The organism is Paenibacillus sp. GCM10027630 (assembly GCF_042676305.1).
Taxonomy (GTDB): Bacteria; Bacillota; Bacilli; order Paenibacillales; family NBRC-103111; genus Paenibacillus_S.
Map to the genome: position 1 here is coordinate 1 of NZ_JBHTGY010000003.1, position 115343 is coordinate 115343.

At 44.7% G+C, this 115343-nt stretch carries 88 protein-coding genes and 1 riboswitch (1 of these 89 running past the window's edge); of the genes, 19 read left to right on the forward strand and 69 right to left on the reverse strand.

The window, feature by feature from the left end; translation table 11 throughout:
• Positions 1–393: 393 nt before the first annotated feature.
• The 13 genes from ACFQ0C_RS02495 to ACFQ0C_RS02555 all read right to left on the reverse strand — a co-directional run bounded on the left by ACFQ0C_RS02495 (position 394) and on the right by ACFQ0C_RS02555 (position 15750).
• Positions 394–1272 (reverse strand): carbohydrate ABC transporter permease, encoded by an 879-nt coding sequence (locus ACFQ0C_RS02495; protein WP_379363652.1) that lies wholly within the window; start codon positions 1270–1272, stop codon positions 394–396.
• 98 nt (positions 1273–1370) lie between these two features.
• Positions 1371–2336, reverse strand: a complete 966-nt coding sequence (locus ACFQ0C_RS02500) for an ABC transporter permease (protein WP_379363654.1) — start codon at positions 2334–2336, stop codon at positions 1371–1373.
• A 95-nt stretch (positions 2337–2431) separates the two neighbouring features.
• On the reverse strand, positions 2432–3937 hold the full coding sequence (locus ACFQ0C_RS02505) for an extracellular solute-binding protein (protein ID WP_379363656.1): 1506 nt from the start codon (positions 3935–3937) through the stop codon (positions 2432–2434).
• 39 nt (positions 3938–3976) lie between these two features.
• Positions 3977–5005, reverse strand: a complete 1029-nt coding sequence (locus ACFQ0C_RS02510) for an Ldh family oxidoreductase (protein ID WP_379363658.1) — start codon at positions 5003–5005, stop codon at positions 3977–3979.
• A gap of 12 nt (positions 5006–5017) precedes the next feature.
• Positions 5018–6301 (reverse strand): hypothetical protein, encoded by a 1284-nt coding sequence (locus tag ACFQ0C_RS02515; protein WP_379363660.1) that lies wholly within the window; start codon positions 6299–6301, stop codon positions 5018–5020.
• Between the two features lie 37 nt (positions 6302–6338).
• Positions 6339–7391: an amidohydrolase family protein gene (locus ACFQ0C_RS02520; protein WP_379363662.1), complete on the reverse strand. Its 1053-nt coding sequence runs from the start codon at positions 7389–7391 to the stop codon at positions 6339–6341.
• A gap of 29 nt (positions 7392–7420) precedes the next feature.
• Complete coding sequence (locus ACFQ0C_RS02525) at positions 7421–7831, reverse strand: Rieske (2Fe-2S) protein (RefSeq protein WP_379363664.1); 411 nt, start codon at positions 7829–7831, stop codon at positions 7421–7423.
• Positions 7832–7866: 35 nt separating this feature from the next.
• Positions 7867–8967, reverse strand: coding sequence for an amidohydrolase family protein (locus ACFQ0C_RS02530; RefSeq protein WP_379363666.1), 1101 nt, complete (start codon positions 8965–8967; stop codon positions 7867–7869).
• 31 nt (positions 8968–8998) lie between these two features.
• Positions 8999–9832: a phytanoyl-CoA dioxygenase family protein gene (locus tag ACFQ0C_RS02535; protein WP_379363668.1), complete on the reverse strand. Its 834-nt coding sequence runs from the start codon at positions 9830–9832 to the stop codon at positions 8999–9001.
• Positions 9833–9991: 159 nt separating this feature from the next.
• Positions 9992–10771, reverse strand: a complete 780-nt coding sequence (locus tag ACFQ0C_RS02540; protein WP_379363670.1) for a helix-turn-helix domain-containing protein — start codon at positions 10769–10771, stop codon at positions 9992–9994.
• Between the two features lie 35 nt (positions 10772–10806).
• Positions 10807–12336: a type 2 periplasmic-binding domain-containing protein gene (locus ACFQ0C_RS02545; protein ID WP_379363672.1), complete on the reverse strand. Its 1530-nt coding sequence runs from the start codon at positions 12334–12336 to the stop codon at positions 10807–10809.
• Between the two features lie 143 nt (positions 12337–12479).
• Positions 12480–14291: a sensor histidine kinase gene (locus tag ACFQ0C_RS02550; protein WP_379363674.1), complete on the reverse strand. Its 1812-nt coding sequence runs from the start codon at positions 14289–14291 to the stop codon at positions 12480–12482.
• Positions 14272–15750 (reverse strand): response regulator transcription factor, encoded by a 1479-nt coding sequence (locus ACFQ0C_RS02555; RefSeq protein ID WP_379363676.1) that lies wholly within the window; start codon positions 15748–15750, stop codon positions 14272–14274. Before ACFQ0C_RS02555 ends, ACFQ0C_RS02550 begins: the two co-directional genes overlap by 20 nt.
• Positions 15751–15971: 221 nt before the next feature.
• Here ACFQ0C_RS02555 and ACFQ0C_RS02560 point away from each other — a divergent pair, with 221 nt between their 5' ends.
• Positions 15972–17126 carry a Gfo/Idh/MocA family protein gene (locus tag ACFQ0C_RS02560; RefSeq protein ID WP_379363678.1) on the forward strand — a complete coding sequence of 385 codons (1155 nt, stop codon included), beginning with the start codon at positions 15972–15974 and terminating at the stop codon, positions 17124–17126.
• Positions 17127–17169: 43 nt separating this feature from the next.
• Here ACFQ0C_RS02560 and ACFQ0C_RS02565 read toward each other — a convergent pair whose 3' ends face one another.
• Together ACFQ0C_RS02565 and ACFQ0C_RS02570 are read right to left on the reverse strand one after the other, a co-directional pair.
• Positions 17170–18276, reverse strand: coding sequence for a phosphotransferase (locus tag ACFQ0C_RS02565; RefSeq protein WP_379363680.1), 1107 nt, complete (start codon positions 18274–18276; stop codon positions 17170–17172).
• On the reverse strand, positions 18248–18820 hold the full coding sequence (locus tag ACFQ0C_RS02570) for a hypothetical protein (RefSeq protein WP_379363682.1): 573 nt from the start codon (positions 18818–18820) through the stop codon (positions 18248–18250). The genes ACFQ0C_RS02565 and ACFQ0C_RS02570 overlap by 29 nt, the downstream gene beginning before the upstream one ends.
• A 196-nt stretch (positions 18821–19016) precedes the next feature.
• Here ACFQ0C_RS02570 and ACFQ0C_RS02575 point away from each other — a divergent pair, with 196 nt between their 5' ends.
• Genes ACFQ0C_RS02575 through ACFQ0C_RS02585 form a run of 3 tightly spaced genes read left to right on the forward strand, consistent with a single transcriptional unit; the run spans position 19017 to position 23481 of the window.
• Positions 19017–20315: a glycosyltransferase gene (locus ACFQ0C_RS02575; protein WP_379363684.1), complete on the forward strand. Its 1299-nt coding sequence runs from the start codon at positions 19017–19019 to the stop codon at positions 20313–20315.
• A gap of 33 nt (positions 20316–20348) precedes the next feature.
• Entirely contained in the window at positions 20349–22319 is a 1971-nt protein-coding gene (locus ACFQ0C_RS02580) for a CotS family spore coat protein (RefSeq protein ID WP_379363686.1), read from the forward strand.
• A 19-nt stretch (positions 22320–22338) separates the two neighbouring features.
• Complete coding sequence (locus ACFQ0C_RS02585; RefSeq protein WP_379363688.1) at positions 22339–23481, forward strand: glycosyltransferase family 4 protein; 1143 nt, start codon at positions 22339–22341, stop codon at positions 23479–23481.
• Between the two features lie 195 nt (positions 23482–23676).
• Here ACFQ0C_RS02585 and ACFQ0C_RS02590 read toward each other — a convergent pair whose 3' ends face one another.
• Positions 23677–23976: a hypothetical protein gene (locus ACFQ0C_RS02590; RefSeq protein WP_379363690.1), complete on the reverse strand. Its 300-nt coding sequence runs from the start codon at positions 23974–23976 to the stop codon at positions 23677–23679.
• Between the two features lie 239 nt (positions 23977–24215).
• Here ACFQ0C_RS02590 and ACFQ0C_RS02595 point away from each other — a divergent pair, with 239 nt between their 5' ends.
• Genes ACFQ0C_RS02595 through ACFQ0C_RS02605 form a run of 3 tightly spaced genes read left to right on the forward strand, consistent with a single transcriptional unit; the run spans position 24216 to position 27441 of the window.
• A complete protein-coding gene (locus ACFQ0C_RS02595) occupies positions 24216–25199 on the forward strand; it encodes a sugar phosphate nucleotidyltransferase (RefSeq protein ID WP_379363692.1) in 984 nt (327 codons plus the stop codon).
• Entirely contained in the window at positions 25196–26494 is a 1299-nt protein-coding gene (locus ACFQ0C_RS02600) for a UDP-glucose dehydrogenase family protein (protein WP_379363694.1), read from the forward strand. The genes ACFQ0C_RS02595 and ACFQ0C_RS02600 overlap by 4 nt, the downstream gene beginning before the upstream one ends.
• Positions 26491–27441: an NAD-dependent epimerase/dehydratase family protein gene (locus ACFQ0C_RS02605; protein ID WP_379363696.1), complete on the forward strand. Its 951-nt coding sequence runs from the start codon at positions 26491–26493 to the stop codon at positions 27439–27441. Before ACFQ0C_RS02600 ends, ACFQ0C_RS02605 begins: the two co-directional genes overlap by 4 nt.
• Before the next feature lie 162 nt (positions 27442–27603).
• Here ACFQ0C_RS02605 and ACFQ0C_RS02610 read toward each other — a convergent pair whose 3' ends face one another.
• On the reverse strand, positions 27604–28968 hold the full coding sequence (locus ACFQ0C_RS02610) for an MATE family efflux transporter (protein ID WP_379363698.1): 1365 nt from the start codon (positions 28966–28968) through the stop codon (positions 27604–27606).
• 327 nt (positions 28969–29295) lie between these two features.
• Here ACFQ0C_RS02610 and ACFQ0C_RS02615 point away from each other — a divergent pair, with 327 nt between their 5' ends.
• On the forward strand, positions 29296–30198 hold the full coding sequence (locus ACFQ0C_RS02615) for a right-handed parallel beta-helix repeat-containing protein (RefSeq protein WP_379363700.1): 903 nt from the start codon (positions 29296–29298) through the stop codon (positions 30196–30198).
• A gap of 89 nt (positions 30199–30287) precedes the next feature.
• Here the strand turns inward: ACFQ0C_RS02615 and ACFQ0C_RS02620 are convergent, their stop codons facing one another.
• A complete protein-coding gene (locus ACFQ0C_RS02620) occupies positions 30288–31817 on the reverse strand; it encodes a glycosyltransferase (RefSeq protein WP_379363702.1) in 1530 nt (509 codons plus the stop codon).
• A gap of 561 nt (positions 31818–32378) precedes the next feature.
• Between ACFQ0C_RS02620 and ACFQ0C_RS02625 the strand changes: the two genes are divergently transcribed.
• Positions 32379–33242 (forward strand): glycosyltransferase family 2 protein, encoded by an 864-nt coding sequence (locus ACFQ0C_RS02625; protein ID WP_379363704.1) that lies wholly within the window; start codon positions 32379–32381, stop codon positions 33240–33242.
• Positions 33243–33374: 132 nt separating this feature from the next.
• On the opposite strand, the gene ACFQ0C_RS02630 is transcribed toward ACFQ0C_RS02625, so the two are convergent.
• A complete protein-coding gene (locus ACFQ0C_RS02630) occupies positions 33375–36503 on the reverse strand; it encodes an exosporium glycoprotein BclB-related protein (protein WP_379363706.1) in 3129 nt (1042 codons plus the stop codon).
• Between the two features lie 67 nt (positions 36504–36570).
• A complete protein-coding gene (locus ACFQ0C_RS02635) occupies positions 36571–36795 on the reverse strand; it encodes a hypothetical protein (RefSeq protein WP_379363708.1) in 225 nt (74 codons plus the stop codon).
• A gap of 569 nt (positions 36796–37364) precedes the next feature.
• Here ACFQ0C_RS02635 and ACFQ0C_RS02640 point away from each other — a divergent pair.
• Complete coding sequence (locus ACFQ0C_RS02640) at positions 37365–37826, forward strand: DinB family protein (protein ID WP_379363710.1); 462 nt, start codon at positions 37365–37367, stop codon at positions 37824–37826.
• A gap of 97 nt (positions 37827–37923) precedes the next feature.
• Here the strand turns inward: ACFQ0C_RS02640 and ACFQ0C_RS02645 are convergent, their stop codons facing one another.
• Positions 37924–38853 (reverse strand): aromatic acid exporter family protein, encoded by a 930-nt coding sequence (locus ACFQ0C_RS02645; RefSeq protein WP_379363712.1) that lies wholly within the window; start codon positions 38851–38853, stop codon positions 37924–37926.
• 194 nt (positions 38854–39047) lie between these two features.
• On the opposite strand from ACFQ0C_RS02645, the gene chrB reads away from it, so the two are divergent.
• The 4 genes from chrB (at position 39048) to ACFQ0C_RS02665 (ending at position 42030) form a co-directional block, all read left to right on the forward strand.
• Complete coding sequence (gene chrB / locus ACFQ0C_RS02650) at positions 39048–39620, forward strand: chromate efflux transporter ChrB (RefSeq protein WP_258214497.1); 573 nt, start codon at positions 39048–39050, stop codon at positions 39618–39620.
• Complete coding sequence (gene chrA, locus ACFQ0C_RS02655; protein ID WP_379363975.1) at positions 39620–40159, forward strand: chromate efflux transporter ChrA; 540 nt, start codon at positions 39620–39622, stop codon at positions 40157–40159. The genes chrB and chrA overlap by 1 nt, the downstream gene beginning before the upstream one ends.
• 13 nt (positions 40160–40172) lie before the next feature.
• On the forward strand, positions 40173–40772 hold the full coding sequence (locus tag ACFQ0C_RS02660) for a P-loop nucleotide/nucleoside kinase family protein (RefSeq protein ID WP_379363714.1): 600 nt from the start codon (positions 40173–40175) through the stop codon (positions 40770–40772).
• Between the two features lie 259 nt (positions 40773–41031).
• Complete coding sequence (locus ACFQ0C_RS02665) at positions 41032–42030, forward strand: peptidylprolyl isomerase (RefSeq protein WP_379363716.1); 999 nt, start codon at positions 41032–41034, stop codon at positions 42028–42030.
• 93 nt (positions 42031–42123) lie between these two features.
• Here ACFQ0C_RS02665 and ACFQ0C_RS02670 read toward each other — a convergent pair whose 3' ends face one another.
• From ACFQ0C_RS02670 to ACFQ0C_RS02750, 17 genes are all read right to left on the reverse strand, one after another.
• Positions 42124–49359 (reverse strand): Ig-like domain-containing protein, encoded by a 7236-nt coding sequence (locus ACFQ0C_RS02670; RefSeq protein ID WP_379363718.1) that lies wholly within the window; start codon positions 49357–49359, stop codon positions 42124–42126.
• 138 nt (positions 49360–49497) lie between these two features.
• Entirely contained in the window at positions 49498–51063 is a 1566-nt protein-coding gene (locus ACFQ0C_RS02675; RefSeq protein ID WP_379363720.1) for a response regulator transcription factor, read from the reverse strand.
• A gap of 52 nt (positions 51064–51115) precedes the next feature.
• Complete coding sequence (locus ACFQ0C_RS02680; RefSeq protein WP_379363722.1) at positions 51116–52822, reverse strand: sensor histidine kinase; 1707 nt, start codon at positions 52820–52822, stop codon at positions 51116–51118.
• 183 nt (positions 52823–53005) lie between these two features.
• On the reverse strand, positions 53006–54361 hold the full coding sequence (locus ACFQ0C_RS02685; RefSeq protein WP_379363724.1) for an ABC transporter substrate-binding protein: 1356 nt from the start codon (positions 54359–54361) through the stop codon (positions 53006–53008).
• Positions 54362–54471: 110 nt separating this feature from the next.
• The gene (locus tag ACFQ0C_RS02690) at positions 54472–55308 is read right to left on the reverse strand and encodes a carbohydrate ABC transporter permease (RefSeq protein ID WP_379363726.1); all 837 of its coding nucleotides are present in this window, start codon (positions 55306–55308) and stop codon (positions 54472–54474) included.
• Between the two features lie 22 nt (positions 55309–55330).
• Entirely contained in the window at positions 55331–56260 is a 930-nt protein-coding gene (locus ACFQ0C_RS02695) for a carbohydrate ABC transporter permease (RefSeq protein WP_379363728.1), read from the reverse strand.
• Positions 56261–56447: 187 nt separating this feature from the next.
• The gene (gene murQ / locus ACFQ0C_RS02700) at positions 56448–57356 is read right to left on the reverse strand and encodes an N-acetylmuramic acid 6-phosphate etherase (RefSeq protein WP_379363730.1); all 909 of its coding nucleotides are present in this window, start codon (positions 57354–57356) and stop codon (positions 56448–56450) included.
• Complete coding sequence (locus ACFQ0C_RS02705; RefSeq protein WP_379363732.1) at positions 57313–58359, reverse strand: N-acetylglucosamine kinase; 1047 nt, start codon at positions 58357–58359, stop codon at positions 57313–57315. Before ACFQ0C_RS02705 ends, murQ begins: the two co-directional genes overlap by 44 nt.
• The gene (locus ACFQ0C_RS02710) at positions 58356–59171 is read right to left on the reverse strand and encodes an HAD family hydrolase (protein WP_379363734.1); all 816 of its coding nucleotides are present in this window, start codon (positions 59169–59171) and stop codon (positions 58356–58358) included. The genes ACFQ0C_RS02705 and ACFQ0C_RS02710 overlap by 4 nt, the downstream gene beginning before the upstream one ends.
• Entirely contained in the window at positions 59168–59992 is an 825-nt protein-coding gene (locus ACFQ0C_RS02715) for a carbohydrate ABC transporter permease (RefSeq protein ID WP_258214509.1), read from the reverse strand. The genes ACFQ0C_RS02710 and ACFQ0C_RS02715 overlap by 4 nt, the downstream gene beginning before the upstream one ends.
• A 72-nt stretch (positions 59993–60064) precedes the next feature.
• The gene (locus tag ACFQ0C_RS02720; protein ID WP_379363736.1) at positions 60065–61018 is read right to left on the reverse strand and encodes a carbohydrate ABC transporter permease; all 954 of its coding nucleotides are present in this window, start codon (positions 61016–61018) and stop codon (positions 60065–60067) included.
• A 148-nt stretch (positions 61019–61166) separates the two neighbouring features.
• Positions 61167–62477: an ABC transporter substrate-binding protein gene (locus ACFQ0C_RS02725; RefSeq protein WP_379363738.1), complete on the reverse strand. Its 1311-nt coding sequence runs from the start codon at positions 62475–62477 to the stop codon at positions 61167–61169.
• A gap of 57 nt (positions 62478–62534) precedes the next feature.
• A complete protein-coding gene (locus ACFQ0C_RS02730) occupies positions 62535–63383 on the reverse strand; it encodes a MurR/RpiR family transcriptional regulator (protein ID WP_379363740.1) in 849 nt (282 codons plus the stop codon).
• Between the two features lie 295 nt (positions 63384–63678).
• Positions 63679–64509 (reverse strand): carbohydrate ABC transporter permease, encoded by an 831-nt coding sequence (locus ACFQ0C_RS02735; RefSeq protein ID WP_379363742.1) that lies wholly within the window; start codon positions 64507–64509, stop codon positions 63679–63681.
• The gene (locus tag ACFQ0C_RS02740; protein WP_379363744.1) at positions 64509–65423 is read right to left on the reverse strand and encodes a carbohydrate ABC transporter permease; all 915 of its coding nucleotides are present in this window, start codon (positions 65421–65423) and stop codon (positions 64509–64511) included. Before ACFQ0C_RS02740 ends, ACFQ0C_RS02735 begins: the two co-directional genes overlap by 1 nt.
• A gap of 120 nt (positions 65424–65543) precedes the next feature.
• A complete protein-coding gene (locus tag ACFQ0C_RS02745) occupies positions 65544–66962 on the reverse strand; it encodes an ABC transporter substrate-binding protein (protein ID WP_379363746.1) in 1419 nt (472 codons plus the stop codon).
• A 51-nt stretch (positions 66963–67013) separates the two neighbouring features.
• A complete protein-coding gene (locus ACFQ0C_RS02750) occupies positions 67014–68972 on the reverse strand; it encodes a glycoside hydrolase family 127 protein (RefSeq protein ID WP_379363748.1) in 1959 nt (652 codons plus the stop codon).
• A gap of 181 nt (positions 68973–69153) precedes the next feature.
• Here ACFQ0C_RS02750 and ACFQ0C_RS02755 point away from each other — a divergent pair, with 181 nt between their 5' ends.
• Entirely contained in the window at positions 69154–70044 is an 891-nt protein-coding gene (locus ACFQ0C_RS02755; RefSeq protein ID WP_379363750.1) for an AraC family transcriptional regulator, read from the forward strand.
• Between the two features lie 107 nt (positions 70045–70151).
• Here ACFQ0C_RS02755 and ACFQ0C_RS02760 read toward each other — a convergent pair whose 3' ends face one another.
• Positions 70152–70871 carry a stalk domain-containing protein gene (locus ACFQ0C_RS02760; RefSeq protein ID WP_379363752.1) on the reverse strand — a complete coding sequence of 240 codons (720 nt, stop codon included), beginning with the start codon at positions 70869–70871 and terminating at the stop codon, positions 70152–70154.
• A gap of 366 nt (positions 70872–71237) precedes the next feature.
• Between ACFQ0C_RS02760 and ACFQ0C_RS02765 the strand changes: the two genes are divergently transcribed.
• Positions 71238–72614, forward strand: a complete 1377-nt coding sequence (locus ACFQ0C_RS02765) for a hypothetical protein (RefSeq protein WP_379363754.1) — start codon at positions 71238–71240, stop codon at positions 72612–72614.
• 635 nt (positions 72615–73249) lie between these two features.
• On the opposite strand, the gene ACFQ0C_RS02770 is transcribed toward ACFQ0C_RS02765, so the two are convergent.
• Together ACFQ0C_RS02770 and ACFQ0C_RS02775 are read right to left on the reverse strand one after the other, a co-directional pair.
• Positions 73250–74008: a hypothetical protein gene (locus ACFQ0C_RS02770; RefSeq protein WP_379363756.1), complete on the reverse strand. Its 759-nt coding sequence runs from the start codon at positions 74006–74008 to the stop codon at positions 73250–73252.
• A 357-nt stretch (positions 74009–74365) separates the two neighbouring features.
• A complete protein-coding gene (locus ACFQ0C_RS02775) occupies positions 74366–75412 on the reverse strand; it encodes an alpha/beta hydrolase family protein (RefSeq protein WP_379363758.1) in 1047 nt (348 codons plus the stop codon).
• Positions 75413–75860: 448 nt separating this feature from the next.
• A riboswitch (cyclic di-AMP (ydaO/yuaA leader) is annotated at positions 75861–75994 on the forward strand.
• A 7-nt stretch (positions 75995–76001) separates the two neighbouring features.
• On the opposite strand from ACFQ0C_RS02775, the gene ACFQ0C_RS02780 reads away from it, so the two are divergent.
• Positions 76002–76655 carry a CAP domain-containing protein gene (locus tag ACFQ0C_RS02780; RefSeq protein WP_379363760.1) on the forward strand — a complete coding sequence of 218 codons (654 nt, stop codon included), beginning with the start codon at positions 76002–76004 and terminating at the stop codon, positions 76653–76655.
• 109 nt (positions 76656–76764) lie between these two features.
• Here the strand turns inward: ACFQ0C_RS02780 and ACFQ0C_RS02785 are convergent, their stop codons facing one another.
• From ACFQ0C_RS02785 to ACFQ0C_RS02850, 14 genes are all read right to left on the reverse strand, one after another.
• Entirely contained in the window at positions 76765–77811 is a 1047-nt protein-coding gene (locus tag ACFQ0C_RS02785; protein WP_379363762.1) for an alpha/beta hydrolase family protein, read from the reverse strand.
• 4 nt (positions 77812–77815) lie between these two features.
• Positions 77816–79435 carry a response regulator transcription factor gene (locus ACFQ0C_RS02790; RefSeq protein ID WP_379363764.1) on the reverse strand — a complete coding sequence of 540 codons (1620 nt, stop codon included), beginning with the start codon at positions 79433–79435 and terminating at the stop codon, positions 77816–77818.
• On the reverse strand, positions 79428–81251 hold the full coding sequence (locus ACFQ0C_RS02795) for a cache domain-containing sensor histidine kinase (protein ID WP_379363766.1): 1824 nt from the start codon (positions 81249–81251) through the stop codon (positions 79428–79430). Before ACFQ0C_RS02795 ends, ACFQ0C_RS02790 begins: the two co-directional genes overlap by 8 nt.
• Positions 81252–81327: 76 nt before the next feature.
• The gene (locus tag ACFQ0C_RS02800; RefSeq protein WP_379363768.1) at positions 81328–82668 is read right to left on the reverse strand and encodes an ABC transporter substrate-binding protein; all 1341 of its coding nucleotides are present in this window, start codon (positions 82666–82668) and stop codon (positions 81328–81330) included.
• Between the two features lie 29 nt (positions 82669–82697).
• On the reverse strand, positions 82698–83528 hold the full coding sequence (locus ACFQ0C_RS02805) for a carbohydrate ABC transporter permease (RefSeq protein WP_379363770.1): 831 nt from the start codon (positions 83526–83528) through the stop codon (positions 82698–82700).
• Between the two features lie 14 nt (positions 83529–83542).
• Complete coding sequence (locus ACFQ0C_RS02810) at positions 83543–84478, reverse strand: carbohydrate ABC transporter permease (RefSeq protein ID WP_379363772.1); 936 nt, start codon at positions 84476–84478, stop codon at positions 83543–83545.
• Positions 84479–84696: 218 nt separating this feature from the next.
• Positions 84697–85209 carry a CBO0543 family protein gene (locus tag ACFQ0C_RS02815; RefSeq protein ID WP_379363977.1) on the reverse strand — a complete coding sequence of 171 codons (513 nt, stop codon included), beginning with the start codon at positions 85207–85209 and terminating at the stop codon, positions 84697–84699.
• A gap of 439 nt (positions 85210–85648) precedes the next feature.
• The gene (locus tag ACFQ0C_RS02820) at positions 85649–87361 is read right to left on the reverse strand and encodes an adenine deaminase C-terminal domain-containing protein (RefSeq protein ID WP_379363774.1); all 1713 of its coding nucleotides are present in this window, start codon (positions 87359–87361) and stop codon (positions 85649–85651) included.
• A gap of 21 nt (positions 87362–87382) precedes the next feature.
• Positions 87383–88444, reverse strand: coding sequence for an ABC transporter ATP-binding protein (locus tag ACFQ0C_RS02825; RefSeq protein ID WP_379363776.1), 1062 nt, complete (start codon positions 88442–88444; stop codon positions 87383–87385).
• Positions 88445–88459: 15 nt separating this feature from the next.
• Positions 88460–89248 carry an ABC transporter permease gene (locus ACFQ0C_RS02830; protein WP_258214531.1) on the reverse strand — a complete coding sequence of 263 codons (789 nt, stop codon included), beginning with the start codon at positions 89246–89248 and terminating at the stop codon, positions 88460–88462.
• 5 nt (positions 89249–89253) lie between these two features.
• On the reverse strand, positions 89254–90075 hold the full coding sequence (locus ACFQ0C_RS02835) for an ABC transporter permease (protein WP_379363779.1): 822 nt from the start codon (positions 90073–90075) through the stop codon (positions 89254–89256).
• 34 nt (positions 90076–90109) lie between these two features.
• Complete coding sequence (locus ACFQ0C_RS02840; RefSeq protein ID WP_379363781.1) at positions 90110–91042, reverse strand: nucleoside hydrolase; 933 nt, start codon at positions 91040–91042, stop codon at positions 90110–90112.
• A gap of 102 nt (positions 91043–91144) precedes the next feature.
• Positions 91145–92242 (reverse strand): ABC transporter substrate-binding protein, encoded by a 1098-nt coding sequence (locus tag ACFQ0C_RS02845; RefSeq protein WP_379363783.1) that lies wholly within the window; start codon positions 92240–92242, stop codon positions 91145–91147.
• A 276-nt stretch (positions 92243–92518) separates the two neighbouring features.
• Positions 92519–92866, reverse strand: a complete 348-nt coding sequence (locus ACFQ0C_RS02850; RefSeq protein WP_171652152.1) for a DUF2294 domain-containing protein — start codon at positions 92864–92866, stop codon at positions 92519–92521.
• A gap of 334 nt (positions 92867–93200) precedes the next feature.
• Between ACFQ0C_RS02850 and ACFQ0C_RS02855 the strand changes: the two genes are divergently transcribed.
• Positions 93201–93704, forward strand: a complete 504-nt coding sequence (locus ACFQ0C_RS02855; protein ID WP_258214535.1) for a Crp/Fnr family transcriptional regulator — start codon at positions 93201–93203, stop codon at positions 93702–93704.
• 73 nt (positions 93705–93777) lie between these two features.
• On the opposite strand, the gene hmpA is transcribed toward ACFQ0C_RS02855, so the two are convergent.
• From hmpA to ACFQ0C_RS02875, 4 genes are all read right to left on the reverse strand, one after another.
• Positions 93778–94992, reverse strand: coding sequence for an NO-inducible flavohemoprotein (gene hmpA, locus ACFQ0C_RS02860; RefSeq protein ID WP_379363786.1), 1215 nt, complete (start codon positions 94990–94992; stop codon positions 93778–93780).
• Between the two features lie 416 nt (positions 94993–95408).
• Positions 95409–96809: a PDZ domain-containing protein gene (locus tag ACFQ0C_RS02865; protein WP_379363788.1), complete on the reverse strand. Its 1401-nt coding sequence runs from the start codon at positions 96807–96809 to the stop codon at positions 95409–95411.
• A gap of 262 nt (positions 96810–97071) precedes the next feature.
• Positions 97072–98073, reverse strand: a complete 1002-nt coding sequence (locus ACFQ0C_RS02870; RefSeq protein ID WP_379363790.1) for a Gfo/Idh/MocA family protein — start codon at positions 98071–98073, stop codon at positions 97072–97074.
• A 5-nt stretch (positions 98074–98078) separates the two neighbouring features.
• Positions 98079–99092, reverse strand: a complete 1014-nt coding sequence (locus ACFQ0C_RS02875) for a Gfo/Idh/MocA family protein (protein ID WP_379363792.1) — start codon at positions 99090–99092, stop codon at positions 98079–98081.
• Between the two features lie 385 nt (positions 99093–99477).
• Here ACFQ0C_RS02875 and ACFQ0C_RS02880 point away from each other — a divergent pair, with 385 nt between their 5' ends.
• The gene (locus tag ACFQ0C_RS02880; RefSeq protein ID WP_379363794.1) at positions 99478–100554 is read left to right on the forward strand and encodes an NAD(P)H-dependent flavin oxidoreductase; all 1077 of its coding nucleotides are present in this window, start codon (positions 99478–99480) and stop codon (positions 100552–100554) included.
• Positions 100555–101018: 464 nt separating this feature from the next.
• On the opposite strand, the gene ACFQ0C_RS02885 is transcribed toward ACFQ0C_RS02880, so the two are convergent.
• From ACFQ0C_RS02885 to ACFQ0C_RS02930, 10 genes are all read right to left on the reverse strand, one after another.
• The gene (locus ACFQ0C_RS02885; RefSeq protein WP_379363796.1) at positions 101019–102239 is read right to left on the reverse strand and encodes an ABC transporter permease; all 1221 of its coding nucleotides are present in this window, start codon (positions 102237–102239) and stop codon (positions 101019–101021) included.
• A 14-nt stretch (positions 102240–102253) separates the two neighbouring features.
• On the reverse strand, positions 102254–102967 hold the full coding sequence (locus ACFQ0C_RS02890) for an ABC transporter ATP-binding protein (protein ID WP_379363798.1): 714 nt from the start codon (positions 102965–102967) through the stop codon (positions 102254–102256).
• A 2172-nt stretch (positions 102968–105139) separates the two neighbouring features.
• Positions 105140–105994 (reverse strand): protein phosphatase 2C domain-containing protein, encoded by an 855-nt coding sequence (locus tag ACFQ0C_RS02895; protein WP_379363800.1) that lies wholly within the window; start codon positions 105992–105994, stop codon positions 105140–105142.
• 24 nt (positions 105995–106018) lie between these two features.
• A complete protein-coding gene (locus ACFQ0C_RS02900; protein ID WP_379363802.1) occupies positions 106019–107236 on the reverse strand; it encodes an extracellular solute-binding protein in 1218 nt (405 codons plus the stop codon).
• A 79-nt stretch (positions 107237–107315) separates the two neighbouring features.
• Positions 107316–109010, reverse strand: coding sequence for an ABC transporter permease (locus ACFQ0C_RS02905; protein ID WP_379363804.1), 1695 nt, complete (start codon positions 109008–109010; stop codon positions 107316–107318).
• Positions 108997–110085: an ABC transporter ATP-binding protein gene (locus ACFQ0C_RS02910; protein WP_379363807.1), complete on the reverse strand. Its 1089-nt coding sequence runs from the start codon at positions 110083–110085 to the stop codon at positions 108997–108999. Before ACFQ0C_RS02910 ends, ACFQ0C_RS02905 begins: the two co-directional genes overlap by 14 nt.
• Before the next feature lie 266 nt (positions 110086–110351).
• Positions 110352–111425: an ABC transporter substrate-binding protein gene (locus tag ACFQ0C_RS02915; RefSeq protein WP_258214546.1), complete on the reverse strand. Its 1074-nt coding sequence runs from the start codon at positions 111423–111425 to the stop codon at positions 110352–110354.
• 119 nt (positions 111426–111544) lie between these two features.
• A complete protein-coding gene (locus ACFQ0C_RS02920; protein ID WP_379363809.1) occupies positions 111545–112324 on the reverse strand; it encodes a response regulator transcription factor in 780 nt (259 codons plus the stop codon).
• Positions 112317–114134 carry a cache domain-containing sensor histidine kinase gene (locus ACFQ0C_RS02925; protein ID WP_379363811.1) on the reverse strand — a complete coding sequence of 606 codons (1818 nt, stop codon included), beginning with the start codon at positions 114132–114134 and terminating at the stop codon, positions 112317–112319. The genes ACFQ0C_RS02920 and ACFQ0C_RS02925 overlap by 8 nt, the downstream gene beginning before the upstream one ends.
• Before the next feature lie 128 nt (positions 114135–114262).
• Positions 114263–115343: the 3' portion of a PHP domain-containing protein gene (locus tag ACFQ0C_RS02930; RefSeq protein WP_379363813.1), read on the reverse strand. Its footprint extends 425 nt past the window's final position; the window shows 1081 of its 1506 coding nt (coding positions 426–1506); its start codon lies beyond the right edge, outside the window — the gene reads right to left on this strand; it ends in the stop codon at positions 114263–114265.

The following is a 115343-nucleotide window of genomic DNA, read 5'->3' on the forward strand; positions in this document are numbered from 1 at the left end:
CCAAATTATTTACTATATTATATCAAATTAACGCGGTGAATTGGTGAATTATATTAAAGAAAAAAAAGACTGCCGAGACTTTCTCGACAGCCTGACATTTTCCTGATAATTGCACGAAGTGCGCCAGACTGCCATGCAATGCCGTAACCGAACCACGAACCCGATACCCGCGATGAGTACGCGCTGGAAAGCGACCTCATCCTATTCATCACTAAGAATACACAAGAATGTGCAAAAAAGCCTTCAATTATTAAAGTGGAATTGAGGGCTTTTTTGCAACCATCTATTCAGGATAAAATGGTGGAGGAGTTGTCTCAAAATGACTTTTGGGACAGCCCCTTATTTTTATTTACCGTCCAAATCTTTACCGTATTAGTGTCCACTATCTCAAACCTAGCCCTTTACAGAACCGATCATAACTCCCTTGGCAAAATGCTTTTGCAGAAATGGATAGACGACAAGAATTGGCAATATGGAAAGAATAATCGAGGCTGAGCGAACGGTTTCCGACGGTGGAGACGCATCGCCTATAGATGCTTCCATCCCAACGGTTTTGGCGCTATTATCAAGAACTAAAGATTTAACCAAAACCTGGAGCGTCCACTTTTTGGCGTCGGTTAAATATAGCAGTGCATTGAAATAAGTATTCCAATGAGATACGGCGAAAAACAGCACGAAGGCTGCCAAAGCGGGTTTGGATAAAGGCAGGATGATTCGGAAAAAGACGCCAAGCTCCGTACAGCCATCCATTTTGGCCGATTCGATCACCTCTGCCGGCAAGGAATCCATAAAGCTTTTTACAACGATCAAGCTCCACGCATTAGTGAGCGTTGGGATGATCAATGCCCAATAGGAGTTCATTAAGCTTAATTCCTTAACAAGCAGGAAGCTCGGAATAATGCCGGCGCTGAATACGAGTGAAAACACAACAAGCCCATAAATCCATCTGCGGTGAGGCAATTTGCGTTCCGTCAGTCCATAGGCCATAGTAAAGGTAAAGGCAACATTTAATAAGGTGCCTACAGCCGTAATGAATACGGTGCTCTGCAATGCGTTCTCAAAGCTGTTGGAGGACAAAATATAAGTGTATGCCCCGAGCGACCATTTTTCCGGGATCAGCTGCAGCGCATATGGAATATACACCGATCTGTGAGTTAATGACACGCTTAACACATAAAGAAATGGAAACAAACACATCGCGGAGATGATTGCCAGCAGCGTGTAGTTGATGACATCAAATGCAGTAACCTTTTTCTGGTGTACAAAGCTCACGGGTTTACTCCTCCTAAAAGTTTTTGCGTTTAGCAAAAACTAGCATCGTAAGCATGATCTGAACTTTGCTTTAGCAAAGTTTACTTCGTAAGCATTACTTAGTAAATGCCCTCATGTCCCATCTTTTTGACAACGTAATTGGAAGCCATCACAAGCGCAAGGCCGACGAGACCTTTGAAAAATCCTACTGCAACGCCCACACTGTACATTCCCCGTAAAATACCGTTGTTATATACATACGTGTCAAAAACATCTCCCACATCTCGCACCAGCGGATTCATCATCAGCAGAACCTGCTCGAAATTGACATCCGTCATATGCCCCAGCCGAAGAATGAGCAGAATGACGATGGTTGGCCGTATGGCCGGCAAAGTAACATGCCAGATTTGTCTGAAGCGGTTCGCCCCGTCCACAACTGCCGCCTCGTATCTTTCCGTATTCACGCCGGCGATGGCCGCCAAGAAGATAATGGTCCCCCAGCCCGCATCCTTCCATATGCTCTGAGCAGTCAGCAAGCCCCAAAATAAATTCACATCATTCAGGAAGGAATACGGCTCCAGGCCGAAAAGCCGAATGAGCTTGTTGAGCAGACCTACATCGACCGATAAAATAAAAAAAGTAAGACTCGCAATGACTACCCAAGATAAAAAATGCGGCATATAGACCAAGGATTGATTAATCCGTTTAAAAACTTCATGCCGCACCTCATTCAACATGATCGCCAATAAAATAGGCAGCGGGAAGAAAAACACCAGCCCGAATATGTTGATCAGCAGCGTATTCCGCAGCATGATGTAGAAATGCTCATCGGCAAACATCTCGTTAAAAAACTTCAAGCCTACCCAGGGACTCTCAGCAAATCCAACAATCGGATTGTAATCCTTAAAAGCGATGAGCAATCCCCACATCGGTACGAGCTTAAAGACGGCGAAATAAAGAAAGCCAGGAATAACAAGCAGATACATGTAGCGATATTTAACATAGTCCGACCAAAACGAGCGTGTACGTGTATGCGGTCGCTCTTTGACTGCATGGCTATTCAAAACGGCCTCTTCCGTTTTCATTCGCATGCTCCTTTCATTGAGAAAATAGCGAGGGTCAACCCGCACGAGGCTACAGCCGCCCGTACAGGTTGACTTGTTGTTCCACAGGCTTCCAATTATTTGCCGAAATACTCCTTATAGCTTTGCGTTTGCTCCATAAAAGCTTTCTTGAGAGCTGCATTGTTTCTTAGCCCATCAATATATTTCTTGTAATCTTCCATACTGATTTTTCCCATAATGGCTTCGGTTCTCTTCTTCTCGAATTCATCCGAATATTTCGGCCATTCCGCCGTCCAGGTAGCCGAACGAATGATTCGGAAAGGATCGACCGTCAGTGTATCGTACACTACCTTCACTTTCTCGCGATTTGCTTTATCGACTTCAACAGGTGCGAGCGGGCTGTCTACTTTATCCCATTCATTTCTTTTGATCGTAAACGGGTCATTCGTAAAGCTTTGGATTTCTTTCAAACCGACGTCGGTCATAATGTATTTGCCATTTTCAACTTTATGATGCACACCTTCGTATCCATAAAACAGTGCCTTCGAATTGTCATCTCCAGCAGCAGTGTTGAATACCTCCAGTATCTTCTTCAGCTTATCCTCCGGAACGCTTTTCGGAATAAAGAGCCCTCCCGTAAAGCCTGGCTCCAGGTAGGCAGCCGCACCTCCCGGCCCTTTAATGAAGGGAACAATCTCCACTTGCGCATTGGGCTTCAGCTTTTTATTTTCTTGCTCCATCCGGTATTGATGCCAGTAATTTTTCGTGTGGAACACCGTTTTACCTGCAGCGAAGAAATTATCCGGCTCTGCCCCCTTCACTGCTGAGAATTCCGGAGACATTAGACCGTCCTTGAATAATTTGCGGTACCAGTCCACCATGTCGGTGTAGGCATCCGATAATATATTTCTGTAAAGACCTCCTTCAGCGTTATACTGTGGAGTGAAGGAACCGAAGGCGGAGGCCATGTTATCGAAGAAGAGAGTCCCAATTAGCTTGCCGCTCGTATCCTTGGCCTTGATTTGCTTGAGCGCGTTGTACAGCTCATCGGTAGTTTTGGGCATAGCTAACCCTGCCTCGTCCAGTAAATCTTTGCGGATCAAGAAACCCGTATTAATCTGTGACCTCGCTCGCGGGATAAAGTAATAGGTCCCTTTATATTTGGAATATTTCCAGGCTGCTTCGGGCACATTTTTTTTCAAATTCGGATACTTGCTCAAATCACCCAGAAACGGGCCCAAATCCCAGAACACGCCTTTGTCAACCGCATTCATCGTGTTAACATCATGAGGATTTTGTGCTGAAACTACGTCAGGCAGCTGTCCAGAGGCAATCGCTAAATTCAATTTCGTTTGAAACTCAGGATCGGGAATCCACTGAACATCCATTTCCAAATTATTTTCCTTTTGAAAGCGCGACCAGAACTGATTTTTCATATCCGGAACTTCGGCGAAAGTAGATACCATCGTGCTGTATTTAAAAGGTTTATTAGTCGCCGCCGGAGCATCCGTACTGCCCTTCCCGTCACTGGCCGGCTGCGACCCCGAACATGCACTAACTACGGATGACATTAAAGCAACGGCAAGCAATGGGGCTGTTTTTCTAAAACCGTTTATTTGCATCCCATTCATCTCCTTATGGTTATCGTCTTCCCCGGATTATTAGCATAGTGGAGCAATACCAAGCTTACCGGACCACTCATTGAGTTTAGCGACCAATTCTTCCTTTAAGTCAATAGCACCTGCGCTAATGATCTCATTTCTACTCCTGGCGGATCGCTGTCCCGGAAGCTGCAAGCCAGCCGCTCTGGCCTCCATCCTGTCTGCCATTTCAGTCGTCCGCTGCCTGAATTTCCGCTGACCCAGAAGCCCATCCGCCTTGATGCAAATTGCGGTATGCGAGGGAATGCCCACTAGACCGCTGCCTGCCTGCGGTTCATCAATGATTTGCCCCTCTGCAAGTATTCCGGTGATGACTTCGCCCAGTATCGTAAGCCCGAAGCCTTTATGAGCACCTACAGGAAGACGGGTTCCTTTGGAAATTGCGGCCGGGTCACCGGTTGCTCTTCCCTGCGAGTCCAGCCCCCAATACGGAGGGACGCTTTCCCCCGCCGCCGCTTTCTCAGCCAGCACCCCATTGGATGCATACGCGAGACAAGCATCGAACATGATGTGATAATCGTTGTCGGTAGGTATCGCATAACCCATTGGGCTAGTGCCAATCACCTTCTCTTTTCTGCCGGGAGCCCCCATGGTTGGTGCTCCCCTCGTTACGATATAGCTGATATAGCCATGCTCCGCAGCAGTCTCCACATAGGGCGTTGAAGCTAACAGATGATGGGTATTGCGTATCGCACACAGACCGATCCCATGCTCATCAGCCAATTGCTCCGCTCTTCTCATAATGAACATGCCGCAAAGCTCCCCTAATCCGTTATCCCCCTCATAATTTTCCAATGCACCAAACTTGTTAATCCGTGTAATGGATGGATTGGCCTTCACCTTGCCGGCAGCAAGACCGGCTAAACGCCCAGGGAGCTCATTCATATCATGATGATTGACTCCACGGTAAGTGGCCCTCATGAATACATCAGCTGCAATAGCCGCATTATCTTCAGTTAATCCCGATGCTTGAAGCAATTGAACCGTTATTCGTTCCAACTCCGTCAAAGATATACGTAAACCAGCCAAGCAGAGCCCCCCTCAATAAAGCAGCATTTCCGATTCTTCCATCCCCGCCTTCACCGCTTGCAGCCTGGAAAGTGTAGCCTCGTCGTAATGTCCCAAAGATAAACCATCGACCCCAAGGTTACTAATCAGCTTTACGCTGCGCTTAATGATGTCTTCATTACTCTCTCCTTTGACATTCGGCCTTACATCGATTGCAGCAATGACATCCTTGTCGTAGCCTATTCCACTGCGTATTTTCAGAATTTTCTGTCTTTTGGCAGCGAGCTGTTCCGTTGTTCCCCACATTTCCGAGTAATCTGATTCGCGAATGGAATCGATATAATCCCGAATGGCTGCAAAATCAAGTCCGGACAGCTCCGGATATTTCAAGTAAGTATTATAACGGAACTCGACTCGCGGGTTAGCCGACTTGACGGCCTGATGGATATCCTTGAATAAGGAGGTTATACTTTTTTGCCGGAATTCCAGCCATTGATACAAAGACGGCACCTGCAACAGCAATGCTGTCACCGATAAATTACTTTGCTCCAGCAATTTTTTTCCTAAGCCGTCACTCAATTCCACACCATTGCGAATTCTGGTCAGCTGCTGCAGATCCGAGACAATTCGGTCCCAGTCATACCCCATAGCCATTGCTTTAGCTCTGCAAGCTCCGCAAAAGCAACCGGCATCGACCGTACTCAGGAGCACATGCAGTTCCTTCTCATCAGCAACGGCTTGATTGTTCCAGCCCATCTTCCCTCCCTCAGCAAACAGGATGAGGCAGCTTTGAATAAAATCAATATCATGCTGCTTGACCGAGCTGTGAAACAGTCCTCGAATATATTCTCGGACATGCTCATGGTTAGGACATAGCAACGATAGCAGAGAACCGTCTATTTTGCGCTGCAGCAGGTAAGGAAAATCTCGCTTTGCAATCGATGCATCAAAAATCGTGTGGGAAATCTCTACACCGACCTTCTTCTTTCTGCTTCTGGCGCTTTCAATCAGCACATCGAGCCAATCCGTATCCTTGAGAAAATCTACAGAACTGTATATGGGTTTTAACGGTGTATTCGCAAAATCCGCTTGATCCAGCCTATAGTACACACAGCTATCTTCCGGCATATAAAATTTACGTTTTGGATTATGCGGATAATACAGCTCTCTGAGCGGGCGTTTCTCCTTATGCATAATACCTACCAGATACACGCTGTTGACGTTAGCATGCTCAGCTAATGTATCGATACAATGATCAGCGCCCTCGTCATGAATGTCCCATGGATACAGGCTTGCCGCTACTTCTTTAATGAACATCCCTATCTCCCCCTTCCTAACGATTCCTTTAGCCTAACTACAGCCTATACAAAGCTCTTGCATTATCCGAAAATATGGATTTATGCAGCGCTTCCGGCAGCTTGGGAAAAGCAAACCGCGGTGAATCGAAATCCCAATGCGGATAATCACTGGCAAACATCAAGATATGCTCCGCGTCCATCATCTCAAGCGTTTGAAGTAAAAACTTATCCGGCTCCGGTCTCTCCAATGGCTGGGAGGTAAGCCTCACATGCTCGCGAAGATATTCGCTTGGCCTCTTCTTCAACCATGGCACTTCAAATCGCAGTGCCTTATACTCGGCGTCAAGCCGCCACATCAATGCCGGCAGCCAGGCCACTCCACCCTCAACCAGCACGATTTTCAAACCGGGAAATCGTTCGAACACACCTTCGGTAAGCAAGCTAACCAGATGCGCTTGAAAGCCTAGCGACAAACAGGTGTGCCACTCAATATAGTGGGTAGGATATCCTGGTGTTGGCTGAATATTGATACCCATCCCGTCCGTACCGGGATGAATCGCCAAAGGAAGTCCATACCTCTCACATGCTTCGTAGATAGGATAGTATTGTCTCTGCCCAAAAGGCGCCCTCGCGCCCGAGTCGGTCATAACTTGAACAAAATGTGGATGATCGGCCCAGCGCTCAATTTCTGCGGCCGCCGCCGCAGGGTCCTGATGTGCAATTGTAATGGACCCCTTGAATACGCCATCGCTGTTATATTTGCTTAACCATGTTGCTGCAAGCCATTCATTGTAGGCAGCAGCAATGGCTGTTCCAAAATCAGGGTCGGGATGCAGGTTGCAAAAAGCGCGCGGCAATAAGATACAATGGTCGATTCCGAATTTGTTAATATGCTGTTCTCTCAGAAAATCAGGATCGGAGCCGCCAGGACCTCCGCCGGGTGGACGGGAGTCCAGTCTCTCGCCATGAACCGGGTTTCCAAAAAAACCTCTGCCACCGCTGTTGTACCTATCCTTCCAAGGCTGACTCAAGAAGGCTTTAATCTCATCCTTGTCCTTGGGATAGGGATGTACATCACAATCGATAATGCCTTGTTTGGTCTGTGTCAATGGTACGCGACCTCCTTCAAGCTTGCCGTTTATCTGTTAATAGATACGATCACTTGCTCTTCTTCCACATTGACGGGATACGTTTCCAGCTTCGGAAGCTCCACTTCTGCTTGCCCCACTTCAACCTCGTACGTCTTCACCCAGCAGCGGTTGGGATCGAAGAGGGAATGACCGTTGGTCAAGTCGAACTCCCAGCCATGCCAAGGGCATCTCAATATTTCACCCTCTCGTCCGTACAGAAACTCGCCTGGCTTGGACGGAAGCGTTGTCCCCGACACTTTTCCCACACATAATGGAGCCTGCTGGTGCGGACAGCTGTTCTTCACAGCGTAATATTTGCCATGTACGTTAAAAACACCGATTGAAAGACCCTCTAGCGATACGATTTTTTTATGACCCGGTAAAATTTCATTTGTATTCCCAACAATATGTTTAGCCATAAGCCTTCCTCCCTCCTTAATTCAAGCCGGATGATTTACTTCAAGCCGTAGAACTCCTCCGCATTTTCGAAAAAGATGCGGTTATACAGCTTCTCCGGAAGCTTGGGGAAGGTCAGCTTCGGATTATCAAAGTCCCAGTGCGGATAGTCGCTGGAGAACATCAGCAGATGCTCGGCATCCATCATCCGAAGCATATGCAGCATATCCTCATCGTTATCCGGCCGTTCCAGCGGCTGTGAAGTAAGGCGAATATGGTCACGCAAATATTCGCTCGGGCGCTTCTTCACCCATGGAATCTCAACCCGAAGCGCCTTGTATTCCATGTCAAGCCGCCACATTAAAGGAACGAGCCATGTGGAGCTGCCCTCTACAAGCACGATCCGTAGATCGGGATAGCGCTCGAAGGTTCCTTCGGTGAGCAGGCTGACCAGATGCGCCTGAAAGCTGAGCGACATACAGGTATGCCATTCGATATAATGGCTCGGATTACCAGGCGACGGAAGAATATTAATGCCGATTCCGTCTAATCCAGGATGCAGCGCGAGCGGCAAGTTATGGCGGCAGCAAGCCTCGAAGATCGGGTGAAAATTCCGGTGGCCCATCAGAAATCTGGCGCCGGAATCGGTCGTTACCTGAATGTTGTGCTTGTGATCAGCCCAACGGTCGATTTCCTTGGCAGCATTAACCGGATCGCTATGATTGATGACAATTGATGATTTGAACACCCCATCATAATTATCCGGCCCGATCCAAGTATCGGCGATCCACTCGTTATAGGCGGAGGCTATCGCATTGCCGTAGTCCAGATCCGGGAATTGACAGCTGTTTTCCCGGGGGATCAGAATGGCCGTCTTAATATTGTTTTCTTCTATTAATTGTTTCCTGACAAAGCTTGGATCGGAGCCGGCCGGACCTCCACCCGGCGGATGCGAATCCTGGCGCATGCCGTGGAATGGATTGCCATAGAACAACCCTCTCCCGCCTCCACGGAAACGGTCCCTCCAGTATTTAGGCATATACGGTTTAATTTGATCCAAACTTTTGGGAATGGGGTGCACATCACAATCGATAATACCCGGCTTTGTCCGCTTATTCTGTCTTGCCGCCGGATTTACAGTTTCTTCATTGATGGACATCTACTACACCTCCTTTGCCTTATATTCACCATTATTTTACCTGACTGGGTGAATACTCCTTAAGCCATTCTCTCAGTGGAACATCCTCTTCGGTAGGTGTATAATACCCGTTGCAATTCGTTCCCGCTCCCAACAGCTGACGGCGAATCGGATCGGCTTTGGACCACAGGCTTTGAACCGTCATATCATCCTTCGTCCGGATCCAACGATAGCCGTATCCGTAGAAGAGCACTTTCCGAGTAATATCCGACCAGTTCGGGCTTGCCGAATGCCATAGGCGCCGATCAAAAAATACGGCCGTACCAGGCTTCACACAAACCGGAATCGCCCCTTCCAGCTGACCGAATCCGCTTTCCGGACGGCTCATCGAATTTTTCAGATGACTGTTCGGCACGATCCAGAAATTGCCCCGTCCCGCTTCTGACAGATCGGAGAGGAAGTAAGCTACCTTAATCGACATCCGCGGGCGCGGCTCCGACTCCATTTCCACATTCATCCGTCCGCTGTCCTGATGCCACCCGAACGTCTTATCCGTAGGCTGCTGCCCGGTCGGAGGCGTCACAATCATATGTGCATGATACAGATAAATATTCCAGCCCAGAATCCCCCAAACCTTCGGCAGTATTTTCTCATAATCAACGAGATCGAGAAACATCTCATGATCCGGAATAAAGTTGGGATGAAATAAAGCTTTGGTTGTATCGTGACCTGCCTGAACATTTTCATCGAATATACGGTCAACTTCCTTGGTCAGCGCTGCCACATGCTCGGGGGATAAAGCATTCTCCACGATCAAATATCCGGTTTCCTCAAAAGCCTTGCGTTCTTCCTCGGTTAAAGCGTACTGCAAGCAAGTTTGCTCCATTGGTGATACCTCCGTTTGAATAGTTTTAGCGAGGTGAGCGAGCCCAATCCGGGAACCAAGAGCTCATCCCTACACCGTAAGCATAGTTTCTTTTTCCACTGTGCACCATTAACGATCCCCGTACATTTGTATAATCCTACAAAAAATCAAAAAAATTTTTCAGCCCGATTTCTCATTTAAAAAGTCTGTTGGCGAACAGCCGCTCAGCTTTCTAAACACACGGTTAAAATAAGCCTGATCACAAAATCCGGTTTCCTCCGATATTTCGCGAATGGACATTCCCTTGGACAGCATCATATCCTTGGCCATCGATATCCGTACATCGTGAAGATATTCAATAGGGGTAAAGCCTGTCACCTCTTTAAAAATACAGGAAATATAATTAGGGGTTTTCCCGCCGAATTCCGATAGCTCCTGCAGCTTGATGGACTGGTTGTAATGCTTAAGAATATAATTTTTAATATCCTTTACAAGCTTCATTTTTTTAGAGCTCACTTCCTCATAATCCAAGTCATAATTAACCATACTGAGCATTTCCAGCAGGATAGCGTTACAAAATGTATCAAGATAAGCCCCTTTCATCAGCCAATGATGATTTAGTAAGGAAAATCTCTGTTTAAAGTAAGGAAAATTTTGAATTTTCAATTTGAAGGTTTTCCGCCTATCCAGTATTGGGAGCCCCAGTTTAGTCAGCTCATCTTCTTGCACACCGAAAAAAGTGGCATATCTTTGATGGTATTCGATTGCGCTTCCACTGCGTACTGAGCCGGCCGGAACAAACAAAACATCTCCTTTTTGTAGCGGTATAGTTTCATCATCAACCCAATAAATTAAACGGCCGCTTGTAATAAACAGCAGTAAATGGTAGGGATTGGATAAATGGCTCATGGTCCACTTACTGTCCAAATCCTTCACATAACATGATTGAAGCTCCAACATATACATCGCCCCTTCAAAGTTTAATTCTTTGTCCTTTAATTCATCATAAGCTCGTAGCTGTCCGCAAACTCTTTAAACGCCTTCTTGAACTCAGGCTTCTCCCTGTACTTTTTCACGAAGTCCTCGTATTCTTCCATCGGAATCAAGCCCATTACAGCCTGGGTTCGTATCGATATATAATCGTCTTGCACCTTGGGCCACTGCTTTAACCAGGTTTCCGACCTGATGACGCGGAACGGATCTATTTTTTCTTCTGCTTCATATAGAGTTTGGGCCACTGCTTTCATTTTATCGTTCCATTCCTTCGGTGCGGTGTAGTTCACGACCTTCTGCCATTCGTCATCGGCGTTTGGAAAAATTTGCATCACCGCATTATTAAGCTCTTTTTTAGCCAGCTCGGTTGGAATTCGTTTACCGTCTACCTTATTGTAATGAACACCCTCAAAGCCGCGAAGCAGCTGATCCGTCACTTCCGGTGCGGCAGCCTGGTTGTACATTTGCAAAATTCGCAGCGCCTTATCCTTAGGAACGCTTCTGGCAATGACGAACCCTCCAGTGAAAGCCATTCCATATTCTCCCGAGTGTCCTTTGGGTCCATTCAAGTAGGTGATAACGCCAGCCTCGTAGCCAGGGTCGATCCTCTTCAATTCCTGCTCGTACGTATAGCTGTGATACATATTCCTGAAATAAGTGAGAGCTTTGTCCGAACGGAACATATTTTCTTTATCACTCCCCTTTAAAATTGCAAATTCCTTCGACATCAATCCCATGCTGTAAACATGACGATACCATTTCACAAATTCCGTATAGCTGTCGGTAAAATATTTGTAGATAAGCCCGCCTTCGTTGTTATATACCGCTTCAAACCCGCCAAATGCATTGAAAAAAGCTTCTTCAAAATGCAGCCCGACATAACGCTTGTCAGGATTAGCATCCATAATTTTCTTTAAGGAATTTACGTATTCATCCAATGTTATCGGTTGGGGCAGCCCCAAATTATTAAATAAATCGGGACGCCAATGAAGCCCTCCATCCAACAGCGGGCGTGCACGGGGAATCACGTAATTCCGACCTTCGATTTTCGTATATTTCCAAGCGGTTTCTGAAATATTGTGCTTCAAATTTGGAAAGCTCTCCAAATTCCCCGCCAATTCGTTGACATCCCAGAACAGCCCTTGCTTGACAGCTTTATTAAACACACTGTCATCAATCGTATTCAACACCATAACCTCGGGCAAATCTCCAGATGAAAGCACCATTCTCAATCTTCTGTCGTAGTCGTCAAGTGGAATAAATTCAGCTTGCAGCTTTACTTGAAACATTTCCTGTATTCGGGTCCAAAAGCGGTTGTTCAAGTCCGGCGTTTCCAGCGGAGTATTCGATAATGCCTTCAATGTAAACAGCTCATGGTGACCTGGCATCCTTTCCGCAACAAGCAAATCCTCATCGCTTTTGCTTCCATGACTCGCTTTGTCGGCAGAACTGTGCCGGTCAACAGTGCTGCACCCGGACATCATCGCTGTAAGCAGAACTATAGTCAGTGGCAATACGAGCTTTCGGCGCATACACGTCCCTCCCTTTTAGTACCGGAGAAAATCATCTAACCATTCATGTGCGGATTGCGTACATATACTATTAATTGTAACCGCTTTCTAAAATTGCGCTACGGATTCGTTTCGGAACATAGGGTACTATTTTCGGAACTTGCTTACATTCGGTTTGATACAAGCGGGATATGTAAAATGACTTGTGTACCCTCGTTATCAATACTGTAAATCTCAATGCCATACTGTTCTCCGAAAGCAAGCCGAATGCGCTGATGAATATTAAGCAAGCCCAGCCCTCTTGAAGCGATGTCTCCCTCGGTCGGATCAACTGCGCGCAGAGAATGCCTCAGCTTCTCCAATTCTTCCGCCTTCATTCCCTTGCCGCTGTCTGATATTTCGAATCTGACCGTATGATCGGCTGTCACCAAACCGGTTATGGTCAATACTCCTTTTCCGTTTTTCCGTTCAAGACCATGATAAATAGCATTCTCCACAATCGGCTGCAAAATCATTTTGGGCATTCTCATTTCCAGAATATCCTCATCCACACTAATAGAGACGTTAAATTTATCCATATAACGAATCGACATAATACGAACATAGTCCTGAATACATTCCAGCTCGTTTCTTATGCGGACGAAATTTTCCTCTTTGATACTGTATCTGAAAATTTTGGCCATCGAGGTGGAAATCTCGACAATCTCCATCACCCCGTTGGCTAAACCGATGCTGCGGATGCATTCCAATGTATTATAAAGAAAATGCGGGTTGATCTGGCTTTGCAGAAACGATAATTCCGCCTGTTTTTTGGCAATTTCCATTTGGTACAGAGAGGTTTGGGCTTGAATGAAGAGCTCATTCGTCTCATCCAGCTTGTCCAGCATCTTATTAATTTCTATGGACAATATTCCTATTTCATTTTTTACAGGCAGCTGCAATCTCTGCTTTCCCCCATTGTTCCCTATGTAATTAACAAAACGGACAATTCGGCCAAAAGGAACGGTTACACTACGGATAAAAATAAGGCCCATAATTAAAATTAGCAGCGTCATCACAGCACCTATAATAAAACCAATGTTTCGGACCAAACGAAGCTCATCTGTCATCTCATTCACAGGAATGAGACTTACAATTTTCCAATTCAACTGCTCGATATCTTTAGCTTGAACATGATTCAGCTTTTCCCGAAATTGTATTTGCTGATCCTTAATATGGCTATCAATGCCTTTAAGAATCTCACTATCAAACAAGCTGCCTTTCATAAAACGCTCATCAGCCGAAACGACATTGTACTCGCTATCGAGAATCAGCAGCAGCGAGCTTGGAGTCGCTTTGATATCCGTCAATATCCGGTCCATAATTTCCGTCTTGTAAACAACAATAACCATGCCCAATTCAGTAAAGCCATTCGTTTCATTTAAGGAGGAAAATACAGGATGAACATAGATATAGGCTAACTTCTCCATCTTCTCGGGATTATAAATTTTACCGAAAAATTGCGATTCCGGGTAGCGCATATCGGGATGGTACTTCTTCTCAAGCTCCCCAAGAATGAGATAATCAAACGGACTTGAAGCGCCGACAATATTCCTTTCTTTATCTACTAAAATAATCGATTCGATATTTTTGTTGGAAGCTTTGATCCCCGAAATAATCTCCAGCACATTTTTATTCAGCTTAAGCCTGTAGATAGGATCATCCGAGCCCATATAATCATGAATGACTGTGTTGTAGGAAGAGGCCAAGGCGGCATCTTTAATATCCTGTGTAAAGGAGATAATATTCTCCTCTACTTGCCTTATAATTCTTGAAGTATGCACATTCTCCTTATCTTCAGCCAAACTGTAAAATTTACTATAGTAAAAAATCTGCAATGAAAATATCATCAACGTAGAAATTGCTACGAGCAGCAGCAGCTGATTCTTTAGGTTCAATCGGGAGATGATTCTCATCTTATCCTCTGCCCTCTCCATAGTTTGGATCCATCTGGCTCTTCTTGTAATTTGTAGGTGTGATTCCGTACCACTTTTTAAATACTTTGTTAAAATAATGGTAATCCTTATAACCCGTTTCCCGGCAAATTTCCGAAATCGTTAAATCGCTTTCCCTCAGGAGGCGCCCCGCCTTTTTCATACGCAGACGAGTTACGTAATCCGTAAAGGTAACTTTGGCCGTCTTCTGGAACAAATCGCAGCAATAGGTATAATTGATATAAAATTTATTGGAGAGCTCTCTGAGATGAAGGTCTTCCTCATAATGAAGGTTTACAAACTCAAGCAGCTCCTTGAAATTCTCATTAACCGTCGGATCCGGCTCAGGCAAGGCAGATTCAATGCCTGATTGAATAAAATGCTTCAAGCATTCACACAGCTCCTGCAGGTTATCGAATTTATTGACAAGGGCTCCGTAATCCATAAAGCTTAGCTCCTCATGAAAATGAACCTCTCCTCCGTTATATTTATTGTTAAATGTAGAGATAATCTGGTTCCACAAATATACCGCATCCTTCATACCCGCCCCTTCTTTTCTAAAAAGCTCGGGAATATCATCTAGCAGCATGCTGACCTGATCAGGAGAAGAAGGATGTACAGCGGCACAAATGACTTGTACGACCTTTCGTACCACTGGGTGAATTTCTTTGCTCTGCTTGTACACACCGCCGGTTAAGTAGATGAAGGAGGAATGCATAGCAACATGAGCTTCCTCAATAAGCTTCGAGATTTCTTCCCGTGAAGAGGAGGTTTCACTGACTCCTATGTAGAAGCGATCCTTGATATGGGCTGAAGCCGCTTCATATTGGGCAGCGAGCAGCGGATATTGATTATCGGAGCAGCCGAGTATTAGGATCATTTTATTAGGGTCTGCACGGACAATGATGTGCTCTATATTCCGGACCCATATTGCGGCCTGTTCCAGCTGTTCGGGTGCAGCGGCTGATAAATAAACAGTTTGGAATTGGGTCGACGTAACCCCCCTGCTTATTAACAGCTGTTTGATCATGGTATCATCCGCATGATTCAGTGTGTCCAGGAAATCCATGTCCTTCTGATGTTTGACCCGCTCCAGATGCCGCAATAGCCGCTCAAGCAATGCTTCTGCTTCTTCAAATTGAAGCGGTTTCAACAAATAATCGAAACAGCCGAGACGGATCGACTCTTGGGCATAATGAAAATCGGAGGCACCGCTTATGATGATAAATTCCGACCTTATCCCCTGCTCTCTGCACTGCTTCATCAATTCGATTCCGGACAATTCCGGCATTCTGATATCTGTCAATATAACATCCGGCTTCTGACGGACTATGATGTCGAAAGCTTCCAGGGAATCCGTCGTTTCCCCGATGACCTGGAACCCAAGCTTATCCCATTTAAATGTGCTGCGTATTCCCTTTAATACCCAAGGCTCGTCATCCACGATCAATACACTATACATGCCGCATCCCCATTTCATGTACGAATGATAGAATCAGTTCATGCCTTTCATCAGCTTCCATTTTTTTGATTATATCCTTTACTGATTCATTTGCATAATGCTTTCCCAGCTTTCCTAACGAGTAAACAAAAGAAATTTTCGATTGACTTGTATACAAGTACACATGTATACTCTGGATAGTCGGGTTTATGAATAATCCAAATACATGGAGGTTCTATACGATGTTAAAAGTAGCTATTATCGGGGCAGGTGCGATAAGCAGGGCTCATATCGAGGCTTATCTGCAATTTCCTGAACGCTGTCAAATTGTTGCGATTGCTGACATCTACGAAGACAAAGCACTGGAGCGCATTAATACATACAAACTGAATGCTAAAGCGGTAAAGGATTATCAAGAACTGCTGCAAGAGGATATTGATCTCGTATCCGTATGTACCCCACCTTATACCCATGCTTCTATTACAGTAGATTTTCTTCGTTCAGGCAAGCATGTCTTGGTAGAAAAGCCTATGGCTTCTTCTTTGCAGGAATGTGATGAAATGAATCAAGCAGCTGAAGAAAGCGGGAAAATCCTCTCTGTTGTAGCGCAAAACCGCTTCAAAACACCGATGATGAAGCTGAAATCGGTGCTCGAAAGCGGTTTAATGGGTCCTATCGTTCACGCCCAGGTGGATTCCTTCTGGTGGCGAGGACATTGTTACTATGACCTATGGTGGCGCGGCACATGGGAGAAAGAAGGCGGAGGCTGCACTCTCAACCATGCCGTTCACCATATCGATGCGTTCCTTTGGATGATGGGACGGCCGAGTGAACTGCAGGCATTTATGAGCAACACCTCGCATGATAATGCCGAGGTCGAGGATCTTTCGATCGCTATGCTGCGTTTTCCAACAGGCGCCTTAGCTCAAATTACAAGCTCTGTCGTTCATCACGGTGAAGAACAACAGCTCATCTTCCAAGGGAAAGATGCACGAATTTCTGCCCCGTGGAAGCTAAAAGCCTCAAGCTCAAGGAGCAATGGATTTCCTGAGCCTTATCCGGATTTGGAGAAACAAATACAAGAGCTATACGACGCCTTGCCTGAGGTACAGTTCGATGGACATACCGGACAGATCGATAACTTCATGTCCGCTATTGAAACCGGCTCCCCCATACTCATTGATGGCGCGAGCGGGCGCAATACGCTTGAATTAATTATAGGAATTTACAAGTCAGCCAGCACTGGAGTGAAGGTACAGTTTCCGCTGAGTCCAGACGACCCGTTCTATACGCGTGAGGGCATTCAGGCGAACGCAACTCACTTTTACGAGAAGAAGGCTTCGGTTACAAACTTTCAGGATACAGTCATTACGACCGGAAGCAGCTACTTGAAATAATTGTAGGTAAGGCCGTGACCGCTTCATTAGGGTTACGGCCTTTTCATTCTAGTTCAGTCCATTCTGACTGTGAATCGGATTCAGGATTAGCCACGATATTAGAATCCGGATCCGATTCTTCAGACTCGGACTCAGGATCAAGCTCCGGATCAAGCTCCGGATCAAGAATTGGCGCTTCTTTTTTACCGTGAACCGCTTCAAACATCCTTCGCTCACCGTCCGCTAACAGCCATTCCATCAATGGCATCTGTCTGCGATACTGCTTGCGCCACTTCTCAGCCGGCGTGGAAGAATAAGCAGCTTGGCATAAGAAAAACAAGCTTACCTTGGCAATAGCGATGGGAAGAATTTTTAATTCCTCCTCCGTCAGGTTTGCGTAGCCTTTAATAAAAATTTCATCAAAGGTCTTGGCGTAATCCGGCAGCAATATATAAATCGCCCACAACGCATACGCAATGTCATGAACACGTTTTCCCTGCTGAATAAAGTCAAAATCCATTACACAATACACTTCATCGGATTTATACAGCTGATTCCAAAAATGCCAATCCCCATGTATAATCCCAGTTGGTAAATCATCCTGAGACTCCTCCCAGGTTTCCAATATGTGTTCGGCCAGCTTCTCTACTTTTTTAAGCTCATGCTTCGGAATACCCTCTATATTCTTCAATAGATCGATGGTATTCACAAAGTAATGGCGTGAGCGATAGAAAGACCAGTCAGGCTCGGGCCCTGGTCTCGTGTTTTGCAGCGATTGGTGAAAGACGCTAAGGGTGCGAGCGCTTGCTCTGACTTGATTATGCCGACATTGAAAAGCATCTGCCTTTACAAAGGGCGTTACCTGTAGCAGCTTATCCTTGTAGTTAATAAAAGGATCTCCGCTTGATGTAAGAATAGGATTTAAAACCGGTACTCCATATTCACTCAGCGTTGCAAATACTTTTTGAATATAATGCAAATGCTCCTCCGTGTTGGACCGATTCAAGATTCTAACTACAAATTCACCTTGGCTCGTTTCCACCTTGATATTGATATTGTAGGATCCCCCTAATTTACGCCCTATCCCTTTAAGCTTCCCTATCGGGAACCATTGGGACAAGTATTTGACCGCAAATAAAACGTCATTCGATAAATGCCCGGAGGTTCCCATAACGATCGCTCCTTGTCACGATATGATCCATCCATGTTGTGTACATATCACGGTCCAGCTCTTTGATATGCCTCAGGAATGGAGCCAGCAAACTCATTTTCGACAATCCTTTGAGCATAACTTTGGGAACATCATACTCCCTGTTGTAGGAATTGACCAAATCGATAATTTTGCCAGACTGCCCCTGCTGAATATAAATGTGAAATAATGCAGCATCAATTCTTGTGAAGCCCAAGCGCTGCATCTCATAAATAATGTGTAAAATTTGCTCAGAATCGCTTCTTGTAATAGTTCCTCTTTTGGATAGTATTTTTTTTAACGGCTCCCCCTGAATGAACTCAATAATCAAATAATTAGGCCCATTCTCATAAAGTTTAGGAATAATCGGGGAGCCTTCGGCAAGGCGATATGAATTGTATTCCATTCGAGCATGTTTTTCGTTGTTATAAAATTTAATGCATCGGTCAGATGAAAGCTTATAAACCGACCCTTGTTTTCCCCGCCCTATTAGAACCGCGCCGGGAGGCAGCTGATTAATATCCAAGCTTCCCACCTCATAATCAACATTATTTAAACTCCACATTTATACACATTATTCGTGAAACGGAAAAAGAATATGGGATTATGACGGATTTAAATTGCTTTTGGCTAAAATCCACTATTGTACATATCATCCATTCACCTAATGACATATGCTTAGAACTAGATGCAAACCAAACCTGCTTAATGGAGGTGATTCCATGCTAAAGAAAAAACGGGGAGCACAATCCTTACTGCCTAAGAAGAAGAAACAAACCGCAGTCACGCTTAAAAAAATCCACGTTCCTAGCCCTGCAACCCTGGAACCCCCTATCCTTTCGAAGCTTTCAGTACCCATGCGTATCTTAATGGTGATCGATCAGTTAAACATAGGTGGAACCGAAACCTATACTCTTTCTATAACAAGAGAACTCATAAAAAAAGGCGCTATTGTAGTTATTGCTTGTAAAAAAGGGAAGCTGCTAGAGCATTTTCTAGGTTTAGGATGCCCTTTCTACGAAATTGATTTTGTCCTGGATAATTATGAGCTTGATCGTGAAAACCATATCAAAAATTTGCAGCTGCTTAAATCCGTCATTCTATCTGAGCGAATCGACCTTGTGCACGGACATCAAATCCCTTCCGGCAGCCTGGCTCGGACAGCCGCTGAACAAATGAGCATTCCTTTCGTATTTACCGTCCATGGTGCTTACTATGATAGGGATTTTTTAGAAGCTACTCAAAAAAGCTCGACGATTACTTGTGTAAGTCCTTCTATCAGAAGGCTGCTGAAATCGAAGGGGATCAACTCCAAAGTAATTGCCAATGGGATCGACACACATGAATATCATGCGTATGGCGCTTCTTATCTGGACCATTTCCGAGCTAGGCTAGGCATTCCTCACTTCGCGACTATTATCTTGTACGCAGGACGTTTATCTTGGGAGAAAGGGGAGATTGGCGAGGAGATCATTCGTACCATTGATGCGATGAGGAATAATGGTTATCCGAATTTGCATCTTATTATTGCGGGAGGAGGAAACAAGCAGGAAGATATTATTAAGCTTGCTACAACTAAACAGAAGCCCGGCTTCGAAACGTACATTCATTATGTCGGCGAGGTAATGAACATGGGCGCCTATTATTCGCTGAGCGATTGTGTAATTGGTACAGGGAGAGTCGCACTCGAGGCTATGTCATGTGAGCGGCCGTTAATTGCTTCTGGAAGCAGAGGGCTTCTTGGGATCGTCAAGCCGGATAATTATGAAAAAGCGTGGGATTGCTGGTTTGGGGATCATGATAGTGACAAAAAATTATCGAGAGCCTTGTTAACAGCCCACTTGAGGAAAATTATTAATATGGAGCCCAAAGCCAAGTCACATTTAGTGCAATCCGGCAAAAAATTCGTCAATGACAGGTTTCAAATCTCACAAATGGTAGAGCAGCTTATCGATATTTATCAGCAGTCTATTCAGTTGGATATGGAAGATGCGCACAAGCGCATTGCACAGCAGAAGTAATCTTTTATTAAACCATGTTATGGAGTGATGGTGGTGGATAATTATCAAATCGTTCCGTGGATCGATCATATTTTATCTCCGGAAATAGTTCATGAGCAATATGTCCCACCTGAATTGGAGATATTGGCCAGACAGGTGATGGAGCTTTACGATATGCAGGTTAATGAAATGATTCTGATTACATCGAAGCCTGACAAGGGCGGGGCTATTTGGAAAATCGGTACTAATAAAGGAAACCGCAGTATTAAGGTCCTGCACCGTCGTCCGCAAAGGAGCCTCTTTAGTATCGGAGCTCAGGAGTATATGGCTGGTGTAGGAGCACGGGTCCCATCGTTCATTCCAACCAAGGATGGCAATAACTATGTTGAAGCCGGCGGAAAGATGTGGATCGTAACCGAATGGATAGAGCCGCTGCTGCCTGTATCCAAGATCGACCTGGAGGGCGCTGCTTCACTTTGCTACGGACTGGGAGAGTTCCACAAAAACTCCAAGGGCTATGTTCCTCCATTTGGTTCGGAGGTATCGTCCCGGCTGTACAGCTGGCCTAAATACTATGAGAAAATCATTGCCAAAATCAGCTGGTTTCGGGATATCGCCAAAGCTTATGGAGACTCTCCTGCGAGTGCAAGCTTACTCGCTGTCGTTGATGATTTTGATAGGCAGGCTAATGAAATATTGGAGCGCTTCAAGCAGTCCCCTTACCCCAAAATGCTAACCAAAGGTGAAGCTCATTGGGGACTCGCCCACCAGGATTACGGTTGGTCCAATGGCCAAATGGGTCCGGGAGGTATTTGGGTTATAGATTTGGATGGAGTATCCTATGACCTGCCCATTCGCGATTTACGCAAACTGATGACCAGTACGATGGATGACATGGGAACTTGGGACATAACCTGGATACGCGGCATGATCGACGCCTATCATCAAGCTAACCCAATAGATCAGGAAACCTTCGAAATATTATGGTTAGATATGGCTTTTCCTAATGAGTTTTATAAGCATGTTAAAGAAATTGTGTTTGAGCCGACTCTATTCCTTCAAACTGAACTCGAAGCGATCCTGCAAAGGGTTATGGCAACAGAAACGAGTAAATGGCAGGTTTTAACCGAGCTCGAAAACGATAAATCGAATTACCCGGTTGGAGATTACACGATGGAGGAAAGCGAAACCTTATACAACTTTGATCATCCAGACCGCTCTCTTCTATTGCCTCCACAAAAAGACTTTTGGGAGACGCCATTTGCTGTGAATGACCCGTTCACTGTTCAGCCTGATCTTGTACCGGCCGATGAGGATATTCCTTTTAACCAGCAGCCCGATCTTGTACCGGCCAATGAGGATACTCCTTTCACCCAGCAGCCTGGTCTTGTTCCGGCCAATGAGGATACTCCTTTCACCCAGCAGCCTATTCTTGTACCGACCAATGAGGATATTCCTTTCACCCAGCAGCCTGATCCCGTATCTGCCAAGGAGGGTACTCCTTTCACCTTCCAGCCCGATCTAGTCTCTGCAAATAAGGATACTCCTCTCATACAGCAGCCTGATCTTGTTCCGGCATTTAAAGAAATTGCACCCCAATTTTCAGAAGAAAGAATGGTAGTACAATTGCCTGTCTACTCGGAGGCTTCTGTAAATATCCCAACTGTTCCAGTAATTGAGATGCCACAGCAAGCGGCTGTTAACCAAGATCCTGTACCTGCTGCCTTAATCCACATACCGGCTCCTGCACCTAACCGCTTCACGCTTCGAATACCCAAACGAAAAACCAAGAACAGTAAAAAAACAGGCAAGACCAAGAAAAAAATCCGCAAAAGAGTTCTCAAAGCCAAACCAGGCTCCCGTGTCAAACTAGTGCGGAAGCTAAAGAAACCGCTTCTGAAAAAATCAGTAAAACCGTTATTAAAATCAAAAAAGAGCATTTCGAAGCGCATAAAGGGAAAAGGCAACAAGAACATCTCACATCCATTGAAAAGGCAGAATAACCCCAGACCAAAGACTGCTTAGGAAAGATAGGTGTTAATTCGTGAATATTTTGATGATTTGTACGGAAAAGCTGCCAGTCCCAAATATTAGAGGCGGGGCCATCCAAACCTATATCTGCGGAGTGGCCTCTCTCTTAAGCAAGCATCACAGAATAACGATTCTCGGCAGAACCGATCCCGATTTACCACTGGAGGAAATTGTAGACGGTATCCGCTATATCCGTATTGATTCTGCTGGGTTATTAGATGTTTATTCCAGAGGTGTGATCGAATTTCTTGAAAACACTCAGGAGCAATATCATATCATTCATATCTTTAATCGCCCTAAGCTGGTCCTTCCTGTCAGGAAGTTTGCCCCTAACTCCAGAATTATATTAAGTATGCATAACGATATGTTTAATCCTGCCAAACTCCGCAGAGGTGAAGGCAATGCGGTTTTGGAGCAAACCGAACGTATTATTACAATAAGCAATTATATAGGCAGCGCTCTTCTTGATTACTTCCCTCAAGCCGGCCCGAAATTAAGAACCATATACTCAGGGGTGGACTTGGCCCGTTTTGCCCCTTGGGTTGAGTCGTCAAGCGCACTGGAAGCAAGAGAAAGCTTAAGATCCGAATATAACCTATCGAATAAGAAAATCATTTTATTTGTAGGTAGACTTTCTCGTAATAAAGGTCCGCATGTATTGGTGCGTGCGATGTCCGAATTACAGCATTCGGACGCTGTACTTGTCGTAGTAGGAGGCGCTTGGTTCAGCGATAACACCGTAAGCGATTATGTTGCATACGTTCGGGCGCTGGCTGAGCGTGCACCCTTGCCGGTCATCACTACCGGGTATGTGCAAGCTCATGATGTGCACCGTTGGTTTTGTGCAGGGGATATATTTGTCTGCACTTCCATCTGGCAAGAGCCATTGGCTCGTGTTCATTATGAGGCCATGGCAGCCGGGCTTCCTTTTCTCACAACAGCAAGAGGAGGCAATCCGGAAATTGTAAGAAATAATAATGGAATCTTAATTTCCGACCCGGAAAACCCAACTGAATACGCACAAAATCTTAATACTATGCTGTCAGACCTGAAGCAGGCACGTCAGATGGGAATTAATGGCCGGCGTTTAGCCGAGCAGCATTTCACATGGGAACGTGTGGCTAGTGATATTCTATCCGTATGGGAACAGGGATAACCCTCTATTCACTAAACCGAATTTGGCTTGTACCCTAAGAGAAAAATACTGAAATCGTATCATTTCAAAAACAATTTAACCCGGTAAATGTACCGGGTTATTCATTATTTACTTTAGTCAACACATCTGAATGAGGTGAGACATTATGTCTACAATAAAACTGGATTTGTCTGTTGTTTCATCATCATCTTCTTCTTAGTTTTCTTCTTCTTCTTCTTCTTCTTCTTCTTCTCCGTCTTCTTCTTCTTCTTCTTCTTCTTCTCCGTCTTCTTCTTCTTCATTTAACTCATACTCTGTTTTGGATCCATCTGCATGTTCCAGTTCAATTTCATCAACTTGCTCCCAATCTACTTCCTTAATCAAGCTTTTGATTGCATCTTCTCTAGAATCATCCAAAGAATAATCTTTCTTATCACCGTTAAGATACTCCACTTGAACTTCTACGATCTCAGCATTGCCTTCCAGAAATTTTTTGAAATTATCTACATTTGACAAAAAAACCAATCCCTTCGGTTTAAGTTTAGAAACTTTTCAGGTTTCCATCCATACTATGAATTTCCTAAACATCATGCTATAGGCCGTTGATAGAGTAGATAAGCGGATATATTAATTTCCAAGAAAGAAAGCACATATATAGCGGATTATTTTCCCTATTAGCTGATAATCGCCCTTACACTTAAAAAATTTCATCATAAATTAATAATGTCTTCATATAGACAAGGAGGTAAAAACTTATGAAGGGATTAATTCTCTGTGCTGGCAAGGGCACAAGGCTCCAACCCTTTTCCAATCACAAACCCAAAGTGCTGCTTCCCGTAGCGAATAAACCCATTATTTACTACTGTATCGAAAAGCTTGTTGAATTGGAGATTTACGAGATTGGCATTGTTATACGTCCGGATCATTCGGCTCTATTTATGGAAGAAGTTGGTTTAGGGGAGCGTTGGGGTGTAAAAATTACCTATATCTATCAGAATGTATCCTTAGGCATTTCCGATGCGGTAAGACATGCTGAAACCTATCTGAATAATCATTCATTCGTTCTGCTGCTGGGAGATAACTTAATAACTCAATCTCTGGAGGGGTTATGCCACTCTATTCTTCAGGATAACCGTGATGCGGCAATTTTACTGGGAAAAGTATCGAACCCACGTGACTTTGGCATCGCTGAGGTCCATGAAAATCAGATTATTGGGTTAGAGGAAAAGCCCGCCATACCCAAATCTAATCTCGCCATTCTCGGTGCGTATGCCTTTAAACCATCCATATTCGAAGCTATTCATTCGATCTCTCCTTCAGCTAGAGGCGAATATGAAATTACGGATGCGATTCAATGGATGATTCATAAAGGATATTCTGTAGCCTATCAAGTTACGGAAAAAAACTACTCGGATGTCGGTACTATGGAACGTTGGCTTGAAGCCAATCGATGGATGCTGCAGCTCCTAGACGATGCTGGGCAGCTTACCATCGATGATCGGCATAAGGGCTGCACCTTTATCTTTCCAGTATTAATTGAAACTGATAGTGAATTAATAGATTGTGTCATAGGCCCCTATGTGACCATTGGCCCCCATACAAGACTGGAGAAATGTACGATTGAAAATAGTATTTTACTCGATGGGTCCCAACTCACACATAGTTTGGAAACTATATCTAATGCGATTATAAGCCCACAGTCCATTTTCGTTCAAAACACTGGAGGGTCTCACGGATGAACATTCTAATCATGGGTACAGGATATGTCGGCGTAACTACAGGTCTGGTATTTGCGGAGCTTGGGTGGAATGTAACCGGACTTGATCCAGATCAAAATAAGATACAATCGTTATCTCAAGGCGAGCTTACTTTCTATGAGCCGGGGTTAAATACGTTATTGCGGGAGCATCTCCAATCGGGCAGAATCCGCTTCACCTCCGAACCTGAGATGGCTGTACGCGACAGTAACATAATCTTTCTTTGTGTGGGTACTCCTTCGGATAGAGACGGAAATGCGGATCTTCAATTTATTCGCCAAGCTTCAGAAAGCATTGGCCGGTATATGCAAGAATATAAGCTTATTGCTGTCAAAAGCACAGTTCCCATAGGAACTAATCATAAATTATCGCAGTGGATCGCAAACGCTCAAGCAGTCCCGGTTCCGTTCGATGTTGTTTCCAATCCGGAATTTCTTCGGGAAGGCTCTGCCTTGCATGACGCGCTTCACCCTGACAGAATTATCATTGGCTGCGAAAGTGATCATGCGATTGATGTAATGAAAACCTTATATGAGAAAATACAATCTCCCTTTTTCGTTACAAAGCCGAAAACCGCGGAGATGATCAAATATGCATCAAATGCATTTCTTGCAACAAAAATTTCGTATGTCAATGAATTATCAAGGTTATGCGAGAACATCGAAGTGAATATTTCCGATGTTGCTGAAGGGATGGGAATGGACCATCGGATAGGCCCGCATTTCTTAAGAGCCGGCATTGGGTACGGGGGGTCTTGTTTTCCAAAAGACATTAATGCGATGCTCTATATGGCTAAACAGTATGGGGCCGAGCTGAGTATTCTTGAAAAGGTTATCCACGTCAATCAGACCCAATATTCACATTATTTGAAGATTTGGGAGCAGAAATTAGGCACCTTTCGGGATAAAAAGATTGCCATTCTTGGCATTTCGTTCAAGCCGGATACGGATGATTTAAGGGAAGCTCCCTCCATATCTATCATTGAGCACTTGCTCGAAAGCGGCGCTGCGATCAGAGTCCACGATCCTGCTGCCAAGCTGCCCCCCGACCTGCTGTCTGAACAATTGCTGCAGGTTGATCTATTGGAAGAAGCACTAGAGCAGTGTGACGCCATTATACTATGCTCGGAATGGGAGCATTACAAGAAAGCAGACTGGACCCGACTCAAAGCTTTAATGAACCAGCATTTCGTTTTTGACGGAAGGAACGTTCTGGATGGCAACCAGATGACGATTCTTGGCTATCACTACTATGGTATCGGGAGGCATCTTCATTGAATATACTAGTAACAGGCGCATCAGGGTTTATCGGTTCTCATCTTTGTGAGCGACTGCTTCAGAATGAAAATAATAACGTCATAGGATTGGATGCTTACATCAAATCCTCTACACCTGTGAAGGCAAGAAAATACAATCTATCTCGTATCCTCCAACATCCCAGGTTTACTTTTATTAAACAAGATCTATTGAAAATCAACTGGGAGAATCTACTTCCAAATATCGATGTCGTCTACCATTTGGCAGGGATACCTGGGGTGCGGTCGAGCTGGGGAAAAGATTTTAAAACTTACATTAGGAATAATATCGAAGCTACTCAGCATTTGCTTGAAGGCTGCCGCCAATTCCCTGTCAAAAAATTCATCTACGCATCGACTTCATCGGTTTATGGTGAAAAAACAGGCCAAGTAAGCGAATCAGCTTCTACAGAACCTCTTTCCCCCTATGGGGTCAGCAAATTAACAGGTGAACAGCTATGCAAGGTCTATGCTCATAACGATAACATTCCCGTTGTCATCTTAAGATTTTTCACCGTGTACGGACCAAGACAGCGTCCAGATATGGCCTTTCATCGATTTATTAATCACATTCTGCAAAATAAACCCATTACTATTTACGGGGACGGCAATCAAACTCGTGACTTTACTTACGTAGAGGACTGCGTTACAGCCGTTGCTGCAGCCGCCACAGCCGAAGGGATAATAGGTGAAACGATTAATATTGGCGGCAAAGAACGTGCTTCAGTCTTAGAGTGCATATCCATCATCGAGGAGATATTCGGTACAAAAGCGGATCGTCAATATATGGGCAAAGCCTATGGTGAGCCCCGTCATACATGGGCAGATATCAGTAAAGCACAGTCGCTGCTGGGCTACGAGCCCAAAATAGATTTACGCCAAGGACTTAAGGCTGAAATCATGGATATATGCAATAATCCTTCACTATAGGTGATCGAACCTTTTACGAAATGATTATGCTCTGATAGATTTGATTCGCAAATCTATACAGAGAGGGTGTCTCAGCAAGGTCAAATACAACCTGCTGGACACCCTCTACATTCATGTTCCGTGAGAAGCACTGCCGCTGCAGTCTTTCTCCCTAGTACTCTCCTAAATCGGTGCATGAGCACCCTTTTTATCCGGTTGAACCAATACTTTCTTTTCCCATGCTCGACTTTTCCATCGATATAACAGAATTAATCCCCGTGCCCATTCATCAAGAATGAACACTGCCCATATCCCGATAAGTCCATACGCGAAATGGATCCCCATGAGATAGGTTAACGGAATACACATTCCCCATATGACAAAAATACCCGTAAAGACGATAAAACGCGCATCTCCTGACGCCCGAAGGGCTTCTCCAATAACTATATTCAAGCATCTGCCAGGCTCCAACATAAACCCCATTGTAAGCAGAGCTGCTCCTAATGCAATAATCTTAGGATCACTTGTAAACAGGCTGAGCAGCTTCTCTCTAAAAAAGACAATCAGCGTGACACATCCCATCGAAAGCAGCAAGCTCAGCCCCAAGCTTCTGAACAATTGCCGATATGCCGCCTCTTTCTCCCCTGCACCGACAAGACGCCCGATAATGATTTGTGTCCCCCTGCCCAAGGATATGGAAAGCACCATAATGAAATACATAATATTCTGGGTATAAATACGGGTTGAGAGCATCTCCGCTCCAAGCGATGTAATATAATAAGTCGTCACAATTTGGCTCGCAGCGTAAGATAATTGGTTGCCGGCTGTAGGAACGCCGATTCCCAGTATCTTTTTCATATGTTCGACTTTACATTTCACCAGGTCCTTCAAGCCCAAATTCAATTTGACCACCTTATGTAATATGAACACATATACAATAAGCCCCAGACATTGGCTAATCGCAGCTGAGATCGCAACACCTGGAACCCCCAGCTTAGGAAATCCCCATGGCCCGAAAATGAATAAATAATTACCCGCCAGGTTAAGAAGGTTCATTCCAATGCTTACCAGCATGGTGTACCTGGTGTAACCATGAACCTGAGTAATCGCAGAAATCGTCAAATTTACGGCTTGAATAAATAAGACTCCACCTACAATAGACAAATACATTTGGGCCTGGGCAAGCAAATCAAGCTCCAACCCGAACATACCAAGCAATGGCCTGCTGAACACTACCATAATAGCGCTAATCATCAGCCCGAAAAGAAAGTTAAGCGTTATCGCACCAGCCGCAAACCTTCTAACATCATCCGGCTTATTCGCGCCCAAATACTGTGAAATAACGATTGCAGAACCGGCAGATATTACTTGCAGCAGCAAAAATGTGAACATAATCAATTGGTTGGAAACACCTACAGCGGCTACCGCTGCATCCGATACATGGCTGACCATGAACGTATCCGCTGTCCTCATCGACATCTGCAAAGAGGATTCGATAAATAATGGCCAAGTTATGGCGAATAATCCGAGCTTCTTAATCTGTGTCATTTAGAGGCCTCGCCTACTTGGAACATACAACCCACATCGTTCTAACATACAGCTCCTCCAATGAATACGCATTCATTTCCAATCTTACGGTGCTAATCACCCCTATTGTATTCCGAAAAATGCATCCGGTCAATCCGTACTAACCTTAAAGTAACTATGCCTAAATTCAGAAACTGACCTCCGTTTAGTAACCATATTGCTGTTTACGGAATAAACTAGTGGTAAGAGTGCAACAAAAAATGCAGAATCCAGCGAGCTATCTGAAGCTGGAGGAATTAATATAAAACATAACAATAAATACTATGATGAGGCTTTGGGGTGATTCTAATGGCTGTCATACGTGTTCCCCTAGATCAGTCGACGATCCAGTCGGGCGTAAACGCTGCGCAGCCAGGTGATGTTGTACTGGTTCATAGAGGGGTATATAAAGAAGTCGTACATGTTACAAGCAGTTCTATTCGCATCGTTGCAGATGACAAGTACGAAGCTGTTCTGGAAGGAGGTAGCTTGCTTTCTAATGGCTTTATCCTGGATAATACCTCGGACGTGGAGATATGTGGATTTAAAATTAAAAACTACATTCAAACCGGGATTTTTGTGCATGATGGCGGCTGCCATCGCCTCTTGGAAAATTCATGTGAAATGAACGGACTGCATGGGATTGGACTTAACTCAACTAACAATTTCATATGGAAAAATAAGATAACAACCAATACCTTCGGGGGTATATCCGTTTACGGAAGTAATAATTGGATCGTTGATAATGGATTAAGTGCGAATGGCTTCGATGGTGTGACTATCTACAATGGCTCACATAATGCAATGATGAATAATGTAACGTTTAGTCAGATCAACGGCTCAGGGTTCTACATATTAGGGCCAAACACGCTTATGTACGAAAATGAACTGAAAAACAACCGTTGGGGCATTGTCATTCACCCTACGGCAATCGTCAACTCCCCCATTGCCGATAACAATGAAGCCACTTACAATAAATTAAAAGACATCGTTATATTAAGTGATTCGGATAACTCTGAAACTAACCACAAAGAAACAACTGCCCCGATGAGTTCAACTGATAAGTATGTACAATTCATTAACTATGTCAACGACCAGTTGGCAATGATTCAGCAAAGTCTTGACCTAGTACCGGATCAACAACGTCCTTCACAAGAAATGAGCCTAATGATCTTTAGACTTTACCGGGACAAACTGCAGCCACCTCTATAAGCTTTGGAATCAAAAGTGACTATGTCCCGATTCAATTTCGGGGCATAGTCGCCTTTTTTTTCCACGTTATTGTTATCATTTTTAGATATTCAGGGCAGCACTACTACTTTTTCCTTACATGAGGAGCAAAACTTGGCATATTGAATACAAGCTTCTAATGAATCATTCAGCTCCATCGGCCACCATCTGATGGCCCCTAGAGGCGCCTGCGATGCGAAGATCTCAACCTCCGCAGGAATGCGGCCAACTACTACTACTTCTACCTCATTGAAATTGGTTTCTGCACCCCTTTGAAGCGTCTTAAATAATTGCGAATGTTCAACCATCGGACTCGAATAGGGAATAGGAAACAAAATTGAAACCTTAGATAGCTTTTCATCAATGATATGCGCGGTTTTCCTAGCAGGGTTATCTACCGATGTCTCCCATACCCGATTGTATGGTAAATCTTCGAGCAAACCGAGCTCTTTCACTCTTGCGGAAATTCTCTGGCCATAAAACTGGTTTAGTTCTTTTACGAGAATCTGAATCTGTCCATTTCTTTGAAACGTAGAGTTATCTCCATTTTCATTCCGATATTGGATATAAAGCAAATCCGGAATCTCTACATACTTTGTGCAAAGAAACGTCCGAACGAGCATATCATAATCGTCTGCAACTAACAGCTCTTCGCGGTGGCCTCCAATCAAATGGTAACAATCCCTCGTCCAAGCACGGGGATGATTCGGTAAACCGACCAAATGACGAATGGTACTGCTGTTAATAGCCGTATTCTTCAACACATTTTGCCATCGGCACATTTCATGAACCCACACCCGGTAATACACACCGTATCCAAATCCGCAATCCCAACCATACCAGTGAGCATTGTTGCTCCCTACATACACCTCTGTAAAGTCCCCATAAGCAAACCCGCATTCAGGATGTTGCTGAAAAGCATCCACGATCTTCTGCAGACAGTCAGGAGTTAGCTCATCATCATGATCCACTTCTACTACAATTTCACCTGTACATAAGCCGGCCGCATACCGTTTGGTTGCCCCGATGTAGCCATTACGGGAATCCTGACGATACCTTCTTACACGCGGATCTTCTAAAGGAAGCAGATCTTGGTTGTATGTTTCATCCTCATCTCCGGAATCATCTACAATAACCCATTCCCAATTCGAGTAGGTCTGATTCAATAATGAACGATACGGGCGCTGAATTTTATCTTTGGATTTGTAGCTCGCTGTGAACACGGATATTAAGGGAAAATCAGATGAAAAACGGTTCGGAAGGATTGGTTTATTTTCGGGGAGAGGATCAGTCCGTTTGAGCCAACAGTAATATAAGTCGGACGGTTTAATTTCTTCTGGGGAACCGTAATGCAACCACCTTTGTCTCTCGTGAATAGGTAAGGCATTCAGTGTTGTGAATTCCTTCCAATCCGTTCCTAATGAAACATAGACTCGCGGATCTTTAGGATTTATATGCAACAGAGCCTCATTAGGTCCATACAGCCTCACAGTAATGCCGCTTTCAGTCAGTAACGCAATCCTTTCTTCTAATCCATCCCGAGAAATTTCCTCTGAAACGAATAGATGAGCTGTCAAAAGCGGAGTATGATTCGATGCCATGGCCAACCCCCTTTACTATTATCCATTACTTCATCATCATTTCATTTTGAACATCGGTATATATATATGTGGAATATAGTGGAAAACATTACTCCTTACAAGCTCTAAGTCACGAGTGTTCATTTACAAGGAATATCCACATTATTTTTATTATCCGAAGTCTATTGCCTAAGCGGTATCCATATATATTTTAGGTAAAGTGAGAAGCTAACCATGCATCAGAAACGGTTCGTCCATATAAAACCTAGGATCAATGCTTATATTATAGAGGCTCAACCTCAAAACCAGTACTTGACCCTCCCCCGACCATTAGTCCTCACAAAATCCTGCAAAAACGCAGTTATTTTCCTACCGGAATTGCTGTAGAGAGAACAAACCTGCAAAAGTACAGCAATTTTCATGGAAAACGCTCTGGTTCAGCTAAGAATGAAAAAATAAATGCACATTTGCATGAATTCAATAAGATACTTCGGATCTACTGGCCAAAGGCTGTATAAATGCAGGTTTTTGGGAGCAGGCAATGGCTTCGAATCGAATAAATTATAGAAAGGAGTAATTAATATGGGGCTTCCGTTAGTTAGTGTAGTCATACCTGCGTATAACCGACCGAATACTCTTCAAATAGCTATCGACAGCGTGTTAGAGCAAACCTACCCCAATATCGAAATCATTATCTGCGATGATAGCACGGACGATCGTGTGCACGAGATGATAATCCCTTATTTAGAATCATTTCCTCAGATCCAATATCATAAAAACGAACGGAATTTATTTCTTGAAAATTGGCATAAATGCTTTGATCTGGCAGCTGGAGAGTATATTAATTACTTGATGGATGATGACGTTTTTCATAAAGAAAAAATCGCGAAAATGATCTATTTTTTTAATGAATTCGAAAATATTACACTTGTTACTTCCTATCGGCAAACCATCGATGAATCCGGTCAGTTTCTCCCTCCGATTTATGCAACCGCCAAGCTTTATGATGAAACAAGGATTATGGACGGAAAGCTGCTGGGAGACGTTGCCTTAACCCGTTGTCTCAATGTCATCGGTGAACCGACAACCGTCTTATTTAGAAAAAAAGATCTTACCGAGCTGTATGGAGTATACAAAGGGAAACAGTATTCTCTTATCAATGATATGGCTGCCTGGTTGCTGCTGCTATCCAAAGGAAAGGCAGTATATATTCCAGAAGCACTTAGTTATTTTCGAAGACATCCAAATCAAAATAACAATACATTAGGTCTAAAAGCGTATAGCGAATGGTTAGATATTATAATCGCTTCTCGTGATGGCGGATTTCTTGACACGAACGATTTATTCAAAATGGCTCTGCACTCTTATCTTGAACGTGTAAGTGGTTATGAGCAATTTGCAGAAGATATCAAGCGGATTGAAACTATATTAGCTTCCTTGGATTAAATTCACAAAGCTCCTGTGTTTTATAGGTGAATAAAAATGGGGCAAACCCATCAGGCCATAGACCTGAGGGAGAGCCCCATTATTTGTTATAACAATGTGAACGCTGGAATTTACAGAGATAACCATTTACGTTTAACTTATTGCTATACCCGCACTTGCATAGCCTTCTACCGTATTAATTAGTGTTACTCCTGATGCTGTAGCGGAAAATACCAATAAGTGCCGATCTTGAGGATTCACAGGTATATTCAATCCAGTTGTTATTCCGTTGCTGATTGCCCCAATTGCAATTGCACCAGTAAGTGCAGGAGCTAATGTAACAACAGCCCCTGGGATTGGACTAAAAATGTTGTCAGGCGTTGTCGAATGATATAATTGTGCAGTAATCGTTACTGATGAAGCAACAAGAGTCAAAGCTACAGTAACACTGAAATATGCAGCAATCGAAGTAATTGTCCCACTGCGTGGCACGGAATATGAGAAGTCGAGAAGTGTGCCAGCGGCTCCTGTCAGATCAATTGTTCCCCCTCCAAGAATGGATACACCGGTAACTGAGTTTCCAAACCCGACGAGACTCGTAGTACCAACTAATCCCCCCGCTATAGTGGTGAGTGTCGTAGGATTCCCTGACGCGAATGGGATTATTGCACCAGATCCTGCTACGCCTTGTGCTCCAGTTGTGCCTTGCGGACCTTGACTACCTTGTGCTCCTGTAGCCCCTTGCGACCCGGTTGCTCCTTGGGCTCCTGTATCTCCTTGTGGGCCTGCTGCACCTTGCGCTCCCGTTGCTCCTTGCGCTCCGGTTGCCCCTTGGGCTCCTGTATCTCCTTGTGGACCTGTTGCCCCTTGAGCTCCTGTTGCTCCTTGCGCTCCAGTTGCTCCTTGTGGACCTACTGCTCCTTGGGCACCAGTATCACCTTGTGGACCTTGAGTTCCTTGTGCACCTGTTGCTCCTTGCGCTCCTGTTGCTCCTTGCGCTCCAGTTGCTCCTTGTGGACCTACTGCTCCTTGGGCACCAGTATCACCTTGTGGACCTTGAGTTCCTTGTGCACCTGTTGCTCCTTGCGCTCCTGTTGCTCCTTGCGCTCCTGTTGCTCCTTGCGCTCCAGTTGCTCCTTGTGGACCTACTGCTCCTTGGGCACCAGTATCACCTTGTGGACCTTGAGTTCCTTGTGCACCTGTTGCTCCTTGCGCTCCTGTTGCTCCTTGCGCTCCTGTTGCTCCTTGCGCTCCTGTTGCTCCTTGCGCTCCTGTTGCTCCTTGCGCTCCTGTTGCTCCTTGCGCTCCTGTTGCTCCTTGCGCTCCTGTTGCTCCTTGCGCTCCTGTTGCTCCTTGCGCTCCTGTTGCTCCTTGCGCTCCTGTTGCTCCTTGCGCTCCTGTTGCTCCTTGCGCTCCTGTTGCTCCTTGCGCTCCTGTTGCTCCTTGCGCTCCTGTTGCTCCTTGCGCTCCTGTTGCTCCTTGCGCTCCTGTTGCTCCTTGCGCTCCTGTTGCTCCTTGCGCTCCTGTTGCTCCTTGCGCTCCAGTTGCTCCTTGTGGACCTGCTGCTCCTTGGGCACCAGTATCACCTTGTGGACCTTGAGTTCCTTGAGGACCTGATGCTCCTTGCGCTCCTGTATCACCTTGCGGGCCTGTTGCTCCTTGGGCTCCTGTTGCTCCTTGCGGACCTTGAGTTCCCTGTGGACCAGTAGCTCCTTGCGCTCCTGCCCCCTGGGCTCCGGTTGCTCCTTGTGGACCTTGAGTTCCCTGAGGACCTGATGCTCCTTGTGTTCCTGTATCACCTTGCGGGCCTGTTGCTCCTTGGGCTCCTGTTGCTCCTTGCGGACCTTGAGTTCCCTGTGGACCTGTTGCTCCTTGCGCTCCTGCCCCTTGGGCTCCGGTTGCTCCTTGTGGACCTTGAGTTCCCTGTGGACCTGATGCTCCTTGTGTTCCTGTATCACCTTGCGGGCCTGTTGCTCCTTGGGCTCCTGTTGCTCCTTGCGGACCTTGAGTTCCCTGTGGACCAGTAGCTCCTTGCGCTCCTGCCCCCTGGGCTCCGGTTGCTCCTTGTGGACCTTGAGTTCCCTGTGGACCTGATGCTCCTTGTGTTCCTGTATCACCTTGCGGGCCTGTTGCTCCTTGGGCTCCTGTTGCTCCTTGCGGACCTTGAGTTCCCTGTGGACCAGTAGCTCCTTGCGCTCCTGCTCCTTGTGCTCCGGTTGCCCCTTGTGGACCTTGAGTTCCTTGAGGACCTGATGCTCCTTGGGCTCCTGTATCACCTTGTGGGCCTGTTGCTCCTTGGGCTCCGGTTGCTCCTTGCGGACCTTGAGTTCCCTGTGGACCAGCAGCTCCTTGCGCTCCTGCCCCCTGGGCTCCGGTTGCTCCTTGTGGACCTTGAGTTCCCTGTGGACCTGATGCTCCTTGTGTTCCTGTATCACCTTGCGGGCCTGTTGCTCCTTGGGCTCCTGTTGCTCCTTGCGGACCTTGAGTTCCCTGTGGACCAGCAACTCCTTGCGCTCCTGTTACTCCTTGAGGGCCTTGAGTTCCTTGTGCACCTGCTGCTCCTTGTGCTCCATTAGCTCCTTGAGGACCTTGAGTTCCTTGTGTTCCTGTAACTCCTTGCGGACCTGCCGCTCCTTGTGCTCCTGTAGCTCCTTGCGGGCCTTGAGTTCCTTGTGCACCTGTAACTCCCGTAGACCCTTGCGGGCCTTGAGCTCCTTGTGTTCCTGTAACTCCTTGCGGACCTTGTGGTCCTTGGGTTCCTTGTGGACCACCTTGCGGACCTATTGGTCCTTGAGTTCCTTGTGCTCCATTCGCTCCTTGCGGGCCTTGAGTTCCTTGTGCTCCTGTAGCTCCTTGGACTCCATTCGCTCCTTGTGGGCCTTGAGTTCCTTGTGGGCCTTGAGTTCCTTGTGCTCCTGTAGCTCCTTGGACTCCATTCGCTCCTTGTGGGCCTTGAGTTCCTTGTACCCCTGTGGTTCCTTGCGGACCTTGGGTTCCTTGCGGACCTTGGGTTCCTTGTGGGCCTTGTGCGCCCTGGTATGCGCCATCCGTTTTAATTTCGATCTCTGTTCCGTTATACATTTCTATTTCAACTTTTCTAACTTGACTCCAATCTATCGCAGAAAAGAAGCTTGCAAGTGCTGCCTCTCTCTCAACCTCGCCCCAACTTTTTTTGAATTTCAATTCAAATTCTTCATCATTAAAATATTTCACTTCAATTTCTTTGATTTCCTCAATATCTAATGAATCCATGACTGCTATAACCTTCTGATATATACTCAAGAAACTTGCCACCTCCTATAAATAATTGAAAAACTTAATTCTCGTCATCTTCATCCACTCCAGCTTTCTAACAATCACCATGCGGCAGCTTAATTTTGACTTCTACACCATCTGCATACTTGAACTCTATCTCGGCTATGTGATCAAAGCCTAATTTCTTCAACCACTTAATAAGCGCTTTTTCATCATGATCGCCTTTATACGTGATTTCGTCTCCGTTTCTGAGTTTAACTTCAATTTTAACAGGATCCATGTCTAACAGAGCTTCTAATAGTTCTTTTATAGTCTCCAAAATATTTCACCCCTCCCATGTTAAAATTGAAACTTCCTGGTTTCACTACGTATTATATGAATATTTGAGAGGCATGCTTGGGCGAATGAGAGAAGACAAATGCTCATAATAGTAAAAAAATGGAATTAAATTCAGTATATTTACACGGATAAGGCGAAATGTATATGCAAATTGTCTGGCATAGCAAGTTTTGTCGCGTTATATAGCTCGATGTTAAACTTAATAGAGTTGAGCCATTCCTAATATATTAATTTATCTCTTTAGTCCTAGTTTTCATATTTACTGCAACTCTACCAAGGTAACTTATACTTCCTTATAAAAGGGGAATCTCCTATTATGCCCCCTCATGTATTTGGGTCTGCAAATTCCCCCAAAGCACCTCCCTATCTAGGAATGAAGTTGAAAGAAACAGCCTCACCTTGCAGTATATGAATACAATAATTGGATGCTTGGACGAATGAGAGAGAGCAGCAGCCCGAAAATAGCAAAAGCGAAAAGCAATATTTGGTTGAAGCCACAGCATAATCGGTATACAATATACTAAAAAGCTAAGATAGGGGTATTTAACTATGACGAAAGAAACTCTATTTTTACAATTGGATCTTGTAAGAGAACGTACGCTTCAGCAGCTAGATTTGACCTCAGAAGAAACTGCCGACGTAATGCCTCCGGGATATAGAAACACACTGCGTTGGAATCTGGGACATATTTTAACGGTTCAGGAAAATTTGGTATTTAAACTTTGCGGTGAGCCGTTTAGCTTACCGGATGAATACCCCGGCCTCTTTAACAATGGAACGAAGCCTGCAGATTGGCAGACAGAACCCCCTACTCTTGAATTAATCAAGCAGCAGCTTGCAGAACAAACGGAGAGAATTAAGGACAAACTCTCGTTGCGTCTGGATGAAATGCTTCCTCAACCTTTTAAAGGTATTGATACCGTAGGAGGAATGATAGGATTCAGTCTTTACCATGAAGGTGTTCATACAGGTTATATGATGAGTCTGCGCAAATCGATACAGCCCTCTTAATTTCGTAATCACGCGGCAGAGCTGTTAGTTACAAAAATACGAGCAAACGCCAGCATTCGTAAGCCTACGAATGCTGGCGTTTTAATTGGGCGACTTTTCATTTAATAAGATTTATGAATATCTCCAGTTCATTAGCTACTGCAAACAAGCTGGCCCTGTTCTCAAATTCGTTTCTGTTCTCGGGCATAGGCAGCTGTTTGTGATATTCTCTAATACTTTGCAGGCTTTCATGAAAATACTGTATTTGGTTTGCAGTTCGCAAATGTGCGCTTAATTCCAATACAAAATCTCCAATCCGAACCCCCTGCTCCAACTGAACCGTAATACGGGATACATAGGGCAGCATCCGCTCCAACACCTCGTACTGCTGACGCTTCTTCTCAAAGTAATCGTAATAGGAACCGTCCTTCTGATGCAGGCTGTTTTCCCAATCCAATAATGCCAACGATTTCGCATGGTTCAAGGCTGCAGCGAGCAGTAACAGCTCCTTTCCATCCCATAATGTGTATCCATCCTTCAAATAAGCGGCAATCTCATTCAAAATGGCACCGATTAGTCCGTCTACTTTTTCCTTGCTCTCATTTAACTTTTTATCAATACTAGGCATGTAGGCATTAATAAGTAGTGCTACTCCTAAGCCAATTAAAACAATCAGAAACTCATTTAGAAAAAAAGAAATATTTACCTGCTTATTCATATATACATGCATCACGATAACGGAGCTGCTCGCAATCCCCTCTTGAATTCGCAATCGCACACATAGGGGGATAAATAGAAGAAGGAGAATTAAAAAGGTATAAGGCCAATAGCCAATTAGAGAAAATACCAGGCTCGAGAAAAACATTCCCAGCATACAAGCGCAAAAGCGGCTAATTGCCGCTTGAAGTGATTGCTTGCGTGATTTCTGGATACATAGCAGAGTAAGAATGCCCGCCGATGTAAAATATTCCAGCTGTATAAATTGTGCGAATAAAATGGCAATACTGACTCCAATAGCTGTTTTAATAGTTCGAAAGCCGATCTTCATGGATGCCACCCTCTGACGTTGGAATACTTATGTTGTGGCTTCATTTTACATCACCCCTCACTTAGATGTAAACATAGTTCACATATATATAACAATTACTCTTAATTCATCCGTTTAACAGGTACAATTCTGTTCAAATTGAATGACAAGTTTTAAATTCAAGGATACAATGTTCTATAGAATGGAGGAGTAGAATGAGTTACAAGGATATTACAATGGGCATGATAAGAACTGGTATACTTGGATTTGGCGGAGGTCCCTCTGTGATTCCCTTAATCCGTTATGAAGCAGTGACTCGGTACAAATGGATTGAAGACGATGAGTTCGGAGAAATATTGGCCATTGCCAATGCCCTCCCTGGACCAATCGCAACCAAAATGGCTGCATACCTTGGGTACAAGCAGCACGGCTGGCTTGGTGCAATCTGGTCCGTTTGCGCTCACATTTTACCAACCAGCCTAGCTATTGTAGCTTTGCTTGGCGTTCTTTACACTTTTAGCAGCTCCAAATATGTAGCGGGTATGATCTATGCAGTCAGACCGGTTATTGTTGTTATGCTTGGAATGATGGCTTATGAATTTATGTCCAAAGCCTGGAAGGGACTTGGCAAAGGCTTTGCAATAGCATTCGCTCTAATTGCCGTACTGTTGCTTTCAGTGCTTGATATCCATCCTGGACTCGTGATAGCCGTATTTTTAGCTTACGGAGCCTTCCATTTAAAGTGGTTTCAGCGTAAGGCTGCACCGGACAAGGGGGGCTCGCGATGATGGAATGGCTAACCCTGTTTTGGGGATTTTTTGTAGCTAATGTGCTGGGATATGGAGGCGGCCCTGCATCAATCCCGTTAATGCAGGAAGAAATTGTAAATCATTACGGTTGGATCTCCAATGAACAATTTGCTGATTTATTAGCGGTAGCTAATGCGCTTCCCGGGCCGATTGCGACGAAGCTTGCAGCTTTTGTAGGCTACCAGCAGCTCGGATGGGTCGGCTTTCTTATCGCAACTATTGCTACGGTTGTTCCTTCAGCAGTAGCATTAATTGTTCTGCTTAACATTCTGAACCGGTATCGGCAATCTCTTATAGTTAAAGGCATGACGCTGTTAGTACAGCCTGTCATAGCGGTGATGATGGTCATTTTAACTTGGCAGATGTCTGAGGTTTCCATTCAGGGCATCGGCTTCTGGCATTCACTTGCTATAGCGGCGCTGGCCTTCTGGGCTATGACCAAAGGAAAAATCCACCCTGCCCTCATTATTGTTGTCGCTTTTCTTTATGGTGGATTGGTTATATCGCATATCATTTAATGGGAGGTCAAGCATGAGAAAGCTGATTTTTTTCGTGGGTCCCGCGGGAGCCGGGAAGACAACCATCGCAAAAGCATTGGCTCGCAAGCGTCACATAGCTTATTTGGATATGGACACGTTATTACGACCCTCTGCAGAGGTTATTATGAGAGTTTCGGGGAATGATCCGAACGATCGGGATTCACTTGTTTACAAAACGCATTGCCGGGATTTGGGCTATCGTGTCACTATGGACGCTGCGTTAGAAAACGTGGAGCTTGAAACAGATGTTATAGTCGTTGGACCCTTCACCAAAGAGATCGGAAACCCTTTGTGGCTTGAGCAAGAGCTCGAGCGGATCGGTGCTACAAGGCATGATGTCGATGTTAAAGCAATATTCGTGTCACTACCCGACAAGGAGCTTTACCGCCAACGTATCGAGCAAAGAGGCTTAGAGATGGATAAATGGAAGCTGGCGAACTGGAGCGAGTTCAGTCATAGCCTCATGCAGCGGCAAATTAAATGGCCCCTTCCCGCTTCTTCGATACATTATTTGGATAATTCCGGACCGCTTACCGAGGACAAAATTTCACTTGTCGAACAGTTTGTTTATGGAGACGGCCATGATGTTTAAAGTTAACCCAAAAAGCGTTTATACCTGCGGTCTTTACCGTCAGATATAAGCGCTTTTCATTTTTACTGTTGTTTTAGCAATGGGATAAGGCATATGAAATAATTAACATAAATTGGAATTATAAAAACGGTAATAATAACACACACAATAGTAAAATTTTGAACCTTGAATAAAGCTTGAAACCTTATATAGTGAAATCAGCATGTTTAAAATGCTCGTTTCACGCCATATTGATTTCTTATCCCCAGGAGGTAATAATTTGAGCCGCAAAAATATTTTACTGGTAAGCACAGCTGCAATAATCTTGCTGGTCATTCTCTGCACGGCCAAGCTATACGCTAACAACGTAAATAATAATGATTTCGTCTTTACTATTGATGGAATACCTGTTGCAAATGAAGAATTTAACATTTTTTACCAGAATAATAAAGCGATGACGGCAAACTATTTTAAAACAAAATATAATATCGATTACAATGCAGCTTTCTGGACAAGCACCTACAATGGCGAAAATCCCTCCGATTACGCTAAGCAGAAGGCCATAGACGACTTGAAAAAGTATAAAATCGAACAGCTTATCATGAAAGAACACCAAATAATCAAAGATCTTAGTTTCGATCATTTCACAGAAAATTTAGAAGCTGAAAATAAAGAAAGACGCCTTAAATTGGAAAATAAAGAGCCCATATATGGACTAACGCAATTTACTAAGCTGCAATACTACTCTTATTTGCATTCCAATCGTTACGCCAATTTGATTAATTCCTTAATGGATAGTCCTGCCTATAGTTTGAACGATTCTGTGTATCGGGAATATTACGAAAAGCAAAAGCAATTCTATAGTAAAGGTTTTAAGCTTGAAGGCCAATTGATCACAACAGCTAATGCCGCCTACCAAACAATCTTTAATTCGGTTAAAGATGGGAAACAGGATTCTAGTAACAGTGCTGTGATAGAGAGCATGGCATTGGACTTGCAAGAAATATCCAAAGAAGATCTAATTAAAAGAAGCCTCTACGAATTAGCAATTAAGCTGAATGAAAACGAGTTTAGTGAAATTTTCCCCTATAACAACATGAATGCCATCTTTAAACTCACAAAAAAACAATCACTAGGCTATAAGAGTTTTGAGGATGTGAAATCAGACGTAAAAAAGCTTTACATTAATGATAAAATCCAACAACAACTTGCAGACCGTCTTAAGACGGCAAAAGTGATAATTAATCAAACGGCCTATGATAAGCTTATGTTCAAATAGCCTGAACCATTTTCCATTTCGTCCTATCATCACACCTAATTCACATAAAAACTCCTCCCTGGCAGCATGATTGCCAGAGAGGAGTTTTTTAGTTTAAATCAAGTTTATTGCTCTTAAAAGTCTTAGCATAATAGCTGCTGCCTGGGCACGTGTTGCCGTTTCACTCGGCGCAATCGCCGTTTCACCTGTCATTACATCCACGGTTCCATTAATCAGTCCATGTTCTATGCACCAAGCAAGGTCACTTCTATCATTTGCCCGTACTTTGTCTGCATCTACGAACTTATTTAATTCTGTCAGATCGGCATCTGCAAGACTGCCATCCTTCAAATATTGGGCCGCGGCAACCGTTGCTCTTGCCATTTCAGCTCTTGTAATCGGTGCATTCGGCTTCAGGCTATTTCCTTCAATCCATTTAAGAAGCCCCGCCTTACGGGCAATTGCCATATTAGAAAAGTACCAATCACCTCTCTGGACATCTTCATACGAATTTTGAACATCCGTAGTTATAGGCAATCCCAACGCATGAATCAGCATAGTCATGTACTCGGCTCTAGTAATTTGTGCATCCGGATTAAATTTTCCTTGACCCACTCCGCTTACTAGTAATCGCGAGCTTGCTTCTTCTATTGATACTTTAGCCCAATGCTCCGATGTTACATCCTTATAGGCTGCGTGATACTCTACCACCCCATATTTACTGTGGCTTGCCGTTTTGATTTGCATATAGGACTTTCCATCTATTTCTACGTACTTGGCCGTTCGTATACCTGCCGTCTTCTCCCCGTTTTCTCCATCGCTTATCGATATCGCTGCTGCTGCTTTATCTTTGAAGGTTGGGCTTACCTCAATAAGTAAAGTTCTTTGGCTATCGAAAGCTTTGACATTCATAATCTGACCATTAGGCGCTTCGAGTCTTAGATGAACATTATACATACCGGACACGAGATTGAAGCTATCCAAGCCTGAATCCATACCAAGTGCATGTTCAACGACCTTTTCATCCTCAGGGGTTAACTTGGCAGCTTCTACCTGAACATTAACCTTTAATTGCTCCTTAGTTGTTTGGTTATTTTGAAGAAAATTATCGATACCTACAACCTTACTTGTTACATTGGCAGCTAACTCATAAATAAATCCTTTTAAACGGATTAAAATTTTCGCCCCATCGCTTACTTGCTGCGACTCTTTAAGTTCACTGATGTTAAACGTCAATGACACCCGTTCTTTATCCTCAGCATGTATCGTGATCGTTGCTGCCGCAGGATCGATATCATACCTGGCTACCGAGCCATCATCTGCAAGCACATTCAGAACTCCCCCGCCTTCTGCAATTCCAGATGGAGCATTTGAATGATGAGAGCTTGAATTATTGAGATAAAGAATTTTAGTACTGTCGAAAGCCGTTATAGCAGCCGTTAGTTCTACTTCCGCCTTATCCACTTCCTGCTGCGCTGCTTCCGTATGGCTTACTGTTGTTTTAGCATTTGTTACTGCCTGCTTCAAATTATCCACTGCGCTTTGCGGATATTGGCCTGCTTGGGATCCGACTACAGCTGCGCCTAATTTGCCTTCAGCCTCGACAATCCTGGCTTTCAATGCTTCTTTATTTACTTTTGATTCATTAGGCTGATCCGTTACTTTCTCGCTGTCAAACTCGGCTACCGCTGCTGCCAATTCGATTACAGCTTGATCCACTTCTTGCTGTGCTGCGTTTATATTGCTTACTACTGCTTTCGCAATCGTTACTGCCTGATTCAGATTGTCTACCGCATTTTGCGGGTATTGGCCTGCTTGCGATCCGACTACAGCCGCGCCTAATTTGCCCTCAGCTTCGGCAATTCTAGCTTTCAATGCGTCTTTGTTTGCTTCTCCAACCTCTATCGGTTTTCTTATTATGTTTATCCTTTTGCTTCCAACCGCTCCCCATGCATCTTGAGCTGTTGCAACGACCGTCACTTCACCTTCCCTATCTCCTGAGGAAAGCACTCCTTCAGTTGTTATGGAGGCATTGGTGCCGTTCTTATTGATAACGGACCAAGTTACTGCTTTATTAACTGCATTATCAGGCGTTATAACCGCTGAGAAGGCTAACCTGCTTCCTACTTCCAGAGAGTTTTCACCATTTGGAGATTTCACTTCTATCGCCCCAACAAAAGCCGGTTGATTCGTAACCGTAATATCAAGAGGACCGTCAAAGTTTCCGTCTTCTGAAATGGCGTGAACTCTTGCCGTTCCATTCGCGACAGCGGTCACAAGGCCTGTATTGGAAATCTTGGCTACTTTGGTAGAGCTACCGTCAGTATTAAGAATTTTCCATGTAAGCTTCTTGTTTGTGGCATTAGCCGGAGAGACCGTAGCAATAAGCTGTAAGGTGCCGCCTGCCACGTCGATACTGTTCTTATCATTGGTTCCTCTAGTACTCACTTCTGTTACAGGAACATATTGATTGGATATCGTGACATACATTTCTGCCTTAAGCGAAGGATTGGCCGCCGATTGTGCGATGACCTTGATCCTTCCATCTTTGACTGCAGTCAAGAGACCCGTATTTGAAATCATCGCTCTTCCCGTTTCTTCTTCCAAGCTCCAGATCAAGCTGTAATCAATACCCGGTAAATGATTCGGGATCAAACCGCCTTTGATTTGAAGCGTACCTTTATCGGTTGTAATGGATGCGGCACCGTCATCTCCCCATATTCTAATCCCGTCAATTTGAGTTGGATTTACTTTGACAGTTAGAGGAATCGCCATCACATTTGTTCTCGGCACGACAACCCGAATATCATCATAATAGAAGTTGCCTGCAGAGCTGTTCCATAAATTCATTAGAGAAACGGCTCTGAAACTGGAAGAATTAAAAGTACCTGCAGGCTGATCATCAATAAACATGTTAACCGTCGGGCCTGTATAATCCCACTTTAATTCATGCCAGCCAACGCTGCGTGGAACATTGGACACGGACCAGTTTGTAGTTTGGAACCTCGTAGCAAAATTAGAAGCAGAACCAAGTGAACCATCGTAGAATAAGCCCAGCCCCATAATTTTGCTATTATCTTTAAGAGCTCCAACACTTCCGACCGCCCGGTTCGCCTTGGTCGTTCCATCGTCATAAATCCACATCGAAGCTATGGCCTTCATGTCGGTAGAGAACGCCTTACTCATAACACTTTTGACTGCATTAATACGTTTTAAGCTGTATGCACCGGAATGGGCTTGCTCTGTAGAAGATTGCACGGAAACCGCATAGTCTGTTCCGCTATCCATAACAAAGTCACCCAGTGTACCGTTCTCAAATCCTTCCGAATACACTACATCTTCGTACGAAACATTTGCCGATACATGGACTTCCGTAGTGCTGCCTAAATCCCCTGTAACGGTCAACACACCATCTGAATCGATGGACACATTCGGATTGTCCGAGCTGTAGGTGACACCGTTCAATTTCGGCTCGTTTAGCTCGGTTACTGTCTTCTTAAGCTCTCTCGTGCTCCCATCGCTCATCACGTTAGCAACTTTCAAATTAATCTTGCTATTCGTTGCATCCAAGTAAGGATAGTTCGCTTCGACTTTCATGTCACTAGTTGTCGTAATTGGTGATTTAACCATAATTTTGGCAATTGCGGTAAGCCGAGGATCTGCTGTACTCTTTACCGTAATATTCGCTGTTCCTAAAGCTACAGCTTTAACAGCCCCATTGGAATCAACTGTCGCCACAGATGGCTTATCGCTTTCCCAGGCCAGTGATTTATTCCATGCTGCAGCAGGCTCAATTATCGTACTAAGAAGTGCTGCTTCCCCTACAAGCAATGACACATTGGCCTGGTTAAGCGCAACTGACGTCGGTAATACTTCCGTAAATATTTCCGTAGGAGCATCATGATTGTATTGGTGAATCCCGATATCACTTGTGCTGCCAATTGAATTACCGAACATATCCTTGGTGACTTCTGTAAAAGTAGCCGGTACGTCGACCTTCCAGCCGGCACCAATCGCAGGTGAGGTTCCTAAAATTTTATAAGCGTCCAGCTTCGTTACATCAAATTTATTTTTAGCTGTGATCACATTTTTAGGGATTTCTCCGGGTCTTGCCAGCTGAGGATTCACATACAAGTTATTGGCAACCTCTACACTTCCTGCAATCCCGCCAGTCGTCAGGATGTTCGGATAGAAAATATTATTCTTAATATACCCTTGTGTCAGATCCACATTAGCAAACCTTTTCACTTTCCCCAGCGTCATCATGATGTTGTTGGCAAACTTGATATAAGGTGTGCTGTTATTAAATACGGTTGTAGTTATATCTTTCCCTGTAAAAATCGTATTGTTGTAAATCCAAGGTGCTTTAGTATAGGAGGACGGATGGTAGAAGAACAGCTCGGCCCCATTGCCGTCGTTCACACTCAGATTATAACGGAACACAGATTGCCCCGTACCCATGAATAAGATGATACCGCCTCTGTTTTCATGACTGTAGTTGTATTGGTAAACAATATTGTCACTATACAGGTCGACATCCCACGCCTCTCCATCATTGTATCCGTATATGCCGCCAAAGGTTTCATTATATTGGAATAGCGTATCCTTACTGCCATAAACCCAGTTTGCTGCATAGTTCAAGGAGCCGACATTCGTGTTGGCATAACGCAAAATCGTATTATATTCGACGATACCATTGTAGACATCTTTATCGCCATTGTCAGCAACGTTACTAATGACCATTCCATCGCCCTGCACATCTTGAATATAGTTGTTCTTAAAAACTATATTGTTCATAACCTGTGGTGCTCCACCGTTCGGGGAACCGCTTGGAGCCATTCCGCCATTTCGAATCCCTTCTATTGCGACATTGACCACTTTATTTCCTTCAACTAATACGTCGGAATAATTGCCCAATATTAGGATACCGCCTGTTAGTTTGAAAGCGGAGGGGTCTGAATTTACATCATGAACATAGCAGTCACGGATGACGATGTGCTTAAGCTGATTTTGCTCCCATTCGGTTACCGTAACTCCCTTTTCGTTCAGTGCGAGGATACCGGCTCTCATGTTTTTCGTAGCTGCATCGTAGTTGGTAACCTCCAGGTTGCTAATCTCCCAGAAGCTTTGGTTTCTAACATCAACCGTTGCAGCATAATGTTGACCGGCGATGGTGCCTAAAGGCATTGTCAAGTTGACTCCATCAGCCTCATCTGTTCCCATACCATTAAAGATAGGTCGTACTTCAGGATCGTTGCTTCCATATTTATCTACAAGAATAGGAAGTCCCTCTGCCCCGCTTCCATTCAATCTTAGCTGACCGTTCCAGATGTCACCTGCTTTGAACAAAATTTTATCGCCGGGACTGAACGTGGCTGCATTTACTTTATCCAAGCTTTTCCAAGCAGCTGCTTCACTTAAACCGTCATTCGCATCATTACCGGATGTAATGCTTATATAATAAGTATGATAAGTTTGTCCGGAAATAGTAATCACGCATTGTCCTGTAACGCCGCTTCCATCTTGTGCTGTTGCTTTTACCGTTACGGTTCCATTGGAAATAGCTCTTAACAGGCCTGTGCTGCTGATCGTTGCGCTTCCCGTACCATTTTCCACGGTCCAGACTACGTTTTTATTTGCTGCTTCAGCAGGAATACCAACGGCTTCCATTTGAAGAGTACCGGCTAATGCAGTTATTGCTGTAGCACCTCCTGTGCCTGCTACGCTTACAGCTGTAAGCTTTACAGCAAATGTGAGAGACAATGTATTGCTTTTTACATTACTCCCGTCCTTCGCTGTCGCCTGGATTTGAACGATACCGCTTTTTAGAGGTGTCACTACACCTGTATTCGATACAGCTGCGACATCCGCACCTTGTATAACAGACCATGTAACAGCCTGATCTCCCGCATCTGCCGGCAATGCCGTTGCGTTCAGCTGTACAGGATCCAAAGTTCCGAAGCTTGTCGCTCCCGATGGCGCTTGTATGGATAATTCAGTAACTTTGACGGATTGTCCTGAGATGGTTACCACAAGGCTATTGGATACAGCCGGTTTGACAGCTGAAGTGGCCGTCACCTTTACGGTACCGTTTCTAATTGCCGACAATACTCCATTGGAAGATATAGAAGCTTTGTTGGTCGGAGTGCCGTCTTGATTTTCCACTTTCCATGTAACTTTAGAAGATGCGCTCAAGGGTAATACAGCTGCTGTCATTTGAAGACTGCCTGCATCCGCTGTAATAGCGTTTGCTCCTCCTTGTCCAGATACCGTTAGACTATCAATATCGCCCGTACCTGCTGTAACGGGTATTGATAACACAGCTGATGTACTTGTCCCAAGCTTTGTTGCTTTTATGTCGTCATAATAAGTATTACTGTTATCGGGCTTCCAATTTCCGACTAAAGCTATGTATTGATACTGGGCTTCTGCGCTCGTAGCTGCTACTTGGATACCATCAATATACATGGTGGCACCTGTGCCTGAGGTAAGATCCCATTTGAACTCATGCCAGGCCGGCGTCACTCCGCGAGCTACCGAAGTTGGGGTAAACGACGAGGTCATAATTCTTGAGACGAATTGGGTGCCTGATCCTGTGCTTCCATCCCAATGCTCTCCAAGAAGCAAGCCATTGGAAATGTCCACCCCGTTGGTGGCGGCATTAAGCTTTGTACCAACAAAAATATTATTTCGGGAATTTCCCACAGGTGTACCGTTATAGACCCAGGCCGTAACCGTGCCTTTCATAGGTGCGCCCATATCGGCTCTCAAGGTGTTATTCGTGGTCCCGCTGTTATTCCGGTTTGCGCTGAACGAACCGCTATGTGCAGGGACTCCTGTTTTAGCGACAACTGAAGTCGTGGACGTATTGGTAGCACCTGGGTCATGTGTAAAGCTCCCTAGCGTACCTCCTTCAAAGCCTTCAAAATAAACAACGTCTAAATAATTGACACTGGCCCTAACATCTACAGGAACTTGTCCCGACGAGCCGTCATAGGTCAAAACGCCCGTCGCATCATCAATCGTCACCCCAGCAATTGTTGATGAATAATGAACGCTGTTAAGCTGTGGATCTGTTGAGCTGGACGCAGTATTTTTCTTGAGCTCTTTGTCAGGTCCGCTGCTCATCTTGGCCATTACTTTTAAATGAACTTGCTGATCGTACGCAGAAATTTCCGTCTTATCAGCAGCAACATAGGTACTTACTACCGTCGGAATAGTCGGAGTAACAACTGCTGCGTGAGCGAATTGCCTCTCATTTGGAAAATAAACCATATTCACAGCCATGAGTAAAGCAATTCCCAAGGACACCGCACGTTTAAGCTTTTTACCCAGTTTAATTATAATCAACCCCTTCGCAAATGTTATGAAACGCTTACATTTCTGCCTGATTCGTCCAGTCGCATTAATCATAATACCCGAAGCTGCATAGAAAGAATGTGCACGATGTTTACTATATCGTGCACAATTTTTACTCAATCCATATGTTTACCTATAATCCTTCGGACTGACACCGACATACTTTTTGAATACCTTGGAGAAATAGGTCCGCTCCATATAACCAAGCTTGAATGCAATCATTTCGGTACTCTCCATACTTTCTTTAAGCAGCTTGCAGGCAATGTTCATTTTGTAGCGATGTACATAATCCGTAAAATTCATGCCTGTCTCTAGCTTAAATGACCTGGAAAAGTAACTTGGATTCAAAAACAAGGTTTCTGCCATATCGACAAGGGTAATATTCTCGGATAAGTGCTCCGAGATGTACCGGTCAATTTGCTTTAGCTTCATATTTTTCTCTGAACTGGACGGACCGCTAATCATGATTTCTTGAATTCTCGATTTCATCAGTTCAACAGCCGCATCCCATCGTCCGCATTGCTGCAGACAGCGGTGAAACGAGTCTTCTCCCTTTAGATCACGCTCGAACTCCATCACTCTAATCCATTGTGAGCATTTTCCCAGCAACTCGACAGGGTCCAACTGCTGATGCTTAGCCTTCTCCTTGATCTCCTCCAAAGCGGTTGTGATCCCTCTATCCTCACTGTTCTTAAATGCCTGTACGAGACGCGCCCAAAGCTCTTCTAGCGTCACCGTGATCTCATGGTTCCATAGCTTCAGACCGGATGACGGCAGTACGCCAAAAGAAATGTCACTGTAAAAAGCTTCACGGTTACCCTGCTTTAAGCTGCGCAGCTCCTTCGCAATATTAGATATCCCTTTTATAGGCAGAGAGTAGTGCACATGAATATCAATCCGCAGAAAGCTATATATTTTCTCCCGAAGAGAGCCGAGAAAGCTCGAGAAGCACTCCACTATATTGCAGCTCAAATTCGGTTGATAATTAAGTATGCACAAGAAATAGGACTCCTGGTCCGTTAAGATCGTAATCGCCAAGTTATCATTTTGCATTTCCTCTGCAATATTCGAGATCGCATATAACAATATAGGCTCATCCTTATACCGGTATCGTTTAGGAAAGGAGGCATAATTTAAATTACCTACAGCTATCATAAAATGAGAATGCTTCCACTCAATTCCGAGCCGTTTACCTGAGGCAAGTAAATCATCATGTCTATCCTCTAGTGTTAATTGCTTCAAAAACTGTCGTTTTAACACATCCTTATTCATGAAAATTTCCTGCTTATAGGATATTTCCGCGAGCTGATTCTGAACAGACTTTAGATCTTGAACCGATTTCCGTAAGCTCTCTTCTAACTGCTCAGCCGTTATCTCGTCTTTAATAAGGTAATCATCGGCGGCAAGCTGAACCGCTTTTCTTGCATAATGAAATTCCTGGTGACATGTCAAAAACAGGATTCGAACTTCAGGCTTGATCTTTTGCAGCTCAGCAGCAAGCTCCAGCCCATCCATTAGTGGCATGCCAATATCCGTAATTACGATATCGGGATTGGTCTCCCGAAACAGCTGAAGCGCCCGCTTGCCTGAATGAGCTACTGCCGCGATTTCCACTTGCAAATTACCCCAATCAATAAGCTTTGACAAATATTTGATCATCGGCACATCGTCATCCACCAGCATTACTTTGTACATCGCCCGCTACTCCTTTGAATTGCCTTATTTGAAGTAATTGCATGGTTCCCGATCAGGATAATATCGGAATACGAACACAAACCGTTGTTCCTCCATCATCATTGGCAAGTAAATGCATGGCCGCATCAGTGCCAAACGTCAGCCGCATCCGCTGCAGCACGTTTAGAAGCCCAATTCGTTTATACGACGCTTGATCCTCTGTACTTCCGCCTTTCAGCAATAAGTTCAGTTCTTCCCGTTCGTTCAACGGAATGCCTCCCCCATTATCGGAAATCAGAATCTCCACTTGATTAGCAATTTGTTGTGCAACAATGTTGATACTTGGATTACTGTTGGTATTCTCCGCAAAACCATGAACGAATACATTCTCCACAATAGGCTGCAGCAGCAGTTTCGGGATTTCAAGCTCTGCGCATTCCGGTGCTACACGTATATCTAAATTCAACGAAAGATCACTTCTCATCTTCATGATTTCTACATAATCACCAAGCAGTTTGCACTCACTTCGCAGGGACAATGGCTCAGCCATCTTCATGTAAGCACGCAGCAGACTCATAAGCGATTCAATTAACCTGGTGTGAACTTGGTCGTCGGACAAGCTCAAGTTGCATTTAATAGAATTGAGCGTATTTAACAAAAAATGCGGTCGAATCTGTGCATACAATGCTTGAAGCTCCAATACTCTCTTCTGCTCCTGCTCCTGTTCAATGTCGATAATCAGCTTATCGATTTGCTCGACCATACCATTTAGCGTTTTTCCCAGTTCAGCAATCTCGTCCTTACCGTCCTCCGGAAAAGTGATGGTGCGGTTGCCTTTGCCAAATTGCTTGATACTGCGCTGCAGCCGCAAAATCGGATAATGCAGCCGCTTCGCTACCACTATCGAGATGATGGAAAATAACAGAAAAAAGGGGAGCATCAGCAAAAGTGACAGGTAGAAGGTTTTGGATAGCTCCCCTGTCAACTCCGATTCGGGCGTCTCATAGACGAGCTTCCATCCGGCTTTCTTGATCAATGCTTCATTGCGGATATTCCTGCTCGCCTCTGAAGTTCGCTCATATGGAATATTAACAGCTCCGGCAATTCGCTGCCCCCCCGCATCAAACAAAGCGAGATGCTCCGTTGACACCTGCTGAAACAATTTCTTGAAGTAAACCTCCGGCAAGCCGATAAAAAGTGTAGCCAGCAGCTTATTGTCAACCGGATCGCGGATCACGCGAGACAAATAGTAGGTCTTATCACTTCCGGATTGCACCATTCCGAGCCATTGAATCTGTTTGGGTTCACTCTCATCCACACGAGACTTGACACTTTCCCACTGTTTCATAACTTGCTCCGGTGTCGGATACATATCATACGCTTGTACGATAAAGCCCGCATCGTTGACCAAGTACATGAAGATCTCATTGTTCATCGTTTTCGCTGCGACAAGGCTGAAAAAATCTTTAATCAGCTTATACTGCTCCAAATGGCTGCCATTCTCAATACGTTCTACATTTGAAAATATACGAAGCGTATTCCGAACACTTACATCCTGAACAAAGAAATGGGACGCAAAGGTCAGATCATCCATCATTTTGGAAATATCTTTGGACATAACCGCCAATATGTTGTCATTACTGAGCATCAGCTTTTCCTTCACTTGACGATTCGTCGTTGAGTAGTTAAGAAAGGCAACCATGATCGTGGGCAGCAAAATAAGCACCAAAAACGAAATTTGGATGCGTCGGTAATAAGTAAATCGAAACAGATGCCTCATGTAACTGTCTCTTCTCCTTCGTCGTTTGCAAGTATTGGTGATATCTTCCTACCCATATTATTATAATGGCTCTCGAATCGCCATGACCAAGAAATGGAAGATATGGCCTTGCCGGATTAATGGACGGTTATGCGCAAAGAGGACGCTAAATCAGCGTCCTGTTAACGATTCGTTTTATTTGCGTTACTTTGTATTTTGCTTAATGAGTTTGTCACCTTCAGCCATCATCCATTTTTGGGCATCCTCGGAGGACATATTATCCAACAGCACCTTGGATAGACCGCCTTCTAGAACCGCTTTTAGTTGACTTGCATAAGACACAGCAATATCCGATGAAACTGAAGTTCTAACACGCTTGTCATATAACGTGCTCGTAAGGGACGGCATATCGATCAAATCCTTCATATTTCCGAATAGTCGTTCAACAATAAGCTTTGAATCACTCTTTTTCCAACCGGACAATTCAATTCTAGCCTCTTGTTCAGTGGACATATAGCGGATAAACTTGTACGCTTCTTCCTTATATTTCGAATTTGCTGCTACTGAAACATAATTCCCTCCGATATTTGTCAATCCCGGCTCTGCATCCTTGGAGGAACGTGGTAGAGGGGCCACAACGGTCTTGAATGTATGCGGATATTTAGCCGTATCGCCAATGTTTGGCAGCGCGAAGGTTGCTGTCATCAACATGGCCGCCTTGCCGGTCAGGAATTCATTGTTGTAATTAAGCTTCGCGCCGATAACATCCGCTAGCGGCTTAACCGACTTATCGTCCTTTTCCATCGTTTTACGGAGATTGAAGAAATATTTGAAGGAAGCATCATCAAATTGCGGTTTGAGATCAGCTGTCAAGAAAGGGTTTTTCTTATCCGTATAGGCAATTGGATTAGCATACTCACCCCAAGAATGGAAGTACGCTCCAAAACGCTTATTGTTGTCGTCACCTTTGCTCAGCTTTTTCGCATAGTCGCGGAAATCGTCCCACGTCCAATCAAATGACGGTACAGGCAGGTTAGCTTCTTTCAATGCATCTGCATTCAACAATACCAGCCAGTTGCTGGAATTATTCATCAGCGCATAGCTTTTTCCTTTAAACTTCGGATTTATGTAATATTCTTCATCCGCATTTACATTATCCTTCTTGTAGAAATCGTCTAGCGGAGCCAGAACGCCTTGAGCTGCTCGTGCAACAGTTTCTTCTATGCTAGGGAACATGACTACATCGACCTGTTCTCCGGACGACATCGTTACATCAAGCTTTTTCAAAGTCTCCACAGAATTGCCTGGTACGAGAGGAATAGATTCAACCTTAATAGTAGGATTTTTAGCTTGAAAATTCGCAATTATTTTTTGGGTCGCAGCCTCAGCTATGTCCGGATTCCAGTTATAAAACTTGAGCGTCACGTTTTGAGCGGGCTTGTCTGCTGATGCCTGAGATGACTTATCTCCACCAGCATTATCTGATTTTGAAGCGCATCCACCTAATACACTTACGGCAACCAGAGCACTGCTTAATAATACGGCACTTGTTTTTTTCATATTTTTTCCCCCTAGAAATGATTGTTTATAATTGCATGTTACAATAGCTGCCTTCCAAATGATGTGCAATATTTTGTGGCGTTTGTGCATTTTATCGACCTCGATCGCATCTAGCCCTTCACACCGCCCAGCGTAATTCCCTTAATAACCTGCTTCTGCAAAATAATGAAAACAACTAGCAATGGAACAATCGCCGCTAGTGATGCCATCATAAGAACCGCGTAATTGTCGGCGTAATCGTTTTTGAACATCTGAATGCCGAGCGGAATAGGAAATAATTTCTGCTGGATGAGGAAAATAAGCGGTCCTTGATAATCATTCCAAGACCAGATGAATTTGATAATGCCAACGGTAGCCAAAATCGGCTTGCACAGAGGTACCATGATGCCAGCATAAATTCGCCAATACCCTGCTCCGTCGATCTTCGCTGCTTCAATATACTCACCATGGATACCTGCCATAAATTGGCGCAGAAGGAATGTAAAATACATGGAAAACATGCCCATCAGGATCAAACCCTCATGAGTATTATAGAGATGAAGCCATTTCAATAACAGGTACCTTGGAACAAGTGTTGATTCAGATGGAATGATCATTAACGCTAACAACAGCCCGAACACATAGTCTCTTCCCTTGTACTGCAGCTTCGTAAATGCGAAGGCCGCCATGGATGAAAAAATTAATGTGAATACGGTCATAATAACAGCTAGCTTCAGCGAATTCCAATAAAACAGAGAGAACGAAACTTTACTGAACCACACTTGCTTGAAATTAGCGATAGCATTCCATCGCTCAGGGATCCATTGAATAGGGTAAGTTAGAACATCTGCCTCATATTTCATGGCTGCTGAAACCATCCACAGCAATGGAATTAAAAATAATATTGAAAAAATAGCGAGCACAATCGTTGTCAGCCATTTAGAAACATCGAATTTTGTAGTGAGCAACTATGTCACCTCCTGATTAAAATCACTTCTTGCTATTTTGCAATTTCCATGTCAATAAAGTCACGATCCCTACAATCAGGAATAATACCCATGATATAGCTGATGCATACCCCATTCGGAAATTACGGAAGCCTTCTTCATAAATCCGATACACAAGGACTGTAGATGAATCATTCGGACCGCCTCCCGTTAAAAAGGAGATCAAATCGAACACTTTGAACGACGACATAAGGGTCGTAATAAATAAAAACGATAATGTAGGCGCCAGAAGCGGCAGCGTAATACGGAAAAATTGCTGCAGGGAATTGGCTCCATCAATACTGGCCGCCTCGTAAAGCTCATCGGGAATGTTAGTCAAGCCGGCGATAAAAATAATCATTTGGTACCCAATTGCTGCCCAAATCGCAATAATAATGATGGCTACCAATGAATAGTGAGTATCTGCAAGCCACTTTGGAGGTTCCGAAATCCCGAGGCTAATCAGAAATCTGTTGACCGGTCCTGATGACGGATGATACAACGCGCTCCACACTGTCCCAAGGGCTATAATGGAGGAAATATAAGGAATAAAGAAGGCGACTTTAAAAAAGCTTTGACCGTATACACGGGAATGGACAAGCACGGACAACACCAATGCAAGAAATAACCCTACCGGCACAACAAAAATCGTATACGTGAAGTTGTTTTTCAAAGCCATGAAAAACTTCTCGTCCTCCAGCAGCATTTTAAAATTATCCAATCCTACGAAATTAATAGTCGATAGCCCACCTACCAAATTCCAATCGCAAAAGCTTAAATAAAGAGAAAATAAAATCGGGAACAACCCCAGCAGAAGTAGTCCGATCAATTCCGGGGCTGTAAAAAGCCATCCTGCCAATGCTTCTTTTCTAGCTGTGTTCCAATATTTTTTTCGTAATGCGGCAGGCCTGGACGCCGCTTCCACTTTGGCCATACTTTTAGTCACCTCAACGATAGATTTATTAGTATTACTATAACGTGTTCTCGGAATCTACACCCGCACCCGATTTTTACTAATGTGTGCACTATTTTTACCTGCGTACTCTTGGAATTGATGTTTAAAACCAAAAAAAGCGTTTATACCTGCGGTCTTTACCGTCAGATATAAACGCTTTTCATTTTTACTGTTGTTTCAGCAATTCGATTGTTTTACCGAAATGTCCGCCAGTTTCCTGCAGCGCCTGATCCGCTTCTTGCTGGCTAATGTTAAACTTCAGCATAAGGATGGCCACCCGAGCATCCCCTTTGGCGGAGTTCACAAAGGCTCTAGCAATCTCCTCATCGCTATGCGTCGCATCCTGCACAATCCGGACTACACGATCCTTCAGCTTGGCATTCGTCGCTTGAACATTCACCATTAAATTTCCATATACCTTGCCAAGCTGGATCATCGCTCCCGTGGTGATCATATTTAAGACCATTTTTGTCGCTGTTCCAGCCTTAAGCCGTGTCGATCCTGTAATAATTTCAGGCCCGACAGGGACCTCTATCGGATATTGAGCCGCAGCGCTCATCGGGGCATTTGCGTTGCAGCTTAGACTCACCGTCAGAGCGCCTATGCGGGCCGCTTCCTGAAGCGCACCAATCACATATGGCGTCCGTCCGCTCGCGGCAATACCGATCACGGCATCACGAGAGGTTACTTGAGCGGAAGCCTCCAATTTACCGGCTTCGGCATTATCCTCTGCGTTCTCAATAGCTTGAGTCATAGCTTTCTCGCCACCGGCAATAATGCCAATGACAAGCTCTGGGCTCACCCCGAAGGTAGGAGGACATTCAGATGCATCCAGAATTCCCAATCTTCCGCTAGTACCTGCCCCAAAGTAGAATAATCTGCCACCTTGCTCCATAATAGGGACAATTGCTTCAATGGCCGAACCTATTTGAGGCAGCGCCCTGCTTACGGAATGAGCCACTGACTGGTCCTCTTCATTCATTATTTCAACAATTTCACGAACGCTCAGTTGATCTAATTGTCGGGAACGCTCATTGGTTTGTTCCGTTGTCATTTGCTTTGTGAGCTGTATCATCGTGCTTTTCCCCTTTGTCATTGCATTGTTGTTGAATGGTATTTATCATCTCAGGCGTAATAAGCAATCCTGCCTGTTTAACAGCAAAGTAATAGCTCCCGATTACAGGAGGGACGTTCAAACAACGGATGTCAAGCGATAATGCACGTATCTGAGGCCATTCAGTGAATGCCTCCAGGAAATACGGCTCCTGAAATACGCCTCCACTCAAAATAAGCGGAGTTTTATCAGTTCCATGCTTCAGCTTGCAATGAGTAGCAGCTGCAAGTGCTGCCAGCTCACGAACCGCTTCAGACACAATGAACTCTGCTGCGGCGTCTCCCTCCTTGGCCGCTTCAAATACTGCCGGCGACAAAGAAGCTACCTTCGCTCTCATATTATCTGCTTCATAAATAGCCGTAATGAGTTTATCCGGGCTGGCAAGCGAGAGTCTTGCCAATATCTTGTCCGTCAACAAAGTAGGGGCCGTTCTTCCGTCAAAGGCTTTCATTACGGCTTGCAGCCCTCTTTTACCAAGGTCGAAGCCGCTCCCCTCATCTCCAAACACATATCCCCAGCCGCCCACACGGATATATTCATCCGTTGCCGGGTCGAAGCCGCAGCAGATAGATCCTGTGCCTGAGATCAGCACCATCCCTCTCTCGCCAAACGTTCCCGCAGCAAGCGCTGTGATAGCGTCATTATACACAGTGATCACAGCTTGCTGGGGCAGTTCTGCTGCCAGGTGCTCTACAATGCGAGCCCTGTCTTCGGGTCTGTCGCTTCCTGCTAAACCAAGAACGATGCCTACCACCTGCTCCCGTAAAGAACCGGACACCTCCAAGCCTCGGCGAATCAACACGGAGAGCTCATTTTTCACTTCGTCCCATGGCCTCGACTTTAAATTGCTGGAGCCTCCATAGCTAAGGGAAAGCACATGTCCTTCTTCATCTCCAACCAAGAGAGCTGTCTTTGTTCCACCGCCGTCAATGGCAAGGAAACGTCTACTGCTCTTTCCTGTCATATCGAATCCTTCCCTTCTGCGCTCGTACGCCCGGAAGCCTCCGAATCCAGACAATTGAACAATTCACTAAGGTCGCTAATCACATAATCGGGAATGTAGCTTTCCGGTAAAGGTGCTCCCTCCAATTCCGGATTTTCCTGAACGGCCAGCTTTTCCAGCAAAACAAGTAAGCCTTCACTTTGTGTCCGTTCCTTTGGAGTCAAAGCAAGCAGCTCCTCTTGCATACGACGATTGATCAGTACCGCTGGTACCCCTATTCTATTAGCTATGGTAACATCGTGATCCAGACGGTCTCCTACATGCGCAACAATTTCTCCGCCCTGCAGCAAGCCGTCTACCATACGTACATCCGGCTTAGCAAAGCCGACTCGCTCCGGAGTAACAATCTCATCCAGCCATTCGGTTAGCCCGAGCGCTTTCATAACCGGGTATTGATATTTATAATACCCGTTCGTTACAGCAGCAACTGAATACCCTTCTTCTTTTAACCGCTTTAAAGCTGGAAGAACCGTATCGTCAAGCAAATATATTTTGGGTCGAACCGAATGCTTAAGCACCAGCTCTTCGATATTAAACTCTCTGTTCAAGCCCAGCTCTCGTGACAGCCCTTTAACAATTGCATCCCAGTCGTAGGCCGCTACAATGTTTCCACTCAGGAGCAAGCTTTCGTGCCTGGCTAGCAGCTGTTTCTTGGCTTCATAAGGAGCGTTCAACTCCCCAGACAGGATGCCTTCAATCTCTGGAAAAATCCAGGAACCAAACGGATTCTGCATAAGCGTTCCATCCAAATCAAATGTAATCCACCGCTTCATGATTTCACCGCCCCTGCTGTTAATCCTTCAATAAATTGTCGTGATGCAATCAGAAACGCAATAATCATTGGCAAGGATGATAAGGTAAGACCACTGAACAATAAATTCCATTCCGTGTCATACTCACCGAACAAATTCAACATCCCAAGGGGAATAGTCCCCTTCTCTGTCGATTTAATAAAAACCAATGGATAGAAGAAGTCATTCCATACATGAATCAAGTCCGTAATCGCTACGGTAGCCATAGCAGGACGCATAAGCGGAAGCACTATTTTGTAATACACCTGAAAATCATTGCATCCATCAATTCGAGCGCTTTGATCCAGATCCTTGGGCAGCGTCCCGAAGAAGCCGAAGAATAGAAAGACCGCAAACGATATATGGCCAGCTATATAAACAATGATCAATCCTATCAGTGAGTCAAGTAAATTCAACTTCATCAGCTGCATATACAAGGGCGAAATAGCCAGCTTCATCGGAAGCATCAAACCAAGCATGAAGAAGAATAAGACGGCTCCGTTCCATCGGAACGTATATCTGGCAAGATAAAACGCGGCCATCGAGGAAATAATCAAAATAATAATGACCGATACGCCACTGACAAACACACTGTTAACGAAATATTCATCAAAATGTACCTTATTCCAAACTTCAATAAAATTGACAAAAGAAAAACTGTGAGGAAGGCCGAGCGGCGAAGTAGTAATCTCTTTCTTCGTTTTAAAGGAAGACATAATCATTAAAAATATAGGGTACAATGATATGAATGAGAAAAGGGTCATAACGGCATATTTGGATAATTGTTGTAGCCGGTGTTCCATACACATCCTCCATTACTTACGGAATCCTGTTGATTCGTCTAATTGTGCGAGTTAATAAAACCAGTTCCAGCTCTAGTAGTCGACCGCTTTCTTCTTGAAGAAGAACATGGATATGGCGGTTGCGGCAGAAATAAGGGCAAGCAAAACTACAGCAAGCGCGGAACCGAGTCCGATGGAATCTCCTCCGCCTACAGTGCCAAACATCAAACGATAAAAATAAAGCGCTAACACATCCGTTGAATAATACGGCCCACCAGATGTACCCTGCATGGCATATATCATCTCAAACGATTCAAAGGATGAAATGAAGGTTAGAATCGTCATGATCATTATAGACGGCATCGAAAGAGGAATCGTAATTTTGAATAGCAGCGTCAATCCGGCTGCTCTGTCTATTCTCGCTGCTTCATAAATTTCAGTGGAAATGGATTGAAGTCCGACTAGAAAGATAAGTACGGCAAATCCGAAGCCATACCAGCTGTCTACCATAATAACCGTAAGAAATGCCGTCTTCGGATCTCCCAGCCATGGCTTGGCCAGCTCCGCCAGCCCAATTGCCTTCAAAAACGTATTCAAAGCACCGTAGGAAGGGTTCAGAATCAAGCTGAACAAGAAACCTACCACAATAACCGATAACAGCTTGGGAAGAAAAAAGACCGTTTTGAAAAACTCTTTACCTTTTAACTTACTGTTAATAATCAAAGCCAGCATATAAGCTACCATCAACTTAGCCGGTACAGTAACCAGGAAGAAAATAATATTATGCCCGAATGCATTATAAAATGTTTCTGCGTGGGGCGACTCGGTAAACAAGCGGATAAAATTGTTAAACCATATGAAATCTCCGCGTTTTAATCCTGTCCAGGCAAACATACTGTTCAAAAGTGCTGAAGCGATAGGGTAAACCATAAATCCGACGTAAAAAAGAAGCGACGGAAGCAGGAATAAATGTACAAGATGCTTGGTGTAATTACGTTTTCGTTTCCTTTCAACACCTGTCACTGCTAACTGCGGCCTTTCATTCAAGCCAGTTCGCCTCCTTCGTAAATAAGGTTCCTTACACGGGTCTAGCCTCGGTGAAATTCATTCCGGTTATTTCCAGATTAATCCTTAGCTTCGAGTTACAGATCAGATCGGAAGCGCTGGAGAACAACCCAGCGCTTGCCTGAACCTGTTACGGCTGAGCTTTAAACCATTTACCGCTTGAGGTTTGCACAGCTTCCGCTACCTGCTCGGGAGTCAGCCTGCCAAGATACATACCTTGCAGCGAATCCTCAAATGTAACCTTGGTTGGTGGAGTTCCCAGATTGAAGTTGGTCAGGATCAAATAAGGAGTTGAATTTTTACTGCTGATAGATGCCATCTTTTTCAACAAAGGATGGGTCGGCTCTACTCCAGTAATAGGACTTACACGAGTCAGCTTTTCACTGAACATTTGTCCGAATGTTTTGGATGCGATAAACTCCATGAACTTCAAGGATTGCTCTTGATACTTGGAATCTTTGGCTACAGCATATGAACCGTCGACCCAAGTAACGATATTAGGCTGATCCCCTTTTTTCGCAACAAATCCAGTGAAAAAGTCAACAGGGAAATCCAATTTATTCGCCTCGAAGGTTTCTAAACGATGGCTTCCATTAATATACATGGCAGCTTGACCGTTATAAAACAAAGTCTGAGCATCCTTATCATCTATCGCGATAAAATCTTTAGGGAAGTAAGGCTCAAGCTTCTTCATCCGGCTAATTGACTCGACAAAGCCTGGATCCTTGAAATTGCTTTTGCCTTTCAGCAGTGAATCCACAAAGGCATTACCGCCATACGCGCTTTCCCCAATTACAGAATGAGTCATGGAGAGCAAGTAAGCCGCTTTACCGGATTGGGCGATCGGTACTATATTTTTGCTTTTTAATTTTTCACATACTGCCAAAAATTCCTCGAACGTTTCAGGTGTTTTCAAACCCTGCTCTTCAAACATCTTCTTATTATAGAAGATAACCGCATTGTTGAGCATGAACGGTATGCCGTACACCTTATTATCACTGCCCTTTGCCGCAGCCAAATAAGAATCAGGAATTTGATCGACACCTTTGACCTTGTCCAGAGCTGTTAAATACTTCCCGTCCGCCAAAGTTGTCGCAACATCATAGGGACGGAGTTGAAGGATATCTACCCCAGAGCCCGATACAAGCGTGTTGTTTAGAATGGTGTTGTACTCCGTTGATTTAAATGGCTTGAATTCCACTTTAATATCAGGGTTCTGCTTCTGGAATTCGCCGATTAACGCCTCGTACCCGGCTTTGTCCTCAGGTCTCCAGCTGTACATCGTCAGTTTAACCGGATCGCCGCCTGGTTTAACCGAAGCTTCGCCTGCCGGCTTCTTTCCGGATTGTGACGGAGTTGTTGCGCTTCCTCCGCACGCGGTTGCTAATATACTCGTCATTAGTAAAAGGGTAGTACCAAATAATAATTTGCTTTTCTTCATTCTTGACCCCTCCAGATAATAATTATTTATATGAAACCAATAGGTGATTCCAAAAAGTTAAGTATTTTTGCTGACTGCCTTGCGGGTTTTTTCCAAGGATTGCACGTGACGCTCATGGTCTTTTCGGGCAATACCTACGTACAAAATATCAATGACATTCAGTTGAGCAATTCTCGATGCCATAGCTCCGCTTCGAATGCTGTTCTCCAGTGAGCTCGTGAATAGATTAATTTCAGCGGCGCTTGCAACCGGATTGCTGCCAAAACGCGTGAGTGACAAGGTGACGGCTCCGTTTTCCCTAGCAAGCTCAAGAGAATGAATCACATCTTTCGTCTGCCCGGAATAGGAGATGCCAAAAGCAACATCGCGCTCGTCCATATTAACTGCAAGTGTTGCCTGCTCATCCAAACCAAGACCTGTTTCGCACCAATAATTGATCCTCGTAAGCTTCTGCTTCAAATCCATAGCAATTACCGCAGAAGCTCCAACGCCGAAGATAACGATTTTCTTCGCCTTGCTCATGACATCTATAGCCTTCTCCAGACTTTCATTAGAAAGAACTGTCAAAGTATCCTGTATCGACCTCATGTTATTGTGTGAGATTGAAGCAATTAATTCAGATATAGGTCCATCGATCTGGATCTCTTGATACGAATCCAACTCATCCGTATTTTTGGACATATCGGCGGCAATACGCAGCTTCAACTCTTGAAACCCTTTAAAGTTGAGTGAGCGGCAGAGACGAATTAAGGTAGCCTCGCTAACACCAGCCAATACCGCTACTCTTTGTACCGAACTATTAACTACTTCCTCTGGATTCTCTAATATGTATTTCGCTGCCTTCTGTTCTGTCGGCTTCAGGCTGGAAATAGCCGCTTTCAAACTAATTAAGCCGCCCTTCAACATGGATATCACTTCCTTTTCCAAAGAGAGTACTGCTTTAAGACATTTACGCTCCTTATTATAATACTTTATTTCATTTTGTAAATGATTTTATGAAATTTTATTTCACGTATGTGTTATATTTCATTACATTTAATTCGTTAACCGGTCTTGGTATACACAGTGATAAGGAGATTTATTCAGAATGTACACACAGATCTACGAAGATAATTAACCATTGGTCATCAGAAAAAGAAAGATCGCGCAAGATCCGGTAATCGGCTGGATCTTGCGCGATCTTTCTCTTTTTATACTCAGCTTACCCTTTTATTCCAGTCGTAGCAATCCCTTCAATAAAGTAGCGCTGCCCGATAAGAAAGACTACTACAGCAGGCATTACCATGATCGTAGTCCCGGCCATCAATAAATTCATAGGTGTGTTATTAGCTCCACGAAGCGTGGATAAGCCTAATGAAACTGTATATTTATTGCTATCATTCAGATAAACCAACTGCCCAAGAAAGTCATTCCACACCCCAACAAATGTAAAAAGCAGAACCACAACGATAGCCGGTTTAATGAGAGGAATAATAATTTTTAAATAAATGGCGAAATAGCCCGCTCCATCAATAACAGCTGACTCGTCCAGTTCTTTGGGAATCGTCATTAAAAATTGTCTGAGCAGAAAAATATTAAAAGCGCCTCCCCCAAAAAAAGCAGGAATAATTAAAGGCCAATACGAATTCGTTAGCTGCAATTTGGACCAACCGATGTAAGTAGGAACTAGAGTTACGATGCTCGGCAGCAGAATGGTCATAATGATAAGCGTAAACCAGAAATCCTTAAGCGGAAATTCCAGCCTGGCAAACCCATATGCGGTCAAGCTGCTTGTTAAGGCAACGCCAATCATAACGGGTACGATGATCATCAGTGTATTTATAAAGTATTGGGCAAAATTAATTCTTTCCATAACCTCCGTGTAATTTTCCAGACCAAATGTATGAGGAATCCAGATCGGAGGAAATTCCAAAATTTCTACCAAGCTCAGAAAGGAGGATCGAACGATCCAATACATAGGAAAAAACACAATAATGGCCAAGAGTGTCAAGAAAAAATAAGTGACAATTCGGCCTCTCAAACGATAAGTCATTATTTCTTCCCTCCCTCGTAATGAACCCAGCCTGAAGAGGATTTAAACAGCAAATAAGTAAAAAACGATACAATGATGAAGAGAACCCATGCCAATGCGCTGGCATACCCCATACTTTGCCGCTGGAATGCTTCACGGTAAATGTAGAAGGCATAAAACAAAGTAGAATTTTCGGGACCACCTTGAGTCATCGAGTAAGCTTGAGTGAACGCTGTGATCGAATTGACAAACCCAAGGATTACATTATAAAAAATAATGGGCGTCATGAGTGGAATCGTCACAGACGTAAGCTTATGCCACCAACCCCCACCATCGATTTCCACTGCCTCAAGTAAATGCTTGGGGACATCCTGCAAGCCGGCCAGGAAGATTACAATAACATTACCCGATCCCCACACCGCAATAATGACCATAGATAATACTGATGTATCCGGACTGTTAACCCACATCTGCTTCTCAATACCAACAAAGCTCAATAGATGATTAATAATGCCGAAATCCGGATTGTACAGCCACAGCCAAATAATACTTGTAGCCAGCACCGGAATAATGGAGGGTAAATAAAAGACAGCGCGGAAGAAAGCTCTACCTGTTATATCCTGATTCAAGAACAGTGCAACAAGCAAGCAAAAAACAATTGAAGCAAACACACAGCCGATGGAATACAAAGCCGTTGCTTTAAGCGAATCGTAAAAAAACAAGTCCTCGGTAAAAATGGCCTGATAATTGGCCAATCCGATCCATTGCATAGGCTTTAATATCGTCCAGTCAGTAAAACTTATATACAAGCTGTACAGCAAAGGTCCTATTGTAAAAATTAACACCCCTAAAATGGCCGGTAATACGCAAATGTAACCGACTAACACCTGCTGTCTCTTATGGCTTCGATAACTGGCTGACTTTATTGTAGACATATCGGTTGTTGCCTCCTTCATATACCCATTACTAAAGTGTACAGAGGCCACCCTCACCTGCAAGGATCGGCCTCCATACACGAACGAATTCCAGGCTAATGCCTACCAAAACAATGCTTATTAATTGGCTTTACCGCTTTCAAAGATCGGCTTGATTTTGGGCATCATTTCGGTAATGGCATCCTTCGCTGTTTTCGTTCCTAGCCAGACAGGATCGAGTCCCGGATTGAGTATATCCCCGATTCTGCTATAGGTCGGCAGGAAGAACCATGGCGTTGGATACGTCGCTTTAAGAGCGTAATCGATAACGGCTGTTTTATATTCAGGTGGATGAACAGGTGATTGCGTCCATCTCTTGATTTTGTCCGCATCCGTATACCAGCTCGCTTCAGCCGGCATCCATACGCCGCTATCGATATTAGCCAAATTTTTCTCCGTATTCATTAGCCACTTGTAAAGCTCTACGGTTTCTTTGACGTACTTGGTGCTTTTATAAATGACGATAGGGGTTCCTGTATTGGTTGTCGCAGGCTTTTTGAAGATTGGCAGAACGCCAATGCCATTTTTCAAGCCCTTGCTTAGCTGAGGATTAATATTTACGAGTTCCCATTGTCCCGATGTCACCATCGCCACCTTTTTAGATAACAGCAATTGACCTACATCTCCGGGAAGCCCTGAAGATTGTGCAGCCGTTGGGGAAACATGCTCTACATTCGACAGATCGGCAATTTTCTGAATCGCCTCAATCGTCTCTGGCTTATCCAAGAGCAGCTGTTTGCCGTCTTGACTGACTTCGCCTCCGCCGTTGCTGATTGCAAAAGGTGTCCAGAAAAAGTCTTGACCATGACTGACATTTATTCCATATTGAACGATGTTTTTGACATCAAACCCGGCTTCATTCGGATGCTTGCCGTTTTTATCCTTCGTCAATTTTCTGGCGACATCCAGCATCTGGTCCCATGTCCAAGCTTTCTCCGTCTCAGCCGGCGGGTAAGGGAGCTGCGCCTCATCGAACATCGTTTTATTGTAATGCAGCAAAATAATTTCATTAGCCACACTGTAGCCAAGCAGCTTGCCATCCGGCGAAACAAATTTGTTACTCTCCAGCTTTGGAGTAATGGAACCATCCTTATAAAAGGATGACAGATCCATCAGAATACCGGATTCTGCGTATTTAAGTGCTTGAGCCTCCAGCATTGTGCTTATATCCGGCAGTGTATTCGAGGCAGCCATAGCGCTTAGCTTAGCGCCGAATTCACTTAATGCTACGTTCTGATAGTCTACTTTAATATTGGGATTCGCCTTCTCAAATTCGTTCAGGCTGATGCGAGTTGATTTGGCTTCTTCGTTGTTAGCCCAGTCGGTAAAGCGGATCGTCACCTTCTCTGTGCTTGCAGGAGTTTTGGTTTCTGAAGTTGGATCCGTAGTGTTAGGTGCGGGCGCTGAAGATGGACTTGATGTCGGATTGCAGCCCGCTACAACAGCCAGCGATAAAGTGGTGAAGGTGCATGCTTTCAAAAATCGTTTCATTGAACTCATAGTAACCCCTCCAAATGATATATGATGGTTTCATAACATTTAAACCTGGATTCAGCTTTCTCTAATCCAAACTGCCATTTCTCCGCGCCCCCGGTTAGCCCAGGCAAAATAAGGAATGAAAGTAGCTGTTACCGACTCGGTTCGAATGTTGTTTTCCACTTTATACAGAAGGTTATCCCAACCATCCGTTTGCTCCCTGTAAGCTTCAACGCTCAAAACCTGAAGCCCTCCCAGCAGCTCTGCATGAAATTGGACCTGCTCTTGAGTCTGCCGCGCAATCACGATTTGATGCAGGTTCGGCCCATTGTCAGCCTCCTCCATACAATACACAATCGGCCCTCGCTGCAGCGCTACTTTTCCAATCGTCTCCCGAAGCAAGGGATGTCCTTTCATGCGGTTAACGGGCATGGGAAGATTAAGCTCCACCGTATCGCCTGATTGCCAAACCTTGTTGATATAGACATATCCATCTACCAACACATCATCTGTTTGAAACGTTATGCCGTTTAGTCGAATCTCAGCTTCTTTGTACCACTTTGGAATCCGTAAAGCTAATGTAAACTTGGCTGCTCCTTCCACTGTTATTTCAAAATGTACATTGCCTTTCCAAGGGAGCTGCGATTGCTGCAGCAAGCCTACCTTATGGCCGCCAAGCTCAATGTCTACCTGGCTGCCTATATAAAGATGAGCATAAAGCGTCTGATCTTTCGTGGAGTACATGTAACGCCCGAGTGAAGCAAGCAATCTGGCAATATTGGGTGGACAGCAGGCGCATCCGAACCAGCCCTGACGCTGAGGTTTGACATGACTCAAATTTTTGTTCTTATCACAAGCTTGAGGCCAAACCTCCAACGGATTCACATAGAAAAATTGTCTCCCGTCACGTGACATGCCGCTGATCACTGTATTATACAGAGCCTGCTCCATGACATCGGCGTATTCGCTTCTGGTTTCAATCTGCAGCATACGCTGTGCAAAAAAGATCAAGCCAATCGAAGCGCATGTTTCGGCATAAGCCGTATCGTTAGGCAGATCATAATCGAGAGAGAACGCTTCACCATGGGCCATCGAGCCAATCGCACCCGTAATATACATCCGCTTGTTAACTATATTGCTCCAGAGTCTTCGACAAGCCTCCAGCAGCTCTTCATCGCCCGTTTCGGCGGCAACATCTGCCATTCCCGAGCACATATATACAACCCTAACCGCATGCCCCTCCGCTGTTTCCTGAAGCCTCACCGGCAAATGGGCCTGGCTGTAGGATCGGTCGCGAACCATGTTCAAACCGGAAAAGTGAGTTTTGCGATTGCGGCGTTCGAACTCAATATCATAGAAGCTCGGACTCGTACCTCGCTCATTGAGAAAATACTGACTTAAGCTTAAATACGATTTAGTTCCGGTAGCATGGTAGAGCTTTACCAGTGCCAGTTCGATCTCTTGATGACCATCATAACCATGGAGCTTCCCAGCTTCCGCACCAAACACCTCATCAATACAGTCCGCCAAGCGACAAGCGACATCCAACAGCTTCTTTTTTCCAGTCGCCTTATAGTAAGCAACCGCCGCTTCAATCATATGACCTGCACAGTACAGCTCATGACATTCCGCCAAATTCATCCATTTCATTTCCGGTTCTTTTAGAGAAAAGTAAGTGTTAAGATACCCATCCTTTTGCTGAGCTTTTGCTATGATTTCGATAACCTCATCGGCCAATTGCTCCAAATCGGGATCCTTTCCTGTTTCGAGCAAATAACTTACAGCTTCCAGCCATTTGGCCACATCGCTATCCTGAAACACCATGCCGTAAAACTCTCCTTGAGCCAAGCCTGCGGCAATTTTGAAATTTTGAATCGCATGACTCGGCGCAGCACCCTCCACCCGATCATTCAATGCCTCCCACTGATAAGGGACAACAACCTCACGAATCAATCGAATGTATTCAGACCAAAATTCATCTTGAATATGAACATTGGCTAATGGAAGCGCTCTGGAGATCGATAGATTATTCATAATACTCTCCTTTCATATCTTGCAAGAACAGCTGCTTCAAGACCTGAGTGCGGTTTTATTTTTTAAATAATTACAACGTTACAGGAAGCGCTTTATTTAATATAATACATGTAGTAATATGGTATGAATATACGGTTTTACAACCACTTTTTTAAAAATTTCAACCTATGGAGGCATCGCGATGAATTCACCTATCCTTCATTTCATCTCACCGCCCGTCCCTTATTTTATAGATTGCGGCAGAGCTTATTACCGTTGTGGAGAGTCTCATATTAGCAGGAGCAACATCGGTTCATTTGATTTGATTGTGGTGACTAAAGGGACTTTGTTTATCGGGGAAGGTACGAACGAATGGGCGCTTCAGAAGGGGGAAGCTTTCATTCTCAGACCTGATGCGAATCATTACGGAACTGCGCCTTGTGTGGAGGAAACCGAGATCATCTGGATTCATTTCCATACCTTTGGCGCCTGGAATGAGTGCGAGGGGATGAACGCGTGTCTGGAAAACCAGTCTGCTCTAATAGAGCAGCATAAACAAACCGCCTATTTGAACCATGCAGAGGTTTGTCCGATATTCATTCCGAAATATATGCAGCTGTCTCAGAAGGCAATCGATATTTTGGAGCAGTTTTTTCAGTTGGAGCACGAGCCGCGATCCCTCCGGAACTGGAAGAGACAAACAGCCTTTCAGCTATTTATGCAGCATCTGGATCGAGACCTGGCAGCAGCATCGGATGCAACAGCCTTCCATCTGGCCGAGAAGGTCGAATTGTTTATTCGTCAAAATTACACACAACGCGTATCCAACCCCCTCCTACAAAAAGAGCTCAATTACCATCCTAACTATTTGGCCAAATGTATGCTGAAGGTTTATGGGATGACGCCAATCGACTACTTGCAGCACTACCGCATTGAGCAAGCCAAGAAACTTCTGATTCAAACGGAATGGTCTATTACCCGTATAGCCGAGGAGATTGGTTTTCAACACGGTTCTTATTTTTCAACCTGTTTTTTTAAAAAAGAGGGCATTTCACCTCTGAGCTTTCGCAGAAAATTTATAGGGAATGCTTAAGAACGGCGAGCCTTCGGTTCAATAAAAATGCCGCATTGATCAGGTTTTCCCTGCCAATGCGGCATTTTTCCAGTTAGATATTGAATGAGACTGCACTTCTGCCAAATTTATTTGCCTAGCATCGGCTCGCCGACAATACTTTTATCCCCTTGTACGTAGATCCGAAGTGCTTTAGTATCCTTGACGTCTAATTCCAGCTCTGTTAATGTATCTCCTTTTACTTTGAGCTCCTTCACCGCAACATTATTTTCATCCACTATCTTAATTTGCAGATTTTCTTTAGTTAGGGAATCCGATACCCATACTTTAGCTTTAAATTTGCTGTAGGTAAAGTTGGTGGTAACCTCCATATTCACAGATCGCGAGCCTCCGGTCACATAGCCATAGTTCAACACTGTACCATCGCCTGTAGTAACCTCATTTGGTGTTCGGCTTGCCAGCCTGTAGGTAGCATTCCCGTTATAGACAAATTCAGGGGAAGCTTTGATGAAGTTTATACTGTCTTTTGAAATAGTTCCCGACACTTCACCCAGATAAGCCGTTTCGGTGTTGGCATCCCAGTTAACTTTAATCCCCGCTGCTTCCGCAACTGCCCTCATCGGCAAATAAGTTGAGCCTCTGTAAGTGATCGGTACAAGCTTCGTCCCATCATCCGGATCAACGGGCTCGAAAGCTTTGCCATTAAGCATTACCTTGATGCCTGTATTCAAAAATACTTTTACCTCCGTTAATGTTCCTGCTCCCCATACATTTAAAGAAAGACTTAGACACAGCATAACTCCAAGCGTAGTAGCAACTATGCCTTTGCTATTCAATAACTTCCTCATCCCTTGCTCCTCCTCATTATCTGGAATTGAAATTCCAAAATTGATTTTCATTGTAATTCACATCACCTCGTAAAAACAGTCACTTCAATCCCATGTCCAAGTCACTATTTGCGCAGGTAAAATACTATGACTTTGTATGACTAAGTCATCTATCGATATGGGAACAGCATTCAATACTTTCGACACTGTGGATGCGGATAAATTGACTCGTTTGTACTTGAATCGTTACAAACATTGTTGTTCCAACAACGAAGTTCACGTATACTTAATTGCATCTGGATTTTTTATACAAATTTTTCAGGGATTCATCCACATGGCAGCCGTTCTATGTATGTGCCGACATGTGAGAGGAGGACGACGAGGAAGATGTTTTTGCAATTGGCATACTTTGGGGCTTTATTTTGGTTCGGATTGTATATTATCAACAGAGACTTTAGAAATGTACGTCTAGTTCTAGCAGGTCTTGCTTTGTTAGTTCACTCTTGCGGTATAAGCACAGCTCTTCTATCTCCTTACGCTCAAGAGGCATTTCAAAGCATCGTTTTGTTAAAGGTTCAAGACATTTCCTTATTTCTGCCCTTGATATTGTGGCTGGGTATTATGATTTCTTATACTTCCGATCAGGAAGGTAAGCACAATGTATTATGGCCCCTATGGAAATACGCGGTTTTGGTACTGGCTTTATTCAGTTGTATTTGGCTGATATGCGTTAAAAATTCGCAATGGTATGCAATCTCTTACCAAGCAATTTTATGCACCACTCTCCTCCTCATCCTTGCACTTTCTTTATGGGGAGCCATTTATTACGGTATCAAAGTATCGGGAATCCATCGCATTTTATTATACCTGCCGCTTATTTTGTATGCTTGTGTAACAATTATGACATTTATCTTACAGGATGGTTCATGGAAGCTGTGGGGTTATGCAGGAAATGGCGTGGGACTGCTGCTGTTTGCATTCTGCATCATGATAACTGAAATTAAGGGCCAGGGGGAATCCTGGCTACCCGATTTTTTCCGTTCATTTGATTATTCCGTCTTTTTTACGCTGCTGTTTTCCGGACAGGTGGCCCTGATCATTAAGTGGGGTACTGGCTTCAATTATACGATGGTTGCTTTGCTCATGATCAGTATCGCCATCTCCATCGCATTCCAGGTATTTGTATATCCGATTCGGGCCATGCTGGACAACATCGCATTTGTAACTTTCCCCAAGCTGCGCCAAGCGCGTTCGCGGTTAAGGCTCGAGGAAAGCATTCAAGTTCGTGTGGACGAGGAAGCAGCTCCCGAGGAGATGAATGAGGAGGACTTGTATCGTTTCACGCGGCGAGCTTTAAGCCATATTGGCGATTTCCAGCGATTAGCATCGAACCCGTTGACGCAATTGAAATGGATAGACAAGCGGCTGCAGGAGCGTGGTGCAAACAATGAGGTGCTTGAGCGGGCTATCGAATTAAAGTCGGTACTGTTGGAAATCATCAGGCAATTAAAGCCGCACGGAGATGAGGAATTCGGCACTACCGATGAATGGAGACATTTCAACGTACTCTATTTCCCCTACATTGTAGGCATTAAACCTTATAGCTTGCGTTATTCGGCAGAGCATTTGGATGCCCCGTCAAGAGCAGCTTTGGAATGGTTCCGCACTAATGTGCCGGAACGTACGTTATACAATTGGCAAAATGCTGGGGCGAGAATCATCGCGCTAAGCTTGAAAGACAGAGCATCCGTTAACTTAAAATGAATGTTTCCATCTTACCTTCGGCAAGAAACGAATGGAGAGTTGACGAGCCTGATGCCTTCGGTAACTCAAAAAGTACCAACCCATACATATAGGATCGAAAAAGAACCCTCAACCCCACTTTAAAAGTGGGAGTTTGACGGTTCTTTTGCTCACTTTAAGTTGAAACACAAGAAAATGATAGCAATGAACTCCTCTGCTGATGTTCCATGTACGGTTAGCTTCTATACTTTTAGTGCAGAGATCCCTGCACATACATAATCCTAAACAACACGTCGGTACTGCATCCACGGGAGTGAAGCGTAATACGGAAGTAATTGTTCCTTTATCACCTGAAAAGTCCAAAAATCAGAGTGATAAAGGAACAGCCCGTTCCGTTATTGCTCTGATTTGTACATAAATGCTCCAATTCGGCCAACATAACGGAATTCCCGCTTCCGCTATTGCCCCAGATTGACGGCGGCAGGTGGAATAGCGGAACTTTCCGTTCCGTACAAAATCCTCCAGAGCTCATAGCTGCTATCCCTATAATCATCCCCCTTGATCATGGGGTGCATTAAACTTTCTTATAAATTAAAAAAAAGCTTAACCACAAATAATGTGATTAAGCTGGATCAGCTATGAATTTAAGCCAGAATTTACTCGAAATAAGTAAATTCCCAATCGCCTTCTTCTGCACTCCATTTAGTTGCATCCGTATATTCCGGTACTCCAGTGAATTCAAGCGTGTACTCGATCTCTTCTCCTGGTTTCAAGTTCACCTTCAAGTTGCTGAAATATTGATCTGCAACTTGTTTACCTTCACCAGCATCATTGAATAAAGAAATTTTCACATCAACTTTGTTTACAGTATCGATGTTTTTGCCACCAATATTTTTGAAAACCCCACCGGCTTTTAAAGTACCGTTGTCATAGCCAAGGCTTGTAACTACAAAATCAAGTGCTGCTTCAGCTGCAGGAGCTGCTGCTGCTTCAGGGGCTGGTGCCGCTTCAGGAGCTGCATCTTCAAAATATGTAAATTCCCAATCGCCTTCCTCTGCACTCCACGCTGTAGCATCCACATATTCTGGTACATCTGTAAATTCAAGTGTATATTCTGCTGTCTCACCTGGTTTGATATGTACTTTCAAGTTAGAGAAATACTGATGAGCAACTTCTTTGCTTTCTCCCTCAGCATTAAAAAGAATAATTTTAACATCCACTTTATTTACTGTTTCGATGTTTTTGTCCCCAGTGTTAGCAAAAGTACCGCTAGCTTTCAAAACTCCATTATCATAACCAACTGCAGTTACTACAAAATCCAATGCAGGAGCAGCCAATGCTGCTGATGAAACTCCAAACAATGATAAAAGGACAACTACTGAAGCAAATAAATAATTCAACATTTTCTTTTTCATTTTCTCTCCCACTTTCAATTGTAATATAAATAAAACTGTAAAGCTGAATTCCTATACCTTATCTCTCTCTAGGGCTCCTTAACTTGCATACCCCATATTTTATCGATTCCACAAGTAATAATCATGTGACTAAAGTCATAGAAACTCATAAAAAGGCAGAAAAACACGCATTAAAAGGAATATTGTCACATTTTAGATATATTTAAATAAAACCTCGTTTACTATTCTCGGGAACCTCTATGAATAAGGAAACAGCCTGCCTATAAGGCAAGCTGCGGCATACTGCTGCTTAAAGATTTTTTTGAAATATCTAGATTCAAGGCTTCGAAGTATGAACTTAAGAAGTGCCGTAACGCTTCAACTAAAGCTGTCAGCTGCTTTTGAAGCCAATACCCTGTTCAACCAATCATAGGCATGTTTCCCGGATATCTCATGCGTCCCCTCAAACAAGCTCAATTCCAATTGCTCGCTTGCTCCCAATAACTCGTAAACCTTTTTTAGCTGCTCGTGCGCTTCCCGTGTTGCGTGAACGGGAAAAATCGGATCACTCATTCCCGCTTCAAGCAGCAATGGCTTGGGAGAGATCAAACTGAGCAGATCCGGCAGTTCCGCGGTTAATGACAGACCGGGGACGTAGTTGTCAATACAATGGTGCATAGCCAGAATGCTCGATTGGAACGTGTTAGCATAGCCGCTTACAACGGCAGCGGAAATCCGGTCATCAAGGGCAGCTGCGAATGAACAAACCATCCCGCCGCCCGAAATGCCCATGCAACCAATGCGCTTCACGTCTACATCCTCGCGAGTGTACAAGTAGTCTATGAGGCGCAGCGTTTCATACACGCGATATCCAGCCATCGTCTGTCCCATTGCCAACAGAAAGGCGGACAAACGCTTGCAGGAGTTCGATTCCAGGTTATCCTCAGCCAGCTTCCGGTCTCCAAACCCGAATAACTCTGGAGCAACAGTTATAAATCCCCGTTGGACCAGCTCAACAGCGAAGTTCTTCTGATAACCGAGATCTGTCGTTTTAACTGTGCCATCCGAGTTCAGGCCTACAATATCCTTGCTGCCGTAACCGTGGCCATGGCATGCAATAACAGCCCCAAGCTTGCCCTCGTGCTGAGTCGACTTAGGGATCAGCACGAAAAAAGGCATATGAAGATGTGCGTAGGTCTGAATCTGCATACGCTTACGGATGTAGGTTCCACAGTCCACTGATTCGAGAACAACCGGTTCAAGATCAGCAGCCTCAGCCGGGAAACCACCAAGAAGCTCAACGAATCGTTCTCGTAAACGATTCCTCCACTCGCTCCATTCCTGTTCTGAATTCGCCTGGAATCTTTCTACCGGGCTAATGCTGTCATACAAATACTTCAGATAATTATCCGGATTCCACACCATTAATCCTCTCACCCTCCCGCATCGCATTGTACTCGCATATTAAGTGTTAAAAGTCATAGTATGTTCCTTATAACATAACCCAATCTCGCCATTGTTCCAAGTCAATATTTTGTCTATAAACAAGGGTACGTACGGATTGTTCTACCGCAGCTTCGATTATGGCGGCCGCTTATTCATAGTGGGAATGAAACTTATTTATATAATTGAGTCAATAATACAATCTAAGCCCGGTTTGGGACGTCTCGCGGACGGACCTTACCGGGCTATTCATATCATTTCGTTCATCTCAATCATGACCCTCTATGATCTTTTATCCTCAAATAAACTTATATATTCTACGTATTTTTTGGAAAACATTGTGCAATGACCTCAGCAAATACCCGTGATAAAATGAAACAACCTCAAAAGGGACGCTAAGTTGCTAAACTTTGCCTGTTCTTATTGAGAAATAAATCAAAGGCCAAAGCTTCTTATGAAGCGCGGGGGAACCCATTCTTCGGGGTGAAGCCACTTTCGTGGCAGGGTGATTGCTCTTTGACCCTAATCCGTCAGCTAACTCCGCAGGCACAAAAAAGAGAGGATGATTTAAATGCGTTTCAAGAAATCCGTATTGACAGGTGCGCTTGCACTAGGTACTTTGATTGGGGCTGGAGTTGTTTCAGCTGCTCCTTACCAGGTAACAGGAAATGATACTATGTGGCTGATTTCCCAGAAACAAGGTGTTAGCTTAACCTCCCTGATAAAAGCTAATCCTCAGGTGGCCAACCCGAATATTATTTGGCCTGGACTGATATTGAATATTCCTGGAACAGGAACAACTGCCGGCAGCGGTTCAACTGTTCAACAACCAGGAGCTGGTACAACTGCAACCGTGTCCGATTATGCTAGCCAAGTAGTTACCTTAGTGAACCAGGAACGTGCCAAAGCAGGCGTTAAGGCGTTAACAAGCGACAGCTCCCTGTCGTCAATGGCGCTCGCCAAAGCAAAGGATATGTACAATAATCATTACTTTGATCATACTTCCCCAACCTATGGATCTCCATTCGACATGATGAAATCATACGGCATTAAATATTCGTACGCCGGTGAAAACATCGCTATGGGTCAACGGACACCACAGGAGGTTATGAATTCCTGGATGAACAGCCCAGGTCACCGACAAAATATTTTAAGCCCGAACTATACCAAAATCGGAGTAGCTTATTATAATGGTGAATGGGTACAGGAATTTATCGCAAATTAAACAATCAGACTGTCCATAGGACAAGTCTCCCCAGACTGCCGGGAATTACCGGCAGTCTTTTGCTTTTATTGCAAATGCAGGAGAGGTAAGAATGCCTGAAAGCATTCAATTAAAGTCCCCATTGCTCTCTTACAAAATCCCATACACGATTTTTAAAATAACGGTGCCCGCCGTCTCCAACAAACAGCTCGCATCGATCAGCAGAGCCGAATTGTCCGTATATATTTTGTACATGCTGGAAGGAAATATGCACCCCTTCAATGGGAAATAGCGGATCTGTCTCTCCATTGATCATTAGCACTGGACGCGGAGCAATCAAGCCTACCACATCATACATTTCCCCGACTTGCATCATGCCCGGAACGGCATTACAGATACAATGATGAACAGATACAATCGAATGCTCGAACGTACAAAAGTAGCAGCCCGGAGCTACCAGACTAATACGCTCATCCAAGGCCGCTGCGAATACACATACAGCACCGCCGCTTGAATTACCTGTTATCATGACCTTCTCCATGTCAAGCTCCGAACGACTTGCTGCGTAATCCAGCACTCTGCTGAAATCATGAACCCGTTCACCAATTAAGGAACGGCCTAACAATAGCGATATTCTCTGCATATCATCGCAAGACTTGCTTTTCCCTTCATCCATGTCCTCTTGACGGGCCATCTCCCAGAACCCCCGTACTTCCGGTACAATAGCGGCATATCCCTGCAAAACTGCCTGCTCCGCCAAGTTTCGATCCTGAAGAATAGCCTGTTCCCGATCCTCTGGAGTCTCGAAGTTTCCAGCGTAATCTTCCTTGCCGCGCCTCCCATGTCCGTGTGCACATATAGTCAATGGCACCGGCTTGACCCCATAGTGCGGCAGCAAAAGATAGAACGGCACCTCTATACCTGTTTCGCTTGTTATATAGATCTTCTCCCGCGTATATTCCGGGAACTCAATGGTCTCCGTTATTCGCGGCGACAAAGGTACGTCAATTGACTGTCGCCTTATGCGATCAAAGCCTGTAATTTCAGCCAGCCTGCTGCGAAAAGACTGCTGCCAATCCTGCCAGTCTCCTGTATCCAATGCATTACGATAATCGAATTCACGTTTAGTTTTCTCCAGTACCGTCTGGATATACTTCTTTTCGTCAAAATAAATCATTCGTTTACCCTCCTTGTTTCATTGCCCCGCTGTAGGCCAAGGGCGGCACACCCATTTCATTTTTAAACAGCTGGATAAAATAACGCTTATTATCGTAGCCTAACAGATAAGAGATTTCTTCCACTGTTTTGTCCGTGTTATCCAACAGCTCTTTAGCCTTATTCATCTTGGTTTGGATTACATATTCGATAAAAGTCAACCCGGTTTCCTTTTTATACAACCTGCTGAAGTAGGATGAATTCAAATGCAGGTAATCAGCCACCTCCTCTAACGTTATTTTTTGATGCAGATGCTCCTCTACATATCTCTGAGCTTTACTGATTTCTCCGCGCTTGGATTGTTTGAAAATAGTGCCCATTTGCTCAAGCATTTCATGCAGATGCACAAGCATCCAGCTTTGCAATTGATTCGTATGTTCAATTTCGCTCATCGTACTGTGGAGAACCTCAACAGAGTAATTGGTTTGGAACTTTTGCAGCGATTTGAATTTGACCCGCATGTCCAGTAGAAGCTTCAAAACCCATTCTTTTATCATTTCGGGAGGAAAGCGCTCTTTTTCCACAAAGGACATCCATCTCGCAGCCGCCTCCTCCAAGCCTTGGGCATCTTCATGCAAAATAAGCTGCTTCATTTCCTCCAACGCTTGCAAAAAGTAGGTAAATAAATCAGCCTTCGTAAATTCTTCTTCCGTGATCGCACCAATAAACCCCTCAGGCAAATAAAACCGATGATCCCATGTATGTAAAAGCTTCAATAGGTTAGCCTTGAGCTCCATCGGATGGCTGCATCGATCACCTACATAAAAAGAAGCTTCGACCCTCAAATATTTATTCAGTGATTCCTGAACTTTTTTGATTGTATCGTAGACCAAGCTGTAGCCATTCTCCTTCAAAGTCAGACGGCAAGGGATGAGCATAAATCCTGACTTGATGCTATAACGAAAGCTGACCGATCCCTTCACCGGCCCGAGTACTTCGTCCATCACATTTTCCAGTGCGTAGAGCAGCATATCGTCGGACATATTCAAATTCTTCTTCGTTTGCGTATGCCGTTCGATGGTGTAGAGCACAAGCATATAAGGGTTTGCGTCAAAATCAATACCATACTGCTTGATTACATTCAGCCACTCTTCCAAATGCCATATCGGGTTATTCAAAGTACCCAGTAAAAATTTCTGCTTCAGCTCCGCCTTGTTGTCATTTACAATATGCTCCAATTGATGTCTCTGCTTCCGATTCTCGCTCAGCTCATCCAAACGTCCGCAAAGCTGCCGCAATTGGAAAGCAATCGTATCCGGTGTTATGCTCTCCTTCAACACATAATCCTGCACATTAAGCTTTACCGCCTGCTGAGCATACTGAAAGTCGTTATAACAAGAAAGGATTATCGTACAAAGCTCTCCATTTAATGCTTTTAGCTGCCGGATCAGCTCGATTCCCGATATTTGCGGCATGCCGATGTCTGTAATCAGAATGTCGGGCATTTCCGACTTTGCATGCTCAAGCGCTTCAAGGGGATTTTCATACATACCATACAACTGCAGATCCAGCTCATTCCAAGGGATAACTTGTGACAAATATTCCAGAACAGGGTAATCATCATCGACCAACATAACTTTATACATCTGATTGCTCCTCCCTGCGGCGCCCCTTTGGAATGTAAATGTGGATCTTAGTACCCACACCCTCCTCGCTTTCAATCGATAGCGTGCTGTCGTAACCGTATATTAACTGTAGGCGTTCATAAGCATTTTTTAACCCTATTCCTGAATAGTTAAAGCTGCTTTCCTCCGCATCCGTATTTCCGGAAAATAATTTCTTTCGCAGCTCATCCAACATCTCCTGCTTCATTCCCTCTCCGTTGTCCTCCACAATAACAGCCAATCCATTGGCGTCCTTCCGGCTGGAGATTCGAACGCTTCCTCCCTTATGCTTCAATCCGTGAATGATGGCATTTTCTACAAAAGGTTGAATGGAGAATCGCGGGACTTCTTCCAATAATGTCTCCGAAGCAGGGTTAAGCTCCAATACAATCGGCTCCTTATGCCTAAAGTTGACCAGCAACACGTAGTTAGAGATCAGCTCCAGCTCTTCGTGCAAAGAAATATACTCATTATTGCGATTGATGGTCATTCGAAGAAACGCAGATAAAGAACCGAGCAATTCAGCATTTTCCAAATCGCCCTTCATCCATATTTTCATCCGAACGGAATTAATAATATTGAACAAGAAGTGAGGGTTCACCTGTGCCTGCAGCATCTCAAGCTCTGCTGCCCGCTTCCCCGTCTGCTCCAAAGTAATCTGCCCAATCATTTGCTGTATACGGTCGAGCATATAATCGAATGAATGGGCAAATTCTCCAATCTCATCTTTAGTCGTTATATTTGATCTGATGGATAAATTGCCTGATCGTACCTTGGCAGCTACCTTACCCAACAGCTTGATCGGCTTGGTCCATTGATTCATAAGGTAGAGCAATATAACCAAAAACAAGCCAAAACACGTAATAGTCAGCAGTAAAACATTTTGATGGACACGGCTGATTTTATCGATCGCTTCTTTATAAGGCGACAAGCTTACTAAATACCAATCCGAGAACGGCAGCTTATGTGTGACCAGCAAAAAATCTTTGTTCTGATCTTTAACGATGACCGGATTCTCGTTCTCATTGCCTCCGATCCCCACCCCATTGCGTTTCATGTAGGGAAACGTCGTACCGATTTGGGCAGGGTTTGTGTGCGAGAGCACAGCTCCACTGCTGTTCACCAGCATAATCTCCTGCGTACTGTTGTAATTCTGAAAAATATTATGTATATCCGTTTCGAACATACTGGCGATAATATACCCGCTTGTGATAGAGGAATTTCGGATCGTACGGGCCACCGTAATCAGATACGGACTTTTACGCGCACTTGAAGCAATATAGTTAGCCTGTGTTCCAACCCAATAGGTATCCAATGCATCCAAATTTTCCAATCGCTGAAACCAGTCTAGACGAGTGAAATTCAACGGATCGTAATCTTGAAATTCGGAATAATTGGAGTAAGCGGTTCCCGCTGTATCTATGACGGCCAAATAAACAGGATTGCTTGCAGCCGTCTCCACATTGGCGAACTTCTCGTTCATCTTCTTTATATGAAAAAATTGAGCTGTAGAGCCCTTATCCGGAATCCTGTCATTCAAAATAGCAGTAACCTCATTATCAAACTGAATGACATTCGTGGTGTATATCATATTGCTGATCAGATTCGTAATATAAATATCCATAGTGTGCAGAGATTGCTCCATATTAGCTACCGCTTGTTCCTTAAGCACATCCTTGGTGGCATAGTTGGATATAAGCACAGCGATAACCATTGGAACAATCAAACATAGAATCGAGGAAACGAGCAGCTTTTGCCTAAATGATTTGATGTTAAAGATGTGTGCCCTTCCGTTCATAAACTCACTTCTTTTCCGTTGTTAAGAAAAGGATCGAGGAGATATCTTCTCCTTGACCCCTATACTTTAAGTTTCATTACTTTTTGTTTGCCGACACTATTTTGTTCAATGCTTCGGTCCCTTTGGAAATCGTTGTATTGAGGTCCTGGACGCCAAGTAAAAACTTTTCCGTTTCAGCATTGAATGCTTTCGAGGCTTCCGCACTATATGACGGAGGCATATCCAGCTCTGCAAACTTGAATGTATTCAATACGTGCAGGAGCGATTCCTTATCCATAAATTGCGGTTGCGCCACATTACTCATGACCGTATCTACAAGCTTGGATTTATCCGCTTTCTTCCATGCCGGAAACTCCTTGCCTTGAAGAACCAACCCTTCCGTCGATAAATACCTTGCCACCTTATAGGCTTCTTCCTTATGCTTAGACTTGGAGGATACGGCGATGAAATCTCCATTAACTCCCGTTAATCCGCTCGGATCATCCTTGGAAAACTTCGGATATGGAGCGTATACCGTTTTGAAGGTTGCCGGCAGCTGTGCCGTGCCTCCGGATTCCTTTACCAGCCAGGACCCGTCAAATACCATAGCGATATTGCCTTTCATATAAGCGGCCCGGCTATCCAGCTTTTGCGCGATGATATCTGCATACGGCATAGCCGTTTTATCGATTTGCTGCGCTTTCCACATCATTTCCAATGATTTTTTTGTTCGAGCGTTATCCAGATTCGGCGTTCCGTCTTTTCTATACATCCCGTTTTCCAGCGCTTGATTCGAGAGCACGGGATTCAACAAAGTATTATGAAAATGTCCCCCATATATTTTTTTAACACCCTCGCCTTTAGTCAGCTTCCTGGCATAATCCATGTAATCATCCCAGGTCCAATCCGTTGGTACGGGAAGTCCGGCAGCATCCAAATATTCTTTATTCAACAGTACCAGCTTTGCACTGTATTTTCCAGGTATAGCGTAATATTTCCCATTAAATTTCATATCCAGCATATATTCTTCGGTGTAATTGATTCCTTCCTTCTTCATATACTCATCAAGCGGCTCCAGCATCCCCATGCCAATACGCTGCGTGTAACTGCTGGAGCTATTCAGTACAAATACGTCTAACTGCTCACCGGATGCAGCCAATAAATCCAGCTTTTTCATAGCGTCAATCGCACTTTCAGTTAGAAATTCGTACTCCAGCTTAATACCGGGGTTCTTGGCATTGAAATCGTCAACCGCCTTGTTGATCGCTTCCCTTTCGTTCGTGTACCAACTGTGCAGCTTGATGACGATTGGCTTTTTTTCAGTCGAATTGACGTCTTTATTTTTCGTGTCCGGCGTACTTTGTCCAGAGGAACAACCGATCATTGTGCCAAAGGATAAGACAACTATAGGCAGAACCGCTATCCATTTAATTTTCAACCTATTTCCCCCTACTAAACGTTTGAATTTCAACCTTTTACACCCCCAAGAGATATCCCTTCGATAACCTGTCTTTGCCCAATAACGAAAATAACAAGCAGTGGAATAATCGCTGAAACGGTGCCTGCCATAATAAGTGAATAAAATTGACCATTTTCATCTGCAAAAGATTGAATGCCTAATTGAAGCGTATACAAATGCTCGGATCGAAGAAAAATGAGCGGATTCTGATAATCATTCCAGCTCCATATAAATCGCAAAATCGCATAAGTGGCAATCGCCGGACGAACAAGAGGGATACCGATATATAAGAATGTCCGATAATGCCCTGCACCGTCAAGCTTTGCAGATTCCAAGAGCTCCTTATTAATTCCAATAAAAAACTGTCTCAGCAAAAAGGTTCCGAGCACGCTAAAGCTGCCTAGCAAAATGAGACCCGTATGACTGTCAAACAATTGCAACCATCGATAGAAAATGAACTGCGGAACCAGAATCGCTTCATGCGGAATCATATATGTACATAACAGCAGGAGGAAAAGCACATTTTTCCCTTTAAAATCGATTTTGGAAAATCCATAGCCAGCCATACAAGAAATCACAATGGACAAGCATGTCGTGATGCCGGTTACTTTCAGAGAGTTCCAATAGAAAAGCGGGAAGGGGGATTTCCCCATCCATACAGCTTTATAATTTTGCACCGTATTCCAGTGCTGAGGAATCCATTCTACGGGATAGTTGAACACATCAGCCTCGGGCTTCAATGAGGCAGAAAGCATCCAGATAAACGGTAGCAGAAAAGCGATTCCTAAACAAGACATGATAACGGTGATAATCATTTTTGTCGGGCTGAGCCTCGTCATGCCTCCAACTCTCCTTAATAGTTAACCCATTTCTTTTGCCCATACCATTGGATAAGGGTGATAATTAAGACGAACACGAAGAGCACCAATGCCATCGCCGATGCATACCCGATATTCAAATTAATGAAAGCCGTTTCATACAAATAATAAACGAGAACCGAGGTCGACCGCGCAGGACCTCCCTGCGTCAAAACACTAATAATATTAAACACTTTAAAGGAACCGATAATCCCTGTCACCAGTAAGAAGAATGATGTCGGCGACAGCATGGGAATGGTTATTCGCGTGAGCTGTACCCACGGACTGGCTCCATCCATTTCCGCCGCTTCGTAAAGATCCTTCGGAATTGACTGTAAACCGGCCATATAAATAATAAGGTTAAACCCGATACCCGCCCAAGTCATTATCCCCATTAGAGAAGGAAACGCATAATCTACATCGGCCAGCCATTTGGGAGGGTTGGAAATTCCCATGGAGATCAGCATTTGATTGACCGGACCATGGCTCGGATGAAATAAGACTTGCCAGACGATTCCAATAGCTACAATACTCGAAATATATGGCATAAAATAAATAATTTTAAAGAAGTCCTTACCATAAACCGATTTGTTGATAACAACCGCCAAAAGAAGAGCGAGGATCATGGTCAAGGGAACGATCAGAATGAAAAGCATATTATTCGTAATCGCCCTCCAAAAAATCGGATCGGCCTCTAACCGCTTAAAGTTTCCTAAGCCTACGAATTTCATCTGGTCAATGCCCGCGACAAAGTTCCAGTCGGCAAAGCTTAACAACAATGAAGCGATGACAGGCACCATTACCAACAAGAGAACTCCGAGCAGCATCGGACCCACGAATACATAACCGGTCAGCGTTTCGATTAGCCGAAGCCGACTCTTGCCAACCGCTGCCTTTCTTGACTGCAAACCGACAGTCGTATTGGAATGCAATGAAACATCCCCTTTCCATAAGAAGCTTTTAGTTGATCAACTAAGTTAGTTTCATTATAGAGAAGCAAACTTTTTTTCGTAATGCAGAGGTTTGACCGAAATGTAATTATTTTTACTAAACCAATAAATGTAACAACAACACATCTGTGTAAATTAAAAAGCAGGAGACAAGGGTATCCCCATTGCTTCCTGCTTTCACTTTAGTATGGTGAAACTGCCTACACCTTAACGGCTTCCTTGTTTTCTATTTCAAAATCAATCCTTTTTGAAGAGTTAGTCGGTAATACATTCGCAAATACATCATTAAGGCGTGAAAGTATGCCTGTACTCTTTTGCTTGGCTGTCGGTTTATTTTCTTTAGTCCATTCTTTTAATAATCCTACAAACCCTCTAATTGTGAACAAAGTGAAATTAATCGATACAAAAGTATGCAAAATAGACCAAGATTTCCATTTAAACAAATTCGTCTTTTTCTCCAATATCCATTGAGCTAAAGACATAGGAACACTAAAGTATAAGCTTCTTAGAATGGTTACCGATGGTTTAGTATCGTATGTCGATCTTACCCACAGCACGCTGAGGAGAGGGTAAAATAGCAGATCATACAAAATATTCGTATCAAAAATTTTGGGGTAAGGGCGAACTGGATATTCAATTCTTTTCCTTTTAATAAAAATGGAATCAATTGAGCTCGATAATACGCCTTTCGCGAAAAAAACAGTTAGGTACATAAGCAAGTTTTTTCGTTTAAACACGAATGGAATAGAGGCGAAACTAGATATCCAAAGTAATCTTAACAATAACCTTTCCAAATTAAATTCCTCCCTACTTGGCAACCTCTTATAGTATCAAAAGAAAGGAACCAATCTATGTATTTAAAATAAATCTAAATTTCGGAAAAACAATGGACCCTAAACTACCCGCCAATACTGAATCCACGGAAGGAAGGGCAATGCGGAAGTAATTATTCCTTTATTAGCTGGAAAACCCAAAAAACAGAGGAATAACGGAAGCATTCGTTCCGGTATCCCTCTGTTTTTATGCATAAATGTCCAATTCAGCCAACATAACGGAATTCCCACTTCCGCTATTTCCTTAGATTAGAGCCGGCTGATGGAATAACGGAACTTTTAGTTCCGTACAAAATGCTATTTCTTATACACAATTGAACTAATCGCCGATTATTAAAGAAACAACTTTGCCTTCATTCACATCAATCAAACCATGATCCGTAATTTTCAACGCTGGGCTGACTGCCAATGAATGTGTGCTAATCGACATAATCGGGTTATAATGCTTATAGCCTAACGACTTCATCGCTTTGCGGATCGACTCCAGCTCCATAGCTGTCTGCTCCAACGAAGCTTCCGTTAAAATTCCGCCTACCGGAAGATGAAGATTGGCAAGCAGCTTACCTTCATCTACCACACAAAAGCCGCCTTGATTCTTAATTACTTCATTGGCAGCCAGCATCATATCCTTGACATTATGCCCTACAACAAGAAGGTTGTGATTGTCATGGGAATAAGACGTTGCTACGGCTCCTCGTTTGATCGTATCGCCGCCGATTAAACCGTATGCTCGATTCCCGTTTTTTCCGTAGCGTTCAAACGTAGCAATGAGCCCGTAGCCACTTTCCTCCCAGCGAAGCTCGCCTTCGCGAACTTCTGCCTCGCCCTTATGCTCTTCAGTAAAAGTCGAACCGTCTTTTACCATCATCACACGGCATGCATAGTGGCCATCCGCAGAATCTACTGCCACGGAAAAAGCTTTCTCATCCAGCAGCGGCAGTTTAACACTTGTGTAGTAATGCGCGGGAAATGCACCTTGACTTGCTTTCGGGCTATATGATTCCGCGGCGTCGTATACTTTCCGGCCATCTTTAAATACTTGATCAATCGTCAGCTCCGAGAGGTTGGAAATCAATAAAAAATCGCTGATTTTTCCAGGAGCAATAGCTCCACGATCATACATTCTCATTCTTCTCGACGGAGTGAAGGTACTCGCGTAAATCGCTTTCTCCGGCTCCATCCCCATTTCAATGGCTTTGCGAACGATATGGTTCAAATGCCCCCGCCGCTGGAAGGAATCCGGCATAACATCATCGGTTACGAAGCAGAAGTGCTCGGAAACATCATGCTGAATCAGATAGTCCATCACTTCTTGCGTCATTGATTTTTCCTGAATCTCAATAAACATCCCTGCACCGATCCGTGCTTCCATTCCTTCAATCGTTTGATGGGTATGATCGGAATCTACCCCGCTGTATATAACCCTTTGCAAATCCAGGTCAAGCAGCTTTGGGCAATGCCCTTCGATGATTAGATGCGGATAATTATTGCGGATATGATTTAAAATTTGATTCGTCTTGCAATCAGGATCCTTAATAATATCTACATAGTTCATAATCTCGCCTAAGCAAATGATTTTTTCCGAACGCAGGAGCTCATCCAAATCTTCAATTTCGATAGCTCCACCCGTCGTTTCCATGGAAGTTGCAGGTACTGAGCTTGGAATCGCATAAAACATATCGGCAACACAAGCTTTGCTCGCCTTGATCATTTCCTTCACGCCATCAAGCCCAAAAACATTGGCCATTTCATGTGGCTCCGGCACAATGGTCGTTACTCCATTCTTAATAAGTCCATAAGAGAAAGTTTCCGGTGTAACCATCGTGCTTTCAATATGAAGATGAATATCAATGAGGCCGGGAATCATGTAGCGTCCTTGTCCATCGAGACATTCACCCGCCTCGAAGCTTTCGGCGCCCCGTTTTCCGATATATAGAAACTTTCCATCCAATACCACGGCATTGCCAAGGATGAATTTTTTAAAATAGCTGTTGTAAATTTGCACATTTTCAATCAGCAAATCGACACGCATTTGCTTGCACCTCCAAGTTCACTACTCAACTAAAACCAATTTCTCGCTAGGAAATAGAAGTCGGATTTCACTGCCATTAGAATAAGGCTCTTCCATTTCTTTGTTAACGGTGAAATCTCCCAGATCAGTCTCCACCACGTACTGGTAGCTTCTCCCCAAGAATGTGCTTACCTTCACACGTCCTGCCAATCGATTCGGTCCCATTTCTATTTCCTCAATTGAACCGATAATGACATCCTCAGGTCGAATAGCGCCCTTCTTGCCCTTCTGCTCACCTTTGCCAGGGTTTTTAGCCGCGATAAAAGTATAGTCCTTAACCTTAAGCTCGACCTCGTCGTTTCTTTCTTGTCTTTCATCAAAGGTTATAAAATTATTGAAGCCGATAAATCGGGCTATAAACTCTGTCTTCGGATATTTGAAAATCGTAGCAGGCCGATCCAGCTGTTCTATAATCCCTTTGTTCATAATAGCCACCTGATCCGAGATAGAGAAGCATTCTTCCTGATCATGGGATACATAGACGGTGGTAATGCCCAGCTCCTGCTGAATACGGCGGATTTCCACCCGCATGTTCACACGCAGATTGGCGTCCAAATTGCTCAACGGCTCATCGAAGAGCAGCAAATCCGGCTCGATTACGAGTGCCCGAGCGATTGCAACCCGCTGCCTCTGGCCTCCAGACAGCTCCTTAGGGAACCGCTTTTCAAAGCCGGACAAGCTAACCGTATCGAGCATTTTACGCACGCGGCGATCCAGTTCTGCTCCGCTTACTTTGCGCAGCCGGAGACCAAACGCTACATTGTCGTATACCGACAAATGCGGGAACAAGGCATAGCTTTGGAACACGAATCCAAAGTTGCGCTTATTGACAGGTACACGTGTGTAGTCCATACCATTTAACGTAAATCGGCCTTCCTTGGCCTCCAAGAACCCGGCGATAAGACGCAGAGTTGTTGTCTTGCCGCAGCCGCTAGGGCCGAGCAGCGAAATGAGGCTCCCTTTTTCCACACTGAGGTTAAAATCCTTCAAAATATATTGCTGGTCATAGGCAACCGATACACTCTCCAGAGTTAGCAAAGCCATAAGCGAAAGCCTCCATTATCGTTTGGTAAAATAGGATAGACCCATCAGCCGTTCTATTACGAACATAAACACCGCTGTAAAGATCATAAGAATTACGGATATTGCGGCAATCGTTGGGTCAAAATGGTTTTCCACGTACGTCAGCATTTGTATAGGCAGCGTGCTGACCCCCGGACCGGTCATAAACACGGAAATATCGACATTATTAAAAGACTCCAAGAAAGCGATAAGAACGGCTGCTATTATGCCGGATTTAATATTGGGCAGCACCACTTTGAAAAATGTTTTGAGCTGTCCAGCACCCAGACTTAAAGCTGCTTCTTCTATAGCAAAGTCAAAATTGGATAGGCTTGATGCGATAACTCGTATAATAAAGGGCAGCATAACCACCGTATGTCCAATCAACAGTGCCGCATAAATCGGCAGGTTATACGTCACGATTACATATTTCAGCATCGTAAATCCAAGTACAATACCTGGAATAAGTACAGGTGAAATAAACACAGCATTCAGTAAACTCTTCCCTTTGAACTCAAATCGGCTTAATGCATACGCCGCCGGCATACCTATCAGCAGCGCCAATAAGTTACCAATAAGCGATACGATGATCGAGGTGTAGAAGGTTTTTGTGAACATGGAAACTTCCAAGATATTGCTGTACCACTTAAGCGAGAAGCCTTGGGGCGGAAATTTCAAGACGCTCCCCGGTTCGAATGAAGTGAAAGCAATGATTACAAGCGGTCCAAGCAGAAATATATATACAAGCAGCGTAAACAGGCCTAACCCTCGATTCTTCTCCTGCATCCCTTCTACCCCTTCGGATTTAATTTATTAGCCAGCTTGTTCATGAGGCCAATGACCAAGAACGTAATGACGATCATGATCGTGGCGATGACAGAGGCCAAATACCAATCGTTAAGCGTAATGGCATTTTGATACAGAAATGTGGAAATGACTCGCTGTTTCCCGCCTAACAAGGCTGGGGTCGTATAAGCTGTAAAGCTTCCGACAAAAACAAGAATACTCCCTATAATTAATCCCGGTACGCTTAATGGCACGATAACCTTGCAGAAAGCTACAAAACGGTTAGCGCCAAGACTCTCCGCCGCTTTGATCAGATCGGGATCGATATTCTCCATAACACCAACCAAAGTAATGATAATTAGCGGTAAAAACAAATGGACCAGACCGATTATCATTGCAGTAGGTGTGTACAAAATGTCTAAAGGCTCTTGAATTATCCCTATGGCAATAAGCGAGTTGTTAAGCAATCCCTTTTTGCCCAAAATGATCATCCAGCTGAAGGAACGAACAACCGAGCTTGTAAGCAGTGGAAAAATAGCCAGCGCAAGCAGAATCGCCTTTTGCCTAATAGAACGTCTGGAGATGTAATACGCAACAGGAAACCCTATAACTATGCACAACAACGTAGTGAATAGGCTGACACGCAATGTGGTCGCCAGAATTTTAAGGAAATAAGGATCCTTGAAAAAGTGCATATACCCTTCAAAGGTAAATGCTCCTTTATTGAAAAAGGTTGAGCCAATCGTCAGAAGAATCGGCACTACCATGAACACCGTCAGAAACAGCAGACCCGGTATCAATAATAAATATAAATACGTTCTCTTCATGTAACTTTTCTCCTGTTCCTTGAGTTAGCTTTCGCTAGGCACGCAGAGCCCGGGTAAATAGCTGGAGAAATTCGTCTGCCCTTACCTCGAGGCAAACCTGGACATTCGGCTCCCTGGACAAGCGATTCTGGAAATCACATACCGTTTGCCCATCGCAAAGCTCGCTTTTCGTTTCCACATCCACATAATAAGGTTTTGTGGTAACCAATGTCCGGTCGATAGCTACACCTACAGCCAGCGGGTCATGCAATGCACAAGCTCGGACACCATACCGCTCGTAGTAGCGCTTCATATAATCGGCCGTGCTTTCCTTGACATAGCGGCTGATTGGAGTATCTCCCAGGGATTGAATATGCTCCTCCGTCAGCAATGCCTTCCGCGTAACGTCCAAACCAACAAGCGTTAAGGAAGGGAAGCCGGCTTGAAGAACAATCTTCGCTGCTTCAGGATCTACATAGATGTTATACTCCGCAGTCGGGGTTACATTTCCGAAGCTCGCCACTACACCGCCCATTACTATGACTTCCTTCACTTCATGAACCAAGGCAGGATATTTCATCACAGCAAGTGCCAGATTTGTCAGAGGCGCGGTCATTATCAAGGTAACTTCCCCAGGTTGACGTCTTACCTGTTCAATAATGAAATCAGTGGCATGCCCCTCTTGAACGGTTTTAAGAACCGGCATTTCGCTTAAGGCTCCACCTAGTCCGTCCTGTCCATGAACCCGATGCTCAAAATAGGACGTACGCATTAGCGGCTTATCTGCCCCTCGAATGACAGGAATCTCTTGCTCCACTCCAGCCAGCTGCAAAATTTTGCATGTATTTACAGTCGCCTGATCCAAGGATACGTTGCCATTCACTGTGGTGATTCCCAGTATATCCAGCTGCCCGCAACGGATCGCCAGTAAAATGCCAAGGGCATCATCTATTCCTGTATCCACGTCGAGGATGACTTTCTTCTTCATTATATTTCCCCCCTTATTAATAGCCGTGACAGAACAGATAACAAGGGTACATGCTCTGTCATGCTAGATCATATACCCTTGCACTTCTATATTATTGAGCTCTTATTGGGTTACTTCACGATTCCAACGGTCGATCCAGGACTTTAGGTTCTGGTTTACAGCTTTCATATCCAATTTGCGAAGCTTGCTCACAACATCAGCGCCGTAAGTGATTCCAGTTGCTTCTTCAGGAGACAATTTCAGCGTTGTGTTGACCGGAGAATCTACTTTGGCTTTAGCCGACTTCTCTTGTACTTCTTTGCTCAAATGCCAGTTGATGAAATCTTCCGCTACTTGCTTGCTTTTGCTTCCTTTAATCACATTGACTGTATTCATGATGGCGTAACCGCCCTCTTGCGGTGTAATAAACTTTGTATCCGGTACTGCAGTTTTCAAATCTTTAACGTACATTTCCATAATCGGTCCGGCAGCAATTTCGCCTTGTGCATACATGTTCACGAATTCGGAGGTTTGGCTGTAATACTTAACAACCCCTTTGTTCAATTCCTTGATCTTTGCAAAAGCCTGGTCCGCATTAAATGCAGTATTGCCAGCTACAACAGATGCTGCATCCAAAATCATCGGTCCGCTTGTGGATGTGATGTTAGGCAGAGTCAGCTTCTTAGTAAGCTCAGGACTCCACAGGTCGCTCCATGATTTGATTTCTTTACCCGCGGCTTTTGGGCTATAGGCGATACCCAATTGACCGATGGTATACGCTGGACCATAATCTTCACCAAGCGGAGCTTTGGCCAGATCATAAATATCCTTCAGGTTTGGAATGCGGCTGCGGTCGATTTTATCGAACAAGCCTGCTTCAATACCTTGCTGTGCATAATAATCGGATAAATAAATAAGATCCACGCTTGAGCTGCCTTGTTTAACTTTGTTAAGACGCTCTGCATTGTTGCCGGTTTCCAGTACGATTTGTACATTATGTTCCTTCTCGAACGGTGCGTATACTTCTTTCTTAAAGAAATCATCGGAGAAACCCCATGTGGAAATAACCAGCTTGGTTGGTTCGCCCTTCGGTGCAGGTGCTGGTGCAGGTGCAGCACCGCCTGCTGTATTCCCTTGCTCTTTGGCTGGAGCTCCACATCCCGTCAAAGCCATTCCTACCACGGTTAAGGAAAGCAGCCCTTGCAACATTCTCTTTTTCATAATCATCGTCCTCCCATTTTTTGTATACATATATAATTTGAATCGTGAATCCTGTTTTATAATACTAGTATCCTTTCCATATCCCGGAATATACACGGAGTGCCAAACGATACCAATAAAACAACCTTCTTATGTACTAAAAAAAACAAAAAGTACCCTTGATAGAATAAAATCTTCTAACAAGAGCACTTTTCATTGTAAACAATGCAAAGAGACATCCGTTTCATATCATGTGGTTTCCTCTTAAGATAGATCAAAAGAGAAACGCCGACTGGACTATTCAGTTTGTTTAAGAATAATGTTCGTAATGGCCCATTGTGTCGGTGGATCATAATCCCTTAATACGGCTTCGATGGATAGGCCCATTTCGAGCTCCAGCTTCTCCCGGATTTTCTTCTTGTAAATGGAGGACATATAAAAATCAACCTCATGCTTCAGCGTCGGGGCTTCTCCCTCTAAAGCTGAAGAGCGCGGAGAACGGCGATGCTTGGCATGAATCGTAATGATGTTATGATCCAATGATGCCTTTAGCAGCGTAGTGCCAAATCCGAACAGCTCCTTGGCAATCTCGTTATAGAGGTGACACAGCTTCTTCCTGTTTTCACTAGAATCTATTAGCGGCATGGGATCACCTTCTGGAGCATTTTTTGACCCATAATCATATAATCTATTTGTATATAATACATAGAATTCAACAATTTATCAAGCAATCGTTCGTCTTTTTATATAAAAAAAGCTGATTTTCATTCTGTTTTCATAAAAGAGTGACTGTTTCCCGAATGGGCTAGTAAAATAAGGATAATTTCGCTATTTTTGCTCCACATTTTAACCTGATATAATAAATAAAGAACCTGCAAAAAGCGAGCAGCCCATTAGTTCAGACTCTCGCTTTTTTACATAGACTAGTATTTAAGATGCCAGCTTTTCTGTTGAAAAGCTCCAAGGAGGCTATAGGAATATGATTTTACACAGGGGAGAAACGTTGTTTAGGCAAGGAGAATCTGGCCCGCTCTACCATCTGAGAAAAGGTCTCCTGAAAATTACCCGAATTCATGAGGATGGTAATTCTGTACTGTTGAATATCATTGTGCCCGGAGAAATTATCCCCCATCATTCGCTCATTAGTCCAAATCCTTATAATGGAACAGCCGTCGCGCTCGTTACCTGCGAAGTTATAATGCTTCCAGCGGCAGATTGGTATATCGAAAATGAGCGTGATCCTGAGAAGTGCCGCGCCATCGCTCTGCAGCTGCAAGAGAAGCTTCGTATGATGCAGCAGCGTATCGATCAGCTTACCGAAACCGCTCCACTCGAGAGACTGCGTAAGCTGCAGCTCTGGTTCCAGGCTTATATCGGACCAGGCAAGCTGACCGATGTGCTAACGCAGGATGAGATCGGTCAGTTCATCGGGCTTCGCCGGGAAACGGTTAATCGGCTGCTGCGGATCAATCCGCTTCAGTAAGCGACCTTATTAGCGGCTGATTTGGCTTGGGAGTGACATTTATATGCAATGAAGGAACTGTAAAGTATACCTTCTACAATGTGCTCGCCGGACCAAAAAATTCATAATGAATGTTCGTCTCACGAACTCCCCACTCTTTAAGTATTTCATTGACAGCCTTCATAAAAGGTATCGGTCCGCAAAAATAAAAGCTGGACTCCTTAGTGCCGACAACGCTTGTCAGCCATGGAAAATCAATTAAACCTTCTTTATGAAATGAGTTTGCCACCCGATCCCGCTCCGTTGGTTTGGCATAGCACCAATAGACGGATAATTGCGGATGCTCAAGCGCAAGCTCCTCCACATGCTCGCGCATCGCGTGCATATCTCCATGTTGAGCGGCATGGATGAAGGTCACGGGACGGCTCGGATCTGTTTCTGCCAATGTGTTCAGCATGCTGATCATCGGAGTTAATCCCACCCCTCCGCTTATTAATACTACGGGCTTGGCATCCTGCTGCTCCAAAGTAAAATCGCCTGCCGGCGCAGAGATTGCAAGAACATCTCCTTCTTTAACCTGCTCATGCAAAAATACCGAAACCTTTCCAGCGGGACGCCCCTGGATCAAATCTTCCCTTTTAACCGAAATTCTATAATAAGGTTTCCCTGATGCATCTGAGAGGCTGTATTGACGAATATGAGTATGGGGATCGCCTGGGATTTGTAGGTTTACACTAATATATTGACCCGGTTTAAAAGCTGCAATCGCTCCGCCATCCTGCGGAACCAAGTAAAAGGAAGTAATTACGTCGCTCTCCTGTACCTTGCGTGCTACCCGGAATGGCCTAAACTCAGCCCACCCTCCATACTGCCCTTGCGATTGCTTATACATATCAGCCTCAACACTAATGAATACATCGGCAATAACGTTATAGGCTTCTCCCCAAGCTCGCAGAATCTCAGCATTAGCCGCCTCGCCCAGCACTTCTTGAATGGCTGCTAGCAGATGCTCCCCTACAATTGGATAGTGCTCGGCTCGGACACCTAAACTCCGATGCTTATGGGCAATCTGTTTAACTACCGGCAATATAGCTTCTAATTTATCTATATGCTGTGCAGCTGCGTATACTGCATTAGCTAATGCAGTCTGCTGCTTGCCTTGCTTTTGGTTAGCATGATTGAAAATATTCAGCAGCTCGGGATGATTGGCAAATAGAAGCTCATAAAACTTTTTGGTGATAGCCGTTCCATGCACTTCCAGAACAGGTACTGTAGACTTTATGGTTTGTATAGTTTTTTCACTTAGCATTGGATTCGCTCCTTTGAAGTCACTTGATATGACTGTAAGTATAAACGAAGGAACGGCCCCCCCTTAGTGATCTCAATCACATCAAAAGGCAACGATTTGTGACCGGTTCGCGTGATATACTAAATAGTCCTGAACAGGCTGCAAGATGCTGCATCGAGGATTCAATTAATAGCGGAAGCCATCATTCCGGTATTCCCAAAAAGAACATAAAAACGAAGAGATAGAGGAACCATTCGTTCCTCTATCTCTTCGTTTTTACGTATAAGCTGCACTTTCTTCCTAATAACGGAATTAACGATTCCGCTATCGTCTCGAATTTGGCGAAGAAGATGGAATAACGGAACTTTCTGCTCCGCAGCGGTAATTCTCAGTTCATTCCATGGCAGCACTCGTATTAGGTTTGCGCCGCGGTCTTCCTAAGCACCTTTAAAACAGGAAGAGCTGCCCTCTTGTTTAGGATGCAACCTCAACCAATTCAACATATCATCCAAAGTACGAACAGGTACGATTTGCAGTCCTGGCGCTCCTTTTCTCGCATCCTGCTCATTGGAATAAGGCACAAAAAACACATCTATCCCTGTCCTGCTTACGGTATAAGCTTTTTGCTCCAATCCGCCGACAGCACCTACTGAACCGTCCGCCTCGATCGTTCCAGTTCCCGCTACCTTGTTTCCATAAGTTATGCCGCATGGGCTTAGCTGATCGATCAATGTAAGGGCAAGCATAGCCCCATGTGACGGGCCTCCTTCATGAAGCAAAAAGCTGCGATAGTTAACGGTTTGTGGAATATCATATTGCAGTTTATTGCTAACAATAATTCCAAAAGCAGCCCTGCTTGGGTCGGTAGGATTTACCTGAGTTTTTGTTCGAAAAGTCACCGGTTTAGCATCGCGCAGCACTTGAACCTCCACCTCGCTGCCAGGCGTCACCGATACCATGAACTCCGTCAGTTCCTGAGCACTCGAAATTTTATGCCTGTTGATTGCCTCTATCACATCACCTGGCTGGAGGATGCCTTCAACAGGACTGTTTTTCGTAGTAGCCGTGATAATAACTCCAGTCGAGGTGATACCTTTTCCCAGTCCAAGCTTCTGAAAAGCAATGGCGCTCCCCGCAGCGTTGGCATCCTCCTTCATGATTCGTACTTGTTTGTTGTATTCCCCCAAAGAAACCTGAAGTTTATTAACTTCAATCCCGTAATGAGGCAGTAGCTTCGCATATATCCAATCGATTGGGAAGGCAGGCCTTTCAAACACGAGGACGCCTGTTATTGCTCCATGCTCGCTTGCTCCAGAGGCCTGTGCATACCTGTTCATATTGACGGTTAATCCCGGGTAGGTGACCAAATAACCCGTTGGGCAGCATAAAACAACCAGCAAACCAATCGTTACAATAAACGTCCACAAGCTGCGAACGGGTATTCTTCGATTTTTTCTTTCACTAAGCATTAAATCAACAAAAATGAGCAACCAGGCTGCAGCCAAAGCACTCATCCAGTACTCCAGCTGTTTGGGCTGCGTAAGCATAAAGAACAGTGCAACTGCTCCAGCGGCGAACACGGCTGCGCTTCTTAATAGAGCTGCAGCTGCATGATGAGTTGCATGATTACGCAGCATAGCTAAGATAATCAGTACTGATGCTGACATCCATAATAATGGAATAAGTGCAACCACATAAACTAATAAATCCAGAGCTTCAATCCAATAAAACCCAGTTCCGAATCGCAGTGGATCAGGCAGCCAAATTAACTCCCCTGCTACAATTAACAATAGAGTCAAAGCCATACCCGAATAATAAAGTCGCTGCGCAAACCGCAATAGCAATTCCCCCAATTAATCTCATTTTTCAATTGTTCTTTTCATTTGCTCTTTCAAAGTATAAACCTTTTTTCGGAATCCATGCTAAAAATTCCCCACAAAGTTGGGGTCTTGCTTCGAAGTTGATTCAGATACTTTGCATGGAGCCCCGGAACAGATAAATTCTGGCGTAAAAAAAGAAAAGTCAGTCCCGCACATCGGCGGCTGACTTTCCTTCATTCCTTGAAGTCCCAGCTAAAGGAGCATTCCCATACCCGACAGCTTATGCCTCCAACAGCTCGCTTATCGCAATCGTATCTTTGCGCTTCACCGATTCGTAAGCTGCAAGCGCGACAGCTGTCGCCTGCAGACCATCCTCTCCGGTAATCGGGACCCTATGACCTTCAGCTATGGACTGAACGAACGCATGCACCAAATAGCTATCCATTCGATCACCCCAGTAGCTCCATTGAGCCTTAAGCTTATCATCCTCGTAGATCTCGTTTTTCTGGGCAAAAGCATCAACGCTAATTACACCTTCCGTGCCGATGATTTCCATTGTAACATCACCCCAGAACGGGAACGATTTGCTGCGTGACCAACTCGTATCGATAACGCCTACTACGCCGCTGTCAAATTGGATATGTACCATCCCTGCATCCTCTACAGGGATGTCGTGAAACAGCTTGCCCGATTCTGCATAGACGGTAGCCGGTTCGCTGCGGACTATCCAGCGCATCAAATCCATGACATGGACCGTATGGTCAAGGATAGCACCGCCACCTGACAAGACGGGGTCAATGAACCATCTCCCCGGCATCGTGCCGCGGTTCGTTCCTTTGACTGCTATGATACTGCCGATTTCGCCGCGGTCTATTGCTTGCTTGGCTTCGATCACAGCCGGCAAATAGCGGCAGGGGAATGCTGTCATTAGTTGAACCTGGTTACGCTCACATGTGTCGATCATTAAGCGCATCTCACTGACAGTTATCCCTAACGGCTTCTCGCATAACACATGCTTGCCGGCATTCGCGGCATCCATCGTAATGCGGGCGTGGTGTACGTTCTCCGAGCATATGATCACCGCGTCCAAATCAGCGGCCAGGAGAGCATGATAATCTTCGTAATAAGCGATTCCATGATTGCCGGTTACAGCTTCAACGCGTGCTCTGTCTTCGTCGGCAATACCTACAATTTCAACCTCCGGCATCACTAGCAGCTCTTGTAAATAGCTGTTGGCATGAGAGTGCGCGAAGCTGATCATCCCTATTTTTACTTTAGTCATTTCCATCAACCCTCCTTGACAGACAGTCCGTCAGATTCCTTGAAGAAAACAGGCTTGCCCGACTCTGCGGATTCCATTGCTGCAAAAGCGATTTCCATAGCTCTGTAGGCATCCTCTGTTGTGACGATTGGCGCTTCATCCTTCACTATACAATTGATAAAATGCATCAGCTCATAGTAGTAGGGATCATGAAAAGCCGGGCTTGAGGGAACCGCTACCTGCGGACTGCTTTCCTTTAGCTCCGAGGGAGCCTTCTGCAGACGAACCGAGGATACTTCATTCGAGCTAAAACGAATAATGCCTTTGTTTCCGGCAAACTCCACCGCAGTTGTGAAAGGACCCGGATAGCCCCAATACCCTTCCAAATTAGCAATGGCGCCACTTTGGAAACGAAGGGTAACCAAGGCATAATCCATCTGCATGCTGGTCCGGTTCATCGCAAAAACCGACTGAACTTCACCGAGCACGCTGCGCAAATAATCTATGTCATGAATCAGCAAATCAAGAATAACGCCGCCGCTTTTGGCTTTGTTGCCATACCAAGGCTTAGCTTTTCCAGGATGTCCTCCAACGCGCTTCGTATGTGCAACTCCGACTTTACCGATTCCCCCTTGATGGATTCTGCGCGACATATCGGTATAATTCGGGAAGAAACGGACGACATGTGCTATGAACAACCGGACATGGTTTTGTTCACAAACACGGATCAACTCATTAGCCTCCTCCAAGGAAGGAGCTATCGGCTTCTCGCAAATAATATGTATGCCAGCTTGTGCGGCCAAGATGACATAAGGCTTATGCAGATAGGTCGGTAGACAAATACTGATCACATCGGGTTTGACCGCAGCGATCATTTCTTCAAACTGCGTATAAGCGGTCGTACCACAGTCTGCTGCAAGCTGTGCGCCCAGCTCCTCCTGCTCATCACAAACACCGGCAAGCTCAACCCCCGGCATAACCGCATAATTCCTGGCATGGGTTTGACCCATGATTCCACAGCCGAGTACGGCTACTTTCATCTCTATCACACACCTTTCTTCGAGTCTGGCATGACAAACCACGAAGCGGCTGTACTTCCCCGCTTAGGGTCACAAAGGTCTTATTTTTTGTTATACCTCTCATAAGCGGCTTTGTAAACCTTCATTACTCTTTTGGACCCCATTTTTTCACATTTGCCTTATATTTGTCCTATTCACTGGATGCCACAGCACTCCCGATGGCAGGAAGAACCATGAATACTGAGTGGCCTAATTCCGTTTTTTTGGCGAATGCGGTATCATCTAAAGTGTGTGGAAAATAGTAGAGATATTCAGGCTCAGGTACAAGCTCCTCCTGGGAGCTCAAGCTACTTAGGGTAAAACCAATAGAAATTTGCCCCAAATCCATATAAAGGAGATCACTATCATGAGCATTCAACTCGAAACAAAGCTTTGCCAATTGTTTAATATCCGTTATCCTATCTTCCTGGCTGGAATGGCGGGTGGCCCTTCAACAGCAGAGCTAGTGGCTGCAGTATCCCGTGCAGGTGGAATGGGTACTCTGGGAGCAGCTTATATGGAGCCTGCAGCGATCCGCCAAACCATTCTCAAAATCCGCCAATTGACGAACGCACCCTTCGCTGTCAACTTATTTGTGACTCATGCTGCTGACGATAATTCAAGAATCGGGGAAGTCCAGCGAGAGCTGAACCGGACTCGGGATATACTTGAAATCCCTCATGCTTCCGCGCATCCCGTGCAAACACCGAACCGTTTTGAAGAACAGTTCGCGGTGCTGTTGGAAGAACAGGTGCCTGTCATAAGTACGGCCTTTGGCGTTCTTCCAGATGCATTAATGCAACAGGCCCAATCGGCCGGTATTCGAGTTATTGCAATGGTAACTACCGTAAACGAAGCGATCTTGGCTGAGCGGGCGGGATGCGATGCAATTGTTGCTCAAGGAGGCGAAGCTGGGGGGCATAGAGGGACCTTTGATATTTCAAAGCATCCGATGGGTGCAAATATCGGTACCTTTGCCTTAGTGCCGCAAATCGTTGACCGAGTCAAAATTCCAGTCATTGCCGCTGGAGGCATTATGGATGGACGCGGGCTTGTCGCAGCCCTTGCGCTTGGGGCACAAGGAGTCCAGATGGGGACCCGTTTTCTGACTGCCATTGAATCTGGAGCACACTCCTCTTACAAACAAGCATTGATGGAAAGTACGGAGGAGAGCACAGTCTTAACCAAAGCATTCTCAGGCCGCCCTGCGAGAGGAGTTATAAACCCATTTATTAAGCAATGGGATGCGAGCGGCATAGAGCCCCTCCCTTTCCCCACGCAAAACACAGTGACGCGGGACATTAGAAACGCGGCTGCCCAGCAAAGCAAAGCGGATTATATGTCCTTGTGGGCAGGACAAGGCACCCGCATGCTGACTTCCGGCCAGCATGCCGAAAGCATCGTCGCCGAGACTATCCAACAGGCTCTTGCTATATTGTCATAAGACTAGGCTGCATTCATCTTTTCCAACGCGCGTGAATCCCGAGCGCGCGTCGCGGCATTGCATGGCAGCAGGTCGAACCCTACGAGTCCCTTTGTAAAGTAAACAAGGTGCTGTCCCTAAAGTAGCTTTAACTACTAGGGGACAGCACCTATACTCTCCAAAAGAGGACTTTATGAAATTGGAATTCTGAAGGGACTAGGATTTTCGGGCCGCTGTTGAAAGAAAGGCGATAGATGGAAATCCTCCCGTTAATCCGGCCTGGATATCGTTTGAAAGCAATCTAACTGGAAAAACTGCATCTAGTATAGGTAATATCGATGATATTAGCCAAAACACGTAGAATTAGCATGAGAAATTCCAGCTATAGGGCGAGGAACGCTATTTTTCGGTATAATTAACCCGACATTTTCCTGATATTTGCCTAGGGTTCGCTAGGCTGATATTGCCCCGTTTTATGATTGATTTCAATACCAGCTTGTGAAGACTGACGATGCACCGTAAGCCAAAGGAATCGCAGCTCCCAGCATCAATAGAGGTCCCCACCAGGTGAAGAAAGAAATGCCCACACATAGACTGATTAATAGAAGAGCCGGCAGTACCAGAACAGGCAGCGCCGCTTGGAGTGCTTGATGTTTGGCATTGTCTTGTATATCAAACAGCTTAAGAAATGGTGCAGATAATTCTTCCTTGCAGAACAGCTTCCTCCAATAGGCCAGAAGGCATGCCGCGACTATCCAGACGATGATTTTGAGCGGTTCCGGCAAGAAAAACAAACCGAGACCCATCACAAGTACAAACTGGATAGTTAGCTTCCATTGCGTACCATTACGAAAGAAAGATTTGGTCAGGAAATCGGATAACCCGCTGCTCGCTCCTGTGCCGCGGAACAGCCGCTGAGATTTTCCGAACATAATTGGACGCTTGCGGGCAGGCCTGCGTTTCCTCTCTGAAACCTGTATCAACATGATAGATACGATTCTCATGCGTGAATCCCTCTCGCGAGCGATATCGGCGAAGAAAGCCCCCTTCTGCCGCAGCCGGAGTTTACTCAAGAACACAAGCAGCACCAGTAATAGCGCAATACCAATCCAGCTATAAACAAACGTATTACTCAGATGAGTGACAGGAGCTTGGTACAAGAAGAAACCCCCTGCAAACAGCGCAACTCGTACCAGCCAAAGAACGATTCCGTACAGGTGAAGAGCGAGCAACTGGCGAGCCAGTCCCAAGTTTATTTTTAAGAGATAAGTAAAAATAAACAGGCATGCAACCTGTGCCGCAGTAAAATTAAAGGTTCGAACCAATAAAGGAAGGAACACGACCATTAGCAGTAAAGTAGTAACTCCCTGTAAAATAAGTGAGTATCTCCATCCGAGAACCATCAGATGTTTAAACCAGCTTTCATTCTGCCTAAGGAACAGCTGATCCCCTTCCTCCACAAAGTAACGAATGGTCCCTAGCCAAGCAAATAAATAGAATACTGCAGCAACAACAGGTAAAGGAATCCAACTAAACCATGCAGGCTGAAGCTGCCAAAACGAATAATATTGATAGCCTACTACAAGCAGCAAGGGGATTACAAAATATAAAGCTATAATCCAATCCACTGCTGTTCGCAGCGCTCTGTACTGATAGCCCCAATCGGAAAAAACTCGTCGAATAAAAAGCTGCCGGCTGCTCTTCAATGTGCCGCCCCCCATCATAATAAGGAATGAAAGCAATCGAATAAGGGAGCGTCCGGCATGCCGCACTGCTTTTGAATGTCCTGCAGCGTACCGTTAGCTACCAGCCTGCCACCCGAGAGAAGCACGAAAGAGGTACAAATTCGTTCGGCTGTATCCAGCACATGGGTACTCATCAGAATGCCCGCACCTCGCTTGCGTTCCTCATCCAGCATACCAAGGAAATCCTTAATGGCTTTAGGATCTAACCCTATGAAAGGCTCGTCCACGATGTACACATCCGGCTTGTTAAGAAATCCGAGAATTAGCATTATTTTCTGCTGCATTCCTTTGGAAAATTTTCCGGGCAGATGATGTTTTTCATCCAAAAGCCTAAAACGGCGCAATAAATCATCCGCTCTATCCAGAAAAACGGTTCTATCCAGCTCATAAACAGCGGCCGCAAACTCCATATGCTCCCATAACGTCAGCTCGTCATAAAGAATCGGATGCTCAGGAATATACGCGTAGCTCCTCCGTTCACCATAAAAGGAAATCTCTCCTTTAAAATCCTTCAGCAAGCCAAGAATACTCTTGATCGTTGTACTCTTCCCTGCACCGTTAGGTCCCAGCAATCCAACAAGCTCGCCTTGCCGTACATCAAAATTAATCTGTTTGATAACATCGGCCTGTCCTTCATATCCGGCTTGCTCAATATGTACCTTTAAAACCTCTAATGGTTCCTCTATCACTTGTGCTCACTTTTCCTTCCTTTATATGCAATGACTCTAAGCGATGATCGTGATAGTTAGTATGGAATAGCAATGCTCTCTTATCGAATTATAAAACACAATACCAAATAAATCATCTTTTGCTCATTCGCGACAAGTGTGAACGGCTAGAGCTTCTCCATGTACATTTTATGTTTGCGCCCACAAATGGGATAGGGGTGCAGGATACGGATCCATGCAGATCGGATGCAGATCGGATTACGGCATCTCTCCCCTACAGCTACACACCTAAACTGCGGCATTACCTCTGGATTAGGACTCACTGCTTATTGGATATGTACTTCTGTAAAAGTTGAGCTTGCTGGGATGAATCCCATTTTGGAGTCTCGCTGTGGCCTGAACACAGTTGCTGCATCCGCTACACACCTACACTGCGGCATCACCTCTGAATTATGACTCACTGCTTATTGGATATGCACTTCTGTATAAGTTAATTTGGATGAATCCCAATAAGGGGTCTCGCTGTGACCTGAACATAGTTGCTTGCATCCACTACACACCTACACTGCGGCATTACCTCTGGATTATGACTCACTGCTTATTGGATATGCACTTATGTAAAAGTTGAGCTTGCTGGGATGAATCCCAATAAGGGGTTTCGCTGTGACCTGAACATAGTTGCTTGCATCCACTACACACCTAAACTGCGGCATTACCTCTGGATTATGACTCACTGCTTATTGGATATGCACTTATGTAAAAGTTGAGCTTGCTGGGATGAATCCCAATAAGGGGTTTCGCTGTGACCTGAACATAGTTGCTTGCATCCACTACACACCTAAACTGCGGCATTACCTCTGGATTATGACTCACTTCTTATTGGATATGCACTTCTGTAAAAGTTGAGCTTGCTGGGATGAATCCCATGGGCGCGTGTTGCGGCATTGCATGGCGGTCGGTTTATGAGGTCTCGCTGTGACTTGAACATAGTTGCTGCACCCACGGTTGAAGATATAATAGCGGAAGTGATCATTCCGTTATTTCCATAGAAAGCACAAAAACCGTGAAATAGAGTAACACTTCTTTCCGTTATCTCTTCTTTTTGTAGGTAAAATGCCTGCATTTTCCTAAATAAAGGAACTGCAGCTTCCTCTATCGTCTCGAATTTGACGAAACGGATTAAATAACGGAACTTTACATCCGTTAAGAATTTTCTTAACTTCTGGAATGCCAGCACTGGAATTGCCCGAGAGTGTACGCAAAACTAAAAAGGTAAAGCTCCCGTTCAAAATTACTTTTCTAAGTTCTACGCTGTGCGGCCTGCCCCTTCTTTCTTACTAACCGGTTCGGTTTTCGATCCGGTATTCATAGCCCTCTTCCCCTTTAGCACTGCGTGTGAGCTGCCAATCGCTCGCCTAGACGGAAGTGAGGTGCGCTATTTCATTGTTTTAACGATATTATTCGAGTTAAGCGGAACTAGGATCTCTTATTTGTTTAAAATAGGGCATTTCAGTCTATTAAAGTCGGAATAACGTATCGTAGTTCCGCGACTTCATGAAATTAGATGGGTTTCCAACAAATAGCGCATTGACGTTCCGTTAGTCAGCGGAATTCTTGGTAGATGGATCCAAAGACATAGCACAGGATAGATGAAAGTGTTCATCATGTCCCCCACCACCACCGCAAGAGAGACTTCCCCTGCACTCTATATAGAGTTGGCTATAATTACCTTCCCACGTAAACGGCTCCCGAAAACGCGCGTTGTGGCGTTGCATGGTGGTCGGTCGAACCCCACGCGATCAAAGACCCGTAGGCTCATCGAAATCTATTGGCTTCCATACGTTCGAGTCCGTACCTCTACCTTCCAAAAATCAAAATATGGGCTATCCCAAAAGGGTGTCAGTGCATGGTGGCTGGCGGACGTCCTGAGGATCCGGCATTAATCAGCAGAGGACTCCGTCTCCGTTCGACAGGCCAGAAAGTGAATGAATCAGTCCCAAACCAAGTACAAAGACGCCTCCAAAACCACTATGCAAGTGGGGATGTAAGCGTCTTTTTTGTAAGGAAATTCCCATCAGAGTGGAAGTTCGAAAATTCAGAAATGTCTTTTGGGACAGCCCCAAAACGTATAAATTTTGTTAAAAAGGACAGACAAATGATAACTCCATTTGATCCGCCCTTAGTCATCCATGATTAAAATTGTATCCACACTGCCGTCTTATCGTCCGACACTTTAAAGCGAGGGTATTTCTGGCAGTTAGAGTCCTCAACCTCTAACGATATTAACCAATCCGCATACGAGGATAATGATTTTTCCATAACCGCCTGAACCAATCTTTCCAACCCTCCCGAATCATTGCTTCCGCGCTCTACAGGATGAAATAATCCATCGGTCACCATTAGCATTGCTTTCAGGTTAATTCGATTGAGAGTGCCGTACTCGACCAAATCGGCCAGCTCCGGCTCACCGCTTAATACCGAATATCCGCCAATCGTATTCATCCGGGATTTGTTCTTTATAATAACGGGCTTTACCATTTCCCAGAGCTGCTCGCGACTCGTGATGCCGTTACGAATGCCCTCTTCCCAAATTCGCTTGGATTCCAGGTCAATATGCGCCACTTGATCTCGCGATACAACCCGAACACTCTTATCTTCATAAACAGCCGCGATCATACAATCTCCGACTTGGGCATAATCCACACTGTAGTCGTGGACACGGATCAGGGCTAGCGCACTCGTCCACAAAGAAACCTTGTCGGCAATGTTTACTCCTGCTTCCACCATTTTATCCCTTAATCGCTTGTTAGCCTGAATGACCACTTGCTTCAGAGTAGTACTGTCAACTTCCTCCGCCCGCAAATCCTCCAGATAATGCTTTATACAAGCGGAAGCCAAGTACCCGCAGGTTTCCTGATTCGGCCCCCGGTAAGGATGAATTGATGTGGCTCCATCCAATACTCCATAAATATGCAAACCTTCATTCATGACCAACGCATCTTCATTCCATTCTCCGCTGCCTTTAATGGAGATCGTATCAATGTTCATATGTTATGTTCCTTTCTTACGACTTTATGGTATAACCATTTTTTTCTTCCACTCTGTTATAGGGACGCCAGGTAACAATTCCAATTGCTCCAATACCTCATTCCTCTTTTTCCACCGGATAACATCCTCGGGAGAAGGGAGCTTTGCTAGCAACAACAATGCAGGGTCCAGCAGTCTTTTTCTTTGAGGGTCTAAGTTGCCTTGTAGTAATTTTCCAATGGTCTCAATTCTCGCCGGGATAATACCCATATTTTTCCATATATTCATTTGGGTTTGATCTTCCATCATATAGCGAATGAACGCTTGCTCTGCCTTTTCTTTCATACTGTCTGACTTGAGGACAACCATCCCGTCAACTTTGGGAACAATCCCTTGCCCTGTTAGAGGAGGAAAATCACTCATTCGAAATACAAATTTACCGCCGACATAACGTTCAACAATGGGCAGCTTATCGGATGAGGATAAGAAAAAACCGATTTTCCCGCTTATAAACTTACTGGCAGCCATATGATGATTAAGCGGCTCCATTACTTTTCTGCCATGTACCCAATCTTCCCACAATGTTAAGGCCGGTCCTGCCGTTTCCCATTCCTTTTGGTCAGCAGGGTTATAATATAAATTTTCGAAGAACCATGGAAGCTCTGTATCTACGGCAAGTCCATTTTTTTCCTCCGCCCCGCTCCCTGAATCCTTGATCATTCGCTCGGCAGCCTCTATGACCTCATCCCATCCTGCGAAAACCTTGGGCTCAAGCACTTCACGTTTGGACAAATCTTCTTTGTAGAAGAGAACCGGCAAACTCCCGCCCAGCGGGACAGCCCATTGATGCTCTTTATATTGAAAAGGGGTGGAAAAGGCAGGTACCATGAGACTGGAGTCTACCCAATTCTCCAAAGGAACGATCGCCTCGCTATCAGCCAGCTGAGTTATCCCGTAAAAGCTGTGAACCTCAGCCAGCTGAGGGCCCGTATTCGCCGATACGGCTGCGACCAATTCATTCATTAGCTGTTCGCTGGATCGAAAAGTTCGGATGTCCATACTGATTTGCGGATGCTTCCGCTGAAAATCGGCAAGAAGCTGGCTCCATTCTTTGCTGTAAACCCATATAGTAAGCGTAACGATTTCTATATCTTTGCGGGGGGAAGCTTTGTCCTGAGGGCTATACCATAAATAGTAACCTGCCCCTGCGCATACAAAGGTTAACATGATAGCTATGGTTAGCAGCAGCTGCTGTTTCCTCACGATTTATCCTCCATGTTTCCAGCATTCTTACGCCTCATTGTAGCACGGTTCGAGCGCGGAAGCATCGATGTATTACAGCTTACAGCTGCAGCCCTTTTTTACTTAGCTTGTTAGCAATCAAAAGTGAAATCAACGTGCTAAGCGACAGCATAGAGGCTAGTGCCGCTCCAGTGCCATAGTTAGATGTAAATACTTCACTGTAAATCGTCACCGAGATCGTTGCCGTTGCTCCATAGTACAAAACGACGGTGGAGCTTAGCTCATTGATCGTTGTAACCCAGCTAAGAATCGCCCCGGACAGCACGCCAGGCGCCATTAAGCGACCTGTTGTCTTGAAGAAGGTTTTCATTGGCGGAACGCCGAGACTTATCGAGGCCTCTTCTACGCTTCGGTCAAGCTGATGTAAAATCGCCGTACTCGAACGAATGGTATAAGGCAGCTTTCGCACGACATAAGCAATAACTAGAATAACCCATGTACCGGTTAGAACAAACGGCGGGTTGTTGAAAGCAATGATAAGACTTATCCCGAGCACGGTACCTGGCATGACATAGGGGATCATGAGCAATCCATCCAGCATAGCCGTAACCTTCGATTTACGTCTAACCAGCACATAGGCAATCAGCATTCCCATTACAATCATAATAACTATTGAGATTAAGGAGAAGGTGTAAGTATTAGCGATAGCTTTAGGCACGCGGAATAAAATTTCTTTGTAGCTGCCCAAGCTGAAGCCCGATTGAAAAACCGGCCCCTTTGTTTTGATAAATGAAGTTACGATGACTGTCGCTTGCGGTATCATGGACACACATGCCACAAACAGTGCGGCAGCAGTAAATAAAAATTTCGGCAGCGGCTTCAATTGTTTGATTTTGGGCGTCCGCATCCCGCTTGTATTGTAATTTTTTCTGGACACAAAATAACGCTGCAAAAACAAAATTGCCGTTGAGCATACGATTAAAATGACACTAAGCGTGCTCGCCATGGCAGGGTTTCCGCCCATTTCACTAATAAACTGTTCATAGGCAAGAATAGGCAGTACTTTAAACCCTTGCCCGAGCAGCATCGGCGTACCGAAATCGGCAAATGCCGCCATAAACACCATTAACGCGCCTGCGGAAAGTGTTGGGAAAATAAGCGGCAGCGTTACAGTCCGCAGCCTGTGAAAGCTTGAGCGTCCCAGGCTTTCCGCTGCTTCCTCAAGCGAGGTGTCGATTGTTTTCAAAGCACCTGTCACATATAAAAAGATATGAGGATAAAACTGCAGCGTAAAAACAAATACGATGCCCTTCCACCCATAAACAGAGGAGAACGGGATGCCAAGGCTGTGCAGAAAATTGGTCAGAAACCCGTTGTTTCCGAGCATTAATATCCACGAATAAGCACCGATAAACGGCGGGGACAGCAGGGACATAATGACCATGATCTGAATGAGTCCCTTGCATTTGATATTATAACGGGCATTCACATAAGCTAGCGGAACACCGATAAGTATGGCAAAAACGGTAGTGAAAAATGATACCTTCAAGCTATTCCATAAGGCACTGTAAAAATATTTCAGCTTGATGAAATTGGCATAATTCTCAAGGGAAAACAAGCCCTTGTCATTGAAAAAACTATTGAACAGCAGCGAAAACAAAGGGTATACGATGAAAGCAAACATAAAAACATACACAACTACTGTAACCCATGTCCAGAAATCCCAGCCTTTTAACCGAAGCTTAAGACCTGATGAGAACCGTCCTGCATTCGGTGTAACACTAGAAGGATGCACGATACAGGACCTCCTTCCCGCTCTGGTCAAACATGGTCGTTTTCTCCAGTTGGAGATTTACGAAGATCCGATCCTTCTCTTTCCTTAAGGATTGCGGCTCGATAGCGTGCTCCTGTACATCAATTAACATACCTTCAGCTAAACGGATCAAGTAGCTCGCTTTTTCTCCAAGAAATGTGACACTTTCAATTTGACCCGCAAGCGTATTTTCAGATAGTTGGGCTTGAAGCTTGATTCTCTCGGGACGAAGTGCAAAAATCACTTTGCCTTGATAAGTTTTATTAGTCCGTAAATGAAACTTTTCTCCCAACAAACGGATCGTCGCTGCTTCACCGTTAGCCGCACACTCTCCTTCCAGGAAGTTGGAGGTTCCGATAAAATTGGCAACAAACTGGTTCTCGGGATAAGCATAAATATCTTGAGGCGAAGCAATTTGCTGGATTTGCCCCTCACTCATAACCGCAATCCGGTCCGATACAGCCAGCGCCTCCTCCTGATCGTGTGTGACATAGATCGTGGTGATATTCAGCTCCTTTTGCAATCGGCGAATATCCGAACGCATCTTGATCCGCAGCTTGGCATCCAGATTGGACAGTGGTTCATCCATCAACAGCAGCCCTGGACGGATGACTATGGCACGAGCCAGCGCAATCCGCTGCTGTTGGCCACCGCTCATATCCGAGGGGACGCGGTCCCGCAGATGCGTCAGCTCTACAAGCTCAAGCGCTTCCATCACCCGCTGCTCCATCTCCTTCTTCGGAACGCTGCGTGCTTTTAGCCCATAGCACACATTCTCGTATACGGTCATGTGCGGGAAGATCGCGTAGTTCTGAAACACCATGCCAATATTGCGCTCATGGGTCGGGACATCGTTGATCTTCTGAGCTCCGAAGTAGATGCTTCCTTCCTCCTGGCGATAAAAACCGGCAATCGCACGAAGCAGCGTCGTTTTGCCGCATCCGCTCGGTCCCAGCAAGGTGAAAAACTCTCCTTCCTCTATCGTAAAGTGAGCATCATTCACAGCCCGGTGCCCGCCAAAATATTTGGTCACATGGTCAAAAACAATCTTTTGCATATTCGTTCCTCCAATACGTTGCTTGCTTGAAAAAAAAGGATGCCTTAGCTTGAAGAGGTTGTTCAAAAAGTCCCCTTTTGATCACAGAGTAACCCAGGAAGCCTATTCGGCATCGAATGATGCGTTACCCTCGAAGTCCGGTGCTCATGCAGGTTTTGCCTGCACACCGCTCCTCCTTCTTCAGGTTCTCGCAACCTTCTCCGTGCTGAAAAGCTGACTTTTTAAACTCGCACTTAAAGTAAGGCACCGCTTGGGTTTAGCGTTCTTTATTCTTGACCTGTTACGATTTTACCGAAGCGCTTGATGATATCGTCTTTTTTGGTTGCTGCAAAATCGAAATCGTAATCAACCAGTTTGATGTCTTTCGTTTGTGCCACTCCCTGTACGGTTTCAGCGTCCTTGCGAACGGAACGGCGTTTGAATTCTTTTTGAATTAGAGCTTGAACATCCTTGCCAACGAGGAAGTCGATGAATTGCTTGGCTTGATCCATGTTTTTAGCGCCTTTAATTACCGCTGCTCCATCCGGTACGGCCGAGGTGCCCTCTGATGGGTAAATGATGCCAACCTTTGCACCGCCCTCAACATATCGAAGCGCCGCTTCCTCCAACGTCACGCCCAAAGCAAATTCTTTTTCCGCTACGCCCTTATAAACAAGACCCGACCCGGAAAGAATTTTACCATCCAAGTTAGTCACAAATTTCTTAACGAAGTCCCAACCCTTGTCTTCCTTGCCATAAGCGGTCAGTATAGTCACTAATTGCGTATAGGATGAGCCTGATTTGGCCGGGTCTGCAAACGCGATTTTGCCCTTCCATTTGGCATCCAGCAGATCGTTCCAGCTCTTAGGTTCTTCGCCTTGCTTTACCAAATCCTTGTTGTACATAATAATCATCGGCAGGGCGGCAAATGGAGTCCATATATTATTCTTATCCACGTACTGCGGTGACAGGTTATCGAATTCCTTAGTTTTGTATGGCTCAAAATATTTCTTGTAGGCTTCCAAAGAATCCGCGCCGCCTGCCCAGAATACATCACCAAGCGGATTAGCCGCCTCGGCCTGAACCCGTTTCAGCAAATCGCCGGTACCTCCAGAAATCAGCTGCACCTCTATACCGGTACGATCTTGAAACTCTTTCACAATCGGATTGTTCACTTCCGCTGCATTTGGCGAATAAAGCGTCAGCTTGCCTCCCTTTTTAGGCGCTGGCTGTTGTTGGGATGCATTAGGACTTGCCGGTGTCTCCGGCTTTTTGTCCGTAGCGGCCTGCTGCCCTCCACAGCCGACTAAAGATACCGATAGCAGTAAAGCCGTTAAAATCGTTGAAACGGATTTTCTCATGTTTATACCCCTCTCTACTTGCATTGTTTATTATATTTGTAATACTACAGCTCATTTGAAGCGCTTTCAATGCGACAGAATTTCATTTTTGTTAAAATTTTTGCACAAAAAAATCCGCTTTACAGCGGAAGAACCTCAATGCCGTATCGTTTTCGAAACTCTGTTGGCGTTTCTCCAGTGTATTTCCGAAACACCTGGCTGAAGTAACGGGAATCCTGGTAACCTACTTGAATAGCAATTTGATATATTTTAAGGCGGGGATTTAACAACAGCTCCTTGGCGTGATTTACCCGAAGATCGGTCAAATAATCCATAAAGCTTACACCTATTTGTTTCTTGAACAATCTGCTGAAATAGCTTTCGCTCATGTTACAAGGATCGGCCATGCTTTGAAGAGTAATATCCTCACCATATTTTTCTTTAATGAACTGCTCAATCTCCTTAAACCCGCTGTTCTCCTTGCTTTCCAATACGCTTTTGTGAATCCGGTTCCACTCCCCCGCCTCGGCAAGCACCTTCCGTTCCCCAACCAGCTGGTTAGTAATCCTTGTAAACACCTGGACAAGCTCTTCGGGATTCGTTGGCTTCAGTACAAAGTCCGCCGCCCCCAATTTGACCGCTTTTTGGGCATAGCTAAAATCATCAAACCCTGTTAAAAAGACAATTTTTAGATGGGGGTACAGCTTAACGGCCTGCTCGGCCAGCTCAATACCGTTCATCGCTGGCATCCGAATATCGGTTAATAAAATATCTGGAGCATGGGATTGAAGCAGCTCAAGTACATGCAAACCATCGCTCGCTTCCCCGATAATTTGGCAATTCACTTCATTCCAAGGGATCGTTTGCTTCAGTCCCTCCCGAACAAGCCATTCATCTTCCACTATAAAAAGGTTAAACAAGCCGCTCTCCTCCAGCCTGCGTCATGATGGGAATCTCAACAATGACTATTGTTCCCTCACCGTAAACGCTCTCAATATCAAAGCAGAAATCATTACCAAAGTATAGCTCCAGCCGCTTTCGCAGATTTTCAAGGCCTATTCCCGTTTTCTCGCTTGAACTTGTCAAAAATTGACCGCTTCTAATATGCTCTAACACCTCAGGCACTATACCCACACCATTATCTCTAATTTCAAACCGAATTCTTGAGGCTGCTCTTGTGCCTTTAATTTGCAGCAGTCCTTTTCCGAGCTTCATCTCTAACCCGTGGGTAACCGCATTTTCCACAATAGGCTGAAACAGCAGCTTCAAGGTGTACAATTGCTCAATTCCGTCTTCCATTTCGATGTCGGCATCGAATTTATCCCCGTACCGCATTTTTAAAATAAACAAGAAATTATGAATCTGTTGAATATCCTCACGAATCGGGATAAAAGGATTGCCCTTACGTATACTGAACCGCAGCAGCTCCCCAAGCGAAATAGCTGTCTTGCTTATATTATCCAGCTTATGAATCCGTGCCATCCAATTAATAGAGTCAAGTGCATTGTATAGAAAATGAGGATTAAACTGGGCTTGAATCGCTTTTATTTCGGCCTCCTGGACCATCAGCTGCTTTTTATACACCTCATCTATGAGCTGTTTGATTTGCAATACCATTGCATTAAAGCTGAGCCCCAGCTGTCCAACCTCATCCCTGTATTTGGACGAAAATGCCACATTAAGATTGCCGCTTTCAACTTCAAACATCAGCCACCTAAGTTTACGTAAAGGTTTGGTAATGTTCAAAGCCAATATATAGGCCAGCCAGCAGGAGATGATAAATCCCAGGCTGATACCGAAGAGCGTCAAATTTCGGATACTTAAGCTGGCTTTACTAAGCGAGGTCACCGGCACGATGCTGATTAGCTTAAACCCGGTTAATTCAGATGTATCATAAACAACCATTCCATCGGCTCCATCTTCAAGCGTTAGCTTAAAGTACCCCTTTATCCCCTTCAACACTTGTTCTACATACGGGGCATCGAGCTTGGTGCCAATCTGGTGCTTGTACGGCGTGCTTGAAATCACGTAACCGTTGCGGTCCAGCAGCAGCACCTGCCCTCCGTTCTCCAGATGGGCTTTGTTGTACTTATCGGCTAACGCGGATTCCATAATATCGATGGCAGCATATCCGATCGGTTGATTGGTATCAATTCTCTTTAATAGCCTTCCGCTGCTCAACACAATCCCGAAGTCATCGGTCTTCTTCATGTTATAATGCGTATCCCAAACTACATTGCCTCCGCCAAGCCGCATTCTCCGGAACAGCCCCCAGTTCACATTGAATTCATCATATTGGGAGGGGAGCAAATCGCTTGTAAAATATCTGTCACCGTTTTCACCCATTAGGTAAATGGAAATATCCCAGTTTTTAAATCCGAGCAGCGAATCCAGAATGTCTTGCATTTTTTTCCGATCTTGCTGTTTTTCTGCGAGTGAACGGTTTTTATCTTTGGATAAAACATCCTGGATTTCACGGTTGCTGTAGATGTACATGGTGAGCTGCTCAATATCCTTAACAAAATAATTCAGGCTATAGTTAACCTGTGATAAATTTTCCAGTATCGTCTGACAAACTTGATTTAACACGACCTCCGACGACTTATAATACGAAAATGTGCCAAGCAGCGATAACGGTATGACAACCAGGGGGAGAAACAAACCAATAAACTTATTTTGCAAATTGATGCCGAAAAAAAATCGTTGTAACCTGCGAAGCAAGCCCTTCATGCTCTCCCCCCTCTTACCTCACACATTAAGCCCCGCTGCGGAAAACGTCAAGTAGGAGTCTGTACGGGAATACGAAAACAACAAAACCACAATACGAGGGTTAGTCGGATTGTGGTCGTTAGCTTTCTTTAAGGAGTCAGCACATAAATCGGTGAAATCCAGGCAAATTGATTATTCGTTTGGCGAATCTCAGCATGATAAACGTCACACTCAGAAGCTGAAGCTTCAGCATCCGTCCACACCTCGCTAAAGCTGTACTCACACTCAGGAACGGCACGGTGAAATAATATCGCCTCCGAGTTATGAGCTTTGAGATGAACGCTGCGGCTTCCCTGCAGAAGCTCGCCAATCGTTGCGGATAGCTGCTTCCCGTTCAGAGTTACATCAATGATAGTAGAGCTATCTCCATTAATTTCAAAAATCAAGGCAGCCGTATGGGAATGCAACGTTGTCGGATTTTTAAAGGTCGTGCATGTCCATGAAACCTTCGTTTCCGTTTGCTCAAGCAGCTCGTTATGCAGCTCATTAAGATCCGGGTTGTCCTTCATTTCGGGAGTCGGAGCCAGCACGCTGCGCCCTCTAAAGCATGGTTCCACAGATTCCATAATACCTCCTTGTATATTGGCTGCCCCTTCCCAAAAGTAGCCATCCTTGGAGTCACCCCAGCCCATTTCTACGCGTACCTTAAATTTGCCGGCAGATGGATTGCATCTTGTACGCAGCGACTCACCGGTAATCGTCTGCCAAGGCTGAAAGTTTTTATAAACAACGACTTTATCAAGACGGTCACAGCCCTTCACATCCAAACGGACTTCCCGATTGCCTGCTGCTTGAATCTCGCTGCCCATATCGGCACCGTTAATTTGAAAGCCGCATTGTATTTTATCGCCCGTCACCGCGTAGGTGCGGCGCGCAGTTATAGCTTCCCATATGGAATCGCGCGTTTTCTCCTTAGCTAGAACCGCCAGTCGCCCATCGCCGTATGATCCTGGGTATCCTGCGTGATGATCCGTAGAACCGACAAATCCAAAACGAAGTCCCTTACGGATTCCGGCAAGCACCGTGCTCCGCGAATCCCTTGGACCCATATCGTGTAAATATGGGTGGGTGCTGTCATCTGACATCCCGCAGCCATGCTTGGAATACACTTCGACAATCGGGCTGATTGTGGAGTCGAATGTATCCCAATTGCCCCCGCGGTATCCCGGT

What these genes read in the sequence shown, in the direction of transcription:
- ACFQ0C_RS02500 (WP_379363654.1), bottom strand. Translation starts at nt 2,336, where the DNA reads ATGAAAACGGAAGAGGCCGTTTTGAATAGCCATGCAGTCAAAGAGCGA.
- ACFQ0C_RS02505 (WP_379363656.1), bottom strand. Translation starts at nt 3,937, where the DNA reads ATGCAAATAAACGGTTTTAGAAAAACAGCCCCATTGCTTGCCGTTGCT.
- ACFQ0C_RS02515 (WP_379363660.1), bottom strand. Translation starts at nt 6,301, where the DNA reads ATGTTCATTAAAGAAGTAGCGGCAAGCCTGTATCCATGGGACATTCAT.
- ACFQ0C_RS02525 (WP_379363664.1), bottom strand. Translation starts at nt 7,831, where the DNA reads ATGGCTAAACATATTGTTGGGAATACAAATGAAATTTTACCGGGTCAT.
- ACFQ0C_RS02530 (WP_379363666.1), bottom strand. Translation starts at nt 8,967, where the DNA reads ATGTCCATCAATGAAGAAACTGTAAATCCGGCGGCAAGACAGAATAAG.
- ACFQ0C_RS02535 (WP_379363668.1), bottom strand. Translation starts at nt 9,832, where the DNA reads ATGGAGCAAACTTGCTTGCAGTACGCTTTAACCGAGGAAGAACGCAAG.
- ACFQ0C_RS02540 (WP_379363670.1), bottom strand. Translation starts at nt 10,771, where the DNA reads ATGTTGGAGCTTCAATCATGTTATGTGAAGGATTTGGACAGTAAGTGG.
- ACFQ0C_RS02545 (WP_379363672.1), bottom strand. Translation starts at nt 12,336, where the DNA reads ATGCGCCGAAAGCTCGTATTGCCACTGACTATAGTTCTGCTTACAGCG.
- ACFQ0C_RS02550 (WP_379363674.1), bottom strand. Translation starts at nt 14,291, where the DNA reads ATGGAGAGGGCAGAGGATAAGATGAGAATCATCTCCCGATTGAACCTA.
- ACFQ0C_RS02555 (WP_379363676.1), bottom strand. Translation starts at nt 15,750, where the DNA reads ATGTATAGTGTATTGATCGTGGATGACGAGCCTTGGGTATTAAAGGGA.
- ACFQ0C_RS02560 (WP_379363678.1), top strand. Translation starts at nt 15,972, where the DNA reads ATGTTAAAAGTAGCTATTATCGGGGCAGGTGCGATAAGCAGGGCTCAT.
- ACFQ0C_RS02565 (WP_379363680.1), bottom strand. Translation starts at nt 18,276, where the DNA reads ATGGGAACCTCCGGGCATTTATCGAATGACGTTTTATTTGCGGTCAAA.
- ACFQ0C_RS02575 (WP_379363684.1), top strand. Translation starts at nt 19,017, where the DNA reads ATGCTAAAGAAAAAACGGGGAGCACAATCCTTACTGCCTAAGAAGAAG.
- ACFQ0C_RS02595 (WP_379363692.1), top strand. Translation starts at nt 24,216, where the DNA reads ATGAAGGGATTAATTCTCTGTGCTGGCAAGGGCACAAGGCTCCAACCC.
- ACFQ0C_RS02600 (WP_379363694.1), top strand. Translation starts at nt 25,196, where the DNA reads ATGAACATTCTAATCATGGGTACAGGATATGTCGGCGTAACTACAGGT.
- ACFQ0C_RS02610 (WP_379363698.1), bottom strand. Translation starts at nt 28,968, where the DNA reads ATGACACAGATTAAGAAGCTCGGATTATTCGCCATAACTTGGCCATTA.
- ACFQ0C_RS02615 (WP_379363700.1), top strand. Translation starts at nt 29,296, where the DNA reads ATGGCTGTCATACGTGTTCCCCTAGATCAGTCGACGATCCAGTCGGGC.
- ACFQ0C_RS02620 (WP_379363702.1), bottom strand. Translation starts at nt 31,817, where the DNA reads ATGGCATCGAATCATACTCCGCTTTTGACAGCTCATCTATTCGTTTCA.
- ACFQ0C_RS02625 (WP_379363704.1), top strand. Translation starts at nt 32,379, where the DNA reads ATGGGGCTTCCGTTAGTTAGTGTAGTCATACCTGCGTATAACCGACCG.
- ACFQ0C_RS02640 (WP_379363710.1), top strand. Translation starts at nt 37,365, where the DNA reads ATGACGAAAGAAACTCTATTTTTACAATTGGATCTTGTAAGAGAACGT.
- ACFQ0C_RS02645 (WP_379363712.1), bottom strand. Translation starts at nt 38,853, where the DNA reads ATGAAGATCGGCTTTCGAACTATTAAAACAGCTATTGGAGTCAGTATT.
- chrB (WP_258214497.1), top strand. Translation starts at nt 39,048, where the DNA reads ATGAGTTACAAGGATATTACAATGGGCATGATAAGAACTGGTATACTT.
- chrA (WP_379363975.1), top strand. Translation starts at nt 39,620, where the DNA reads ATGGAATGGCTAACCCTGTTTTGGGGATTTTTTGTAGCTAATGTGCTG.
- ACFQ0C_RS02660 (WP_379363714.1), top strand. Translation starts at nt 40,173, where the DNA reads ATGAGAAAGCTGATTTTTTTCGTGGGTCCCGCGGGAGCCGGGAAGACA.
- ACFQ0C_RS02675 (WP_379363720.1), bottom strand. Translation starts at nt 51,063, where the DNA reads ATGTACAAAGTAATGCTGGTGGATGACGATGTGCCGATGATCAAATAT.
- ACFQ0C_RS02680 (WP_379363722.1), bottom strand. Translation starts at nt 52,822, where the DNA reads ATGAGGCATCTGTTTCGATTTACTTATTACCGACGCATCCAAATTTCG.
- ACFQ0C_RS02685 (WP_379363724.1), bottom strand. Translation starts at nt 54,361, where the DNA reads ATGAAAAAAACAAGTGCCGTATTATTAAGCAGTGCTCTGGTTGCCGTA.
- ACFQ0C_RS02695 (WP_379363728.1), bottom strand. Translation starts at nt 56,260, where the DNA reads ATGGCCAAAGTGGAAGCGGCGTCCAGGCCTGCCGCATTACGAAAAAAA.
- murQ (WP_379363730.1), bottom strand. Translation starts at nt 57,356, where the DNA reads ATGATACAGCTCACAAAGCAAATGACAACGGAACAAACCAATGAGCGT.
- ACFQ0C_RS02705 (WP_379363732.1), bottom strand. Translation starts at nt 58,359, where the DNA reads ATGACAGGAAAGAGCAGTAGACGTTTCCTTGCCATTGACGGCGGTGGA.
- ACFQ0C_RS02710 (WP_379363734.1), bottom strand. Translation starts at nt 59,171, where the DNA reads ATGAAGCGGTGGATTACATTTGATTTGGATGGAACGCTTATGCAGAAT.
- ACFQ0C_RS02715 (WP_258214509.1), bottom strand. Translation starts at nt 59,992, where the DNA reads ATGGAACACCGGCTACAACAATTATCCAAATATGCCGTTATGACCCTT.
- ACFQ0C_RS02725 (WP_379363738.1), bottom strand. Translation starts at nt 62,477, where the DNA reads ATGAAGAAAAGCAAATTATTATTTGGTACTACCCTTTTACTAATGACG.
- ACFQ0C_RS02730 (WP_379363740.1), bottom strand. Translation starts at nt 63,383, where the DNA reads ATGTTGAAGGGCGGCTTAATTAGTTTGAAAGCGGCTATTTCCAGCCTG.
- ACFQ0C_RS02735 (WP_379363742.1), bottom strand. Translation starts at nt 64,509, where the DNA reads ATGACTTATCGTTTGAGAGGCCGAATTGTCACTTATTTTTTCTTGACA.
- ACFQ0C_RS02740 (WP_379363744.1), bottom strand. Translation starts at nt 65,423, where the DNA reads ATGTCTACAATAAAGTCAGCCAGTTATCGAAGCCATAAGAGACAGCAG.
- ACFQ0C_RS02745 (WP_379363746.1), bottom strand. Translation starts at nt 66,962, where the DNA reads ATGAGTTCAATGAAACGATTTTTGAAAGCATGCACCTTCACCACTTTA.
- ACFQ0C_RS02750 (WP_379363748.1), bottom strand. Translation starts at nt 68,972, where the DNA reads ATGAATAATCTATCGATCTCCAGAGCGCTTCCATTAGCCAATGTTCAT.
- ACFQ0C_RS02755 (WP_379363750.1), top strand. Translation starts at nt 69,154, where the DNA reads ATGAATTCACCTATCCTTCATTTCATCTCACCGCCCGTCCCTTATTTT.
- ACFQ0C_RS02760 (WP_379363752.1), bottom strand. Translation starts at nt 70,871, where the DNA reads ATGAGGAAGTTATTGAATAGCAAAGGCATAGTTGCTACTACGCTTGGA.
- ACFQ0C_RS02765 (WP_379363754.1), top strand. Translation starts at nt 71,238, where the DNA reads ATGTTTTTGCAATTGGCATACTTTGGGGCTTTATTTTGGTTCGGATTG.
- ACFQ0C_RS02770 (WP_379363756.1), bottom strand. Translation starts at nt 74,008, where the DNA reads ATGAAAAAGAAAATGTTGAATTATTTATTTGCTTCAGTAGTTGTCCTT.
- ACFQ0C_RS02775 (WP_379363758.1), bottom strand. Translation starts at nt 75,412, where the DNA reads ATGGTGTGGAATCCGGATAATTATCTGAAGTATTTGTATGACAGCATT.
- ACFQ0C_RS02780 (WP_379363760.1), top strand. Translation starts at nt 76,002, where the DNA reads ATGCGTTTCAAGAAATCCGTATTGACAGGTGCGCTTGCACTAGGTACT.
- ACFQ0C_RS02785 (WP_379363762.1), bottom strand. Translation starts at nt 77,811, where the DNA reads ATGATTTATTTTGACGAAAAGAAGTATATCCAGACGGTACTGGAGAAA.
- ACFQ0C_RS02790 (WP_379363764.1), bottom strand. Translation starts at nt 79,435, where the DNA reads ATGTATAAAGTTATGTTGGTCGATGATGATTACCCTGTTCTGGAATAT.
- ACFQ0C_RS02795 (WP_379363766.1), bottom strand. Translation starts at nt 81,251, where the DNA reads ATGAACGGAAGGGCACACATCTTTAACATCAAATCATTTAGGCAAAAG.
- ACFQ0C_RS02805 (WP_379363770.1), bottom strand. Translation starts at nt 83,528, where the DNA reads ATGACGAGGCTCAGCCCGACAAAAATGATTATCACCGTTATCATGTCT.
- ACFQ0C_RS02815 (WP_379363977.1), bottom strand. Translation starts at nt 85,209, where the DNA reads ATGTACCTAACTGTTTTTTTCGCGAAAGGCGTATTATCGAGCTCAATT.
- ACFQ0C_RS02820 (WP_379363774.1), bottom strand. Translation starts at nt 87,361, where the DNA reads ATGCGTGTCGATTTGCTGATTGAAAATGTGCAAATTTACAACAGCTAT.
- ACFQ0C_RS02825 (WP_379363776.1), bottom strand. Translation starts at nt 88,444, where the DNA reads ATGGCTTTGCTAACTCTGGAGAGTGTATCGGTTGCCTATGACCAGCAA.
- ACFQ0C_RS02830 (WP_258214531.1), bottom strand. Translation starts at nt 89,248, where the DNA reads ATGCAGGAGAAGAATCGAGGGTTAGGCCTGTTTACGCTGCTTGTATAT.
- ACFQ0C_RS02835 (WP_379363779.1), bottom strand. Translation starts at nt 90,075, where the DNA reads ATGAAGAGAACGTATTTATATTTATTATTGATACCGGGTCTGCTGTTT.
- ACFQ0C_RS02840 (WP_379363781.1), bottom strand. Translation starts at nt 91,042, where the DNA reads ATGAAGAAGAAAGTCATCCTCGACGTGGATACAGGAATAGATGATGCC.
- ACFQ0C_RS02845 (WP_379363783.1), bottom strand. Translation starts at nt 92,242, where the DNA reads ATGAAAAAGAGAATGTTGCAAGGGCTGCTTTCCTTAACCGTGGTAGGA.
- ACFQ0C_RS02850 (WP_171652152.1), bottom strand. Translation starts at nt 92,866, where the DNA reads ATGCCGCTAATAGATTCTAGTGAAAACAGGAAGAAGCTGTGTCACCTC.
- ACFQ0C_RS02855 (WP_258214535.1), top strand. Translation starts at nt 93,201, where the DNA reads ATGATTTTACACAGGGGAGAAACGTTGTTTAGGCAAGGAGAATCTGGC.
- hmpA (WP_379363786.1), bottom strand. Translation starts at nt 94,992, where the DNA reads ATGCTAAGTGAAAAAACTATACAAACCATAAAGTCTACAGTACCTGTT.
- ACFQ0C_RS02870 (WP_379363790.1), bottom strand. Translation starts at nt 98,073, where the DNA reads ATGACTAAAGTAAAAATAGGGATGATCAGCTTCGCGCACTCTCATGCC.
- ACFQ0C_RS02875 (WP_379363792.1), bottom strand. Translation starts at nt 99,092, where the DNA reads ATGAAAGTAGCCGTACTCGGCTGTGGAATCATGGGTCAAACCCATGCC.
- ACFQ0C_RS02880 (WP_379363794.1), top strand. Translation starts at nt 99,478, where the DNA reads ATGAGCATTCAACTCGAAACAAAGCTTTGCCAATTGTTTAATATCCGT.
- ACFQ0C_RS02895 (WP_379363800.1), bottom strand. Translation starts at nt 105,994, where the DNA reads ATGAACATTGATACGATCTCCATTAAAGGCAGCGGAGAATGGAATGAA.
- ACFQ0C_RS02910 (WP_379363807.1), bottom strand. Translation starts at nt 110,085, where the DNA reads ATGCAAAAGATTGTTTTTGACCATGTGACCAAATATTTTGGCGGGCAC.
- ACFQ0C_RS02915 (WP_258214546.1), bottom strand. Translation starts at nt 111,425, where the DNA reads ATGAGAAAATCCGTTTCAACGATTTTAACGGCTTTACTGCTATCGGTA.
- ACFQ0C_RS02925 (WP_379363811.1), bottom strand. Translation starts at nt 114,134, where the DNA reads ATGAAGGGCTTGCTTCGCAGGTTACAACGATTTTTTTTCGGCATCAAT.